Raw genomic sequence first — 115,343 nt, forward strand, 5'->3', positions numbered from 1 at the left:
ATCAAGGTCGTGAACCGCCGTGAGGTCTCCGATGCCGATGTTCTCGCGGGCGGTCAGGTCGTAGCACACGTAGTCCTGGAAGACCGCGCCGATCCTGGCCCGTAGTTCGTCGATCGGCAGCTGGCGGAGGTCGACCCCATCCCAGAGGATCCTGCCGCGGACCGGGTCGTACAGTCGGCACAGCAGCTTGACCAGCGTGCTCTTGCCGCTGCCGTTGCGACCCACGAGGGCGATCGCCTGGCCGAAGGGGATGGTCAGTGAGACATCCCGCAGAACCCAGGGATGGCCGTCGGCGTACCGGAACCAGACGCCCTCCAGTTCGATGGAATGCCGTAGCGCCGGAGTCGGGCGGTACGGGGCTGAACGCGGCAGGTCCGGTTTCGCAGTGGTGATCTCCTCGTAGTACCGCAGGGTGAGCAGAGCCTGATAGCCGTCGGCGGTCCGGCCCACCAGCCCGGCGAGGGCGCCCTGGGTTCCGGTGAGCGCGGCGGAGAAGACGGCGATGTCACCGACCGTGAGGGCGCCCCTCTTGACCTGGAGGACGGCCCAGACCAGGCCGCCTCCCGCCACCAGGGCCCCGAGCAACGCCAACCCGCCCTGGCCGAAGAGCACTCGGCGGTCGAGCGAACGCTCCGCGCCGTTGATCTTCCTCGTCTGCTCCAGGAGCCGATCCCGGAACCAGTTTCCCAGCCCGAACAGGCGGATCTCCTTGGCCGTCCGGGCGTCGGTCATCAGCCCCGCGTAGAGGTTCTGCCGGCGGTTGAGCGACGTCGTGCTCCACAGGAAGTCCGACCGCTGGCGCGAGAGCCGCAGCTCGATCAGCAGGAGGGGGAGCGAGGACACGAGCACCATGCCGGCCATCGGCATGCTGATCACCATCAGTGCCGTGACATAGCCGATGAGGCTCAGCGCGCCCTGCGCGGCCATGAACAGCGCCGAGACCAACTGGACCGGGGCGGCCTGCCCGTTCTGCTGGGCCATCCGGATCTGGTTCAGATAGCGGGGGTTCTCGAACCTGCCGAGTCCGGTGAAGCCGTTGATCGCGGAGAAGAGCCGGTCCTGGATGATCATGCCGGTGCCACGTCGGATCTGGGCGTCCAGATACCGGGTCAACTGCGGTGTCATCGCCGTCACCACGCTGAGCCCGGCCAGTCCGACCACCGGTCCCGTGGCGAAGGAGCCCCGGGCGAGCCGGTCGATGACCAACTTGGTGAGCCAGGCCGCGGCCGGCGGGGTGACCCCGCCGACCACGATGACGGCGACATAGCCGGTGGTGGCGAGCCGTCCGGCCCGCCAGATCATCGCCAGCACCATGAGAAGGCGCCGGGCGGCGCCTCTCACGCCGCCGCCTGGCCCGGAATCAGCCGGATGCTGGTGTGCGCCGCGGCGATCGTCCCGTCCGGGCCGAGGAGATAGAAGGCCGGGAACACCGGGACGTCGAAGCCCGAGGCCATGGGGCCTTGCTGGGCCTCCCGCACGATCCGTACGTCGCCGCCGAGCAACTTGACCAGATCTTCGGTGTCCTCGGCCGTGCCACTGAGCACCGCGAGGGCGTCACCGCCACGCATGCCCGCGACGTACGCCAGGAACGGCGCGACATGGTCCCGGCATGCCCTGCAGGTGCCGGAGAAGAAGCCGACCAACCTGACATCGCCCGGGAGGGACACGGGGCGTCCAAGGACGTCGGTGGTGTCGACCACGGGGGCCGGGGAACCGGACTCCGGCATGTCGAAGGGAAGCACGGAGGCAGGCTGGTCCTCGTGCCCCTGGTGCCCCTGATCCCCCAGACGTCGCAGAACGGTGACGGTGAGGAGCAGGTTGAGGATCGTCAGCGCACCGAAGATCACGGTGGCGGTGGTGAGGTACGGCATCAGGTTCGCTCCCTGGGACGACTGACGACGGGGAAAGCGGGCCGAACGTTCGTCACGACGGGTTCCTGGTGTCCTGTCCGAGGCTGAGGAACGCGACGAACTCGTCGAGGAAGAGGACGACGACCATGACCACGGAGGCACAGGCGACGGTCAGCGCCACCCCCGCCGGGGCGGTACGAGCGGAGGAATGACCGATCAGTGAGTCGGCCGCGCCGGTCAGCGCGGCGGCCAGCAGGATTGCGTTGCGGAACAGATGGGCTCCGCCGAGTGGAGTCGAGGAGGATCCGAAACACTGACACGGCACCCGCGTTCCGCCGGCCAGCCCCGCCACGATGGTCGCGGAGAAGGAGATCAGCAACGCCACCGCGGTGACGAACCCGACCACGGGCACCAGGGTCAGCATGACCGCCGTCACCGCCTCGGCGGTGATCGTCATGATGGCGACGGCACGGGCGCGCCGCGGTCGGACCAGTCGAAGTTCCCTGATCGACCAGACGAAGTCATGGAGCGCCCGGGCGCTGCGAAGCTTGCCCGCGACGGCCACCGTGAAGACACCGAACAGCATGCAGCGGCAGCCCAGAACCAGGTAGACCATCCAGAGCCCTCCGGGAACCCGGGGCGGGCGCGTGCGACCGGCCCCGGGAACGGTTCGGATCGGTCAGATCAGCACGGAGCCGCAGGGCTGCACTGGTGGGTGCAGCCATGCGAAACCGGGTTGCACCAGCAGTCGTAGCAGTAGTAGCAGGTGACAATGCAACTGCCGGCGCAGGATGACTCGGTCCAGCAGTCCGGGCCACAGCAGGCCCCGGCCTCCGCCTTGGGAGCGACGATCGAGAGCATTCGCTCCCCGAGGGACAGCACGGATTGAACCATCACGCCTCCTGATGTGAGGAACATCGGCAACGTGATGATCTGCGGTCGGCCTTCCCCGTCGCTAACGGTGGACTACCGCTGGGCTAACGGCTCCGACCAGTGGCCGGTGGCCTGCGCTCATGGCGAGCCGGGTTGGGTTCGGTCGACGGGGCGGCGACGGGCTGAGGTGAGCCGGGCCGACGAGATCATCTCCCGATGATCGCCCGAACAAGGCAGAAGCCCTGTCTCTCGGAGGAGACAGGGCTTCTGACCTGCGTTTTCATGGGGTGGGCGATACTGGGATTGAACCAGTGACCTCTACCGTGTCAAGGTAGCGCTCTCCCACTGAGCTAATCGCCCGGGCTCGTGCACTCGAAGGGGGCACGGCACAGAGGTGGAGACGGGATTTGAACCCGTGTACACGGCTTTGCAGGCCGTTGCCTCGCCTCTCGGCCACTCCACCAGAGCGAGACCGGCGAACGGCCTGCCTCTCAGAGCGGAAGACGGGATTCGAACCCGCGACCCTCACCTTGGCAAGGTGATGCTCTACCACTGAGCCACTTCCGCGTGCCGTCCGGGTTTCCCTGGCGACGTCGTTAACTTTAGCGGAACTCCGGCGATGATGCCCACTCGACGCTCGGGCGGGCGCGCCTCCCGGGTCCGCCCGACCCCGCCCGCCACCTGGGACTCCTAGGCGGGAGCGGATTCCTCGTCCCCGGCGGGGGCCAGGGTGCGGGACAGGGCGGAGGTGAGCGTGGACTCGCGGTGCAGGTCGTCCCAGAAGGCCAGGTCCTCGTCCTCCTGGAGGGGGGCGATGCGGCCCCAGAACTCGCGGTCCTCGGCCTGGTGGGCGGCGGCGAGGGAGAGGGCGGGCATGACCGTGGTCTCGGAGTCGGCGGCGTCCAGGTGGGCGGGGGTGACGTCGGCGGGGAGGGCGACCGGGGTGGCCGGGCGGTGGTGCTTGCCGCGCTTGCGGACGCGGATGGGCGCGCGGTCCGGGGCCAGTTCGGCGGCGCGGGCGGCGGCGGCCTTCCCGGCGCTGAGCGCGACCGTTCCGCACAGGATGAGCGCCAGGACGCCGCCCAGCACGACCTCCTGGGAGGGCAGGCCGCCCTGGTCCTGGTGGGGCGCCGGGGCCGGGCGGTGCCGGGCCGCCGCGGCGGACGTGTCCTGAGCGGTGCCGATGTCCCGCACCGAGGTCGGGGGAGAGGCGTGCTTCGGCGCGTACCTCTCGGTGGTCTTGACTCGGCCCGGGTAGCCGTAGCCGACGACCACGCCGTCGTCGCAGCGGGTGTGCCGGATGAGCTGCCCGCCGTCGGTGTTGCCCTCGATCGTGTGCAGGCAGTCGCCGTCGACCGACTCGACGAGGCCGACGTGGTCGATCTGGTCGACGTCGCCGCTGCGGGACCAGTCGTAGAAGACCAGCGCGCCCGCCTCGGGCGTGTGCCCGAAGGCGCCCTGCTTCTGGAACCACTTGGCGTGCTCGATGGTGGACGCGAACTGGCCGGCCTGCTGGGTGACCCCGGCCTGCCGGGCGGCCCAGGCGAGGAACATGTCGCACCACGGGGCGGTGGAGAAGTAGGAGTCGTGGTCACCGTCGACGGCCGTCCGGTACCACTCCCCGTACTTGGAGTAGCCGTCGTCCTTCGCCTGGTAGCCGATCTGCTGCCGGGCGACGTCGAGCAGCTTTCCGCCGATGGGGTCCATGACGCTCCAAGGTCACGTATTGATCTCGACGGAATGTAGCGAAGGTAAAATCGAACCCGCAAGTAGTTCGGGTGAAACGGCCATCCTGGGCTATCGGGGTGGGGGCCGCCAGTGACTAGCTCAGGAGTAGCCCCTGGGGAGGACGGCGACCGGGCAGGAGGCCGCCCGCAGGACCTTCAGCGCCGTCTCTCCCAGGAAGACCTGGTGGGCCGCCGCGTCCTCGGAACTGGCCAGGACCAGGAGTTCCCCCTCGGGCCAGGGCACGTCCGTGAGCGCTTCGGCCACGTCGTCGCCTTCGGCCAGTTCGGCGGTCACGGCCTCACCCGGCAGGCCGGACGACTCCTGGGCGTGGCGGATCGCCAGGGCCAGGTCGTCGCGGAGGCGTCCGCGGGAGTCGTCGTCGCCGACCAGCAGAGTGATCAGCCGCAGCGGGACGTCCAGGGCGACAGCCGCCAGGGCCGTCCGCTCGACGGCCTCGTCCGCCTGGGGGCGACGGACGTACGAGAGGGTGATCCGGCCGAGCCGGTCGGGCGGCTCGTATCCGGCCGGGGTGATCATGACGGCCTCGTTGGCGGCGTGCAGCAGGTTGTCGCCGGCCGCGCCGATCGCGACCCGGCCGTGCGCGCCGCCCTCCTGGGAGCCGATCACGATGAGGTCCGCGCCCGTCCGGCTGGCCAGCGTGGACAGGCCGCGGCCGACTCCGCGGGCCTCCTGGGCGACGAAGTCGGCGGACACGCCCGGCGCGGTCTCGGCGAGCAGGTCCTCGGCCTGCTTCAGGACGGTGAGCGCCTCGCCCGCGGCGGCCGGACGGTCCGGCGGGTGGACGTGCGCGACGGTCAGCCGACCCCCGGTCAGCCCGACCACGGTCAGGGCCAGGCGCAGCGCCTCGCGGCCGCCCGTGCCCGACTCGTACCCGGCCAGCACGTGTTCTCCGATCACGTCCTGTTTCTTCCCGCCCAGGTCAGCGACATGCGGGCGGGCGGTGAACGGCCAGCTCGGGCCCTGGTGTGGATTGGACCTGTCTGTGTGCATCTGCGGTAGATTCACGTCCGCTGCGTGAAATGTAGACATTTGGGGGAATGTTGACGCTGGATGACGTAGCGCCCGGATTGACGTCCGGCCGCTGGACCATCGACCCCGCCCATTCCGAGATCACCTTCACGGTCCGGCACCTGATGACGACCGTGCGCGGAACCTTCCCCGAGTTCGCCGGAGAGGCGCACATCGCCGACGACCCGTTCGGCTCGTCCGCGCGGGCGGAGATCACGCTCGCCTCCCTCGACACCCGCAACGCCGACCGGGACGCCCACGTGCGCTCCGCCGACTTCCTCGACGTCGCGCGGCACCCGGTGATGAGCTTCACCACCACCGGCGTCGAGCGCGCCACCGTCGGCCGCCGCGCCCGCACGCCCCGCTTCCACGTGGACGGCGAGCTGGCCGTCCGGGGTGTGACCCGCCCGGTGCGGATGCTGTCGGAGTACCACGGCGTCAGCGAGGACCCGTGGGGCGGCCTGCGCGCGGGCTTCACCGCGACCACCGAGATCAGCCGCCGCGACTTCGGCATCGAGTTCAACATCCCGCTCCAGGGCGACAAGGTCGTCCTCGGCGACACGATCGCCATCCAGTTGGAGGTCCAGCTGGTCAAGGCCGCCTGACGGCCGGGCCCGCGTCAGGACGCGGGCGCCGCGCTCCGGCACAGCGACAGCAGGTCGCGCGCCGGGCCCGCCGGGCGTGTTCCCGCAGGCCAGACCGCACGCAGCGGCCGTGACAGATCGAGTTCGCGGACGGGCACGTCCACCAGCCGGCCCCGGGCCAGCTCGTCGGTGACGGCCAGCTCGCTCACCACCGCCGGGCCCGCCCCGGACACCGCCGAGCCCTTGAGGGCCGTGGTGGACGCCAGCTGGAGCATCGGCGGGGCCGCGCCGCCGTGCGCGGAGAGCGCCCGGTCCAGCACCTCGCGCGTGCCGGAGCCCTCCTCGCGCAGGATCAGCGGCGTCGTCGCCAGCTCCTCCGAGGTGATCCCGGAGCGGCGGCGGGCCCAGGGGTGCTTGGGCGCGACCACGACGACGAGGCGGTCCGTGGAGACGATCGCGCCACTCAGCCCCGCGGGCTTGCGCACGCCCTCCACGAACCCGAGGTCGGCTTCTCCCGCGCGCACGAGCTCGGCCACAGCGGTCGAGTTGGCGGCGCGCAACGTCACCGCCGTATCCGGACGGGATTCGCGCAGTGCCACCAGCCAGCCGGGCATGAGGTACTCGGCCACGGTCAGGCTGGCCGCGAGGCGCAGCCGCCCATCGCGCTGCTCGCGCAGGGCCCCGACGCCCGTGTCCAGGGCGTGCGCCGCGTCCACCACCTGCTGGGCCCACTCGGCGACCAGTGCACCCGCCTGCGTGGGGCGCGAGCCGCGCGGCGAGCGCTCCAGCAGCGGCATCCCGAGCTGCCGCTCCATCGACCGGATCCGCGCGCTCGCGGCGGGCTGGGTGACGCCGAGTTCGGCCGCCGCGCGCCCGACGCTGCCCAGCCGGACGACCGCGAGCAGCAGCTCGAGGGCGGTCAGATCGGGGACGCGGTGGGACAGCGGCATGATCCCAGTCTAGCCCGGGTCATAACCTCGCCTTATGGCCTCATAGGGCCGTGACCACTACTGATCGTTTCCGTGCGGCGGCATTCTCGAGGGCATGGGGATCACCGTCGCACCGCCTCGGCGGATCATTCTGGGAGAGCTCGACCGTCCGGCCGAGGCGTTCCGCCACATCGGGCCGAACTGGTACGCCGCCGTCATGGGGACGGCGATCATGGCGAACGGCGCGAACGCGCTGCCCGTGTCGGTCCCCGGCCTGCACCGGTTCGCCCTGGTGTTCTGGGGGCTCGGGCTGCTGATGCTGGTGGCGCTGTCGGGCGCCCGGCTCGTCCACTTCGTCCGGTACCGGGCCGAGGCGCGCGCGATGCTGCTGGAGAATCCGGCGACCGCCGTCTTCTACGGCTGCCCGCCGATGGCGCTGCTGGCCGTCGGCGCGGGCACCCTCACGCTCGGCCGCGAGGTCCTCGGCGTGCCGGCCGCCGTCACGATCGACTGGGTCCTGTGGACGGCCGGAACGGTGTACTCGCTGCTGGTCGCGTTCGGCATTCCCTACCTGATGGCGACGCGGCACGAGATCCGGCCCGGCACGGCCAACCCGACCTGGCTGCTGCCCGTCGTCGCGCCGATGGTGGCCGCCGCGACCGGTCCCGCGCTCATCCCGCACCTTCCGGACGGCCAGGCGCGCGCGACCATGCTCTACGGCTGCTACGCGATGTTCGGCGCCAGCCTGATGCTGACGATGGTGCTGCTCCCGGTCGTCTGGCACCGCATCGCGCACGACAAGCTCGCGCCGCTCACGCTCACCCCGACGCTCTTCCTGGTGCTCGGGCCGCTCGGCCAGTCCACGACGGCCGTCGGCGCGCTCGGCGGCGCCGCGCCCGCCGCCGCGCCCGAGTACGCGGAGGCCATGCACGTGTTCGGCGTCCTGTACGGGGTGCCCGTCCTCGGGTTCGCGCTGGTGTGGCTGGTCCTGTGCCTCGCCGCCAACCGCCGGGCGTTCGCGTCCGGGATGCCGTTCGCGATGACGTGGTGGGCGTTCACCTTCCCCGTCGGGACGTGCGTGACCGGCGCGTCCGCGCTGGCCAGGGCCACCGGCCTCACCACGATGACCTGGGTCTCGGTCGCCCTCTACCTCGTGCTCGCGGCCGGATGGCTGGCCGCGGGGATCAACACCGCCCGTGGCCTGCGCACCGGTCGCCTCCTGCTCCCGCCCCGCTGACGGCAGGTCAATGAGCCTCGCAGGTGGCGCTCGCCGCGCGTGGAGCGGGCGCCACCTGTGAGGTGCTCAGTCGGTGGTCTCGGCGGCGAGGCGGTTGGTGGCGAGTTCGGCGAGGAGGGTGGCGCCGTCGGGGAGGACGGACTCGTCGAAGAACGCCTCGGCGGAGTGGTTGTTGGCGGCCTCGGCCGGGTCGACTCCGGATGGGCAGGCGCCGAGCAGGAGGAAGGCCGAGGGGATCTCGTTGCCGACGAACGAGAAGTCCTCGGACGCGGGGATCGGACGCGGGGAGTCGAAGTAGCGGTCGGGGCCGAACGTCTCGCGGACGGTGTCGCCGGCGAAGGCGGCCTCGGCGTCGTCGTTGGCCGTGACCGGGTAATCCTGGAAGTACTCGATGTCCGCTTCGAGGTCGTGGGCGTCGGCGATTCCGCGGAGGAGCCGGACGCATCGCTCGGCCAGTTCCTCGTGCTGGTGGGTGGTGAAGGTGCGGACCGTTCCCGTGAACCTGACCTCGTCCGGGATCACGTTGTCCATGGTGCCCGCGTGGAAGGTGCCGATGGTGAGCACCACGGGGTCGAACGCGTCGAAGCGGCGCGTGACGAGGTTCTGGAGGGCGGTGACCATCTCGCACGCGGCCGGGAGCGGGTCGTTGGCCCGGTGCGGCATCGAGCCGTGCCCGCCCACGCCGCGGACGGTCACCCGCAGCCGGGCGGCGGCGGAGAGGATCGGCCCGGCGCGCGACACGAACAGGCCCGACGGGAAGCCCGCCGACAGCACGTGCAGCGCGTAAGCGGCGATCGGACGCTCCCCGGACGCGTCCAGCACGCCCTCGTCGATCATGATCTTGGCGCCGCCGAGGCCCTCCTCGCCGGGCTGGAACATGAAGACGACGTTCCCGGCCAGGCTCTCCCGGCGGTCCGCGAGGAGCCGTGCCGCCCCTGTGAGCATGCTGGTGTGGAGGTCGTGGCCGCAGGCGTGCATGCTGCCCGGGAACCGCGAGATCAGGTCGGCGTCGCCGCGCTCGGTGACCGGCAGCGCGTCCATGTCGCCGCGCAGCAGGACGGTCGGGCCGGGCCGGCCGCCGCGCAGGACGGCCGTGACCGAGCTGAGGCGCTCGCCGGTCGAGATCTCCAGGGGCAGGTCGTCGAGCGCGGCGAGCACCTTCTCCTGGGTGCGCGGGAGGTGCAGCCCGACCTCCGGTTCGCGGTGGAGGGCGCGGCGCAGCCGGACCAGGTCGTCGCGGAGGCCGCCTGCGTCCGCGTGCGGTGTCGGGTCGGGGATCGTGGAACGGGGCATGGGCGCCTCCTGGACCTCAGAAACGATCTTCCGCCTCACGGTAACCCCGGGCCCGGCCCGGCGGCACCCCCGGACTCACCCGAATGCGGTGAGGGACGTCCAGTGGTCGAGCAGGGCGCGGTCGCCGATGACCTTCAGGCGCGGGTCGTCTGCGGTGACACGCCTGCTGAGCAGCAGGAACAGGTCGGCGGCGGCGCCCCGGACGATCACCTGGGCGTCGGCGCCGCGCGCCGTCTCCGACACCCGCGGCCCGTCCGGGGTGCGGGTGATCAGCCAGGCGGGCAGGTCCGCCTCGGCGGGCCGCCACAGCAGGGTCTCGCCGTCGCCGCGCAGCTGTGCGATCTCCGGCTTGACCCGCGCGACGAACGGCGAGGTCACCAGGGCCATGCCCTCGGCGATGCCGTCGGCGGCGAGGTCGGCGTCGAGCGCCCAGTCCGCGCCGACGGTGATCGCGGCGTCCGCGTGGTGGACGGTCGTGTCGTGCAGGAGGCGCCGCAGCCAGAACTCGGCGGGCACGTCGTCGCCGAACGGGCTCCAGACCGGTTCGCCGGCCGCCTCGACGGCCGCGATGAGCCGGTCGGCGCCGCCGCCGAGCCACGCCTCCCAGTGGTGGGGGTTCATGCCGTCCGGGACGACCTGGGGGAGCGGCTCGCGGGCGCGCGACTCGATCATCTGGGCCATCGCGGGCAGCGCCCCGCCGATGTGCTCGACGAGCTGGCGCAGCGTCCAGTCCGGGCAGGTCGGGACGGTCATGCCGGGGTCTCCGCCGCTCGCCTTCCGGCCGAGCTCCGGAGCGTGGTGCCGCAGGGCGGCGGCGAGCCTGTCCCGGGGTGGAATGTCCATGAGGTGTCCTTCCGGAGTGAGTGTCGGAACCTGTGCCCGTACCGTAGGAACTCCAGTCCGCTGGAGGTTCAAGTGTCTGTGACCCATATCACGCCGCTGGGCATCGGGGAGCTGTCGCGGCGGACCGGTGTGTCTGTGCGGACGATCCGCTTCTATTGCGACGAGGGCCTGCTCACGCCGCTGCGGAGCGGCGGCGGGCACCGCCGGTTCGGCCCGGACGCGGCGGAGCGGCTGCGGACCGTCCGGCGGTTGCGGTCGCTGGGGATGGGCCTGGCCGCGATCCGGGCCGTCCTCTCGGGGGAGGACGATCTCGGCGAGGCGATCGCGCGGGAGCGCGCCGCCGTGGACGCCGAGCTGTCCGCGCTCGCCTGGCGGAGCGCGGCGCTCCGCGCGGCCGAGCAGGGCGACCCCGCCGGACGCGCGGCACGGCTCGACCTGCTCGCCGCCGTCGTGGACGGATCCGCCGCACACGCCGTCCTCACCGGCTTCTGGCGGAGCCAGGCCGTCGCGCTCGAGCGGGGGCCGTTCATGGACTCCCTCCTGGCGATGGCCGCGCCCGCCCCGCCGTCCGCTCCGACGCCCGAGCAGGTCGTCGCGTACGCGGAGCTGGTCGAACTCGTCCAGGACCGGTCCTTGCGGTCGGTGCTGCTCGCCCGGCGGCTGGCCAACGCAGAGAAGGTGAAGGACGAGCCGGCCCTGCTGACCGGGCTGACCGAGGCGTGCGCGCGGACGGCCCCGCTCGCGCTGTCGGGAGTGGAACCGTGTTCGGGTCCGGAGCTGGACCTGTTCGTCGGCGCCCACGCGGTGGCGCGGGCCGAAGGTGACAGCCCGGAGTTCCGGGTCCGGCTGGCCGAGGACCTGCGGGATGATCGTGAGCCGCGCATGATCCGCTACTGGACCCTCACCGAGGCCGTCACCGGCGCCCCGCACCTGGTCAGCCGGGCTCACTCGTGGCTGTTCACCGCCCTTGACCTGGACATACGCCCCTGATCGCGCGCTCGGGGGCGGGTCTGGAATAACCCGGGGGACGACTCCGCTAAGGTAGTTGAACCTTCTACTAAATGGAGCGGTGATGATGCAGTTCGGGATCTTCTCGGTCGGACAGGTCTCGACCGACCCAGCGACCGGCCGAGTGCAGAGCGAGCACGACAAGCTCCGGATGATGGTCCGGCTGGCGCGTCGCGCCGAGGAGGTCGGGCTCGACGTCTTCGCGACCGGTGAGCACCACAACCCGCCGTTCGTGCCGTCCTCGCCGACGACCCTGCTCGGCTACGTGGCGGGGCAGACCGAGCGGCTGGTGCTGTCCACCGCGACCACGCTGATCACCACCAACGACCCGGTGAAGATCGCCGAGGACTTCGCGACGCTGCAGCACCTCTCGGAGGGCCGGACGGACCTGATGATGGGCCGCGGCAACACCGCCCCCGTCTACCCGTGGTTCGGCAAGGACATCCGGGACGGCATCGACCTGGCGATCGAGAACTACCACCTGCTGCACCGGCTCTGGCGCGAGGACGTCGTGGACTGGAAGGGCGAGCACCGCACGCCGCTGCAGGGCTTCACCGCCACGCCGCGTCCGCTGGACGGCGTCGCGCCGTTCGTCTGGCACGGCTCCATCCGCAGCCCGGAGATCGCCGAGCAGGCCGCCTACTACGGTGACGGCTTCTTCCACAACAACATCTTCTGGCCCATGGAGCACGTCCAGCGCATGGTCGCCCTGTACCGCCGCCGCTACGAGCACTACGGCCACGGCGCGGCGGACCAGGCGATCGTCGGTCTCGGCGGCCAGGTCTACATGCGGCCCAAGGCCGCGGACGCGATCCGCGAGTTCCGGCCCTACTTCGACACGTCCTACGTGTACGCCAACGGGCCGTCCCTCGAGGAGACGATGGAGACGACCCCGCTGACCGTCGGCACGCCCGAGCAGGTCATCGAGCGGACCCTCGCCTTCCGGGACGCGGTCGGCGACTACCAGCGGCAGCTGTTCACGCTGGACCTCGGCCTGCCCGAGGAGGCCGTGCTGGAGCAGATCGACATCCTGGGCGAGGAGGTCGTCCCGGTGCTGCGCAAGGAGTTCGCGATCGGACGCCCCGCGCACGTCCCGGACGCCCCGACCCACGCGTCCCTGCTCGCCGCGAAGAACGACAAGAACGACGACAAGGAAGAGGTCACGCGATGACCACCCGCAGCCTTGCGGTCGTCTCGGCCGGCCTGCGCGAGCCGTCCTCCACCCGGATGCTCGCCGACCGGCTGGCCCAGGCGACCGCCGAGGCCCTGCGCGAGCGGGGCGAGGAGGCCGTCGTCGAGGTGGTCGAGCTGCGCACGCTCGGCCACGACCTGGTCAACAACCTGGTCAGCGGGTTCCCGGCCGGGGAGCTGAAGGGCGCCGTCGAGACGGTGACCGGCGCGGACGCGCTGATCGCCGTGACGCCGATCTTCCAGGCGTCCTACAGCGGGCTGTTCAAGACGTTCTTCGACGTGCTCGACAAGGACGCGCTGGAGAACACGCCCACGCTGCTCGGCGCGACCGGCGGCACGCCCCGGCACTCGCTCGCGATCGACTTCGCGATGCGTCCGCTGTTCGCCTACCTGCACGCCTCCGTCCAGCCGACCGCCGTGTACGCGGCGACCGAGGACTGGGGGAGCGGCGAGCTGGCCGATCGGGTCACCCGGGCCGGGCGGGAGCTCGCCGACACGATCGTCGGACGGGCCCCCGCCGCCAAGCCCGATCCCTTCGAGGAGCCCGTCCCCTTCGAGCGGCTGCTCTTCAAGGAGTAGCCGCTCGGGACTGACCGGTCAGTTGATCTGGCCGGTCAGGTGATCTGGCCGGTCAGTTGGCCTGGCCGATCGGGCGGACGACCATGGTGTTCACGTCCACGCCGTAGGGCTGCGAGACCGCCCAGACGATGGCGCGGCCGATGTCCTCCGAGGTCAGCATGTGCGGGTAGTCGGGCGTCCCGATGTGCTCCCAGAAGTCGGACTCGGTCGCGCCCGGGGCGATCAGCGTGACGCCGACGCCGTCGGACGACACCAGGCGGCGGGTGTTCTCCGCCAGGCCGGTCATCGCCCACTTCGTCGCGCCGTAGAGGTTGCCGGGCGTGTTCACGAACCCGGCGACGCTGCCGACGATCACGATCCGGCCCTTGGAGTTCGTCAGCTCGGGCAGCGCGGCCCGGATGAGGTAGGCCGGGCCGAGCACGTTGGTCAGCACCATCTCGCGCATGTCGTCCGGGTCGGAGTCGGCCACCGAGCGGCCCTTGGCGCCGCCGGCGTTCGCGACGACGGCGTCCAGGCGCCCGAACCGCTCGACCGTGGCCCGGACGGCCGCCTCGACGTGCCCGTAGTCGGACGCGTCGCCCGCGATCGTCAGGAGGCCGTCCGGCTCGCCCAGCTCCTTGGCCACCTGGTCGAGGCGGTCCTGGCGGCGTCCGGTGATGGCGACCTTGCGGCCGGCGGCGAGCAGTTCCCGGGCGGTGGCCGCGCCGATGCCGGTGCCGCCGCCGGTGATGAGGGTCACGTGGGATTCGGTCATGGCGCCGATACCACCATCTGGAGTGCGCTCCATGTCAACCCGTCACCCGTCGGCCACCCGCCCCTCGCTGACCGGCATGCCCGGACGGCCGGGCAGCGGGACGGGGGAGGCGAGCAGCAGATCGCCCGCCAGCAGCACCGGCCAGAGGTCGTCCCGCTCGTGCGGACGGTCCGGCGGGACGAAGACGGCGTCGTCCAGCGCGACGATCAGGTGCGGGACGAGCAGCGAACGCCGCATCGCGTCGTCCGGGTCGAGCGAGTGCGGCCAGTCGGTGACGTTCAGGACCTCCACGCTCAGCCGCGTCAGACCCTCCCTCTGCCGTCCGGGAAGCGCGAACACCTCGGCGCGCGTCCGCACGAGGACGTGGATGGGCCAGCGGCTGCGGACGACGCGCCCGCACACGAGCGGCTCGACCGTCCGGCGCGCCGGGACGACCCGGACCAGCGTGTGCTCGGCGGCGAGCAGGTCGGCGAGCCGGTACTCGGGGGCGATCTCCTCCGGAACGGCCTCGTCCCCGGCGTGCAGGGCGATGCCGTGGCAGTCCGCGACGCCGTCCGGCTCGACCCGGCGGGCCTGCATGTGCAGGAAGCGCAGCCGCATCCGGACGAGCGCGCCCGGCCCCGCGCGCAGCGCGCAGTCGGCGCGGACGCGGGACGCGGCGCCGGGCGCGGGCGGAGCGAGGGCGCGGCGCGGACGGCCCGCCGCGAGCAGCAGCGAGTCCGCGAGATCGCGGGCCAGTTCGACGTCGGACACCGGGTGTGCCTCCTTCGCCACAGTCCTACCCGGAACGTGACGGATGCCACCCTTTGACGTAGGTTAGTTAGCATAAGAAACTATCGGAAGCACCCCCGTCGCCCTTCCGGAGGTCCGCGTGGGCACCGCCCCGAAGTCCACCCACTACTCGTGGATCGCGCTGAGCAACACCACGCTCGGCATGCTGCTGGCCACCGTCAACTCGTCCATCGTGATCATCTCGCTGCCCGCGATCTTCCGCGGGATCCACCTGGACCCGCTCCAGCCCGGCAACGTCAGCTACCTGCTGTGGATCCTGATGGGCTACATGCTCGTGTCGGCCGTCCTGGTGGTGACCCTCGGCCGGCTGGGGGACCTGTTCGGCCGCGTCCGCATGTACAACGCGGGCTTCGCGGTGTTCACGGTGGGGACGCTCGTGCTGGCGCTCGACCCGCTGCACGGGGCCGCGGGCGCGATCTGGCTGATCGCCTGGCGGATCTTCCAGGGCATCGGCGGCGCGATGCTGATGGCCAACTCCGCCGCCATCCTCACCGACGCCTTCCCCGCCGACCGGCGCGGCATGGCCATGGGCGTCAACCAGGTCGCGGGCATCGCCGGCAGCTTCCTCGGGCTGGTCGCGGGCGGCCTGCTGAGCGAGGTCAGCTGGCGGCTGGTGTTCTTCGCGTCCGCGCCGATCGGCATCATCGGGACGATCTGGGCCTACCGCAGCCTCGTCGAGACCTCGCGCCGCGCCAAGCGGATCAGGATCGACTGGGCGGGCAACCTCACCTTCGCCGTCGGGCTGACCGCGCTGCTCGCCGCGATCACCTACGGCATCCAGCCCTACGGCGGGCACGTCATGGGCTGGACGAACGCCTGGGTGCTCGCTGGCATCATCGGCGGGATCGCGCTGCTCGCCGCGTTCTGCGTCGTCGAGACGCGGGTTCCGGAACCCATGTTCCGGCTCGGCCTCTTCCGGATCCGCGCGTTCGCCGCGGGCAACGCCGCCGGACTTCTCGCCGCGATCTCCCGCGGCGGCATGCAGTTCATGCTGATCATCTGGCTGCAGGGCATCTGGCTGCCGCTGCACGGCTACGACTTCGCCGACACCCCGCTCTGGGCCGGGATCTACCTGCTGCCGCTGACCGTCGGGTTCCTGGTCGCCGGGCCGCTGTCGGGCCACCTCTCGGACCGGCACGGCGCGCGGGCGTTCGCGTCCGGCGGGCTGCTGGTGTCGGCCGCGGCCTTCGCCGGGCTGCTGCTGATCCCGACCGACTTCCCGTACTGGCTGTTCGCGCTGCTGATCTTCGTGAACGGGCTGGGCTCCGGGCTGTTCGCCGCGCCCAACACCACCGCGATCATGAACTCGGTCCCGGCCGACCAGCGCGGCGTCGCGTCCGGGATGCGGGCGACCTTCATGAACGCCGGGATGGTGCTGTCGATCGGCGTCTTCTTCTCGCTGATGATCGCGGGCCTGGCGGACCGGCTGCCGGGCACGCTGTCCGGCGGGCTGACCGCGCACGGCGTCCCGGCGAACGCGGCGGACCACGTGGCGGGCCTGCCGCCGGTCGGCACGCTGTTCGCGGCGTTCCTCGGCTACAACCCGATCGGCAGCCTGCTCGGCCAGGGCGGGGTGCTCGCCTCGCTGCCGCCCGGCGACGCCGCCGAGCTGACCGGACGGTCCTACTTCCCGCACCTGATCTCCGGCCCGTTCCACCACGGCCTGGTCATCGTGTTCTCGCTGGCCATCGCCATGTCGCTGGTCGCCGCGGTCGCCTCGGCCCTGCGCGGGAAGCGGTTCGTCCACGAGGAGCACGCCGAGCCCGGGGCCCGGACGGCCAGCCGCGTCCACTGAGCCGGAACGCCGACCGGGCCCGCCGGACGGCCCGCAGGGGTCGTCGAGCCGGGTGACCAGGCCCCTGAGCTGGTGGAACAGGGTCTGGCAGGCACATGACCAGGAGGTCACTGTGCTGTGCCTCCGGAGTGCGGGCCCGTTCCGTCATCAGGCCGCTGACCTGCGCGGATGTGGCTCGCCCCGGGGTCACCTGTCGTCCCGGTGACCCCGGGCTTCCTTGAGGCCCCATCCGGCTCGTGTTGCACTCCTTCAACACCCCCGCTCAGCGCGAAGGAGAGAACCATGAAGACCTGGCAGACAGCCGCGGTGGCCGTTCCCCTGATGACGTTCTCGATGCTGGCCCCCGGGCAGGCGCAGGCGAGTGAGACGGACGCGACCCTGGCGCCGACCTGCTACTGGGACGTGGTCCACGTCCACGACCACCACTTTCTGAACGTCCGGTCCGGCCCGGGACTGAGGTTCAGGGTGGTGGGTCATCTGAGGCACAACGCCAGGAGGGTCCCCGGCGCCTGCCACAAGACCCCCAACGGCTGGGTTCACATTCACCGGCACCACGGGTGGGCGAACGGTCACTTCCTGCGGAAGGTCCGCTAGCCGAGCCGCGGTTCTGGCGCTCTGAGCTGGCCAAACGCCTGATCGCCGAGCTGTGACCGCAGGGTCACTGTGGGCTGCCCCCGACGTGGGGGACCGTTCCGCAAAATGGCCTCTGACCTGCGGTGATGCCACTATCCGAGGCGCTATGTGTCGCTCCGGTGAGTTCAGGCTTTCTTGAGGCTCCTTTCGGCTCGTGTTGCACTTTTTCCACAGACAGCGCGAGTGCGCGAAGGAGGAACCCATGAAAATCTGGAAGGCGGCGGCACTGGCCGTCCCACTGGCCACGCTGTCGTTGCTGGCGCCCGCACAGGCGAACGCGAGCGCGACGGCGGGCACGACGTCCGCACCGGTCTGCCACTACAACGTGGTGCACGTCCGGCCCGGGCACTACCTGAACGTGCGGTCCGGCCCGGGGCTGCAGTACCGGGTGGTCGCCCACCTGCGTTACGACGCCAAGCGGGTTCCCAGTGACTGTAGGACGCACCGTGCCGACAACCGCATCTGGGTCCACCTCACCCACCCGCTGGGATGGGCCGACGGTCACTACCTGATGAGGGTCCACTAGTTCGCCGGACCGTCCGGCCGGTCTGGCGGTGGGGCCTGGCCGGCCGGACTCAAGGGGGCCGCCTGGAGTGGGTGTCCAGGCGACCGACGCCCCCTCGGCCCCGGAGGACGGAGTTCGATCCGTCCTCCGGGGCCGACCTGTGTTCGGTGGGTGGTCCGGTCCTCGGAGTGCGGCCTGTCTCCCTGCGGGGGTTCCGCTCTCTGGGGGACTTGGGCGGAGCGCTCGGCGGGCGGAGTGTCTCAGTGCGTGTAAGAAGTTCTCCGGCCCTCTGAGCTGCGCGAACATCGGATCACCGCGATGTGACCAAGTGGTCATGGTGATGGGTCGCCGGAACGTAGACCATCTTCGTGGAAGCGCGGTGACCTGCGATGACGGGGCTCGCTAGGGCGATATATGTCGCCCAGGTGATTTCGGGCTTTCTTGAGGCTTCTCCTGGCTGGTGCTGCACTCGTTCCACAGTCTGCACCGAGTACATCAAGGAGGTACTCATGAAGATCTGGCAGACAGCCGCACTGGCCGTCCCGCTGATCGCCGCATCCACGCTGGTCCCTGGACAGGCGAACGCGAGCACGACCGCGGCTCCCTCCGGGCCGTCGAAGGCGCTCACCTGCTACTACGACGTGCACTCGCACATGCGGTACGTGGACGTCTGGAACAGGCCCCAGCGGCCGCACCACGTGGTCGGGCACCTGTACTCGCACGCCCGCCACGTCCCTGGCGACTGCCGCAGCTACTACGGCTACATCCACATCTACCGGCCCAACGGCTGGGTCGACCGGTACTACCTGATCAGGCGCTAGTCCGTCGGATCGTCCGGCCGGTCGGCGGTGGGGCCGGCCGGCCGGGCAGGGAACCGCCTGGAGCGTTCCGGGTCGGGGCGCTCCGCGCGACCGCCCCGGTTCGGACGGGGAACTGGGGTGCCTCGTCCGGGCCGCGCGGCGCGGCGCCCCGACCTGGAACGCGAGTTCCCGGCAGTGCATGACCCCGGCCCCGGAGGACGGATCGGGTGGTCCTCCGGGGCCGGGGCCGCCTGGCGTCCCCCCTTGGTGCGCGACCCGCCGGGCGGCCGGCCGTCCGGGCCTGGTCACGAGAGGCCCGGACGGCCACCTTTCGGGGCGGCGCCCAGTGGGGATGCCGAGGGTGGGGAGTCGGCGTCCCGTGTTCCTCCGCCCGGCAGGGCTCATCGTATTTATTTGTTGCGCAAATATGCAAACATTTGGTGCGTCAGTCTCCTACCCGGCTGAGAGGCACCTCCGTGACCGCATCCGACAGCGCCCCGCCCCAGGGGCTCCCCGGACCCCACCGCTTCCCGGGGCCGCGCCGCGCGTCCTCGCTGGCGATGACGGCGTTCGCGCTGGTCGTGACCGTCTCCGCGTTCGCCCAGGTCGGGCTCGTCCGGGACGGGCGGCTGCCCGCGTCGCTGTTCGGCTACGGGGCGGCGATCGTCGCGTTGTCGCTGGTCGCCTACGGGGTGGTCTGGCGCTGGGCCCCGCACGCCGATCCGCTGCTGCTGCCGTGCGCGCTGCTGCTCAACGGCGTCGGGCTGGCGATCATCTACCGGATCGACCAGACGACCGCCGCCGACTACCTGCAGGGCAAGCTCCAGTACGAGCACGACCATCCCGGCGGGCACTTCGTCCCGTACGGAGCGGGTGCGAACGTCGCCGGGCAACTGCTCTGGACGGCCCTGTCGCTCGGCCTGTTCGCCGTGTTCGTCCTGGTCCTGCGTGACCCGCGGACGCTGCGCCGCTACCACTACACGCTCGGCTTCGCCGGGCTGCTGTTCCTCGTGCTGCCGATCGTTCCCGGGATCGGCGCGAACATCAACGGCGCGCGCGTCTGGATCCGGATCGGCTCGTTCTCGGTGCAGCCGGCCGAGTTCTCCAAGCTCGCGCTGATCACCCTGTTCGCGGGCTACCTGGCCAAGAACGGCCAGACGATGGCCGTCACCGGACGCAAGGTCGGCCCCGTGGCGCTGCCGCGCGCCCGCCATCTCATGCCGATCGTGGTGATCTGGCTGGTCAGTATCGGGGTGCTGCTGATCCAGAACGACTTCGGCTTCCAGCTGCTGTTCTTCGGCCTGCTGGTCTGCATGCTCTACCTCGGCACCGGGCGCGGGGGATACGTCGTCTTCGGCGTCCTGCTGTTCGCGATCGGCTCGGTGTCGGTCTACTACCTCGGCGTCGCCGTCCACGGTCCGCTGGAGCACCTGGTGCAGCGCGTCGAGATCTGGCAGAACCCGGGACCGTTCTTCAACGGGGGCTGCCACCTCAAGAACGGGCAGATCCTGAAGCAGTTCGGTGTGGCGCACGCGCATCCGATCGCCGACTGCACGGCCATGGGCGGTCAGTACTCCGACAGTTCCCAGCTCGAGCAGGGGTTGTTCGCGATGGGGCAGGGTGGGGTGCTCGGCACGGGGCTCGGGCAGGGCCGCCCGTTCCTGACCCCGCTGGCGTTCAGCGACGAGATCTTCACCTCGATCGGCGAGGAGCTGGGCCTGACGGGGGCGATGGCGATCCTGACCGTCTACATGCTGCTGGTGCAGCGCGGCTTCCGGATCGCGGTCGCGTCCAAGGAGGCCTTCACCCGGCTGCTCGCGGGCGGTATCGCGTTCGTGTTCGCGCTCCAGCTGTTCGTCATCGTCGGCGGTGTCACCGGGCTCATCCCGTTCGCGGGCATCACGACCCCGTTCATGACGCAGGGCGGATCGTCGCTGATGGCGAACTGGATCCTCATCGCCGTCCTGGTGCGGCTGAGTGACAGCGTCCGCCGTCCGCCGCCGCAGGCCATCCAGGACGAGGGCATGACCCAGATCGTGAGCATCCGCCGTCCCGACGGCACCTGACCGCGCCCCCGCCCCCGCTGCCGGTGCCTGACCGCGCCCCCGCTGCCGGCGTCGCGGTGACGGGGGCCGGTTCGCGGGTTACCGCCGCTGCTCGTGCGCGGGGTGGTTGTCGACCAGCTCCATGGCGATCGCCAGGGCGGCCTCGTGCCGCTCGTCGTCGGAGATGTCCATGTCGCGCATCAGGAACACGCTCATGTGCAGGGACATGATGGAGAGCCGGGCGCGGAGCTGGTCGACGACGGGGTCGCGGTCGTCGGCCAGGACGCGCGCGAGTTCGAGGAAGCGGGCGCGGGCGCCCTCACCCGGCTTCAGGTCGCGGACCTCCTGCTGGTTCTGCGACATGAAGCGCATGAGGTCGCCGGCGGGGCCGCGCAGCATCTCGGCGTAGCGCTCGAGGATCTCGACCCGGTGCTCGCGGGTCATCGGTTCCGACCTGGCCCACTCGACCAGCTCGTCCACCTTCTCGCCGACCTCCTCGAAGAGGCTGGCGATGATGTCCTCCTTGGTCTTGAAGTGGTAGTACAAGGCGGCCTTGGTCACGCCGAGCCGTTCGGCGATCTCTCGCAGCGAGGTCTTCTCGTAGCCCTGTTCGGCGAACAGCTCGAGTGCGACCCTGCGGATCTCCTCGCGGGTGTTGCCCCGTCGTCCGCCCATAATCACTCCCCTGCCCCTTCAACTTACTTGACGACCGGCTAGTTCAGAGCTTACCGTACGACAGGTAAGTGAACTAGCCGGACGGCAAGTAAGTTGGATACCGTCCTCCAGGGGAGACTAGCGATGTCGCAGGCAGGAAACGGGCAGGCCGCGCCGCCCGCCGCGGGCGGGCCGGACGCGGCCACGGCGGCGGCGAGCGAGGCCAACAGCCAGCGTCAGATCTACATCGGCATCTTCGGACTCATGCTCGGCATGTTCCTGGCGATGCTCGACAACCTGATCGTCGGCACCGCCCTGCCGACCATCGTCGGCGACCTGGGCGGCCTGGCCCACCTGTCGTGGGTCGTCACCGCCTACGCGCTGGCCGCGGCCGCCGCGACCCCGATCTGGGGCAAGCTCGGCGACCTGTACGGCCGCAAGGGCATGTTCATGTCCGCGATCGTGATCTTCCTGATCGGGTCGATGCTGTCCGGCCTGGCGCAGAACATGAACGAGCTGATCGGGTTCCGCGCCATGCAGGGCCTCGGCGCGGGCGGCCTGATGGTCGGCGCCATGGCGATCATCGGCGACCTCGTCCCGCCCCGCGAGCGCGGCAAGTTCCAGGCGATGATCGGCGGCATGATGCCGGTCGCCTTCGTCGGCGGCCCGCTGCTCGGCGGCTTCCTCACCGACCACTTCAGCTGGCGCTGGGCGTTCTACGTGAACGTCCCGATCGGCGCGGTCGCGCTGCTGGTCACCGGGTTCGGCATGCACCTGCACTCGCGCCGCATCAAGGCGAAGATCGACATCATCGGCGCGACCCTGCTGACCGTCGGCGTCGTCTGCGTCACCCTGGTCGCCAGCTGGGGCGGCACCGAGTACCCGTGGGCCTCGGGGCAGATCATCGCCCTCGGGATCGCCGGCGTCGTCTCCCTGGTCGCGTTCGTGTTCGCCGAGACCCGCGTCCCCGAGCCGATCCTGCCGATGCGGCTGTTCCGCAGCCGCAACTTCGCCGCCGCGCAGATCCTCAGCTTCCTGGTCGGCGGCGCGATGTTCGGCGCGGTCAACTTCCTGCCGCAGTACATGCAGAACGTCCAGGGCGCGTCCCCGACCAACAGCGGCCTGCTGCTGCTCCCGCTGATGTTCGGCATGCTCGTGGTGATGCTGACCACCGGCCAGCTCATCACCCGCAACGGCCGCTACCGGATCTACCCGATCATCGGTGGCGCGGTGCTCACCGGCGGGATGCTCGTCCTGCTGATGCTGACCGTCGACACCTCGACCGCGATGAGCTCCTTCATGACCCTGGGCGTCGGCCTCGGCATGGGCTGCATCATGCAGATCAGCATGCTGGTCACCCAGAACAGCGTCGAGCTGCGCGACATGGGCGCGGCCAGCGGCGCGGTCACCCTGTTCCGCACCATCGGCGGCTCCCTCGGCGTCGCGCTGCTCGGCTCGATCTACACCCACCGGCTCGAGGGCGTGCTCACCGACCACCTCGGCGCGGGCCAGGCCCACAAGATCGTCTCCGGTGGCGGGCACTTCACCCCCGAGATGCTGAAGACGCTCCCCGCCAACATCCGCAACGCGTTCGAGGCGGGCGTGACGAGCGGCGTCCACGGCGTCGCGATCGGCGGCGCGATCCTTGCCGCCCTGGCCTTCGTCGCCGCCTGGTTCATCAAGGAGGTCCCCCTCCGCGGCTCCGGCCCGAAGGAGAAGTCCGAAGCCGTGGAGGAGACGACGGTCGACACCGTCCCCGCCCACTGACCTTCCGCTGACGTCCGAGCCCGTCCCGGTTTTCCGGGACGGGCTCGCGGCATTTGACAGGCGGTCAAGGGCGAGTGAACCTCCAGGGGATGACTCATGCCGACCGCCACGCGCAGGAGCGTCCCCTGAACGAGTTCAGCGGGGACGTCGCGGGGCCAGTGATCCAGGTCGGCGAGCTCAGCGGCGCCATCAACATACGCGGGCCGACGCGGGAGCCCGTCCGGCCGCGCCAGCTGCCCGCCGCGGGGACGCTCGTGAACCGGGTGACGACGCTCAAGGAACTCGATCGCGCTCGGCCGGATCCGGACGGCCCCGGCGGCGCCGTCGTCCTGAGCGGTCCGCCGGGCATCGGCAAGACCACCGTCGCATTGAACTGGGCGCACCGGCGGCAGCGCGACTTCCCGGACGGTCAGCTGTACGCCGATCTCCGCGGGCACGCGTCGGTCGAGCCCGCGCCGCCCGCGGACGTGCTCGGCGGGTTCCTGCGCGCGCTCGGTGTTCCGCCCGAGCGGATTCCGGTGGAGCTGGGGGAGCGCGCCGCGCTGTACCGGTCGATGTCGGCGGACCGCCGGGTGCTGGTCGTGCTGGACGACGCGCTCTCGGCCGCGCAGGTGACACCGCTGCTGCCCGCCTCGTCCGGAAGCCTCGCGCTGGTCACCAGCCGGTGGCGGCTCGCCGGGCTGCTGGTGCGCGGCGCGCGCGGGGTCCGGGTCGAGCCGCTGGACCTGGAAGCGGCGGTCGCCTTGCTCGACCACGTGGTCGGCGCGGGGCGCCTTGGCGCCGAACGCGAACACGCCCTCCGGCTGGCGGAGCTGTGCGACGGCTCGCCGCTCGCGCTGGCGGTCGCCGCCGCGCGCCTCGCCAACCGCCCGAACTGGACGGTCGCGGGCATCGTCGAGGCGCTGGGGGAGGAGCGGCGGCGGCTGGCCGTTCTCGCCGCGCGTGACCTCCAGGACGGCGTCACCGTGGAGGCCGCCTTGGAACTGTCACGCCGGGCCCTGCCCGACCCGGCGCGGTATCTGTACGCGCTGCTCGGCCTCTATCCAGGAGGCCCGTTCGACGAGTACGTCGCGGCCGCGCTGGCGGCGGTCCCGGTGGACGACGCGGCGCTCGCTCTGGAGACGCTCGCCGACGCGAACCTGATCGACGAGGTGCCGGATGGCCGGTATCGGTTCCACGAGCTGACGCGGCTGCACGCTCGTCAGACGGCACTCGCGTCCGTTTCGTCCGAGGGGCGGGCGGGGGCTTTGGAACGCGCCACGGCGTGGTGCCTGAGCACGGCTCTCGCGGCCAGTGCAGTGATCGCCCCCTACCGGCGGCTCAGGAAGCCCGCTGACGTCGCAGGGGTGCCCGAAGCGCGGCGGTTCGCGACGTCGGCTGAGGCTCTGGACTGGATGGACGCCGAGTTCACCAGCCTTCATGCGGTCGCGGCCAAGGCGGCGGAGGCCGGGCTGAACGAGGCGTGCTGGCTGCTGGTGGACGCGTTGTGGCCGCTCTTCGTCCACCGTGGCCACCGGACGGAACGCCTCGCCTTCGAAGAACTCGGCCTCGCGGCGGCCCGAAGCGCGGGCGACGCGGAGGCCGAGGCCAAGATGCTCAACCGGACGGGTCTCACCAGGCGTGTCCTCGGTGACCTGGACGGAGCCGAGTGGGACTTCGTCGCCGCGCTCGTCATCTGGAAGCGGCTCGGCAACCGGCAGCGTGTGGCCGGGGCGATCCGCAGGCTCGGAATCCTGGACGCCGATCGGAAACGGTGGCACTCGGTCATCCGGCGCTACATGGACGCCATCGACATCTACCGGGAACTCGGCGAGAACCGCCGTGCGGCCCGGACACTGTGCGACCTTGGGGCCGTCCTCGTGGACGCGCGGCGCGCGCACGAGGCCATCGACGTCCTCACCGAGGCACGGGACGCCTTCAGTGGCGTCCGCGACCCCAACAGCATGGCCCGCACGATTCTGTTCCTCGCGCGCGCGAAAGCCGACGTCGGGGCGCGTGACGAAGCGGCGCGGTTGTTCGCCGACGCGCTCGCCCGGATGAAGGAGATCGGCTCCGGCAGGGGCACGGTCTCCGTGCTGCGGGCCCTGGCCGAGTTCGAGGTGGACGGCGGCGCCCCTGCCGCCGCCGTCCCGCTCCTCGACGAGGCCAGGACGATCCTGGCCCGGCTCGCCCTGCCGACCGAGGCCGTCGACCGAAGGCTGGCCGACCTGGCGGACGGCTGACCTCACGGGCGGTCGACCTGGCGGGCGGCCGGCGTCAGTCCCAGCGTCCGATCGCGACGCCCGGCGGATCGGCCGCGCACAGCGTCTCGATCTCGTCCGGGCAGAGCGTCACCGCGGTCGGACGGCGGAAGCCGATCTTCCAGCCCGCGTGGACGACGCCCGCGCGCAGCGCCGCGACCGGATCACCGGTCCGCAGCCACACGGCCAGGAAGGTCGAGAACAGCGCGTCCCCGGCGCCCGTCGTGTTGACGACGGGAGCGGGTGTCACGGCGTCCACCCTGATCAGACGTCCGTCGCGCAGCGCCACGGCCGCGCCGCGCTCGGCCATGCCGACGCCGACGAGGCCGCAGCGCGGGTACCGGCCGAACACCTCCCTCGCCCAGACCTCGGGTTCGGGCAGGCGCTCGTGGCTGGCGAACACGATGTCCGCGTGCTCCAGCCACGGCCGGTTGTACTCGTTCTCCGGGCCGTCGACCTGGTGCAGGTCCACGGCGATCGGGACGCCCAGCCGCGCGGCCCGTCCGAGCAGCGGACGGATCGGCCGGATGTTCGTGAGCACCAGCAGATCGGCTCCGGCCGCCTGCGCCTCCAGCACGTCCCACGGGTAGACCTCGTGTTCGATGGGGGAGAGGTAGGGCATCCCCATGCGGCGTCCGTGCTCGTTCACCAGGACGACGCCGGTCGTCGACACCGGTGTCCGCAGGACGCCCGGACCGAGCAGCCCGATCCGCGCGAGGTCCTCCCGGACGGCCGTTCCGGCGCTGTCGTCCCCGACCAGGGCGCACAGCCGCACGCGATGCCCGAACGCCGCCTGCACCCGCGAGACGCTCAGCGCGACACCGGAGCAGGCGAACTCCATCCAGGACGGCTTCGACCTGGACTCGTAGGCGAGGGGGAAGTCCCGGACGCCGACCGTGGCGTACAGGCTCACCGCCCCCGCCACCAGCACGACCGGGCTCATGACGCCAACCTCCGCATCGACACGGCGTCCTCGACCGACGTGATGAGCACCCGTCCGGTCGCCTCCAGGTGAGGACGGTCACCGAAGGCGCCGAGGCGCCCGACGATCAGGACGCTGTGGGGCAGGTCCGCGAGGGGGAGCCCGGAGGCCGTCCAGCAGTACAGGAACGAGCCGTGGACGTCCGGCCACAGGTCCGTGCCGGAGCGGGAGCGGCGCGGGGCGCTGCGGCTGCGGACGATCGCGCCGCCGCGCAGCACCGCCACCTCCTGGTCCCCGGCCGGGCCGACCGCGACCGAGCAGCCCGGGTAGCGGCGCAGCACCGCCGACAGCCGTTCGAGGGCGCTGCGGGAGGGGCGCCTGACCCGTCCGGTGAGAACGTCGGCGAACTCGCGGCGAGGCAGGTCCTCCGCGTCGTCGTAGCGGGCCACGACGTGCGCGTCCAGCGCGGTGAGCGCGCCGGGCGGGCAGTGCTCGGCGGCGTTGTCGTCGTCCCTGCCGGTGAACAGCGTCAACCGGGGCGCGCGGAGTTCGCCGCCGCGCGGGATCACCAGCACGGCGGTCGTGCCGTGCTCGGCCGGTGGGAACAGGGCGCGGCAGACCCGCAGCGGACGGTCCGGCTCGTAGGTCCGGACCAGCATCACCAGATCGGACACGATTCCTCCGCTCACCGGGTCAGGAAGGGCGGGGCGGCGGGCGGCGTCGCCGGGACCGTCGGCGGCTGCGGCAACCGCATCCGCCGGTAGATCAGGCGGCGCATCAGCCGGTTGAACCGGCCGGGCCGGGAGGTGATCCGCGCGACGACCTCGCGGTGCCGGTCCGCCGAGAACCCCTCGGCGGCCTGCGCGAGCTGCCGCGGCAGCGCGGCCCGCCCGACGCGCGGCGCGACCTCCGCGAGGCGTGCCGCCGCCGAGTCCGGCGCCACCTCGCCGGTCGGGAAGCTCCCGAGCAGCACCGGGACCCCGGCCGCCGCTCCGTACACGGTCGCCGAGCCGTGGTCGCCGACGACCCAGTCCGCGGCGGCGAGCACCGCGACCCAGTCGGCCGCCGGCGGGACCAGGCTCAGCCCGCGTCTCAGCCGGTCCGCGAGCCAGCTTCGCAGCTGGAACTCGCCGTGGGCGGCCCAGACGTGCGGGTGCAGCAGCGTGACCACCTGGTACTCGTCCTCGGGAAGCTCCTCGAGCAGCCGTGACCACAGCTCGGGACGCCGCCCGAGCAGCGATTTCGGTCCCCACGTCGAGCACACCACCACCAGCCTGCGGCCGTCGCCCGCGCCGAGCGCGACCTGGTAGGACGCGCGCCGCGGCAGGCTCGCCTCCAGCGCGTCGAAGCTCGGGTCGCCCACCACGTGCGCGGCGGGCACCGCCTCCGGACACGACCGGCCGAGCGCGGCGAGGTCGTCCTCGTGCGGCAGGACCACCGCGGAGGGGACGAGCGTCCCGTCCCGGACGAGCCGCTGGGCGTCCAGCCCGTACGCCACGCGCTCGCCGACCGCACGGCCGGCACGTCGTGCGACCAGCTTGGTGTGCCCGATCCCGTGCGGCATGACGACGATCGGCGCGTGGAGTTCGGCCAGCCCTCCGTAGCCCGCGGCGAGCGCTAGGTCGAACTCCGTCCGCACCGCCTGCCGCCAGGGGATGGACGCTGCGCCGATCCCGCCGAGGAACTCCTCCACGCCTGTGCCGAACGTGTCCGGCCCCGGGGTGAACACGACCTGCACCCGCAGGTCGTTCTCCACCAGCCGCGCGGCGGACAGCAGCCGCTGCCCGCCTGTCACGGTGTGCACCACGACCAGCAGCGTCTTGCATCCGCTGCGGGTCACCCACCGGCCGGCGTCCATCCCGATCGGGAACGAGCGCCATTCGCTGTCGGACATGTGCCTCCTGCCCCCTTCGAGGGCGGCATCCACGCCGCCCGTTTCGTGCGACCCCACGCCGATAGTCCGAAATGCACCTTGCGGCGTACCTTGCGGAGACCCTTGCGGCCGCGGAGGACCGACCGGCCCGAAGTGGCCAGGGGACAATGACCTTCCTTCTGGCCCCTGTCGCTTGACAATGAAATGATCCGACTGTCAAAAGGACACCGCCGGAAATCTTCCCGCAGGGAGCACGAGTGGAATTCCGAATTCTCGGCTCGGTGGAGATCCAGGCGGAGGGCGGGACGCCCTTGTCCCCGTGGGCGAAGGAGCGGATCATCCTCGGCTCCCTGCTGCTGGCGGGCGACCGTCCGGTCCAGACCGAGACCCTCATCAACCGGATCTGGGACGGTGAATCGCCGCCGAACGCGCGGAGCCTGCTCTACAGCCACATAGCGCGGCTCCGCAATCGGCTCACCGGCCTCGATTCCCGCGAACGCCTGACCCGCGCGACCGGCGCCTACGTCCTGGACGCGAGCGCCGACGTCGTCGACTACCGACGTTTCCTGCAGACGCGAGAACAGGGCCGCGCGCTGATCGCGCGAGGTGAACGCGAACACGCCGTGGAAATACTCGGCGACGTTGAGCGACTGACCTCGGGCGCCCCCTTGAAGAATGTGTCGGGCGACTGGGCCGCCCGGGCCCGCCAAAAGATCGCCGGCGAACTGCTCGGCTGCGCCCTCGAACGATTCGAACTCATTCTCGAACTCGGCCGCCCTGAAGAACTCGTCGGGGAACTCCCGGAACTGGTCGCGGCGAACCCGGAGAATGAGCGCGCCGTCGCGCTGCTGATGCTCGCCCTGCACCGTTCCGGACGCTCCGGAGAGGCCCTCGCCGAATACGAGTCCGCACGCCGCCGCCTGGACGAACGCCTCGGCGCCACACCCGGGGCGGCCCTGCGCGAACTGCACCGGCAGATCCTGGTCGGCGACGCCGCGCTCGACCCGCCGCCGACCTCCCGCACGCCGTCCCGCCGCCCGGCTCCGGTCAACGACCTGCTCCGCGACCTGCACACCTTCACCGGCCGCGAGCGGGAGATGCGGGCCCTGCAGGCCCTCGCGGACGACGAGGGCGTCTCGGTCATCGCGATCGACGGCATGCCGGGCGTGGGCAAGACCGCCCTGGCCGTCCACCTCGCCCACCGGCTCGCCGACCGCTACCCCGACGGCTGCCTCTTCCTCTCCCTGCGCGGACACAAGGCCGACCGGAGCCCCGCCGACCCCGCCGAGGCGCTCGGCACGCTCCTCCGCAAGATCGGCGTCGAGGCCGGCCTCGTCCCGCACGACATCGACGGCCGCTCCGAACTCTGGCGCTCCCGCCTGGCGCACCGCCGCGTCCTGGTCGTCCTGGACGACGCCCTCGGCGTGGCCCAGGTGAACCCGCTGCTCCCGGGCGGCGCGGGCTGCCTGGTCATCACCACCAGCAGGCGCACCCTCGCCGGCCTCGACGACGCCCGCCCACTCCCGCTGGACACCCTCCCGCAGGACGAGGCCGCCGCCCTGTTCGTCCGGGTCAGCGGATCCGGCGCCGACCCGACCGGCTCGGGTGTGGCCGAGGTCGTCCGGCTCTGTGGCCACCTGCCCCTGGCGCTCCAGCTGACCGGCAACCGCCTCCGCCACCGGAACCACTGGGACGTCGCCGACCTGGCCCGCCGCCTGCGCGTCCGCCCCGGCCGACTGGCCGAGATCCGCGCCGAGAACCGCCACCTGCTCACCGCGTTCGGGCTGTCCTACGACGGGCTGCCCCCACACCTTCAGGAAGCGTTCCGCCTGCTCAGCCTGCACCCCGGCCCCAACATCACCGCCGAGGCCGCGGGCGCTCTGCTGGACATGCCGACGACCCGCGCCGAACCCGTCCTGGAAGAACTGGCGGACCACCACCTCCTCGCCGAGATCGGCCGAGGCCACTACCGCTTCCACGACCTGCTCCACGAGTACGCCCACGACCTGGCCGCGCCGCCCCCGCCGCCCGCGGTACCACCTCCGGTGCGCCGCCTCCTCGGCCACTACCTCGCGCTCGCGGAAGGAACCGACCGCGCCCGTCTCGACGAGGAGGCCGAGAACCTGGTCCCGATGGTCGCCTACAGCGCCGCGCACGACCTCGGCGAATACACCGGCCGCTTCGGTGACGCCCTGGCCACCTACCTCGAAGCGTCCGGACGCTGGTATGACGCCCTACGCGTCCACCAAGCCGCCGTCCAAGCCCGGCGAGCGCAGGGCGACGAACCCGGGACGGCCCGCGCACTGTCACACCTTGCCAAGACGCTTTGGCGGACCGGGGACCATCCGGCGGCCCTCGAATCGGCGAGCGAGGACCTCCGCATCTACGAAGGCTTGGCCGACAAGGCAGGAGCCGCCGCCGCACTCGACCAACTCGGACTCATCCACTGGACGCGCTCCGAATACGACGTGGCGTCCGGCTACTACGACCAAGCGTTGCCTCTGTGGCGATCCGTGGGCGACAAGTCCGGTGAAGCGTCGACACTGGACCACGCCGGCATCGTCAAATGGCATCAAGGTCGCTACGCGGAGGCGATCGACCTCCTCCAGCAGGCGCTTGAGCTCTATGAAACCTCCGGAAACAATCGCGGCGCCTGGATGACGCTCAACAACCTCGGTGATCTGGAACTGGTTTTCGACCGCACCGAAGAAGCATTGGCCTACTTCAGGCGCGTCGAGAACATGATGGACCCGAGTAAGCAGCACCAGGCGAACCTGCTGAACAACTTCGGTGTCGTCTACGACAAGCAAGGACGTTTCGATGAAGCCCTGGCTTATTATCGCGACGCCTTGCGAATATACTCCGAAATCGGCGACCGGCGTGGCGAAACGGACTGCCTGATCAACCTGGGCGTCCACTACGTGAACGGCCTGAGCCGCGACGGCGAGGGACTCCTGCACCTCAACAAGGCGCTGCAGCAAGCCCGAGAACTCCGCGATCGCTTCCATGAGTCCTTGGCCCTGCTGGGCATAGCCGACGCGCATCGTCGTGCGGCCCGCCCGTCCGCCGCGCTCGCCTCCTACCAGGAAGCCCTGGCGCTGACTCGCTCCAAGGGGGATGCCCACGGAGAGGCGAGGGCGCTTCGTGGCATTGGCACTGTTAAGACCGTAATGCATGGAGAAGTGGCGGCGCGTCCGTTCCTTCAAAGATCACTTCAGCTGTTCGCCGCCCTGGGCGTCCCCGCCGCTGAGGCGGTCCGCGCCCAACTCCACACCGGCGACGACGCCTCCTCCCACGCCTGAACCCGAAACTCTTTCGGCATCAATCTCCTTGCGCTTGGCGGTGAGGTGTAATGGCCGGTTGGTCACTTCCGGCGCGGCGAGGAAGTTGAGGGAGATCGCCGAAATTGCCGCACGCTGCCCTCCAGGCTGGGTAGAGTCCTGACAACGCAGGACTTCGCCCGAAACGAGAAGCTGGAGTGAATTTGTTTCACGCCATTTTTGTCACCGTGGTCCCGATGATCCAGGCGATCTTCATGACCTGACTGGTGCATAGATGCAGGACATGGCCCGTCGACGGATCTCCGGTCGGCGGGCCGCCTGCTGTTCTGGCGGCGGTGTCGGGTCGAGTGACATCCGTCGCTGCGTGGGGTGTCGGACGGCGTACGGGTATGCCGCTTTGGGGTGAGAACTTCCCTCTGTGTGATCTTGTCGGGCTTTGGCTCTTCCCTACTGGGAAGTAGTCGATCAAGCTCGGGGACGTTGATGATCATCCCCCTGAAGGAGACCATCGCGTGAGACGGAACGTCATCGTGCGGGCCGCCGCCGTCGTGACGGGTGCGGTGCTCGCCGTGTCCGGGACGGGTGTGGCGCGGGCCGACCAGGCCGCCCAGTCCAAGCCGGAGACCAGCTGGGAGGCCGTGGGGCCGGACTCGGTCGGCGGGTCCATCGGCCTCACCCCCGGCAAGCCCAACGAACTCGCCCTCATGACCGACTCGCCGCAGCTGCTCTGGCTCTCGGAGGACCGCGGCGCCCACTGGAAGCTGCGCGACACCGTGCCCCGGCTGGCCGGGTCCACCCGCTCCTTCGTCGTCGACCCGGCCGACGCCCGGCGGATGTATCTGCTGGTGGCGAAGAGTTCCGGCTTCGGGACGTACGAGGGCTGGCTGATGCGCAGCACCGACCGGGGTGAGACCTGGAAGACGCTGCGCCACGACACCGAGGACGGCCCGCTCCAGCTCGCCGTCTCCGGACGGACCGTCGTCACCGAGGGCCTCGACACGATCGGCGTGAGCACCGACGGTGGGGACAACTTCCGGGAACTCAAGCGGCCGTGGGGGCGCGACGGCATGGCCGCGCCGATGCCGAAGCGGATGCTGAGCCTGGTCGGGGACGACCTGTACGCCACGACGTCCGCGCCCGGTCAGGACCTCTGGGTGATCAAGGGGATCAACGGCGCCGTGCCCGTCCCGGAACGCCTCGGGCAGGTGGGGAGGCAGACCGTCGACGAGCTCGCCGCGACCTCATGGGGTCTCGTGGTGACGGCGGGGCACACGCTCTACGGAACGTCCGACCAGGGGAAGACCTGGAAGCAGCTCGTCGCGGACAAGGCCGACAACCTCTACGGGCCGCAGATCTTCGGCGACGACGTGTTCGTCACGACCGCCCACAAGATCTACGCGAGCCGCGACCGTGGCAAGACCTTCGCGCAGTGGAACGTGCCGATTCCGGGCCAGGGCGTGGGCGAGGTCGCGCCGATGGGCGGGGCACACGGCACGACGCTGGTGTCCGACGGCTACCACGGCCTGTTCAGCACGACGAACGGGCGCGACTACCAGCCGATCGGCGTGCCGAGCGAGACGGCCACGCACCTGCTCACCACGCGTGACCCGAGCGGCCGTGAGCTGCTGGTCTCCACCGGGATCTGGGACCTGTTCCACACGCGGCTGCCCACGGGCAAGGTCACCGACGCCACGCGCCGCTGGGATCGCGTCACCTCCGACGAGCTGCACGCGTACCCGAAGATCGGGGTGTCGTCCAAGTCTCCGCGGACGGTGTGGCGGGCCGAGGAGAACGGCCTGGCCACCGGGATCTACCGCAGTGACGACGGCGGCGCGACCTGGGCCAAGAACAGCGTTGTCAGCTCCGGCGGCAACCCGACGGCCATCCTCGTCCACCCGGCCGACCCCCGCCGCGTGCTCGTCCTGTACTTCTCCTTCACGGGCTGGCAGATGCGCGGCACCGAGGACGAGGGGGCGACCTGGTGGACGGCCAACCTCCCCGACGCGCCCTACTCGTCCCTGGCGGGAGACCCGCGCGATCCGCAGCGGATCTGGGTGGGCACCCGCGACGGGCTGATGCGCTCCGATGACGGCGGACGCACTCTCACGTCCGTGAGCGACGACGTCTCGCCTCAGGTCTTCGTCGACCCCCGCGACCCGAAGCGCGTCTTCGCCGGCGGCTCCGACCTGCGGCGGAGCACGGACGGCGGTGAGACCTTCACGACGGTTCAGGAGGCCACCAACGGCACCCTGAAGCAGGTGATCGCCGATCCGCGCCGTCCGGACACCCTGTACGCCGCCTGGACGGGCGAGGGCCGCACGGGCGTGTGGCGCAGTGACGACGCCGGTGCCACCTGGCGCGACATCAGCGCCGGGCTTGCGAGCCCGTCGTCGTCCTCCCTCGTCACCAGCGGCGACGGCCGCTGGCTGTTCGCCGGAACCAACTACACGGGCGTCCAACGCCTGTCCCTGGGCTGACGGTGACGGCGTCCGCCATCACGCGGGATCGTTCCGCGTGATGGCGGACGCGCGGTCAGCGCTGGAAGGTGTAGATGGTCGTGTCGACGTCGCAGGGGCTCGGCGGGACGACCGCGACGCGCAGGCGTCCGCTGACCGTGTCGTAGTCGACGCCCTCGGTCTCGAACTCGCCGGAGCAGTCGCTGATCAGCGGCAACTGGCCGAGCGAGGCCACGCTGGCCGTGACGTCCCGGCCGTGCAGCGGCTCGGACAGGGTGATGCGCAGCAGCTGCCTGCTCGTCGGGAACAGGTCGGTGCCGGTGTCGTCGGTCGCGCAGACCAGCGAGGTCGCGGTCACGAAGTCGCAGCCCTGGACGTCCCGGACGGGCCGGTCCAGCTTGATCTGACCGGCGAGGGGGAGCGTCCCGCCGGTGCGCGGCGTCCGGTCGTTGAGGACGGGCGTCGGCAGCACCAGGAGGCGGTTCATGGTGCCCCACTCGCCGCTGACCAGCCATCGGCCGTTCGGTGTGACCGCGGCGTAGGAGTTGTTCATCATCTCGCCGGGAGCCAACGGGTGGACGTATTGGTAGCGTTGCCCGCTCGGCGTCGTGACGAGGAACATCTTCGCGGCGGGGTCGGCGGCGGTCCACTGGTAGGCGTCGAAGACGTATCCTCGCGCGGAGTCGGGGTCGCCGATGTGGCCCCAGCCGGCGGCCTTCAGCCCGTCCGGGACCGTGCCGTTCCCGGTGAAGTACAGCCCCTTCCCCCGGACGGTGGCGAGGCCCTGGTTGCTGGTGGCCGACGGCCGGACCATGCTCCCGGTGAGCTTCCAGGGGCCGAGCCGGAGGGTGTCGGCCGAGGCCGTCCCGGGGAGTGCGGCGGCGAGGACGGCGGCGGCCGCCGCCAGCGTCGCCGCGATGCGCGATCTGATCATGAAGGGCAGCGTCGCGTCCTTGCGTGACCCGAAGGTGAACCCCGCCCCCACGGCGAGTGATCTTCGATGAATAGTCATCTTTCGTACCCCTGGCCGTCGTTTCACGTGTTTACGGTCTGTCTCACACGTGTTTGTCAATGAGGAGGGGTACGTGGGACACCACCACCATCACCAGCACCACCACGAGCCGTACGCGGACGAGGCGGTGCCCGACACCGAACTGCCGCCCGGGGACCTGGCGCGCCGCCGCTTCCTGCAACGGCTCGGGCTGGTGGGGGTGGCGGCGACCGGCATCGGCATGATGGCCGCCCCGGCGTCCGCCGGAACGCCGCAAGGGCCGTCCGCCCCGAACCCGAGCCGGCTGCGCTGGCTCGCCGGGGACCACCACGTCCACACGCAGTCCAGCTACGACGCGATGCACACGGTCGCGCAGCAGGTCGCCGCGGGCCGCGAGCACGGCCTCGACTGGATGGTCATCACCGACCACGGGCACGTCGCGCACGAGAAGTTCGCGGTCGAGCAGACCTACGCCGACGTCCTCGCGGCGCGGCGGGCGAACCCGTCGATGCTGCTCTGGCAGGGCCTGGAGTGGAACGTTCCGTCCGGCGAGCACGCCACGGTCTTCTTCGACGCCGCGCGGGACGAGCTCACCGCCCTGCGTGCCTTCGAGAAGCTCTTCGACGGCAACATCAATGGCACCAACCACACGTCCCCGGCCAACGAGGCGACCGCGCTCGCCGGACTGCGCTGGATGTCCGGCCAGATCGACCGGGGCGCCATCGACTCCGCCCTGATGATCGCCAACCACCCCAGCCGGAACGGCCGCTACTCGCCGCACGAGTTCCGCAACCTCCGCGACACGGCCCCGCACATCGCGGTCGGCATGGAGGGCTCGCCCGGCGCGCAGAACGACGGCGGCCACCGCGGCGGCTACGGCAACGCGCCCGGCACCGACTCCTGGGCCGGCTGGCCGTCCGAGTCGTACCGGACGTTCGGCGGCTTCGACTGGATGACCGCCAAACTGGGCGGACTCTGGGACTCCATGCTCGCCGAGGGCCGCGGCTGGTGGATCACCAGCAACTCCGACATCCACAGCGCCAACGGCAGTACCCTCGCCTCGCCCTCCGTCCCCGACGGCTGGTACGACGCGCACGGCCGCTACCCGGACCCGGTGGACACGGGCACGCCGCACAACTACGCCGACTTCTGGCCGGGCCAGTTCAGCCGCACGGTCGTCGGCGCCACCTCGCACACCTTCCGCGGCGTCATGGACGCCCTCCGCCAGGGCCGCGTCTGGGTCACGATGGGCGGCCTGCTGTCGGACCTCGACGTGCGCGTCCACGGCGAGGGCGCCGGCCAGCCCGCCACCCTGGGCGGACGCGTCGCCGTCCGGCGAGGCGCGGACGTCACCGTCCGCATCACCGCGCGCCTGGCCACCACCCCGAACGCCGCCGGCGACATCCCGCGCCTGGCCCGCCTCGACCTCATCCGCGGCGCGGTGACGGGCCCCGCCGCCGACCGCGACACCTTCACCAACCCGCAGGTCTCGGTGGTCGAGTCCTTCACGCCCCGCCGCCAGGACACGGTGGTGCACTTCGAACACATCTTCCGCAACGTCCGCGACCCGTTCTACGTGCGCCTGCGCGGCACGGACGGCAAGCGCTCGAACGGCCTCGAGCCGATGATGGACGTCCAGGGCGCGGCCGCCCCCTGGGACGACCTGTGGTGCTACGCCAACCCGGTCTTCGTGGACGTCCGATGACCGTCCTCGGCGTGGACGCGGGACACCGGGACCGCGCAGCCCTGGAACGCATGATCCTGGACGCCGTCCCCGACCCGATCCTGCTCTGCACCCATCCCGTCCGGCACGGCCAGGCCCACCACGCCGCATCCGTCGAACTGAACTCTTCCACCGCCACCAAAGCGACCGAGGCCCTCCTGGCCCAAGGCGCGGCGGTTGCCAAGGAAGGCCAGGTCACCGGCCCGGACGAGTACATCCTCGGTGCTGGCGAAGCCCTCACCAAACACAGACGTGAAGGCCGGGCCGTCCGCTTCCCCAACCAGGACCGGCTGCGCGGCACCCTGACCCTGGCGGAAGCCGAAGCGACCGGCGCGGTGGACCGCATCGACTCCTTGGGCGGTCCTCTTCCGCCCGAGACCCTCCTGGCCACCCACGACTTCGTCCGCCCGACCTACCGGGCAGGCGAACTCGTCCTGGAGATCACCCCGTCGACGACCGGAGCGATCCCCTTCGAACTGGAACACCAACACATCTGCGGCCACTGACCCGCCCCGAGGGGCGTGCGGCTTGGGGGTCGGCAAGCGCCCAGCCGCCGCCCCGACCGGGATTGTCCGGTGCCGAAGCGCACTGCTCCGCGCCTTTCGTTCCTGGCGCGGGGCATCATGTTCGTCTGTTGGCTCAGGACGGCCAGAGTTGCAGAAGGTACTGCTCGAGCCCCTCGGGGAAGCCGCCTGCTCGCCCCTGAAGTTTCTCGCTTCCCTTGCAGAGGACGCGGAGCCCGTACCAGCCTGGAGTGACGGTCAGCCTGGCCTCCGACGGTCCTTGTGTCAGTGCCCAGGCTTCCACCTCTTCACCGTCCAACCGGACGCGGAACAGCCCCAGATGTTTCCACACCGTGGAAGCAGGGGCGGGTTCCTGCGACCACTGCTGAAGAGTCACCAGTGGGTAGTGGTCCTCACCCGGGCTGACGATGTAGAGGTACGGCGTTTCGAAGACGAGGCGGTCCCCAAGAGCCGGAGCCGATCCGTCCAGGCCTTGGGACTCCGCGATTTCTTGCAACGTGAACTGGTGGCTTTCAACGAGGACGAGGGCGCTGCTCTCTTGTTCTGGGGACGTCACCACATCTCCGGGTGGTTCGAAGCTTGTCAACGGTGGGGGCTCGGACCCCTGGAACATCAGCGGCGGATCGCCGATTGCCAACCATGTGCCGGGGACCGGGGGATCAGTCTCTCTGGAGACAGGGCAGCGGGAGAGCTCCTCGAGCGTCAGCGGCGAAATCCTCGATTGGGTTGCGAGGGGTCACATTGTTCCCCGGCTTCCCGGGACGAGGCCAGCCGGCTCTGATCGCCGCCGCGGTCCGCGGCAGAGGGTTAGACGGGCCGCTGAGGCCCGTGTTAGTCCTGGATTCGGCAGCCCGGACACGCGAAGGGATCGCCTTGGAGGACGTCCACTTCGAAGCACCGGCCGACGCGGTCAGCACGAGAAGGCCGCTTGGCTCCCCGGAGGTGCGTGCCCGTCTGGCGGTGAGCCTGCTCTACGTGATCATGGGCGGGATGATCGGCAGCTGGGGTGCCCGCGTTCCGGAGATCAGGGAAAAGGTGGGCGCCGGCGAGGCCGGGTGGGGGCTGGCGAACAGCGTGTCCGCGGTCGGGGATGTCGCCGCCTTGGGCTTGGTGGTCTTCCTGGTCGGCCGCGTGAATCCCCGCGGGATGTCGCTGGTGGGAGCAGCGGCAATCGTTCTGAGTGCCCTCTTCTTGGGGTTCGCCCCTACCTTGCCGACTCTCGTGGTGGCCCTTCTCGGCTGGTACCTGGGGGCCCAGTTGATGGCGACGCCGATGGGCGCGCAGGCAGTGGAGGTGCAGCGGAGATATGGCAGGCCGCTGCTCTCCTCGTTCAACGCCTGCTTTCGCGTCGCGGTGTTCGCCGGGGCGGGCCTGGGGGTCGGTGCCGCGGCGATCGGCGTAGAGCCGGGCGTTCAGTTCGCCGTGACCGCTTCCGTCATGGGGGCACTGCTACTGATCACTGGACGCTGGCTACCTGGTGAACCACCGCTGACCGAACGCGCCAAGCCTCACCGAGGGCGGATTCGTGAACGCTTCACCCCTCAACTGCGCCTGATCGCGCTGCTGTCCTTCCTGTCAGCCTTCGTCACGAGCGTCAGCACGCAGTGGAGCGCCCTGTACGTCGCAGACGAGGCAGGAGCGGGGGCGACACTGGGCGGAGTCTGCTTCGCCGTCATGTCCGTGGCGGGAGTCCTGGCTCTGCTGACCGGTGACAAGCTGATCGCGCGCGTCGATCGGCGAGTGCTCCTGCGCGGGACCACCCTGCTCGCGGTGGGCGGCCTGGTGCTCGCCATCGTCGCTGCTACACCGGTGGCCGCGGTGGTCGGCTTGACGCTGCTCGCGATCGGCATCGCAGCCAACAACCCGATCATCGACGGCCTCGCCGCGCAACAGCCGAACGTGACCGCGAGCGAAGGCATCTCGGTCTCAGAAGCGGGCCAGATGCCCGGCTTCTTCATCTCCCCGGCCCTGATCGGCGCACTCGCCGGGACGCTGGGACTGAGATCCGCCCTGATCCTGCCCGTCCTGACGCTCGTCGCCACAGCCCTGCTCGCCGGTCGGCTCAAGGTCACCCCGGGGTCGGTGTAGCCGGACGGCGCCGCCCCGGCGCATTCCGCTTAGTTGGGAGCCGTGCGGCGTCCTCGAGATCGAGCTCTAGGTGGGTGTTTCCGCGCCGCGCTGGCCGAGTCTGCACCAGACGCCGGCCCACCGAAGCCGAGGCGACCGCCTACGCCGCCATCGCAACGCCAGGACCCATCCAGTTCCGCCGGATCGAACAGGACGCGATTCCTGCCGCCCACGCCGCAGCCCGGTTGCTGGGCATCTCCGCGAGCCCCCATCCGTGCGATGCCTAGCAAGTAGGCGGGCTGGGCAGGGCATTTTGTACGACTTCCTGGTTTCCGTCAGGGGTTCGGGGACCTCGGCGGAGGCTCGGACGCCGCGGCTGGTGGCCTTCGCGTTCGGGACGCCTCCTGGACGTGGCGGGCGACGGCGAGCACGATCGGCGCGGCCAGCCAGCACAGGTACGCGCTGGTGCCCGTGGTCAGGAACGCGACGGGAACCGACACCCCGAACACCGTGGCCAGGCAGATGCTGCGCACCAGGCTCTGGGAGAACTCCCGGGGCGGGACGTCCGTCCGGTACAGGTGTTCGCGTCGGATCTCCCTGATGATCAGCGCGAACGTCGCGGACGCCAGGACCTGCACGATCGCGTACAGGCTGAACCGGGGCGGGAAGGCGCCGTCGGCGGTGAGCACCCGGGTCGCGAACGGCATCAGGACCTGCATGAACAGCCAGGTCAGGGTGAGGCCGGTCAGACGGCCGCCCAGCGACTGGACGTATCGGAAGATCTCGTGGTGGGCCCGCCAGTGGGCGGAGATCACGACGAAGCTGAGCGCGAAGGCGAGGTACTCCTTGCCATGGGCCGACGCCGAGTTGAGCATGGCGTGGGTGGTGTCGCCGGTCGGGACGGGGAGCTCCAGCGCCAGCAGGGTGAGGGCGATCGCGATCACCGCGTCGACGAACATGGTGAGCCGCTCGGCGGCGACCGCTCGCGCCTCACCGTTCTTGTCGTGTCCGGTATGAGTCACCATGGTGAGATCAGCTCCTGCGGCGTCAGACGGCGATTTCCATGACCGGCCGGGGAGTGCTCGCCAGTCGCCGGGATCGTACGGCCAGGACGATCATGACGGCCGGGATCAGCAGGTCGTTGACGAGGACGCCGCCGGTGTTGCCGGGAGCGTGGTCGCCGTTGGCGAACCACTGGTAGAGGTGGCCCGCCAGGGCTCCCCAGAGGAACATCCCGCCGCCGAGCCCGATGGTGATGCGCTCGCGCGCCGAGGCCGAGGCGGCGCGGAATCCCATGACGGCCAGTCCGAGGTTGGCGAAGGCGATCTCGAACATGAACGGCGTCCGGTGGAAGCCGATCGCGGTGGCCATGACGTCCGGAAAGGCAAGGAACGCGACCGTCATCCACAGGCTGCCGACGCCGAAGGCGCCGATGGCCCACCAGCGTTGCCAGACCTCCAGTCGTTCTCGGGGCGAGGACGAGTGTCGGGCCCGCACGAAGGCGCCGATGGCCGGGACCAGGATCCAGACGACGGGGAAGGCTGACCGGGCGACGTAGCCGATGGTGTCCATGGCCTCAGTCTTGCCTTGTTAATATTAACTTGTCAACACTCTGGTATGCTGGCGTCGTGGACGAAGAACTCGGAGACCTGCTGCACCGCGTGGTCATGCTGCTGGGCGAGGCGGCCCGGCGACGCACCGACGACCGGGACGGCCTGACCTACAGCCAGATCCGGCTGCTGGGAACGCTGGAGGACATCGAGCCGGCGACACAACACCGGCTGGCGCAGGCACTCTCGGTGTCCGACCCGGCGATCAGCCGCGCGCTACGCCCCCTCGAAGCGGACGGTCTCGTCCAGATCACCGTCGACCCCACCCACGCGCGCCGCCGCCTGGTCAGGCTCACCGACGCCGGCCGAAAGGCCTTCCACACCGCCGGAAAGCCCCTCTACGACGAATTCCGCACCGCCCTGATCGCCGCCGGGTTCCCCTACGACCGCTACCTCCAAGACACCTTCCGCCTAGCCGAACTCCTCACCCCCAACTGAACCCCCGCCCGCCCCGGACACCTGAAAAGGAGCCACGGAGCGACCCTCGGCCGACCGCCACCAGCCGAGGCCGGACGGCGTCGTCCGACCCGTACGCTCCGGCCTCGAAGTCCAGGTGCTCGTCCAGGCCGAACGCGGCGAGCTTCGTCTCGGTCGCCGGCCGGACGTCGCCGGCCAGCACCGACTGCACCACACCCGGCTCGTCCGCCAGCGCGACCAATGCCTCGGACACGCCCGGCATCGCGCGCCCGGCATCGCGCGTCCGCGCCGCTACTCGGCGAGCCGGGCGGCGGGGGCCGGCCGTTAGCGCATGGTCCGACGCCGCGTCCGAGCTGCACACGACACCGACGCCCCAACGCCTCCCGCCTGACGACGCTCGGACTTGGGAACAAGGGCAACGACCGTGTCGAAACCGTCCGGGGCGGGCGGCCGACCTGTTCTTCCAAGTGTGATCCCTGCTGGTAGGTGCGGTCAGGTGGTCCGGGCCAGGGCTTCCAGCAGGTGGCGGACGGCCGGGACGGGTGGGCCCGGCGGGACGGCGAGAAAGGTCGTCACCGTGGGGGCGGCGAGGCGGCGGACGGTGACACGGGGGATCGCGGGGAGGCCCACCACCTCGTAGAAGACGGTCCAGGAGGGTGCGCCGGCGCCGATGTCGGTGAGGGTCTCCTGGAAGGTGGTGAACGGCGGGCCGGGTGGTGGCGCGATCCCGGCCGTCCGGCAGGCGTCGGTGATGAAGTCGTGGAACAGCGGGTTGTCCTCGCGTGGGGCGAGGCGGAGGGGGAGGTCGGCCAGGTCCGCGAGGTCGAGTTCCGGGCGATCCGCCAGGGGATGCCCGGCGGGCAGGGCGATGTACAGCGGGTCGGTCCAGACCGGGAGCAGTTCGAGGCCGGGGGCCTGGGGGAGTGCGCGGATCAGGGCGGCGTCGAGCTCGCCGGAGCGGACGGCGGACAGCCGGTCGGGCGCGGTCAGGCGGCGGGGACGGACCTGGAGGCGCGGCGCCACGGCGGCCAACTCGGCGAGGACGCGGTAGATCCGGTCGCCGGGGCCGTGCACGGTGCCCAGGCGCAGGACGCCGTCGACGCCGGCGCGGATGTCGGCGGCGACCTGCCGGGTGCGGTGCAGGGCGGCGAGGACGGCCCGGGCCTCGGGCAGCAGCCGCTCGCCCGCGCCCGACAGCCGGACGCGCCGGGTGGTGCGCTCGAAGAGCGGCACGCCGAGCTCGCGTTCGAGCCGGCGGACCTGCTGGCTCACCGCCGACTGGACGATGCCGATCCGCTCGGCGGCGACGCCGAACCCGCCCTCCTCGGCGACCGCCACGAAGTACTCCAGCTGGCGCAGCTCCACCCGGCCCCTCGATTCATCTCGATCCGTGATGACTGATGATCCCAAGCGCCTGTGGTTCGCGGGTTGTTCCCCCGGTCGAATGGATCTCGGACGAAGAACCTGATATCCCGACAGGAGCGTGAGGTCGTTGCATCCCCTCGTTGTCACCCCGCAGGCCGCAGAGGTCGTCGGACTTCCGGCGGGCGGGGCGTTCACCTTGCTCGCCGATGCGAGCCAGACCGCGGGTGCGCTCGGCGCCAACCGGCTCACGCTGGGGCCAGGCCGCGACGGCGCCAAGCCGCACTACCACGCGCTGTCGACCGAGCTGTTCTATGTCATGGACGGGACGATGGAGTTCCTCCTCGGCGACCGGGTCCAGACCGTCGGGGCGGGCGGGCTGGTCGTCGTCCCGCCGCGGTTGCCGCACGCCTTTGGCGCGGTGGCCGGTGCGGGTGCGGATCTGCTGGCCGTCCTGACGCCGGGGATCGACCGCTTCGGTTACTTTCGGCGGCTGGCCCGCGTCCAGCACGGACTGGAGCCGTTCGAGGCGCTGCGGTCCGAGCAGGACCGCTACGACGTGTACTTCGTCGAGGCCGAGCGCTGGTCGACGCTGCGGGGTGCCCGGTGACCGCAGCTGCGGACGCGCGGGTCGCGGGCGTCGCGGCGCCGCGTCCTGGGCCGGTGTCGACGGCGCTGCGGCTCGGCGCGCTGTTCGGGCCTTCGGTGTTCGGCGTGACGGCGGCGGCCGTGGCGCTGCCGGAGGTCGTCAGGGCGCTGCACGCCGGGCCCGCGCAGGTCGCCTGGGTGCTGACGGCGCACGCGCTGGCGCTCGGCGTCGGAACCGCTGTCTTCGGCCGCCTGGCGGACGCGCGGGGCGTGCGGGCCACGCTGCTGGTCGCGGCAGTGGTGCTGGTGGCCGGCGCGGTGGTGGGCACTACGGCGCAGAGCCTCGGTGTTCTGGTGGCCGGACGGCTCGTCCTGGCGGCGGGATCCGGGGGGACGGTCGCGGCCGGTGCCGCGCTCCTCGCGGGGGTGGAGCCGGCCGAGCGCCCGAAGGTGCTCGGCGGATACGGCGCGGTCATGGCGGTGTTCGCCTCGGCGGCGACGCTGGCCGGGGGAGCGGTGACGACCTGGCTGAGCTGGCGCGTCACCGTCGTGCTTCCGGTGCTGTCGGTGGCGGCCGTCCCGTTCTGCCACCGGCTGGCGCCGCGGGCGGGGTCGCGCCGTTCCATCGATGTCGCCGGGGCCGCAGCGCTGACCGCGGCCGTGAGCACGCTGCTCGTGCTCATCCAGGCCCGCACGCTCGACCTCGGCGGTCCGGTCGTCGCCGCGCTCGCAGCGGTGCTGGTCCTCGCCGGCGGCGCGCTGGCGCGGCAGGTGGCCCGGCGGCCGGACGGGTTCGTCCCGCGCCCGGTCATCGGCGACGCGGCCTACCGGATCTCGGCGGCGACCGGGGCCGGGGTGTTCGGCGGGCTCTTCGCCGTGATGTACGTGGTTCCGCAGATCCTTGCGGGCGAGCACGGCTGGACCGTCCTGACGATCGGGGCCGCCCTGCTGCCGGGCGCCGTGGTCGGCGGGATGCTGGCCCGGCGGGCCGGCACGCTCGGCACGCGGGCCGGTCGCCTGCTGCTGGCCGGCACCGCATTCGCCGCGAGCGCCGCGCTGGCCGTGGCGGCGACCGGCCGGGGCGGCCCATGGCCGCCGGTCGTCGCGGCGTCGCTCTGCCTCGCCGCGTTCGCCGTCACCCAGGTCGTCATCACCGGTGAGGTGACGGCGCGGCTCCCGGCACCGCTACGCGGCGCGGGCATGGGCCTGCTCAACCTGACGTTCTTCGTCGGAGGCGGAGTCGGCTCGGCCACCGCCGGCGCGCTCGCGGAATCACTAAGCCCCTCCCGCACCCTGGCGGCCGTAGCCCTCTTCCCCCTGACCACCGCCACCCTGTCGGCCACACGACACTCTGCCTGAACCCCCCGCGGCGCCCCCGCCCCCCGCCATCACGCCCTACCAAAACCACCGAGTGAACATGGCGCTCCGTCAGCGCCGCCGCCCGGCGATGGGGATTGTCGTCGGTGGGGGATCAATGCCCACCCATCGCCGTCCTGTTGTGCCCGGCGATGTGCTCTTGGGGAGATGCCCCTTGCGCTGTGCGGCCTGGTTGCTCGGGCTGGTAGCGCGACTAGTGGTTCAGGAAACCGATCGTGGCGTGTGGGTAGTGGGTCGGTTTCCCAGAGACTGGCCTGGTTCGGACATGTTATTGATCTTGCGGGGGTGGGGGTGGTCTCTGGGATTCTTTGCTGCCGTCGCGCGCTCGGGCCGGTGGCGTCACCGTTCGCGGCCGGCAAGGAGACCTTCATGCGCGTGCGCCGCTTTGGCGTTGTTCTCACTGTCACCTCGGTCGGCGTGGGTTCGCTGGCATCCGGTACCGCCCTGGCCTCGCCGGCGCTGTCGGGTGTCGCGACGCAGATCGTGGAGACGGCGGCGAGCACCGACCATCTCGACTACGACCACCGACAGGTCACGCTGTCGGGCAGGCTGATGCGGCGGCAGGCGGACGGGACACTGGCGCCGTTGCCGGAGCACACGGTCCGGGTGTTCGCGGGCAACTACTCGCACGACGAGGCGAGCACCGACGCCGACGGCCGTTTCACGGTCACCATGACCGATCCCGGCTACCGGGTGCTGACCGCCTGCGGCGACTACGACGACACCTATGCCGAGGGCTGCGCCGACTACCGGTTCACCATCACGCAGCGCCCGACCCGGCTCAGCCTGAACCCGCTACCCGCAAGCTCCAAGTTGGGCGGTTGGGTGACGGTGTCCGGGCATGCCGAGGTGCTGACGTCCGCCGGATGGGGCCCGATCGCCGGTGTGATTGGCATGGCAGCGCTGAACTCGCCCCTCAACAACCCCGTCGGCATGCGGGTCGAGGCCGACGGCGGGTTCTCCGGCAAGATCCAGATTCGGGACGGCGCGAGCTGGGTGGCGACCCTGTACTCCGACGCGTTGGAGTACGACCAGCAGAGCTCCACCTCGCCGACGCCGATCCGGGCCGTCCACCCGACGTCGATCTGGCTCGATGCGCCGCAGAGCCGCCCTGTTCCGGGACGGCCGTTCACCTTCCGGGTGTTCACCGGTGTCCTGCGCTTCCCGGACGCGCAATACGACGTCGGCATACCCTTCGCTTTGCCCGACGAGCCGTTCAAGCTGTATTTCCGTCCCGACTCCGGCGGCCCGGCCCGGCTGATCGCCTCCGGTCGGACCGGCCACGACGGTGTCGCCTCGGTGGCCCACACATCGAAGGCGGGCGAGCGTGGGACATGGTTCGCGCGGATCGACCCGGGTGGCGAACTGGCCGGCTCCGTGTCCGCCAATCTGCACTTGGACGTCCGGTATGCCACGAGGCTGCGGCTGTTCGCCAAACCTGACCCGGTGCGGAAGGGACGCCGACTCACCGCGCGTGGGGCGCTGCTCGCGCCCGGCGGGAAGGCCCTCGGCAAGCGCACGGTGAAGATCTACTTCCAGGCGCGCGGATCGAAGAAGTGGGTCGGCATGGCCACCGTCCACACCGACGCCCACGGCGCCTTCACCCGAACCTTCACCGCCAAGCAGGACGGCACCTGGCACGCGGTCTTCGCCGGCGACATCCTCAACCTGCCCGTCAACGCCGCCGACTACGTCGACGTCCGCTGACCCACCCGCAAGACTCCCGGATACGCGCCCACGTGGTGGGCAGGCTCGCCAGGGGCGGATCGGGCACCTGTTCCCGCGGCTGCCCTGTCAGCCGCGGTACAACCGGCGTCTGCGGGAGCTGGGCCCCGCACTCGAGGCGGTGGCGTTGCGGCTGGCTCAGGCTACCCCGTCCTGGTTCTAATGGCAGACGGGACTAGCAAAAAGATTCGAGATGTCAAGGTTGGCGACAGAATCGCGAATGCTGTCCCCGGTGAAAAGTCGGGAACGGCGGACCAGGCACATGCGGTAGCTGCAGTTCATGGCACGCGTGTAGACCACCAATACACTAACGTCACCATTGATGGCCCGCACGGCCCTGAGATCATCGTTGGAACCAATAGGCACAAGTACTGGGATGCCACAACCAATGCTTGAATCTCGGCGCAAGACCTCAGGGTTGGCCACCGCCTACAGGCCGCATGGGGAAGGTCTGTCGATATCCTTGCGGTTCGGACATGCACTGCCTCGTCTATCACATACAACCTTACCGTCGGCGGCCTCCACGCGTACTACGTCCTCGCCGGCAACACCCCGGTACTCGTACATAACTGCGATATCGGCACCCTTCACAGCGGAAAATCCCTGGCGAACAACCGTGCGGGCATGAACGTCCACGCAAGAACGGCTTTAGTGGGGTGCATGATCCGGAATCTAGCCGCGTCTACATGCAGGTAAGCGGTGGGCCTGGTGCCCGGGTTGGTCAGGCTGGTGGACACGGCGATATCAACGATGCGATCTTCAATGGGTCGGACAGGACTGTCGGGTTCGTCGCGCTACTCAATGATGAAGGACAAGTCGCAATGCGGTGGAACTCTTCTCGGGGCGTCAACGAAGTGAACTTCGGCGTTCGAGCAGCACCTATGGAACATCGTCAGTCGATCATGGATGAGATCGCGAGGATGACCTGGCTGCCGGTGATCGGATGAGCGGGTCGGCTGTGGTCGAGATCGGCCGGATGGTCATTCCGGAGGCCCTGGTGCGAGCGGTCCATGACGGCTCGTGGACCCAGTCCAAGAGCGATGAGGTTCTCCGTAGGGTCTTCGGCGACGAACCGGATTGGCCCGTCTTCTACGACCTGCAATCCATGATTCGGCAGAACGAGTTCTTCCATAAGCGGTCTCCCCAGCAGGTTTGGGGGGACGTGACGCAAACCAGCTTGGGGGTAGAACCTGGGCGGGCAGTGGTCATCGCATCCCTTGGCGCCGATATGCCGATCGCTTTGGATTACCGCGAGAGCTGGGAATCGCCTCGAGTGATTTATCTCGGTCCCTCAGGCTGGGTGCATATCACTTCGGACGTCGAGGCACTGCTAGACGCACTCGAGGAATAGGCTTGGCTCCTTCCCTCGGCGGGTTCGTCGCTTCTCGTAGAGCAGGGCGGCCCATTATGGACCGCCCTGTTTGTTGGTGTATGGGCGTGACAGCTGGCTCGGTTCAGAGAACGGTCGGTCGTCAGGAGTTGCCCTGGCCCGCATGCGGGCACCTCCGTTGCCGTCAAGCCGAGGTGCCACTTGTAGGTTTCCTCCAGCGTGCTTGACCTAGTACTCCAGCCGCAGTTAGTGATCGATGAGGCGTTGTTGTCGTTGGTAGTGGTGGCGGCGGGCGCGGGCTTGGTGGCGGCGTCGCCAGTGTGACCAGTGGGTTCGGTGTCTGGGTGGGTGTTGGGGGTGGTGGAGGTGGGCGTGTAGGCGGCGGATCTCGTTGACGGTGAGTGGGATCAGCTCGTCGGGTTCGTCCTTTTCTGGGGTGTCGAAGCGTGATCGTCCCTGCCGGTCGGGCCCCCTGTGTGGCGAGGTCGTCGGCCTCGCCGTCACCGCCGTCACCGTCGGGGTTGTCGTTGGTGGGGTCTGGGGGTGGACCTGCCAGGAACGCCAGGTGGGCGTGAGCGACCATCGCCAGGGTGACGTGCCGGTACCAGGCCGTGTGTTTGCGGACCTGGTAATGGTCCAGACCGACCTCGTTCTTGGTCGCCTGGAAGCATTCCTCGACGCTCCAGCGGGATCCGGCCACCCGCACCAGCTCGGGCAGGGCGACCGGCCGGTTCGCCCAGCACCGGTAGAAGGCCAGGTCGGTGGGGTCGCTGACCGACCGGCGAGCCAGCACCCACTCCTGTTCACCGACCTGGATCCACGCCCAGTCGTACCAGCGTCGCCCCTTGGCCCCGTCCCCGCACGACAACCGCTGCCACGCCGCCTGCGGCACGGCGGCGAAGGCCGTATCGGCCCTGGTCGCCGCGCCACCGAGAACGAGCGGGTGGGCACGGGAGACCGCGAACACATAGTTCACGCCACGGTCGCGGCAGCGGCGCCGCAACCGGGTGTTGTCGCCGTAGGCCTCATCACCGGTCACCCACCCGAACACCAGAAGCGGGTCGTCGCAGGCGCGTTCGATCATCCGCCAGGCCAGCTCCGGCTTGGTCTCAAACCGCACGTGCTCACCGATGCCGGCGCCGGCGAGCCGGCCCGGATCAGCGAACCACGACTTGGGCAGATACAGCTCCCGGTCGATGAGAACCCGCTGCCCACCGGGGTTGACGAACGAGCAGAACACCCCGATCTGACAATTGGTGATCTTGCCCGCGGTTCCGGTGTACTGGCGTTGCACCCCGGCCGAGCACCGGCCCTTCTTCTCAAACCCGGTGTCATCCACCGCCAGCACCCCGCCGGAGTCGCCGATCCGCTCGGCCACCTGCGCCCGCAATGCGTCACGAACGGCATCGGCGTCCCATCGGGCGTGGTTGAGCAGCCGCTGCATCCCGTCCGGCGAGGACTCCCCGGCGAACTCCGCCAGCGACCAACCGTTCTTGCGCTCCAGCCCGCTCAACAGGCCCAGCAGATACCACCTGGCCCGCAACCGGGGCTCCCGCCGACCGAAGAACGGCGCCACCACCTGCGCGAACAACTCATCGAACCCATCAACCCACCCAGCCGGGTCGACATCTTCTACAGTGGGCGGCACGGCCACCGCCGATCGTCTGGTTCCAACACACCCACACGATCACAGCGGTGGCCGTCTCACGTCCCAGCCTCGACCAGACCGAGATCTCCAAGTGCGGCTGGAGTACTAGGTGGATGTGGCGCTGCCGTCGGTCGGGCATGTCGTGCTTCTCGACGGGTTCTCGCGGGGTCAAGGCACGATTCTCGCCTTGACCCCCGTGGGGTTCCGTCGTACCTCTTGGATGCCCGAGCGGCGGTAAAGGCTGTCGGAGGGAGTCCATTGGTGGGGAAATCCGCACCTTTGACGGAGGTGATGCCCCGACGCTTGGGGACTGCAAGCTCGAGCCGAATGAGAGCTGGGGACAACATACGGTGGTCGTTAAGGATGGTCGAGTCTTTGATCAGTTCACCGGCTCAGATGGGATTCCGATTGACGAGTGGAAGCTCCTCTGGAGTGAGTGAAAATACATCAACTTTGGATTCTGGGCAATGAGTTCAACTTTCCATGAACGCTATCTTGTCTTTAGGAGTCGTCCGGGCATGTACCTCATGAACAGGACGTATGGTGAGGTGTGTGCCTTCATGGACGGGATGGATCTTTGCTCGGGAGAGCAAGTGATGGCAGGCTTTCGAGCGTGGATGATTGAGCGCGGAACAACTCGCCCTGAGTTGTCCTGGTGGTTCCTTATCTTGGCTGACCTGTACCCCGGGGATCGACCTCCGGCCCCCAAGTTCTTTTCTGCCGAAGAAAATCTGTTGGCGATTTCCAGACTATTTGAGCTTCTCGATGCCTATCTGGGTTAGCGGTGTTGACAAAGGGTATTTGAGAGCTCGCCAACAGTCCACTTGGTGACCCTGTTCGACTTGGGTAGCCCTCCTCGTTGTCCCTCTGAATACGTTGCCGCCCGCCCTGGTTGCCGTCAGGGTTGCCGTCAAACCACGACGGCACTTGTAGGGTTTATGCAACCAGTCGGCGGGCGCCGCGGAGAGGCTCCTCCGGTCGGCAGATCGTTGCTCCGAGCGGTGAAACGTGTCGCGCATAGTCCGATCGGCGGGGCTGGTCGGGCTGCTGTAAGCGATGATCTCGCGGTCGTCCGCTGCTTCCCGTCCCTGGCAGCGCGTGCCTCGGCAGCTTCTCTAATGATCCGGGCGGTCGTTCGTCGGGGTTTCGAGATTTGCCATCCCAGGGAGGCCCAGCGGGCACCGGATCGTTGTACTGACAACCGTGATCTTTCTTGATGGCTGCGCCGGTGGCGACGAGAGTCTGATCTGGGCCGCCGGGCAGCCATCGAGCAGCCACGATCGTTCGGGCTGTAGTCATACAGGCTCGGTCGGTGCGCGTATCGCCCCCGGAGGGTCTGCCTCTCCGGCATATATCGGAGAGGCAGACCCGAGCGGAGGCCCATCAGGCGAAGGCTTCGATCAGGTGATGAGCGAGACCCGGTGAGCGAACCAGTCGAGGGTCGCGACCACGACGTCCCAGGTGTTGGCGTCAGCCGAACATGTTCTGGGGCGCAGGCATTTCGCCGCGGCCCGGGCAGGGCCTCTATGGAGCGTCCGTGGCGGTACGTGGGTCCGGGTCAACGGGATCGTCGGCGGCGACGGCGACTACCCGGCGGCCTGCAGCGGGGTCCAGGACCGGGAGTGCACCCAGGTCGGGTACGCCCCACTGGACGACTTCTTCGACCAGTACGGCGGCGGTTGGTCCCTGTTGACCCCCCCACGCCCCTGACCCGACCGGCGCCGCCGGCCGGGGGCTCCGATGGCGCTTCGGGGGCGTCGATGCCGAGCACGTGTGGATGGCCTGGTGAGTGTGAGGTTCGCCAGGCCACCCGCACGATGGGAGCGCGGTGTCTCAGACGCGGACCAGCGGGGTGTCGACCAGGTGCTCGGCCAGGAACCACGCCTGGCGCTCACCGGCCCTGATCACCTGGGAGACCAGGAGGTCGTTGGTGCCGTCGTCGCCGTTCTGGGCCGTCCGGGCCGCCGCGTCGTGAGCCTCGGCGAGGATGCTCTCGTGCGCCTGGAGGAGGCGAGACAGCATGGCCGGGACCTCTTCCACTCCGTTCGGGGGCCGCGGAATCGACGTGATCTCGGCCGCGTGCCGGATGTCTCCCACGGCGACGCCGCCCAGCGACTGGACGCGCTCGGCGAGCGCGTCGACGATCTCCAGCTGCTCGCCCGCGTGCTGGTCCAGCACCAGGTGCAGCTGGTAGAAGGTGGCGCCGCGCATCAGCCAGTGGTGCTTCTTGTAGAGGCCATGGAGGATCTGCGTGTCCGCGAGGACCCTGTTCAGGCGCTGGCAGGAGTACATCCGCGCCTCGAAGGACAGCGCGAGCGGGAACTGCTTGACGGTTCCGAACTCCTGGATCACCTCGCCCTTCTGGTGCAGCCAGGGCTGACTGCCGTGTTGGGCCGTCGTGTTGCTGGTCATGGTCCGCCTTCTACGGTTGCCGTGCTGTGGATACCCCGGCGACGCTAGGCGTCCGGCCGGGGGAGGTCTTGACGGGCCGCGCATGCCGTGGTGACTGATGGCGCACTGCGACCGAGCCGGGCATCGGGTTCATGCCTCGACGGGACCTACTGGACGACGGGGTCGGCCGCGCCGGGTCCCCCATGCCACGCCACTCGCGCGGTGTCATCCCGTAGGAGGCCCGGAACACCCGGCTGAAGTGCGCGGCGCTGGTGAAACCCCATCGGTGCGCCACGGCGGCGATCGTGGCGTTCCCGTGGAGCGCCAGGTCGCGCCGGCACTCCTCGAGGCGGCGCTGCTGGATCCAGCGGCTGACCGTGGCGTCCTCGCCCTCGAACAGCTTGTGCAGATAGCGCAGGGAGATGTGATGGGTTCTGGCGATGGCCTGCGGGGTCAGGCCGGGGTCGGCGAGGTGCTGGTCGATGAACGCCTGGATCCGCAGCAGCAGCACGCGGTTGCCGCCGGGCGTGTCCTCGGCGTCCCGGTCGAGGATCTCGTCGGTCAGCACCCCGAGCAGGTCCACGACATTGCGGGCCATCAGCTCACCGGCGCGTGGCGAGAGGGTTCCCGCGCCGTCCACGATCCCGGTCACGAAGGGGAAGAGCAGGGGGCCGAGAGAGCTGTCGGAGGCGAGGGAGCGGGCCGTGATGTGGGACACGTCCGAGTCGCTGAGGCCCAGGACGGCTTTCGGCAGGACGAGGGACTTGGTCCGGAAGGGCTGGGGAAACTTCAGCCGGACCGGGCGTGCCAGATCGTAGATGAAGACGTCCCCGGGGCCCAGGGTCGCCTCGCGGCCGTCCTGCTCGAGGCGGGCGACGCCCGTGTCCAGCGTCTTGACGACGACGTACTCGTCCTGGCCGTCCTGCCCGGTGTGCCGGCGCGTGCGCAGGGCGTCCCGGCAGTCGCCGGCCAGGGTGACGGCCCGGAGCCGTCCGAGCTCCGCCGCGCGGATCGTGCCGGAGTACACCTCGTCGGGGACGGTGATGTTCACGGCGCCGAACGTCCGGGACAGGGCCTCACGCCAGTACAACCGCCGGCGCGGCACGGGAAGCGAATCGGGGATGTCGAAGCTGTCGAGGCCGCTTTCCGCCTGGACATCCGATGCCATGGTTCTCCGCCCTTCGATTTCGTGTGCGACGACACGGTGCCATCGGACGGGGGCCCGGCACATCACGTGAACCCGCGAGATCAGGGCGGCGAGGAAGGCCCGTGCCTCATCTGACGGCGCCCCTGGTGGCGCCGGCGGTGACGTGGCGCTGGGCGATGACGAGCAGCACGACGGCCGGGACGGACGTCATGACCGTGGTGGCCATGACGGCGTTCCAGTGGTCGGTGTGGGCGCCGAGGTACTGGTAGACGCCCAGGGTGACCGGCCGGACGGTCGGCGTGGTGGTCAGTGTGAGGGCGAACAGGAGGTCGCTCCAGGCGAAGAGGAAGGTGAAGACCGCGGCGGTGATCAACGCGTTGGTGCTGAGCGGGAGCACCACGGAGCCGAAGACGCGCAGCCTGCCCGCGCCGTCCACGCGGGCGGCCTCGATGACCTCCGGCGGGATCGTCCGCATGAAGGCGTGCAGGATGAGGATCGCGAAGGGGACCCCGGCGGTGGAGTCGGCGAGGATCAGCCCGGCGTGGGAGTTCAGGAGTCCCAGATCCGTGTAGGCGCCGTAGAGCGCGTCGGCCACGACGATGCCCGGCACCGCCTGGGTGACCAGGACCCCCAAGAGGACGAGGTCGGTGCCGCGCAGGGAGAACAGGGCCAGCGCGTGGGCCGCCGGCGCGGCGAGCCCGAGGCTGAGCGCCATGCTGCCGAGGGCCACGACGAGGCTGGTGACGAGGGCGCCCACCTGGTCACGCAGGGCGATGGTGTAGCCGCTGAAGTCGGGGTGGAGGGGGAACCAGTCTCCCCGCAGCGTGTTGCCGACGGGCTGCAGCGAGGCGTTCACCATCCAGTAGACGGGAAACAGCATCACCGCCAGCAGGACGATCCCGATGACGGTGGACACCGGGCCACCGGCCGGCCCGCGCTTCACGCGACCACCTGTCCGGCGGTCCGGGCACGGCGGCCTGCGCAGGTAGAGGAGGGCGAACGCGAACGAGACGAGGATGAGGACGTTGCCCAGCACGGCGCCGCGTCCGAACTCGAACTGCTCGAAGGACGACTTGTACGCCTGGGTGGCCAGCGTTTCCGTGGAGCCCGCCGGTCCGCCGCCGGTCACCGTGAGGATGACGTCCAGGGACTTGACCGTGTAGGCCACGCCCAGCACCAGCACGACGTTCACCACGGGCCGCAGCAGTGGCCACGTGATGTGGCGGAAGGCGTTCACCGGTCCGGCGCCGTCCAGCTTCGCCGCCTCGTACAGGTGCGGGGGGATGTTCTGGAGGCCGCCGTACAGGATCGCGGTGTTGAAGGGGATCCCGATCCAGACGTTGACGAGGATCACCGACACCAGGGCCTGCGGCGTGCCGGTGAGCCAGGGGACACCGGACGAGGAGAGGTGCAGTCCGCGCACCACCGTGTTGACGACTCCCGTGTCGGGGTCGAGCATCCACCTCCACGTCGTGCCGGACACGACCAGCGGCAGCAGCCAGGGCAGCAACAGCAGTGACCGCAGGACGCCGCCCAGCGGGAAGCGGCGCTGGAAGAACAGCGCCAGGGCCAGGCCGAGGACGAACTGCCCGAGGAGCGAGCCGGTGGTGAACAGGAAGGTGTTCACCAGGGCCCCGGAGAACAGGTCCGGGGTGAGGATCGTGGCGTAGTTCCGCAGGCCCGCGAACGGGGCGGCGCCCGTGGAGAACGTCGTGGTCGTGTACTGCTGGAAGCTCATCACGACGTTCTTGACGAGCGGGTAGCCGAAGAAGAGCAGCAGGTAGGCCGCGGCGGGCAGGACGAACCCCCACTGGGCCGGCCGCCCACTCGCACGTCCCCGACCGACCACGCCTCGACCGACCACGCCTCGACCAACCACGCCTCGACCAACCACGCCCCGGTCCACCATGTCCGGGCCGGCCGTGTCGACAACGGCGTCGTCGCCGGTGCCCGTCCAGGGCATCGGGGACGGCCGGTCAGTCACGGGTCGCGGCCTGCTGCGCCTGCCGGAGGGCCTCTTCCGGCGTCTGCCGTCCCGTCAGCGCGGACTGGACCGCGGTGTAGATCGCGGTCGCCGCCTTGGGCCACCTGACGCCGAGTTCCCGGGTGCGGGCGCGTGCCGCTTCCGCGCCCTTGACGAACACGGCCATCGACGGGTCCTGCTCGGCGTGCCGGGCCGCGACCGCGGCGCGGGAGGGCACCGTGTGGTGCTGCCCGGCCAGGGTGAGCATGCTCGAGGCGCTGTTCAGGCAGCCGAGGACCTCGGCCGCCTTCTTCTGACGGGCCTTGGAAGCGCTCCGCGGGACCGTCCAGACCTCACCGCCGAGGGGTGCGACCGGCGTCAGCCCCGCCCGGGGAACGGGGATCGGGGCCACTCCCCACCGCAGGTCCTTGTCCGCCTCCAACGCGGGGACGCGCCACGGACCGTTGATCATCATGGCCGTCCGCCCGGCGGCGAACTGGTCGTGGACGTCCGCCTGCGTCCAGTTCAGGACCGACTTCGACATGGAGCCGCTGTTCACCAGGTCGACCCACAGCCGGAGGGCCTGCGCGGCCTGCGGCGAGTCCAGCTTCTTCTCGTCGCCGCCGTTGGACCACAGGAAGGGCAGGAACTGCCAGGTGCCCTCGAAGGTGGCGTTCGCGTCGACGGCCATGCCGTAGCGGCCGGGACGGGTCAGCCTGGCCGCCGCCGCCTTCAGTTCGTCCCAGGTCCCCGGCACGGCGACGCCGGCCTCGGCGAGCATGTCCTTGTTGTAGAACAGCGCGACCGTGCTCACGTAGGGGGCCAGCCCGTACACCTCCCCCTTGTAGGTGCCCGCCGACAGGATGCCCTCGAGGAAGCCGCCGGTGTCGATGCCGTACCGGTCCAGCGGGGTCAGGGCATCGGTCCGCGCGATCTCCTGCAGGTCGGCATTGTCGAGCATCAGCAGGTCCGGGAGGGTCCGCGACGACGCCCGCCGCAGGACGGTCGGGATGAGCGACGCCGGCGGCACGCTCGTCTGCTCGACCTTGACGCCCGCGGTCCTGCCGCACGACGCGAGCACCTGGTCCCACTGGTCGTGCTCGGACCTCTCGACGTAGTAGTCGAGCACGGTGATGGAGGTGATCTTGCCGGTGGCGGACCCGTCACGGGTCTCGCCGGTGCACGCGGCGGCGGCCAGCACCAGCGCCACGGCCCCGGCCAGGCGCGTGACGATGCGGCGCGTCGGCCGGTAGGCCGGTGAGTTCATGCTGAGCCCTTACGGAGTGATCGCCTGTGGGGTGTTGCGAGGAGTGGCGGTGTTGCGAGGGGGCGGCGGTCTTCCGGGGCCGTCAGGGCATGAACCGGTACCTTCCGTTCGATGCATATTATGCCCCCCGAAGGGCCCCCGACCTGCGGGTTCTCGCTTCATCGGCCGCCGCCGCCGGCCGTCGTCATCGCCGGTGACCGGCGGCCTCCCGGATCATCGCCGCCACGGCGCCGGGCCGCGAGAGCACGACGGCGTGGGAACCGTCCAGCACGTGCTCGGTGGCGGCCATGCGCTGTGCCATGAAGCGCTGAGCCGTGGGATTGACGACCCGGTCGGCGGTCGCGATGGCGTACCAGGAAGGCTTGGACGCCCATGCCGGAGGGCCTGACTTGTGGGTCAGCGCGGCGCGGGCGAGAGGACGTTGAGTGACGGACAGCACATCCCCGGCGCTCGGCGGCAGGTCGGCGGCGTACACCTGAGGGAACCGCTCCCCGCGTATGTACAGCTCGCCGTCCGGATCGCCGGGGGACCGGGAGGGGGCGGCGGCGGTGAAGGTCGCATCGGCAACCGGCACCGGGGCGAAGCGGTTCACGATGTCCAGGACGCATTCGCCGGCGTCGAGGCCGAAGGCCGCGACGTAGCAGAGGGCCACGACGTTGTCGGCGCCATGGGCGACCTGGGTGATGACCGCGCCTCCGTAGCCGTGTCCGACCAGCACGACGGGGGCGTCCAGGTCGCGCACGACGGTTCTGACGTAGGCGGCGTCCTCGGGCAGGCCCCGCAGGGGGTTCGCCGGGGCGCGGACGGTCAGTCCGTCGGCATGCAGGAGACCGATGACCGCCCCCCACGACGAGGCGTCCGCGAACGCGTCGTGCACGAGCACGATGAGCGGCGGGTCGGGGCTGGATCCGTGCATGCGAGCGACCTCCGTCCGAGTGGGGGATCACTCACCCAAACGTGCCCTGGAACGGGATCGCATCGCGTGAACGTACCAAATCGCACCAACGGCCCCGCGCACCAACGACCCCTCGCGCGTGAACGCCCCCCGGCGCGTGAACGGCTTCCCGCGCGTGAGCGGCCCCTGTCGAGCGAACACCAGAACGCGTGAACGGACCCCATCGCGTGAACGGACCCCATCGCGTGAACGGACCTGAAGGCCCGTCAGCCGTCGGGCAGGGCCATGACCAGGTTGGCGAGTTGGACCCGGGAGTTGATCGACAGCTTGCGGAAGGCGGACGTCAGGTGGGTGTTGACCGTGTGCGGGGAGAGGAAGAGCAGGTCGGCGGCCGACCGGTTGGTGTGGCCCTGGGCGATCAGGCGGGCGATCTTCTTCTCCGCCGCCGTGAGTGCCTCCCACCCCTGGACGGGCCGCGGGGCAGCGGCCGCGGCTCTGCGGCTGCCGCTCCCCGCGCCCTCCAGAGCACGCTGCACCCGCGCCGCCGCGGCGTGGGCGCCGGACTCGGCGAGCGCGTCACGGGCCCGCGCCAGCGAGGCCGCCGCTGGCTGCGTTCGCCCCGCCGCCAGAAGCGCCCGCCCCAGATCCGCCTGCGCGGAGGCCCGGACCAGCGGACGAGGGCTCGCGCCGAGCAACTCCACGGAGCGTTCGAGAAGGGCGAGGTCGTTCCTCACGAGCCCGAGGGCCTGCGCCGCGACGCCCGTGGCGGTCGGCACGGCGGGGTTGCGTCCCGCGTGGGACTCGGCCTGGGCGGCCAGGTCCCCGGCGAGGTCCCGCTCCTCGCCGCGCAGCGCCACGCGCGTGGCGAAGGCGACCCAGTCGCGCAGGAGCCGCCAGCGCATGAACGGTCCTTGTCGCTGCACCTGCCGGATTCCGTCGACGGCGAGGTCGATGTCCCCGTCGGCCTCGGCGTGGACCGCCTCCAGGAAACGCACCGCGGCCGTGTTCCCCGGGTTCGGTTTGGCCGCCAGCCGCTCCCGCGCCGCGTCCAGATGCTCCCGCGCCGCACCCGCGTCGCCGCGTAGCAGGGCGGTCAGTGAGCGGAGCACACGTCCGTTCACCTGCTGGACCGACAGCTGGACCTCGTCCTCCAGGCGCTCCATGGTCACCAGGTCGGCGTCGGCGTCATCGAGCCGGCCCAGCCCCAGATCATGCTGGCTCTGAGCCCACAGCACCATCGTCTGACGCGTCGCCCGGGCGTCCATCGCCCGCAGGAGCAGGCGCTGCGCGGACGCGAAGTCGTCCATGTGCAGGCGCGCGACGATCTCCTCGGGAAGGAAGGCGGGGTCGATGGTGCTCAGCGCGGCGAAGCGGTCCAGCGCGACCGCGTTCTCCCCGGCGTTCTGCGCGATCTCGCCGAGCCCGGACAGGGCCAGGACGTGCGCCTCGCGGTCGCCGGCGTCGGTGGCGGCTCGCAGTGCGGCCTCGCCCGCCTCGCGCGCCGCGTCCAGATCCTGCCCCCGGGACAGGGCCAGAGCGCGCAGGGTGCCCAGCCGCGCCGCGATCTCCGGGGCGGCGCCTCCGGCGGTGAGGGCGGTCTCGGTCCTGCCGCGCAGTTCGGCGGGGAGATCCAGGTTCCACAGCGTTCCGCCCAGGGCGGCCTGCAGCCGGCTGAAGGCGTCCAGGGGAGGGCGCTCGGCCAGCAGCCCGTCGCCCGTCGACAGGGCCTCGCGGTTCCTGCCCGCCCGCGACAGGCACAGGATCGCCTGCTCGCCCACGGCGAACCGCAGGGGGCGGGCCGAGGGCACGAGCTCCAGGGCGCGCGTCATCAGGTCGGCCGCGAGGCCGGGTGTGACCGGCAGCACGTCGTCGGCCGCGCGGCGCAGCAGCGCCACGGCCTGCTCATCCCCGGGCACGGCGCCCCTGAGGACGTGCGGCACCGCGTCGATCGGAGGGCGTCCCGCGTCGACCAGGCTCCGGGCGGCCTCGCGGTGCAGGGCCTTCCGGGCCGACGGCGGGATGTCGACGTAGACGGCCTGGCGCAGCAGATCGTGGCGGAAGGACAGTCGGTCGCCATCGTCGTCCAGGAGCCCGGCCCGCACGGCCTCCTCGAGTGCCGGGAGCAAACCGGCGGCCGACCGGTCGCAGAGCGAGGCGGCGTCGTGGAATCCGAACCTGCGTCCCAGGACCGCGCCCATCTGGAGGAGGCGCAATGTCTCCGGCTGCAGGGACCTGAGCCGGCCGCGCACGCCCACCACGAGCCCTTGGGGCAGGAGGTCGTCCGAAGCCCCGGCGGTCCGCAGACCCGCCAGCATCTCGACGGCCAGGAACGGGTTCCCGCCCGCACCGTCGAGCAGGTCCCGCACCTGGTCGTCGACTGATGTCCCGAGTGTGTCACCGGCTATCTGGGTGATGGCCCCGCTGGAAAGGGGCCGCAAGGAGACCGCGACCGTCGGCAGGCTGCCGTTCGCGGCCGCGACGATCTCCTCCGCCGGCCCGACGGGCTCATGCCGACCGGCCAGCGTCCACAGCACCGGAGAGGTCCGCAGGCGTGCCGGAAGCAGCTGCAGGGCGAACCGGCTCAGCGGATCGGCCCACTGCACGTCGTCCAGGCCGATCAGCACCGGCGTGCCGCCGGCCCTGGTCTCGATCATCTCCGCCAGGCGCTCCACCAGCCAGATCCGCTGATCATGGTTGCGGGCCAGGTCGGCGAAGGCGTCTCCGGACAGCAGCGGACGATCGCCGTGCAGGAGGCCGGCCGCCAGCGACGAGAGCGGCACCATGTGATGCAGCTCCTCGGCCTTGCCGAGCCCCACCGAGAATCCCGCTGCCGCCGCCCTGGAGACCGCTTCGGTGAGCAGTGTGGTCTTGCCGATGCCCGGTTCACCCTGAATCAGGGCCATGCCGCCGCTTCCGGTGCGGGCCACCGAGGTGATCAGCGCATCGAGTTCCCCGAGCTCGGACTCTCGGCCGCGCAGACCGCCACGGGACAACGAGCCGTCCGCCTCGTCCCGACCGCCGCACGCGGGATGACTCACGTTCTCCGTCCGATGACTGCGAAGCGACTGCAGGGAAGTGATGTGCTGCTGGGGGATTTGTCCCTGAGTGCGCATTTTACTTGCCCCTCCGTGCACTCCTGCCGAGGGCGCCCAGGTCGGGTCCTCCTGGCACTTCCAGGCAAGAGGCGATGCACTCGGAAACAACTCGGGGCAGGTCGCCCGCTTTAGCGTGATGCCATCGCCTCGGGGGGATGCCGGGAACGCCTGATCATCCCGCCGACGGGCCGATGTTCCACAGGGCGCCCGCCTCATCGAGCCGGAACGGCGCCCTGCGCGCACCAGTCACACAGACAAAAGGAAAGACCATGCCTTACATCACCGTGGGTCAGGAAAACAGCACCAACATCGACCTCTACTACGAGGACCACGGGGCCGGACAGCCGGTCGTCCTCATCCACGGCTTCCCGCTCGACGGACACTCCTGGGAGCGACAGAGCGCCGTCCTCCTGGACGCCGGCTACCGCGTGATCACCTACGACCGCCGCGGCTTCGGACAGTCGAGCCAGCCGACGACCGGGTACGACTACGACACCTTCGCGGCCGACCTGAACACCGTGCTGGAGACCCTCGACCTGCGTGACGCCGTTCTGGTCGGCTTCTCGATGGGCACCGGTGAGGTCGCCCGGTACGTGTCCGCCTACGGCACCGCCCGGATCGCCAAGGTCGCCTTCCTGGCCTCCCTCGAGCCCTGCCTGCTCAAGACCGGCGACAACCCCGACGGGGTCGCCCCCAAGGAGTTCTTCGACGGCATCGTCGCCGCGGTGAAGGCGGACCGCTACGCCTACTACACCGCCTTCTACCAGGACTTCTACAACCTGGACGAGAACCTCGGCACCCGGATCAGCGAGGAAGCGGTCCGCCACAGCTGGGACGTGGCCGCCGCCGGCGGTTTCTTCGCGGCGTCCGCCGCGCCGTCCACCTGGTACACCGACTTCCGGAAGGACATCCCGGCCGTCAACGTTCCGGCGCTGATCCTGCACGGCACCGCCGACCGGATCCTGCCCATCGACGGAACCGGCCGCCCCTTCCACAAGGCCCTGCCGTCCGCCGACTACGTGGAGATCGAGGGCGCCCCGCACGGGCTGCTGTGGACCCACGCGGACGAGGTCAACGAGGCTCTCCTCACCTTCCTGCGGAAGTGACCCGGGCCCGGGCCCGCCGGGGCGGGCGGGCCTGAACCCGTCCACCGGGAGCTTCACCGGTCCGTCGTTCCATCCGCCGGACCGCAACGACAGGTCGACCGGGGTACGGGCCGGCTCTGCCTTCCCTCTCAACTCCGGTCATCCACCAGTCCGGCCAGGTCACCAGAAGACCGGTCTTGGACGAGCCGAGCACGGGGGCGAACGCCACTTTCCGGGTGGCGTTCCAGCTCGGCGGAACCGGGCGGGGCGATGGGGACACAGGCCGCCCGTACCCCGGCGCCGCTGTACTCAGTGGCGAAGCCGGTCGAGGGCGGCGGTCAGCTCGGAGGCGACCCGCTGCGCGGTCCTGCAGCCTGGCCCGTCTCCAAGACTTGGCGCCGGGATGGTCCCGCTTCATATTGGCGAAATCCTCACTCGCCTTGGCGGTGGCGCCTCCCCAAGTGATGTTCGGGTGCCACACGTGGATCTCGATCACGGTCGCGTCGGGCTGCCTCGGCTGGGACGGCGTGAACGGACGGCACTTCCACCGCGGCGCGTCCGGCTCGTCCTTTTTCGGCTCGCACCAATTCTCCTTGTCGGCCTTGTACCGCAGGGCCTGGAGACCGCCGTGCTGAATCAGGAGCCGCTCGAACTCTGGGCGAGCATGACGCCGGGCGAAGAACGGCTCCAGTCCGAACTTCGGGGCATCGATGGCACGCCGAGTGGGGGACCGGTCATCTCGGCGCGCTCAGGGGCCAGTCGGGCGTCGCCGAGCCCGAGATCTGGTTCGCCCTGACCAGCGATCACTACTACCGGCGTCAGTCGGGGTGCTGGTCGAGTCGGGCCTTTTCGACCAGGGCGCTGGCGGGTCCGAGGGGGCTGCCGGTGATCAGCAGCAGGTCCATGCACCGGGCCGGGCTGTACGGGCGGCGTGCAGGGGTTCTTGCCGATGCGTGCGGAATCTCTTGATCATGCGTGCGAAGGGGCCGACGAGCGCGAACGCTGAAGACGATCTTGATTAGTGTCCGCATCGGGCGGGCCACACAGGTTTGCTCATGACGCCTCGCCTAGATGGTGGTACCCCTACCGCTCCCCCCGGAAAGCTTGCGTCGCACACCCCGCGAGATCGAGGCTGAATGACCGCGTACCAGCAGGTGGGAGCCGCTTCTTCCACGCCGGCCGGTAGCACCGGAACGAGATCGGGAACCGTAGGGCACTGCCTCCATGAACTGGTGGAGTCCCGCGCCGACGCCACCCCCGACGCCGTCGCAGTGGTGTGCGAGGGCCGGGTCCTCGGCTACGGCGAGCTCGACCGCCGGGCCAATCAGGTGGCCCACTGGCTGCGCGCGCGCGGCGTCGGTCCGGACACGTTCGTGGGAGTGTGCACGGACCGGTCGCTCGACATGGTCGTGGCGCTGCTGGCGGTGCTGAAGGCGGGCGGCGCCTACGTGCCCCTGGACCCCGCCTATCCCGCCGCCCGGCTGGCGTTCATCGCCGCCGACACCGGGATCGCCGTCCTGCTCACCCAGCGCGATCTCGCCGACCGGTTCCCGGAGGTCCCCGTCCGGCTCAGCCTCGACGCCGGCGAGCCGTCGCTGGCGGCGCTGCCGGAGGACCGCCCGGAACCGGCGGCGTCGCCCGCGGACCTCGCCTACGTCATCCACACCTCCGGATCGACCGGCACCCCCAAGGGCGTCCTCGTCGAGCACCGGTCCATCGTCAACGTCATCACGGCCCTGGGGTCAGAGCTCGGAGTCGGCCCCGGCGACCGGCTCCTCGCCGTCTGCTCGCTCTCCTTCGACGTGGCGGCCTTCGAGCTCTTCGTCCCGCTGGCCGCCGGCGCGGCGGTGGTGCTCGCCGACCGCGCCACCGCGGCCGACGGCGCGCTGCTCGCGGGCGTCCTGGACCGGGCCGGGATCACGCTGCTGAACGCCTCGCCGACGACGTGGCGGACGCTGTTCGAGGCCGGCTGGACCGGCCGCGCGGGGCTGCGGGCGGTGTGCGGCGGCGAGGCGTTCCCGCCCGAGCTGGCCGAGCGGCTCCTCGGCTGCACCGCCGAGGTGTGGAACATGTACGGGCCCACGGAGACCACGCTCATCTCGGTGGTCCACCGGGTCACGGCCGCCGACACGCGGGGCTCGGCGATCCCGATCGGCCGTCCGATCGCCGGCACCCGGCTGTGCGTCGTCGACGAAGGGCTGGCCCCGGTCGGGGACGAGGACCCCGGGGAGTTGCTGATCGCCGGCGCCGGCGTGGCGCGCGGCTATCTCCACCGGCCCGAGCTGAGTGAGGAGAAGTTCCTGCCGCTGGTCCTCGAAGGCGGCGGCCCGCAGCGCTTCTACCGCACCGGGGACCTCGTGCGCAGGCGTCCCGACGGCGCGGTGGAGTACCTGGGACGCCTGGACCGGCAGGCCAAGGTCCGCGGCTTCCGCATCGAGCCCGGGGAGGTCGAGGCCGCGCTGGGCCGGCTGCCCGGGGTGACCGCGTGCGCCGTGGAGGTCCGCGAGGACGTCCCGGGGGACCGCCGCCTCGTCGGCTACTACATCACCGACTCCGCCGGCCCCGCGGCCTCGGGCCCGGCCCTGCGCCGCGCGCTCGCCGCCGGACTCCCCGAACACCTGGTGCCCTCGATCCTGGTGCGGCTCGACGCGTTCCCGCTGACCCCGAACGGCAAGATCGACCGCGCGGCGCTGCCCGCCCCCGGCGGCTCCCGCCCCGAGCTGGACGTCGCCTTCGCCGCCCCGGCGACGCCGACGGAGCAGCGCCTGGCCGCCCTGTGGTCCGCCGTCCTCGGCCTGGACCCCGGGACCGTCGGCGCCGACGACCGGTTCGGCGACCTGGGCGGACACTCACTGGCCGCCGCGCGGATCTGTGCCCTGATCACCCGCGAGTTCGGCGCGGCGGTCTCCCTCGCGGCGTTCCTCGCGGCCGCGACCGTGCGCGCCGTGGCGGCGGCCGTCGACGCCGGCCCGCGCGCCGAGGCCGGACCGGCCCTGGTCCGCGACCCGGAGCGCCGCAGCCATCCGCTCACCGGCGTGCAGCGGCAGCTGTGGGCCCTGCGACAGGTCGGGGACGCCGCACCGGCGACCACGGTCGCCTCCCGGTTCCGGCTGGACGCCGCGTGGCCGGACGCCGGCCCGGCCCCGGCGCTCGGCGCCGTGCTGGACGCCCTGGTGCTGCGCCACGAAGTGCTGCGGAGCGTGGTGCGGACGTCCGGCGGGGAGCCGGTCGCGCTCGTCCGGCCCGCCGGGACGGTGCCGGTCGCCGAGCACGATCTCAGGACCCTGTCACCGCTGGACCGCGCCGAGCGCGCCGAGGCCCTGGCCCGAGCGGCCGCCGCGCACACCTTCGACCTCGCCGAGGAGACGCCGCTGCTGCGCGCCCTGGCGCTCCGGCTCGACGAGCGGACCGTCGAGGTGGTCCTCGTGACCGACCACCTCGTCTTCGACGGGGCCTCCTGCGCGGTGGTGATGACGGCGCTGGCCGACGGTGTCGCGGCCGAGCTGTGCGGCGGTTCGGCCGATGAGGTGATCCCCGAGCCGGCCGTCCAGATGGGCGACATCGCCGTGCACGAACTCGCGCTGGCGGAGCTCACGGAGCGCGCCGAGGGGCTCCGCGCGTTCTGGGCCCGGGAACTGGCCGGCGCCGAGCCGCCGTACGCGCTGGCCACCCGCCGCGGCGGGGACGGCCTGGCCGCCTTCCGCGGCGAGCGGCTGACCCGGCCGCTGGACCGGACGACGGCCGCGGCGGTCTCGGACTTCGCGGCGCGGCACGGCGTGTCGCCGTTCGCCGTGTACGCCGCCGCGCTCGGCGAGATCGTCGGCCGCCGCACCGGCGCGGCCGACGTGCTGCTCGGCATGGCGGTCGCCTCCCGGTCGCATCCCGACACCGCAGGCCTGGTCGGCCCGCTGGCCGACGTCCTGCCGCTCCGGTTCCGCCGGCCCGCCGGGCCGACTGGGCCGTCCGGGGCGTTCGCGGCGCTGGCCGGGGAGGTCGACCGCGCGGTCGTTCGCGCGCTGGACCACCAGGGCCTGCCCGGCCCCGAACTCGCCGGGCTCTTCGGAGCCCGGCGGCGGCGCGGGATGTCGCCGACCCCGGTCGTGATCTCCCTGCAGCCCGCCGACCTGCCGGTCGTCGTGCGCCGCGACGGGGTCCGGGTCGAGATGGCCGGAGAGGTCGGCAGCGGCGGCACCCGCAACCCGCTGTCGGTGTTCGTCAACGCCACGGCCGAGGGCCCCGAGCTCCAGATCGAATACGACGTCGACAGTTTCACGGATTCCGACGTCGAAGCCCTGGCGGAGGAGCTGCTCGACCTCCTGGCCGAACCGGCCGGTGCCGAACCGGCCGGCGCCGCGCCGGAGCCGGCCGGCGGGCCCGGATCGGCAGTGGCCGAACTCGTCGCCGCCCTGTGGGCCGACGAGCTCGGCGACGTGCAGCCCGCCGGGCGGCACGGCGACTTCTTCGCGCGCGGCGGCGACGCCGCGGCGGCGGCCCGGGTGACGGCACGGCTGGCGGGCGCCCTCGGCTGCCCGATCCCCGCGCACGTCCTCACCGGGCATCCGACACTCGACCGCTTCTGCGTCGAGGTCGAACGGATCGCCCTGGAACACCTGTCCCGCGCCTGAGAACCACGGGACCACCGAACAAACACCCCACAGACAGGAACGACGCATGAGTCAGACTTCTGCGTACCCCGGCGACGGAGGGCTGCGCGCGCTGCTGGAGGACCGTGCCGCCGCGGCGCTGCGCGGGCTGGCCGGCTCCACGGAATCGTCCGGTGCGTCTGGCGCGTCAGATCGGCCCGGCACGGTGCCACCGCCCCAGATCGCCTGGGGGCGGGGCCCCTCGCTGCCCCAGGACGCTTGGCGGACTGTGCCGGAAGCGGTGCTGGAACAGGCCCGCTCCCGCCCCGGCGCGGTGGCCGCGGAGGGTCCCGGCGGCCGGCTCTCCTTCGCCGAGACGGTCCGGTACGCACGGCGGGTCGCCGCGGCGCTCGCCGCCGTCGGCACCGGACCGGGCTCGGTGGTCGGCGTCCACCTTCCGCGCGACGAGTACCTGCCCGCGACGCTTCTCGGAGTCTGGCTCGCCGAAGCGGCGTACGTGCCGCTGGATCCGGAGTCCCCGGCGGAGCGGTCACGGTGGATCGTCGAGGACGCCGGGGCGGCTGCGGTGGTCTGCGGCGGCGACGGCGCCGACGTGCTGCGCGGCCACGTCACCGTTCCGCTGGTCGACCTGCGTGAACTGTCCGGGCAGCCGGAGCGGCCAGAGCAGCCGGAGAGGCTGGAGCAGCCGGACCCGTCCCGCACGCCGCTTCCGTCGCCGGAGGACCTCGCCTACGTGCTCTACACCTCCGGCTCGACCGGCAGGCCCAAGGGCGTCGAGGTGACGCACGCCAACGTGGCGGCCCTGGCCTCCGCCACCGCGCTCCAGCTCGGCCTGAGCGCCGACGACGCCGTCCTGGCGGCGGCCTCGCTGACCTTCGACATGTCGGTGCCGGAGATCTGGCCGCCGCTGGCCGTCGGCGGACGCTGCGTCGTCGTGGACCGCGCGTGCGCGGCGGACGGCTTCGCGCTCGCCGGCCGGATCGACTCCGCCGGCGTGACCACCATGGCCCTGACTCCGACCAGCCTGCGGATGCTGTTGGCCGCGGGGTGGCGTGGCAGCCCCCTGATGAAGGCCCGGGCCGGCGGGGAGGCCCTGGACCCGGTCCTGGCCCGCGCGCTGCTGCCGCTTGTCGCCGAGCTGTGGAACGAGTACGGGCCGACCGAGGCGACCGCGTACTCCGTGGCGCACCGGGTATCGGCGGCCGACTTGGAAGCCGGGGCCGCCGGTGTGCCGATCGGCCGGGCCACGGCCGGCGAGCACGTCTACGTGACGGGTCCGGACGGCGGGCTCGTGCCGCCCGGGGTCGTCGGCGAGCTGGTGATCGGCGGCGCGGGCGTGGCACGCGGCTATCGCGGTCGCCCCGACTTGACGGACTCGGTGTTCGTCGACGATCCGTTCGTCGCCGGCGGCCGGTGCTACCGCACCGGCGATCTGGCGCGGTGGACCCCCGACGGACTGCTGGAGTTCATCGGCCGCGCCGACGACCAGGTGAAGATCGGCGGACGGCGGGTCGAACTCGGCGAGATCGAGGCCGCGCTGCTGGCGCAGCCGGCGGTGGCGCACGGCGCGGTGGTCGTGCGCGGCGGCGAGGACCGGGAGCGGCTCGTCGGCTATGTGGTGCCGCAGGCCGCGGCCGGCGCGGGCGGCTGGTCCGAAGCGGACACCGCGGCGATCGAGGCCGGGCTGCGCGAGACCCTGCCCTCCTACATGGTGCCGCGCGTGTGGGTCCGGCTGGACGCGATGCCGCTGATGCCCAGCGGCAAGGTGGACCGCGCGGCGCTGCCCGAACCGCACGCGCCGGCGCGCGCGGACCACAGCCCTCCCGATACCGAAGCAGAACTGTTCATCGCCGAGGTGTGGCAGGAGGTTCTGGCCGTCGCCCAGGTCTGGCGCGACGACGAGTTCTTCGTCCTCGGCGGCGACTCCCTGGCCGCGATCCGCGTCGTGGGCCGGCTGACCGAGGCGCTGGAGTACCCGTTCGAGGTGCGCACACTGTTCGACCACCCGGTCCTGGCCGACTTCGCCGAGCAGGTGGAGCAGCTGCTCGCGTCGGACGCCGCGGCGTCCCCGGCGGACGCGCGCGTCACGGAGCCGGCGCGATGACCGGCGACGCGACCACCACGGCCGCCGCCCGCGGCGAAGCGGTCCGCAGCAGGTTCGCCGCCGCCCGGCGCGCCGCCGCCGACCGTCCGGCCGCCATCCCGGCCCGCACCGCCGACCAGGGTCCGGGCCGTCCTTCACTCGCGCAGGCCCGGCTCTGGTTCCTGTGGCGGCTGGAACCCGACAGCCCCGCCTACAACGCGCCGGTGTTCGTGCGTCTCACCGGACCCGTGGACGCGGCCGCCCTGGAGGACGCGGTCCGCGGCACGGTGTCCCGCCATGAGGTGCTCCGCACCGTGTTCGAGGAGCGCGACGGCGAACCGGCCCTGCGGGTGCTCCCGCCCGGATCGGTGCCCTTCCTCCGCCGGGACGTGGCCCGCGTGGACCTCGACCGCGAGCTCGACGCCGAGGCGGCGAAGCCGTTCGCGGTCGACATCGAGCCGCCGATGCGGGCGACCCTCCTGCGGACCGCCGACGACGAGCATGTCCTGGCCCTGGCGTTCCACCACATCGTCGTCGACGCCGGTTCGGTCCCGGCGGTCCTCGCCGACATCGCCGCCGGCTACGCCGCCCGGACCCGTTCGGCGCCGGTCCCCGACGCCCCGCGCCTGCAATACGCGGACATCGCGCAGTGGGAGGCGGACCGCGCCGACGCGTCCGCCGACGCGGACCTGGACTGGTGGGCGGCCCGGCTGGCCGGGCTGCCGCCGCTGCTGGACGTGCCCACGGACCGGCCGCGGCCCCCGGTGGCCGACGTCGCCGGGGCCGGCGTGCCGATCACGGTGCCGCCGGCGCTGACCGCGCGGTTGCGTGCGGTGGCGGCGGAGGCGGGTTGTACGCCGTTCATGGTGTTGCTGGGTGTGTGGCAGGCGCTGTTGGGTCGTTGGGCCGGGGTTGAGGACGTCGCGGTGGGCGTGCCGGAGTCCGGGCGTCACCATCCCGATATGGAGGGTGTGGTCGGCTGCTTCATCAATACCCTGGTGATGCGCGGCGATCTGGCTGGTGATCCCACTGGTCGTGAGCTGCTGGCCCGGGCCCGCGGACAGGTCCTGGACGCGCTCGGCCACGCACGGGCGCCCTTGGAGCGGATCGTCGAGCGGCTGGGGTCCGAACGGTCCCTGGCCGGGGCCCCGGTCTTCCAGGTCATGCTGAACGTGCTGGAGACCCCGGTCGCCGTGCCCGCCTTCGCGGGCATGGACGCCGAACTGCTGCTGCCGGCCACGCAGTCCGTGAAGTTCGACCTGACGCTCGACTTGGCCAACGCGGGGGACGAATACCGGGGCCAGCTGACCTACCGCGCTGATCTGTTCGACGCCGCGACGGCCGAGCGGGCCGTCGGCTGGTATGTGTCCCTGCTGGAAGGCGTGCTGGCCGACCTGGACGCGCCGGTCGGCGCGGTGGCCCTGGAACCCGTCGCCGGTCCGCTGCTGGCCGGGCCGAGCCCTGAGGGAATCGACCCCCGTCCCGTGCACGTCCGGTTCGAGGACTGGGCGATGAAGACTCCTGACGCGGTTGCGGTGGTGGCCGCGGATGGTGATCTGACGTTCGGGGAGTTGGAGGCTCGGGCGAATCGGATCGCGCATCGTTTGCGGGCTGCGGGGGTGGGTCCGGATCAGCCGGTGGGCGTGCTGCTGGAGTCCGGTGCTGATCTGGCGTGTGCGTTGTTGGGGGTCATGAAGTCGGGTGGTGCGTATCTGCCGTTCGACACGACGTATCCCACGGGCCGGATCCACACGATGCTCGCCGCCGCCGGCGCCAAGGTCGTGGTGACCACGCGCGAAGCCGCCCTGCGCAGCGCCATCGAACCCGACTACGTCTCCGTACCCCTGGACGTGCCCGGCGAGCTGGAAGCCTGGCCGGACACCTGTCCCGACATCGACGTCCGTCCGGATCAGCTGATCCACGTGGTGTTCACCTCCGGTTCGACCGGCGCCCCGAAGGGGGTGGCCGTCGAGCACCGCAACGTCATGAACTACCTGTCGGGCATCCTCGACCGACTCGGCGACGAGGTCGCGGGTGGTTCCTTTGCGATGGTGTCGACGCCTGCGGCGGACTTCGGGTTGACGTGTGTGTTCGGTGCTTTGACGACCGGCGGCACGGTGCATCTTGTCGATCGGGAGACGGCGATGGATCCGGCGGCGTTCGCCGGGTATCTGGTTCGGCACAAGGTCGATGTGCTCAAGTGCGTGCCCAGTCATCTGGAGTTGCTGGCCGCGCACGGTGATCTGGCGTCGGTCCTTCCGGGCAGGCTGCTGATCCTTGCCGGTGAGGCCTGTCCGTGGTCGCTGGTGGACCGGATCGGTGCAGTGCGTCCTGACCTGCGGGTGCAGAACCACTACGGGCACACCGAGAGCACGATGATCTCGCTCACGTGCGAGACCACTGAGATCCCGATCGAACAGCGTCATGGTGTGGTGTCCCTGGGGCGTCCGCTTCCTGGAGTGATCGGTTACCTGGTGGACCGGTTCGGCCGCCCGGTCCCGCCGGGAATCCCGGGGGAGCTGGTCATTGGCGGGCCGGGCGTTTCGCGCGGCTACCTGAACGATCCTGAGCGCACTGCCGAACGCTTCGTCGAAGACCCCCTGGGCAGCGGGGAGCGCTGTTACCGCAGCGGGGACTTGTTGCGTGTGTTGGGCGATGGCTCGGTGGAGTTCCGGGGCCGGGTCGACGATCAGGTGAAGATCCGGGGTTACCGGGTCGAGCTCGGGGAGATCGTCACTGCTCTCAGGGCTCTGCCGCAGGTGTCGGAGGCGGTGGTCCTTCCTGTTGGTGAGGGCCATGAGCGGCGTTTGGCCGCTTGGATCGTTCCGGCCGCGGGTCAGGTTCTGGATCCGGCGGTGTTGCGGGCGGCGCTGCGGGCGAGTCTGCCCGACTACATGGTCCCCGCCGCCGTCACGGTCCTGGACCGGTTGCCGCTGAACCCCAACGGCAAGATCGACCGCGCCGCGCTCCCGGCTCCCGCACCGGAGACGACAGGGGTCAAGACCCTGCCGAGCACACCCACCGAACACCACATCGCCCAAGCCTGGGCCGCCGTTCTGGAAGCGGCTCAGACGGCGACGATCGGCGTGGAAGACGACTTCTTCGCCCTCGGTGGACACTCGTTCACGGCGGCGCGCGTCGTCGGCCGCCTCTCGAAGGCCCTGGGGCGGACGATCCCGCTCCGGCTGCTGTTCGAGCGTCCGGTCCTGGCCGATCTGGCGGCGGCGCTCGACGGCACGGTGGCGGCGGACGGTCCGGGCCCGGCCGGCGATGCCGGCCGCGCCGATCCAGTCGCCGCCGACCCGGCCGCCGATGAGATCGGCCCGCGCTCCGCCGCGGCCGCCACCGGCAGGCTGTCGCCGACGCAGGCGCGGCTGTGGCTGCTCGCACAGCTCGACCCGGACAGCGCCGCCTACAACGTGGACATGGTCCTGCGGCTGACCGGGCCCCTGGCCGTGGACGCGCTGTCCGAAGCGGTGCGGGACATCGCCGAGCGGCACGAGGTGCTGCGGACCGTCTTCGTGGACGACGGCGGAGACCCGGTGGCCTCGGTCCTCCCGGCCGACTCGATCCCCTTCGCCGTCGAAGACCTCGCCGGGGCGGCGGACGCGGACCGCCTCGAGCGAAGGCTGGCGGAGCAGTCACGACGTCCGTTCGACCTGGGCGCCGAGCCGCCGATGCGGGGAGTCCTGTTCCGGCTCGGCGACGACGAGCACGTGCTGGCCCTGACGTTCCACCACATCGCCACGGACAACTGGTCGCGAGGCCTGATCGGCGAGGAACTGGCGCAGCTCTACCGGGCCCGGTCGGGCTCGGAGCCGGCTCCCGACGCCCCGCGGCTGCAATACGCGGACGTGGTGGAATGGGAGGCTGCCCGATCGGACGCGCCGGGCGAGACGGACCTGGACTGGTGGACGGAACGGCTGGCCGGGCTCGCACCGACGCTGGACCTGCCGACCGACCGGCCTCGGCCGGCGGTCGCCGGGGTCGCCGGCGGCGCTGTGCCCGTGAACCTTCCGGCCGCATTGACCGCGCGGTTGCGTGCGGTGGCGGCGGAGGCGGGTTGTACGCCGTTCATGGTGTTGCTGGGTGTGTGGCAGGCGCTGTTGGGTCGTTGGGCCGGGGTTGAGGACGTCGCGGTCGGTGTGCCGGAGTCCGGGCGTCACCATCCCGATATGGAGGGTGTGGTCGGCTGCTTCATCAACACTCTGGTGATGCGCGGCGATCTGGCTGGTGATCCCACCGGTCGTGAGCTGCTGGCCCGGGCCCGCGGACAGGTCCTGGACGCGCTCGGCCACCCGCACGCGCCGCTGGAACAGATCGTCGAGCGGCTTCAGCCGGAGCGGTCGCTGGCGGCCACCCCGCTGTTCCAGGTCATGCTCAACGTGCTGGACAGCCCGGCCGCCGCGCCGACCCTGCCCGGGTTGGCCGTGGAGCAGCTGGAGCGGGGCACGGCCTCGGTCAAGTTCGATCTGACCCTGGCGCTGGTCAACACGGGGGACGCCTATCTCGGCGAGCTGACCTACCGCGCCGATCTGTTCGACGCTGCGACGGCCGAGCGGGCCGTCGGCTGGTACGTGTCCCTGCTGGAAGGCGTCCTGGCCGATCTGGACGCGCCGGTCGGCGCCGTGGCCCTGGAACCCGTGACCGGACCGGCGCTGTCCGGGGGGCCGCGGCTCCCCGCCGGGGACGTTCCGCTGCCGGGCCTCATTGAACGCTGGGCCGATCAGACTCCTGATGCGGTTGCGGTGGTGGCGGCGGATGGTGATCTGACGTTCGGGGAGTTGGAGGCTCGGGCGAATCGGATCGCGCATCGTTTGCGGGCTGCGGGGGTGGGTCCGGATCAGCCGGTGGGCGTGCTGCTGGAATCCGGTGCTGATCTGGCGTGTGCGTTGTTGGGGATCATGAAGTCGGGTGGCGCGTATCTGCCGTTCGACACGACGTATCCCACGGGCCGGATCCACACGATGCTCGCCGCCGCCGGCGCATCGGTGGTGCTCACCTGCCGGGACGTCGCAGACCGCCACACCTGGGAGCCCCACCACGTGGTCGTCCAGCTGGACGCCGGCGGGGTCGACGAGTGGCCGGCGACACGTCCGGAACCCGATACCCGTCCGGATCAGCTGATCCATGTGGTGTTCACCTCCGGTTCGACCGGCGCCCCGAAGGGGGTGGCCGTCGAGCACCGCAACGTCCTCAACTACTTGCACGCCGTTCTTCAGCGTCTGGGGCCCGAGGTCGCGGGTGGTTCTTTCGCGATGGTGTCGACGCCTGCGGCGGACTTCGGGTTGACGTGTGTGTTCGGTGCTTTGACGACCGGCGGCACGGTGCACCTTGTTGACCGGGAGACGGCGATGGATCCGGCGGCGTTCGCCGGGTACCTGGTTCGGCACAAGGTCGATGTGCTCAAGTGCGTGCCCAGTCATCTGGAGTTGCTGGCCGCGCACGGTGATCTTGGGTCCGTTCTTCCGGGCAGGCTGCTGATCCTCGCGGGTGAGGCTTGTCCGTGGTCGCTGGTGGACCGGATCGGTGCGGCGCGTCCGGATCTGCGGGTGCAGAACCATTACGGGCACACCGAGAGCACGATGATCTCGCTCACGTGCGAGACCACTGAGATCCCGATCGAACGACGCCACGGTGTGGTGCCTCTGGGCCGTCCGCTTCCCGGAGTGATCGGCTACCTGGTGGACCGGTTCGGCCGTCCCGTCGCGCCCGGAATCCCGGGGGAGCTGATCATCGGCGGGCCGGGCGTCTCGCGCGGCTACCTGAACGATCCCGAACGCACCGCCGAACGCTTCATCGAAGACCCTCTCGGCAGCGGTGAGCGCTGCTACCGCAGCGGAGACCTGCTGCGCGTGCTGGCCGACGGCACGGTGGAGTTCCGGGGCCGGGTCGATGATCAGGTGAAGATCCGGGGCTACCGGGTCGAGCTCGGGGAGATCGTCACCGCCCTCAGGAGCTTGCCGCAGGTGTCGGAGGCAGTGGTACTTCCCATCGGCGAGGGCCACGAGCGGCGCCTGGCCGCCTGGATCGTTCCGGCCACAGGCCAGGTTCCCGATCCAGCCGAGTTGCGGGCCGCGCTGCGCGCGAATCTGCCCGACTACATGGTCCCCGCCACCATCACCGTCCTGGACCGGCTGCCGCTGAACCCCAACGGCAAGATCGACCGCGGAGCGCTCCCAGCCCCCACACCGGAGACGACAGGCGTCAGGACCCCGCCGAGCACACCCACCGAACACCACATCGTCCAAGCCTGGGCCCAGGTCCTCGACCATCCCGACATCGGTGTCGACGACGACTTCTTCGCCCTCGGCGGGAGCTCGTTCACGGCGGTGCGCGCCGTCCGCGCCATCGGCCACGGCGTCCGGCTCATCGATCTGTTCGGCCACCCCACCCCGCGTGACCTGGCCGCGCACATCGACCGGTCGGAGCGATCCGGCGACGCCGACGACGCCGCGCGTCCCCTGCTTCACCGCATGAGCGGCCCGTCGCCGCAGCAGTCCGCCGGCACTGTGCCGCCGACCGTCGTCTGCGTCCCCTACGGCGGCGGTTCGGCGGCGGTCTTCAAGCCGCTCGCCGAAGCGCTCGGCGACCGGGCCGTCGTCCAGGCCGTCGAGTTGCCCGGCCACGACCCGGCCCGGCCCGAGGAGCCGCTGCGGACGATCGGCGACCTGGTCGACACGCTGACCGCGGAGGTGGAGGCGACCGTCACCGGACCGGTCGTCGTCTACGGGCACTGCGTCGGCTCCGCGCTGGCCACGGCGCTGGCACAGCGGCTGGAGGAGCGGGGCCGGCCGGTGCTCGGCGTCGTCGTCGCGGGAAGCTTCCCGGCGGCGCGACTCGGCGGCCGGCTGTCCGCGTGGATGGACCGGAGGTTCCCGCGCGAGCGCCGGGTGTCCGACCGGCTGTTCCGCGACACCCTGCGGGCCACCGGGGGTCTGCCCGACGACACCGACGACGCGACCGTGGACACCGTCCTGCACGCCATGCGCCACGACTCCGAGCAGGCGCAGGCCTGGTTCGGCGGGATCCTCGCAGCCGAGGACGGGATGCCGCGGATCGCCGCGCCGATCCTGTGCCTGGTCGGCGAACAGGACCGCGCCACCGAGCTCTACGAGGAGCGGTACGGCGAGTGGACCGCGTTCGCCGAGCGGGTCGAGCTGGCGTCGATCCCGGCCGCCGGCCACTACTTCCTGCGCCATCAGGCCGCCGCGGTCGCCGACCTGCTCGCAGACCGCTGTGAGCACTGGGCGGCCCGGTCGGACGGACCGTCCGCGCCGGGCACGACCGCCGCCGCGACCGCCGGCATCATCGCCCACACGACCGCGGCGACCGCCACCGAGGCGGCCGTCACCGGCGCGGCCCGCCGACGGGGCCTGCGGGCCTTCTACACCGTCGCGGCCGGCCAGACGGTGTCGACCATCGGCAATGCGCTGAGCTCCTTCGCCCTCGGCGTGTGGGCCTACCAGCACAGCGGCCGCGTCGGCGACCTGGCCATGGTGGTGCTGCTCGCCCAGATCCCCGTCATCCTGCTGAGCCCGGCCGGCGGCGCGCTCGCCGACCGCTTCGACCGGCGGCGGATCATGCTGGCCTGCGACGCGGTCGCGGGCCTGGCGATGGTGGCCCTGGTGCTGCTGATGGCCCGCGACGAACTGGCGCTGTGGAACGTGTGCCTGGTGGTCGGTGTCACCTCCGCCACGGCCGCCTTCCGGACCCCGGCCTACCTCGCCGGGATCGCGCAGCTCGTTCCCAAGCCCTACCTGCCGCAGGCCAACGCGCTGGCCCAGGCCGGCACCGGTCTGGGCCAGGTCGTCGGGCCGCTGGCCGGCGGCGCGCTGATCGCCCTGCTCGGCCTGACCTGGGTGGTCGCGGTCGACGTCGCCTCGTTCGCGATCGGGGCCGCCACGCTGCTCGCCGTCCGCTTCCCGGACCGGCTGTTCGCCAAGCGGCAGGAGACGTTCCGCTCGGCCGTCACCGGCGGGTGGCGCTTCATCGCCCGGCGCCGGCCGATGGCGCTGATGGCGGGGTTCTTCGCGGTCGTCAACTACTTCACGGCCCTGATGTGGGTGGCGGTGCCGCCGCTGGTCCTGTCCATCGGCAGCCCGGCCGCGCTCGGCGCGGTGACCGCGGCCGGCGGCCTCGGCGCGGCCGCCGGCGCCGCGGCGGTGGTGATGTGGGGCGGCACGCGCCGCCGGGCGATCGGCATGGTCGGGTTCGTGATCGGGTCCGGGGCCGGCGTGGTCCTGATGGGCCTGTGGCCGTCGGTGGCGCTGGTGGCCGTCGGCCTCGCGATCCGGCTGGCCTGCATGAGCGTCGGCAACGCGCACTGGATGTCGATCATCCAGACCAAGGTGGGCCACGAGCTCCAGGGCCGTGTGCTGGCCGCGAACATGATGCTCGCGACGCTGATGCAGCCGCTGGGCTTCCTCACCGCGGGCCCGCTGGCCGAGCACGTCTTCCAGCCCCTGGTCTCCGGCTCCGGCCCGCTGGCCGGGTCGGTGGGCCGGGTCGTCGGGGACGGCACTCACGGCGGTGTCGCGTTGATGCTGGCCGTCTCAGGCCTGGCCCTCATCGGCTGGGGGGTCCTCGGACTGGCCTACAGGCCACTGCGGCGGATGGAGGACGCGCTCCCGGACGCCGTGCCCGGCGCCACCATCGCGGCCGACCTCGACGCGGTTCAGCAAGACCTAGACGCCGCACAGGGCGGCCTCGATCTGACGATGGCGAGGTAGAACCATGACCATAGACGAACCGCGGCTCGTGACGGCCGCCGACATCGCGGCCGCGGCCACCCGCATCGGCCGGTTCGTCCGGCACCCGGCCCTGATCCCGGCCGACGTGGACCGGCCCGGCGGCCCGCTGTGGATCAAACCGGAGAACCTGCAGCCCACGAAGGCGTTCAAGGTGCGCGGCGCGGTCAACGCGGTCACGCTCCTGGCCGAGGGCGGCCGGACCACGCACGTGGTCGCCCACTCGTCGGGGAACCACGCGCAGGCCGTCGCGTTCGCCGCGCGCCGCCACGGTCTGCGCGCCACCGTGGTCCTGCCCGACACCGCGCCGCCGCTGAAGGTCGAGGCGGCGCGGGCCCAGGGGGCCGAGGTGATCGTGGTGCCGCCCGCCGACCGGGAGGCGACGGCGCTGGCCCTGGCCGCCACCGACGGCGCGGTCCTGGTCTCCTCGGACGATCCCGCCGTGATCGCTGGCCACGGCACGATCGGCGCCGAGATCGCGCGCGACCTGCCGGACGCGCGGGTCGTCCTGGCGCCGGTGTGCAACGGCGGCCTGCTGGCCGGCGTCGCCGTGGCGCTGAAGGCGGCCGACCCCTCGATCCGCGTCGTCGGCGTGGAACCGGCCCTGGCCGCCGACGCCGCCGAGAGCCTGCGCCTGGGCCGCCGGACCCGCTGGCCCGTGGAGTCGACCTACCGCACGATGGCCGACGGCCTGCGCGCACCCGTGCTCGGACCGACCGCCTGGCCCCACATCAGGGCCCTGGTCGATGACATCGTCACGGTCGAGGAGGAGGACATCGCCGAGGCCATGTCCGTGCTCTGGCAGACGACCGGCCAGGTGGCCGAACCCAGCGGCGCGGTCGCCGCCGCCGCGTACCTGTTCCGGCGTGACGCACTGCCGGCCGGGACGGCCGTGGCGATCCTGTCCGGCGGCACCGTCGCAGGGCCGCCGGTGGCGGCGAAGCAGTCCGCCCGCCACGACGTTGCTGGGGCGGGGAGCCTGTGAACACGCTCATCGACGTCGCCGGGTACTTGAAGCGGCTGGACGTCCCCGCCCCGGTGACTCCGACCCTGGACGGCCTGTTCGCCCTGCAGCGGGCCCACGCCGAGCGCGTGTACTACGAGAACCTCGACATCCAGCTCGGCCGGCCGACCACGCTGGACCCGGCGGAGTCCGTCGCGCGCATCGTCTCCGGACGCGGCGGCTATTGCTTCCACATCAACGGCGCCTTCGCCGCGCTGCTGGACGCACTCGGCTACCGGGTCCGGCGCCACGTGGCGGACGTGCGCTTCACCCGGGAGGCGGATGTCGCGGACGCACCGGTGCTGTCCGGGAACCACATGACGCTCACCGTCGAGGTCGAAGGCGGCTCCTGGCTGGTGGACGGCGGACTCGGCGACGCGTTCCACGAGCCCCTTCCCCTGCGGGCCGGGAGGTACCGGCAAGGCCCGTTCGCCTACCGTTTCGCGCCGTGGGACCGAAGTCCGATCGGCTGGCGCTTCGAGCATGACCCGGGAGTGCGGTCCTTCGAGTCGATGGTCTTCACCACCGAGCCGACCACCCTGGACGTGTTCGAGACCATGCACAAGGAGCTGTCCAACGCGGTGGATTCGCGCTTCGTCCGCACCCTGACCGTGCAACGCCGCGACGCAGCCGGCGTCGATGTGCTGCGCGGTGTGCGGCTGACCCGAATCGACGCCGACGGTCGGCGCCACAGCGTGCTGCGAACCCGCCAGGACTGGTTCGCCTGTGTGACCGGGTACTTCGGCCTGGACCTGGGCGGGTTCGACGCTGTCGAGCAGGACGCGCTGTGGCGGCGCGCGCAGCCTCCCGCCGACCGGGCCGACAGGGGGTCGGCGCAGCAGGAGGCGACGCGGTCGCCGGCATAGCCGACGCGTCGCCCAACGGCCCCACAAAACCCCAGGTACGGTGTCCGCGAAACCCGGGCCGACCGCTCACAGACCTCTGCGGGCGCGCGGCTCGGGGTCGGCCCCCTTCAGATCCCGCGTGGTCGGCGGCAGCAAGCCTGGGAACACGTCGAGAGCGGCCTCGGGTCGCGGGGCGGCGATCGATCGGCTGACGCCTCCTGGTGCTCAGGGGCGGACCAGGAGCCGAAGCGGCGCAGCCTGTAGACCAGGGGCTGTCCGCGAGGACGAACGTTGCGGCCACCTCGCCGAAGACGACGCGGTGGCCGCCGACGCCGCCACGCGGCATCGGTGGTCGCGCTCGGCCGAGGTCAGGGAGCGGCGGCTCGGAGTTCCGCGCCGAAGGCACCGGTGAGTCTGTGGTGAATCGCCGGCGCTTCGGGGGCAGGCCAAACGGCGATCAGGAACTCGTCGGTCGGGTCGGTGTGGTCCTCAGCGCCGTCAGAGTCGTCGTCTGCGTACTCCCCGGCGGCTTCCCCATCGTGACTTTCGTCGGCCGAGGCGGCCCCGTCTCGGCCTCTGGCGTGAACGCGCAGACGGTAGGTTCCGGGCCCCGCGTGGCTCAGCGACGGCAGCAGAGATTCGGTCTCGGTTTCCGCGGTAAGTCCGCCGACACGCAGTTGCCCGGTCGGTGCGGGCACGCTGACTTCGACGACGTCCTGCCAGTAGTCGATATCAAGTGGCGGCGGCTGGTCATGGAGTTCGACGGTCACGGAGATCTCGCCGGTGTGGGTTCCTGTGTAGACGTGCGCACCGCCGTCGGCCAGCACGGTGATCAAGCCGTTTTCCGGGGTGGCGGGGGCGCCGTTTAGGGCTGCGCCGGGTTCGAGGCACTCCGAGCTGATGGCGCGAGCCGGCCGGTACGCCGAGCTCTATGGTCCACAAGCCTCCGCCGCCGTTGAGCCGCTGGTGGAACATCTTGGAAGCGTCGCCACCCGGCGACAGGCGCGGGTGGGCTGCGCTTGGACGGGGACGATGCCCTCCTCCTCTTCCTCCAGCGCTCAGGCCGCGCGGCAGCGTCTGGCCGACCAGCTTCGTGAACTTGTACCTCGGCGAGGATCCCGGGGATCGCACATCGCCGCTGGTGGCTCCAGCGCGCGCGCCTGCAGCGGCGGGCCGTCGGCTGGCATGTGGCGGGCCGCGCCGTCGGGCCGACAAGGGCCGCGGTGACGGCGGCCTGGTTGTCGACGGCCAAGTCATAGTTCGCCGTGAGCTTCTGCTGGACCGTGGTCGCTCGCAGGTGGACTGCCCGACCCGCTTCTGCGCCGCCGGTTCGGTCCAGCGATGGGTTCCGGTGCTCGTTCAGCGGCCCGGGCAGGCGCCGATCCCGTTTCCAACGCCCTTCCAACGCCGTTCCAATGCCCCGCCTCGATCGTCATCAGTATCCGAACAGGGACGAAACAGGAGGTTCGATATGGGGCAGGGCACACAGGCCCGGATCCTGGCGAAGACGGCGGCCGGGATCCTGGGCGCCGCGGTCGCGAGCGGCGTCCTGGCCGCCCCGGCGGCCACCGCCGCCCCGGCCGCCACGGCCGCCCCGGCGGCGGTGCGGGCGGCGGGCGGCAAGGTGGTCCTCAACATCGCCTGGGAGCGCGAGCAGAAGGAGTGGTGGTGCGGTCCGGCCGCCGCGCGCATGGCCCTGAAGAGCTGGGTCCGCCAGCCCGCCACCCAGCCCCACCTGGCCGACGACATGATCAGCGGGTGGGGCACCAAGGACGTCACCTACGCCACGGTGGCCATGAACAACGCGTTGAAGCGCAGCGGGTTCGGCCGCCCCTACTTCAGCCGGGGCTTCCCCGCGAACACGCGCCTGGACGTGAAGAAGAGGCAGCTCATGCGGGACATGGTGACGACCGTCGGCGTCAAGCGGCGCGCGATGGTGTTGAACATCAAGTCCACCCGCTCGTTCAAGCTGCACGGTGCCTACCCGAACCGGACGGTCTACCACTACATCACCGTCATCGGCTATACGGCCGGTTTGGTGTACGTCGCCGACCCCGCGTCCGGCCTCAACAAGGACTACAGCAAGGTCCCGCAGAAGTACTGGGTCGACATGACGCGGTTGGCCACGATGCTCCACACGGGTAACGGGAACCACTACTACTCGACCATGAGCTGACGCGCGACCGCGACAGCACGCGTCCCACACCGCGCCGCGCCGCGCCGCGCCCACCGCGCCGCGCCCGCCGCGCCGCGCCCGCCGCGCGTCGCCGCGTTCCTGCCGGCGGGCTACCGCCGCAGCCCTCCCCACGACGGCTGGTGCCGTCTTCTCCCGGCGCATCGCCCGCCATCGGCTTCGACCTGCCCGAAACAGGCGTTCCTCCTGCGATCCGTCCTCCCACCGGGCGTTGGAAGACGCCCATGAAAGGACATTCCGTGAAGCAGTCCACCCCCTCCCGCCCGCGCCGTCTGACCGGCGTGCTCGCGGTCGCGGCCGCCGTTCCGGCGGCGGCGCTGGCTCTCCAGGCCGCGCCCGCCACGGCCGCCCCCGCCGCCCCGCAGTCCCCCGTGCGGGCCGCCTCCGCGCTCATGCCGCCGCCCGGCCCCGACGTCTACACCCGCATCGCCAGCCGCGCCAGGGCCGAGGCGAAGGACAAGTCGCGCAACAAGGCCAACAACAGGGGCCGCTACAACTGCAACTTCTACAGCGGCTACTGGCAGACGTCCGGCAGCGGCGGTTGCTCGACCAAGGGCTGGCGCGCCAACGAGTGGTGCGCCGACTTCGTCTGGTACGTGTGGCGGCAGGCGGGCGCGTTCCCCAAGCGCCCGCTGCCCAAGGAGAGCGGCTACAAGACCTGGCAGGACAAGTTCGCCCCGACGTTCGCCGGGTCGTTCTACCGGGCGGGCAATGCCGCGGGCCTCTACAAGAGCAAGGGCTATTACACCGGCAGCCGGATGCCCGTCGTCGGGTCCGCGGTGATGTTCGACTGGGGCGGCGGCAAGCCGGGGAGCGGCGGCTGGGGCATCGACCACGTCGGCATCGTGGTCGCCACCGACTACAAGACCAAGAAGATCGCCACGGTCGAGGGCAACTCCTCGGGCCAGGCGATCCGCACCAACACCTACAACCTGTCCGACCGCAACATCGTGGGCTACATGCTGCCCAGGTAGCGGCGGACGGGCGTCGGCGGGCGCGCTTCGCGGGGTAGCGCGCCCGCCGGTCCATATCGGGGGGTCAGACCGACAGAATCAGGCCCGGCGTGGTGTGCGTCGTCAGCGCCGGGTCGTGGCGCAGGATCGCCGCCTCCAGGGCCGTCAGCTCCGGGCCGGGGTCCAGGCCCAGTTCCTCGGCCAGCAGGTGGCGGCCTTGGCGGCACACCTCCAGGGCCTCGGCGGTCCGGCCGGTGCGGTAGAGGGCCATTGCGAGCCGCGCGCGGGGGCGCTCGCACAGCGGGGCCAGGCGCACCAGGTTCCGCAGCCTGCCGACCAGGTCGGCGTCGCAGCCGAGGGCCAGCCGGGCCTCCAGGGACTCCTCGACCGCGCTCAACCGCAGTTCCCCCAGCCGCAGGGCCTCCTGGTGGACCGGTGCCAGGTGGTCCTGCTCCTCGTAGGCGGCGCCGCCGCGCCACAGTGCCAGCGCCGTCTCGAACGCCTCGGCAGCCTCGCCTGGGCGGCCCGCCGCCCAGGCGTCCCTTCCCCGGCCGACGGCGACGGTGAACGCGGCGGCGTCCAGTTCCCCGGCGGCGACGTGCAGCACGTATCCGGCCGGGTGGGACGCCAGCCGGCCGGGGCCCAGCGCCCGCCGCAGATGGTGGACGTAGCCGCGCAGCGTCTCGGCGGCCGCGCCCGGCGGCCGCCCGGCCCACAGCACGTCGGCCAGCCGTCCCGGCGAGACCGGGCGGCCCGCGTGGCACAGCAGCGTCGCCAGCAGATCGCGGAGCTTGGGCGACAGCGCCACCGGCCCCTCCGGGCCCTGGACGTCCAGCGGCCCGAGCACGCGGTATCTCATCGGCTCCCCTCTCGATGGGTCCCGGGGCGCTCCGGCGGCGCCCCACGACCAGGTCTAGGCAGCCGCCGGTTTGTCCGAAATCCCTGGTCAGCGGGTCCGGACAAAATCGTCTCGACCTGGTTCGCGCAGCTCGTCCCGGTCCGGGCGGGAAATCCCTAGGATGATGCCGCCCAACTTGATCAACAGCGGTCGCCGGGGAGCAGCCAGGCCATGGGGAGACCGGAACGCCCCCTGGACCCGCACGCGGGTCCCGTCGAACGGCTGGCGTGGGAGCTGCGCGCGCTGCGCGACCGCGCGGGCCGCCCCAGCTACCGGGAGCTGGCCGCGCGGGCCCACTTCTCCCGCAGCACCCTGGCGGAGGCGGCCACCGGGCTGCGCCTGCCGACCCTGGAGGCCGCTCTGGCCTACGCCACCGCCTGCGGGGGCGACGCCGCCGAGTGGGAGGCCCGGTGGCGGGCGGCGTCCAAGGAGCTGGAACGGTCGCGCCGCCGCTGCCCCTATCCGGGGCTCGCGCCACTGGAGGCCGCCGACGCCGACCTGTTCTTCGGCCGGGACGATCTGGTGGAGCAGGTGCGCGCGGCGGTGGCGCGCGGGCCGTTGACGGCGGTGTTCGGGGCCTCGGGCAGCGGAAAGTCGTCGCTGCTGCGGGCGGGACTGGTGCCGACGCTGACCGCCGAGGGCGTCCCCGTCGCGGTGCTGACGCCGGGCGCGCACCCCCGCGACGCGCTGGAGGAGGCGGTGGAGGGCCTGGGCGGGGACGGCGTGCTGGTGGTGGACCAGTTCGAGGAGGCGTTCACGCTCTGCGCCGACGCCGGTGAACGGGCGGCGTTCCTGGACGCGGTGGCCGCGCTCGCCGACGGCGGCGGGCCCGGCGTGGTGCTCGGGGTGCGCGGCGACTTCTACGGGCACTGCTCCCGGCACGCGGGCCTGGTGGCGGCGTTGCGGGCGGGCGCCCAGCTCCCGATCGGGCCGCTGACGGAGCGGGAGCTGCGCGCCGTCATCGTGGAGCCCGCCGCCCGCGTGGGGCTGGAGGTCGAGCCCGCGCTGGTGGAGGCGGTGCTGGCCGAGGCGGCGGGCGAGCCGGGCACGCTGCCGCTGGTGGCGCACGCGCTGCGGGAGTCCTGGCGGCGGCAGCCCGGCCAGGTGCTGCGGCTGGCCGACTACCGGACGGCGGGCGGGGTCCGGGAGGCCGTGGCGCGCACCGCCGAGGAGCTGTACGAGGACCTGGACCCCACCCAGCGGGACCTGCTGCGCGCGGTGTTCCTGCGGCTGACCGCGCTCGGCGAGGGCACCGAGGACACCCGCCGCCGGGTGGACCGCGACGAGCTGGCGGGCCTGGCCGACCCCGGTGAGATCGACGCGTTGCTGGACCGGCTGGCCGCCGCCCGGCTGGTGGTGGTCGACCGCGGCACCGCCGAGCCCGCCCACGAGGCGCTGATCGACGCCTGGCCCCGGCTGCGGGAGTGGCTGGCCGACGACCGCGCCGCGCTGCTGCGGCACCGGCGGCTCACCACCGCCACCGACGACTGGCACGACCACGACCGGGACGCCGAGTTCCTGCTGCGCGGCGGGCGGCTGGCCGAGTGGGACGAGGCCGACCCCGGACCGCTCAACGAGCGCGAACGCGCGTTCCTGGCCGCCGGCCGGGACCGCCGCGACGCCGAGCACGCGGCCGAGCGCCGCCGCGCGCGCCGCCGCTTCGGCGGGCTGAGCCTGGTCGCCACCGTGGTCGCCGTGCTGGCGGTCGTCGCGCTGGTCCAGGCCGACCGCAACGCCGACGCCCGCGACCGCGCCCGGTCCCGCCAGCTCGCCGCCGAGGCCCGCCGCCAGTTCACCCTGGACCCCGCCCTGGCGTTGTCGCTGGCGGCCGAGTCGCACCGGGTGGCGCCGACCGTCGAGGCCGACACGGTGCTGCGGCAGGCCCTGGCCGACGCCCGGCACCGGCCCGCTCCCGCCACGGGCCTGACCATCGTGACCGGGATGGCGGCCACCCCCGACCGGACGCGGATCGCGGTGTGGGGTCCGAGGCGTCGCGGCGCGGGGACGTCCCTGCGGATGTGGCGGTGGGAGGACGCCCGGCTGGCCCCGGACGGGCCCGGGCTGGAGATCCCCGCAGTGGTGAGCGACGCGGCGTTCGGCGCGGACGGCCGGACGCTGGCGGTGGCCGGTGGCAAGGGGTCCGTCGAGCTGTGGGACGCCTCCGGCGGCCGCGGGCGGATCCGGACGCTGTGGGGCGAGGACGGGTCGCCGGTCCAGACCACGGTCGCGTTCGCCGGTGGCCGGGTGGCGGCGGCGCGCGGCAAGGAGGTGCGCGTATGGGACCTGGACGAGTCGGACCGCGCGTTCGTCCGGCTCGCCGCGGCCCGTGACGTGGACGAGGTGGCGTTGAGCCCCGACGGACAGCAGCTGGTGTGCGGCGGCCTCGGGACGGCCCAGCGGATGTTCACACTGACGCGGACCGGCGCCGAGACCCTGCGGACCGCTCTCGACAGCCGTCCGGGGGACCTGGCGTTCAGCCCGGACGGCGTGTGGATGGTCTCCACCCAGGGCCGGCAGGCGCGCCTGTGGCGGACGGACCGGGAGGCCGGACGCGGCGACTGGCGGGCCGAGGCCACCTGGCGGATGGGCGCCGAGACGTTCCGGGGCGCGGTGTTCAGCGCCGACGGCGGCCGCGTCGCGACCTTCGCCGACGACCACGCGGTCCGCGTCTGGGACACCGGCAGCACGCTGGACCCGCTGACGCTCCGCATCCCCTCGGGGGTCCTGCAAGCGGTCGCGTTCGCCCCCGACGGCCGCAGCCTGGCGGGCGTCACGGGGCAGGGCGCGCTGCACGTCTGGGACGTCACGGCGGGCACCGGCGAACGGTCGGCCCGGCTGGAGGGCCACGACGATATGGCCGACCGCTCCCTCAGCGCCGACGGCGGGCGGGTGCTGGCCACCTCCGTCAAGGGCGATCGGTTCGCGGTCTGGGACGCCGGTCGGGGCGGGCGGCCGCTGGCCGACCACCGCGTCCCCCCGGGCCAGGCCGACCACGCCGTGCTGAGCCCCGACGGCCGCCGCGCCGCCACGGGCGGGTTCTTCGGCGCCTCGGTCCAGCTGTGGGACCTGGCGGGCGGCCCGCCGCACGTGCTGATGGCGAGCGGCTCGCGGACGACGGCACTGGCGTTCGGCGGCGACGGCCGGACGCTTGCGGTCAGCAGCGGCGGCGCGGCCGACGTGCGCGTATGGCGGGTGCCCCCGCACGGGCCTCCCACGGAGATGACCGGATGGCGGCGCGGCCGGGAGGGCGGCCGCGCCGACGGCGGACTGGCCGTCAGCGCCGACGGCCGGCGGCTGGCCAGCGCCCGCGACGACGGCTCGGTGCGGATCTGGGACCTGTCCGGCCGGGACCGGCCCCGCGTCCTGCGCGGCGGCCGGTCCACGGTGACCGAGCTCGCCCTCAGCCGCGACGGGAGGTGGCTGGCCGGGGCCTGCGCCGACGGGACCGTGCTGCTGTGGGACACCGCCGCCGACGGCGCGGCGGCCGCCGTCATGCGCGGCACCGGCGGCGAGATCCTCCAGGGCCGGTCGCTGGCGTTCACCGCCGACGGGTCCTGGCTGGCGGCCACCGAACCGGTCGGCGGCCTGCGCGTGTGGCGGGTCGGCGGGGGTCCCGCCGAGCCGCTGACGTTCGGCGGGCTCGGCGGACCGGTCGGCCCGCTGGCGTTCCACGGCACCCGGCTGGTCGCGGCGTTCACCGGGCAGGTGGGCTTCGACGGGGCGGCCCGGTGGCGGTGGCCGTCCCGCGTGCGCACCTGGGAGTGCGAGGTCTGCGGCCCCGCCGACCGCCTGCCCGCCCTGGTCCGGCGGCACGCGCCCCGCCCGTTCACCCCCGACGAGCGCCGCCTCTACCTGCGCCCCTAGAGGGTGTGTCACAACATTGTGCAGATCGCCTTGGCGACACCCGACGCGATCATCCTTGCCGCAATGACCGTGACGCCCCGCGACTCGTCCATCGGGGCCGATCGTCGCTCACACCGACACTCCCTGACCCGCGCGGATCGGGAGGGGCGCGTGTGAGTCTTCGTCCGCTGTGGCCCTGTCTTCTCTTGGGGGTTCTTGTGCACTGGAGGTGAGATTCGCCCCGCTTTCCTGCGGGCGTGCTCTGGCCCTCTTAGCCTCGGGAATCCGTGGTCGCCCCTCGGCAGGGCCAGGACGGGAGGGTACAGTTTTGACTGTACGGGAGCGGGAGCGGTGTCCCACGTGCTCACGGAGCGTACTGGAGTCGGGGCGAAGTGTCATGATCGAGGCCGCGCGGGATCGTGAGTGCGTGGAGCGGGCGGCCGAGTACCTGTTCGGCCTGGCCGCGGCGCGCTCGAAGAGGAGGCGGCGGCAGGCGTTCGACGTGGCCGTCCTGCTGGAGGAGTTCGGCGCGAACGGCGAGCTGGAGAACCCGTTTCAGCATCGTCGGCTCGACGGCGAGCTCTGGGAGTTCAAGACCAAGGATCTCCGGCTGCCGTACTACGAGCTCCTGGACGCCGAGCACGGCCGGATCGCCCGGGTCACGCACGTCTTCGAGAAGGCCAAGGGGAAGACGGCGGAGGGCAAGACGCCGAGGGCTCACATCCGTAGGGGTCTGGCGATCCTTGAGGAGGACCGCAAATGCTAGACGGCCTGTACGAGCGCCTTGCTCGGACGCCCGAGGGCAGGCGGGAACTGGCGGCCGCACGGCTGCGTCGAGGCGCGCTCAACCTGCTGCACCGGTCACTCAAAGCCTCTGGGCTGACGCAGGCGGAGGTCGCCAAGCGGCTGGGGATCCGGCGTTCGGCGGTGAACCAGGTCCTCCGAGGCGACGGCAACGTGCGGATCGACACGCTCGCCGAGTACCTCCACACCATGGGGTACGAGGCGACGCTGACTCTCGTCGAGGCGGGCAAACCCAGGCAGGCCGCCCTCCACGGACGCGCTCGTGAAGCCTCGACCAACTGGGCGAACGCCAACGCCGGTGCGACGACGTCGAGTGTCTCGATGGTCGTCCAGGTCAAGAACGCCTCGAGCGACACCGGCACCGGCCCCCGGGTCTCCGAGTGGCGTTCGCCCTCGCTCTCACCGCCATTGGCCGGAGGGCGCTGATGCCCCGGCTGGACGGGCTGCTGCTCGCCGAGGGGCTGGGGGTCGATGCCCGCGGTGCGTTCACCCTGATCGGACTGAACCAGAACGTCATCGTCGCCCCGTTCCTGCCCGTCCAGGACAAGCGGGCGGTGATCGCTCACATCGATGCGGATGCGCTGGGCGCCGAGGATGAGGTGTCGGTTCTCTTCGCCGTGCTCGACCCCGGCGACCAGGTGATGACCTCCTTCGAGGTGCAGGTGACGCTGGCCGGACAGGTGCCTTGGCCGGAGGTGCGGCCCACGCTCGACGTCCCCGCCGAGGTCATCTTCATGCCGGTGACCTACGGCACGCACACGATCCGCGTGATCGTCCGCTTCTCGGACGGCACGGAACAATCCGAGCAGGTCGAGCTCTACGTGGTGAAACCCGCCGCCGAACCCGTGTGAGCACGATCGATCCCGATGCCGAGTTCTCGGCCATGTCGGTACTGGCGTGTCCGGTTCTGCGTTCGGCCTGGAACATCACGGCGTCCCGCTGCGGACGTCCCGGCCGGGCGTCTCAGCGGGCAGCAGGAATCCCAGGGCCATCTGCGTGAACGCGTCCGGCTCGGCGTCGTGGATCAGATGCCCGGCCGCGATGGTCTCACTGCGGCCGTTCGGGATCCGGCGTGCCAGTTCGTCGATCCGGTCCTGGGGGATGTGGCTTCGCGGGCCGCCGCCGATGACGAGGGACCGCGCGGTGATCCTTCCGAGCAGCTCCAGCCACAGGGGATCGGGATCGTCGACCTGTCTCCTGATGGCCAACACCATCTCCCAGTCAAAGGACAGTTCCCCGTCCGGCCTGGTGGGGACGGTCCGCTTCCGGGGGAGCGGTGCCGGGGCGTCCTCAAGGATCAGCCGCCCCACCCGCTCCGGATGCTCTCCGGCAAGCAGGTAGGCCACGATCCCGCCCATCGAGTGCCCGATGAGGTCCACCCGGCCGAGCGCCAGGGCGTCCAGGAAGCCGAGTACATCGGCCCGCATGGCTTCCAGTGAGTACTCGCCGGGCCAGTCGCTTCTTCCGTGGCCGCGCAGGTCGAGCGCGTACACCCGCCAGTGGCGAGCGAAGGCGGGCACGACCTCGTCCCAGTCCGCCGCGCCCTCGCCCAACGCGTGCAGCAGGACGAGCGGCGGAGCGTCAGGGGAACCGGCGACCTGATACGCCAGCCGGACGCCCCCGACCTCAATCGTGTGTTGACCAACCATGATCGAAAGGTAACCGCGGCACTCTGTCGGTAAAAGCGCCGTTCACCAGCAGCCGAACCAGATCAGCCTCCATCGTGGTGGCCGATTCGGCGCACGTCCGAACCCGACCACCGCGCAGGCCCGCTCCGGCTGCTGCGGCATCGCCCAGACCACCTGGCCGTGCTGCCACACCTGAGTGACGGCGGCCGGACGGCCGATGCGTCCCGCACAATCAAGAGGTGAACCCGTCGGCACGGCGGGTAGGCAAGGCCTGCCGCGCACCTTGCGCCAAGCCGGGAAACCGGAGGACCTCGGTCTGTGAGAGGCACCAAGGGGAGTCCCATGTCCGAATCCGTGGTCAGTGTCTTCGACGAACTCGTTGCGACGTCCCCTCCCGTCCAAGGACAGAACCTGTTCGACTCCGCGTGCGTCCTGGGCGGCAGCATCGCGGGGCTGCTGGCGGCGCGCGTCCTGTCCGACCACGCTCGACAGGTCATCATCATCGAACGCGACGACATCTCGGCCGGAGCAAGGTCGCGTCCCGGAACGCCGCATGACCAGCAGGTGCATACCTTGCTTCCCGCGGGTCTGCACTGGATCGAGCGCTGGCTGCCGGGCTTCACCGAGCAGGCGCGCGAGCTAGGAGCCGTCCTCTCCGGGACGGACACCTCCATCACCGCCTTCGACGGGCGCCTCCAGGCGGCCACCGGCGACGAACGGCACACCCTGCTCATGGCCAGCCGGCCGTTCCTGGAGGCGCGCCTCCGCGAGCGCGTCACAGCCTTGCCGAACGTCCGCGTCCTGCACGCCCGCGCCGCAGGCCTGGAGTTCGGGGACGGCGAGGTCCGGGCCGTCCGCCATAGCGACGGCGTCCTGGAGGCGGATTTCGTCGTGGACGCCATGGGCCGCTCGAGCCGTCTGTCGGAATGGCTCGGCGACGCGGGCTTCGACAAGCCGCGACTCGAACGCCTGCGCACCCCCATCAACTACGCGACCGGACTGTTCGAACGGCCCACCCCGGCCGCCGACCTGAACGTCGCCGCCGCGATCGCCACCTACCGACGCGGCCTGGGCACGACCGGCGTCTCGGTCGCCTCGCTCAACGCGATCGAAGACGACCAGTGGCTGATCCTGGTGATGGGCTACGGCCAAGAGAAGCCCGGACGGACCCTGGCGGAGTTCCGCGCGGCCTGCACCGAACTCCCGGAAGCCTTCGCACAGGCCGTCAGGGGCGCGCCGACCCGTGACATCGCGATCTACCACCAGGAGGAGAGCCGCCGCCGCGACTTCACGGGCCTGTACCGCTTCCCGGCACGCCTGGTCGGCCTCGGCGACTCTGTGGCCTCCTTCAACCCGGCCTACGGCCAGGGCATGAGCTGCGCAGCGCTGCAAGCCTCCTGCCTGTCGGCATACCTGACGAGCGCACCCGACCTGACAGTCCCGGCCGCCGACTTCTTCAGCCTGCAACAGATCGCCGTGGACGCGGCCTGGCGGGTCTCGACGGGCGGAGACGCCGAGCGCCTCGACACCGCCGCCGGAATCGAGCCGCCCGAGGAGGTCCGACGGCAGCGCGAGACCCTGCGTCAGCTGCTAGAGGCCACCCTCCATGACGCGGTCGTCGCCCGCGCCCTCAACGACATCTCGTACATGCTGAAACACCCGGCTTCAATGGCCGACCCCGCCCTGCTGGAACGCGCCGCCACCGCCGTCCCCACCACATCGCAGTAGGCCGTCCGCCGAACCGGGCAGTGATCCACGGGCCGCCGCTTGGCCAGCCCGAGGCGTCATGGCCAAGACAACTTCGTACTTGCAGACAGCGAGTGGACCAGCTGCCCGGACCTGCTCCTGGGCTGGACGACATCGGAGAGCTCATCGGGGCCGGATCTCGATCCGGCCCGATCGGACACCAAGCGTCTTCGGCGCCAATCACCTCGGATACGCGGATCCTCCCGGCCGCCGCGGGAGGACGCCACCTCCCACACGGTCATCGAACGCAACGGCGGGGTCCTGAACAGCGTTGATGAAGCCGATCCCATGACGCCGTCGCCCGGCCAGGTGTCGCGAGATCCGCATACGCGGTCAGCTGAGCCCAGCAGCCACAGACTGCCGCTCCCCCCGGGGCTCCCTCTCGCGGACACGCCCATCCCCGCGCTGACGCCCGAGTCGGTTCTCCTGCGGCGTGCGGCGCCGGCGGTCGATCGGGACGAGCCGTTGGCCTGGATCGACGATGCCGGCATCGCCGTCCTGCGCAGATACGCCAAAGCGAGGTGGCGGCACGCGGTCGAGCAGCAGTGGTTCAGGGGTGAGGTGATCCGGCGCCTGCACCGAGCGGCCGTCTCTCTTTCATCTGGGTTCGGCCTGGCCGTCTTCGACGGTTGGCGACCCCTGGCGCTGCAACGTGAACTGTTCGACGCGATCGCCCCCGACCCGGCACCCGGTGCGGAACTCCCAGTCGCCCTGCCCTCAGACGACCCCGCGCAACCTCCGCCCCACCTCACCGAGGGAGCCGTCGACCTCACGCTGACCTGGCAGGGGTCACCACTGGCGTTGGGCACCGCGTTCGACGAGTTCACCCCTCTGGCCATGACCACGGCCTTCGGCAGGAGGCTTGCCGCTCTCCACTTCCGGCCGGGCAGCCCGGGCGCCTCGCCCGCCAGGACTCACGGTGGAAGCCAATCCCACGATCAAACATCTGGAGTGCGAAACCCCGGCTCATCGGACCCCTGGAGAAGAGCTACACCCAAGCCGGACCGCTACGGGCGGCGGGCAGCAATGACCGGCCTCGTCGCTCGGCTTGCTGCTGGACATGCGGACTGCTGCGCGCCGCGCTGACACCTTCCGGACTCTCCTCACCTACACGCGAGGCAGGGGGCAAGGAGCAATGCCCATGACCTGTGGATCGGGCTCGGGAGGGCGTACCTTCCCGAGTGATCGATTGAAGGTCATCGAGTAGGCCGGCGTTGCAGCGTCGGTCGGGAAGGCACGCCCTGTGCTCACGGCAGTCAACGACGGGTCGACACGAGACGGTCCTTTGATCGATGAGAGCGTCCGGGAAGGAGCCCGGCGGATGCTCGCGGCGGCGTTGGAGGCGGAGGTCGACGCTCATATCGCCGAGTTCGTGGACGAGCGGGATACGGCTGGCCGCCGGTTGGTGGTCCGTAGCGGCCACCACCAGCCGAGGAAGGTCACCACCGCCGCTGGGGTGGTCGAGGTGAAGGCACCGCGGGTCAACGACAAGCGCACCGATCCCGACACCTGGGAGCGTAAGCGGCTCTCCTCAGCGATCCTGCCGGCGTGGTGCCGTAAGTCCCCGGAGATCGGTGAAGCGCTGCCGGGGCTGTATCTGCATGGCTTGTCCTCCCGCGATTTCGTGCCGGCCCTGGAGCAGTTCCTGGGCACCTCGGCTGGGCTGTCGCCTGCCACGGTCACGCGGCTGACCGCGCAGTGGCAGGCTGGCCATCAGGCCTTCAGGACCGCGACATGTCCGCCACCGACTACGTCCACATGTGGGCCGACGGTGTGCACCCGCGGGTCCGCCTGGACCAGGCCAAGGCGTGCGTGCTCGTCCTGGTCGGCGTACGTGTCGATGGCACGGAGGAGTTCATCGCGATGGAGGAGGGCTACCGCGAATCCAGTGAGGCATGGGCCGGTTTGTTGCGCGATTGCGCCCGCTGCGGCATGCGCGCCCCCGTTCTGGCGGTAGGTGACGGCGCGCTGCGCGAGGTTTTCCTTGAAGCCCGCGAACGGCGCTGCTGGGTGCACAAGGCCGCCAACATCCTCGACGCGCTACCGAAGTCGGCCCAGCCGGCGGCCAAGCGAGCCATCCAGGAGATCTACAACGCCGAAGACAAAGAGCACGCCCACGCCGCCATCAAGGCGTTCGCCAAGCAGTACCGCGCGAAGTACCCCATGGTCGTCGAGCAGCTCACCGACGACGAAGAGGAACGGCCGGCGCTCTTCGAACGTGGCCACCTGGTTGAGCGGCGCGAAGGAGCCGCCGCATGACCAGCAATAACGCAGATGAGCAGACCTCCCCTGATGAGCACCAGCGATTCGCTCACTACCTGCAAGACCTAGCCTTCGTGCGCGAGGCGGACGAAGCCGAGCTGGTGGCCACCGTCCTACGCGACCCGGACACGACGATGGCGCAATCCGCGGTGGTCCGCCACTTGGACAACCGGGCAGCACACCTTCTTCCGCTCCCCGACCAGCGATTCGAGGACTGGGCGCACACCATGGCCAACCAGATCAGTGAGCTGGATTTCCTTGCCCACCGCCTGCATGAATGGACCCTGCTGAGATCGATCACCATAGGCAAACCCTGGGCCGCAGAAGAGGTCGCCACCGCATCCGACTGGTTCCAGCGCAAAGCTGCCGAAACCGTGACCTCATCCGCCGCCCTCACCCTGCTCGCCAACGAAGGAAGAACACGGCGCGTCCGCGCTGCCGCCAGCCGCCGACTGCACCAGCGAGACCAACAGCCCAGGTGACTTGATCCACAGGTCTTGACAATTTCTCGGTAGGGGCGGGTGGTGAGCTGAGATGGGCGGTGCCAGGACGGTTCTGTCGGCTCCTTCGCCAGCGCTTTGTCAGCACGTTCGGCCCGCCGAGGTGGTTCACACTGGAGGGGGCCAAACTCCCCTGTCCGGGGGAATCCGCAGATCGTTCCGGCCGAAAGAGCGTTGGCCATGGCGATCAAACGACTTCTCCGCGTGTGGGGCCCGGCCGTCATCGTCCTCGCCGTCGCCTACTACCTGCGCCGCCGCCCCGCGACGCTCGGCCGACGTCAACGACCTCCTGAGGACAAACGGTTGAGCTTGTCCTGAGCCCTCACACCGACGAGACAGAGGCCAAGACCGCGTGCCCCCGCCTGGTCTTGAGCGTCTGGAACACGGTGGTCACAGCAGGCACACGCGCCCGGCGGCGAGCCGGAGCCCGCTCTCGAGGCGGAGCATCCAGAGTGGCCGGCCACAGGTCGGCTGCCGTGGGTGCGCCGAGTAATGCGTCGTCGGCCGATGGGCGAGGCCAAACGGCCACTGGAATGGCTCGGCGACAGGTCCGAGGCGCACCTTCACCTGCATGCCACCGGTACAGCAGCGCTCGCCCACCGCCGCCAGACCACCACTGCGGGCACCATCCCGGCCACGTCCGCCATGACATCCCAGAGTTCGAGGACGCGAGCCGAATCGGATCCGCGCTGTCCTTTCAGTCTCCCTGGGCGAATCGGAACTTGCCCGCTGGTCGCTGCGATCGACCACGGTTGAGACGTTGCTCTTGGCCGGTTCAGGCCCAGATCCGGCCGCGGGTGTAAGGTCCATTCGACCTTGCCGGCAAGGCATGCTTGAACATTTCCACCCACATCCCGTAGTAGGCGAGCCCGGCGCCGGGTGAGTGTGTCACAAGCGCGGGCTGCACGGGCACGGGAGCCTCGCCAGGCTCAACCTCCTTGGCGATTTCGATGGCGTCTTGCGCGGCGACGAAGGCGTTGGCCGGTACCGCTTTGTTGAGATGCCTCCTCGCGCCCTTGCTTTTCGTCCGTGTGCTTCCGGCCTTCCCTTCCTTGCCGACCTTGCCTCCCTTGGAGGCCGCCCTACCGGTGGTGTTGGCCATGCGACTGCGCTCCTTGTAGTGCGGGACTGTCGAAGTCGAGCTTCCCTTGCCCGGCCCATGCGAGCCGTGGAACGAACAGAGTGCTGATCTGCTGAACGCCGGGGTTGTCGAGGTCGCTCAGGGGGAACGATTCGATTTCGGCGCGCATGTGGTGAGAGTCTGCTCCAGAGCCGGTCTTGGCATAGTGCACGATGTGGGAAGGCGGGTAGAAACGCAGGAGGTAGTCGCGCAGCACCGCGACTCCCGTGCTGGTGCGGATCGACATCGTGCCCGGGTCGAGCCCTTCGGCCACGTCGAAGATCGGGGCTTGCGGGAGGAGCAGGTTCGCTCGCGTATTGGGTTCGATCGCGAGCCGCATGAACGTACTCGCCTCCCAGACCTCGAATCCGCAGAACGGCTCGATATTGAAGTCGGCCCAGATGCCGTCGAAGGACGACGCGGCGTTGCTCACGTGCACGGTCAGAGCGCGGCGTCGGGCTTCCTCGAGGAGGCGGTGCCCGGCGGTGGTGCCGACCATGACGCTGCCGTAGGTCGCGAACGCCACCGGCGGGTCCGCCGCCGCGGCGGCGAGCACGATGTCGACCATCTCGGCATAGGTTTGCTTCCGCGGCCTACCGGGGCTGTAGAGATGCATGAGGCCCTCCATCGGAGGCATCCCGAAGTCCGGTGCGTGAAGGGGAGGCGCACCGAAGATTCGTTTGCAGTGCCGCAGCACGGCGAGCATCTCGAGTGTGAAGTCGTTGGGGAAGCGGTTGCCGTATCCCACCAGATGCAGATCGACCTCTGGCACGACCAGGTTCCAGGGCACGTCGATCTCCCCAGCGGCGGGCCGGGAGGCCTCTGGATCGGTTGCCCGTGTCTCGGTCACTGATTCCTCCGTTGCCGTCGTGTTCTTGTCTGTCGCGGCGGTGCTTCGGACCAGGTGCGGACGACGCCGAGGGTGACGGGGAGGATGTCGCTGACGTCGATGGTGAAGCGGAAGACTTTGCGGGCGCGGCGGCTGTTTTCGGGGTCGAAGAAGCGGAGTTTGACGTCCCAGCAGTCGCTGTCCATGCGGCAGAAGGGGCTCTTTTCGACGTCGATGGTGTCGAGGGCCATTCCGGCGGCGATGGCGCTGGCGAAGGTGTGGACGGCTTGGAAGGCGTTGGTGGCTGCGAAGTTGAGTGCTCGGTCGGCGGATGTGGCGCCGAGGTTGCGCAGGTCGTAATACACACGAGTGAGGAACTCGCGCAGTGACTCGCTGAGTTCGTCGTTGGTGCGGTCGGTGCTTTCGCGGGCGGCGGCTTGGGTGGCGGCGTCGATGAGGGTGTTGATGCGCCATCCGAACAGGCCGCGGATCTGTTCGGCTTCGGCGACCGGGACGATCTGTCCGGAGAACAGCCGGACGGAACGCCCGGTCAGGCGGCCCGGGATCGAGACGCGCTCGATGTAGTCTTCGTCGCTTTCGGCGGCGACCTCACCGGTCAGGAGGCGGGTGAGGAGCTGGTAGACCTCGGAGGCGTAGGGTCCGGTCGCCTCGATCGCGTAGATCGGGGTGAGCTCGAGATTCAGCGTCCAGATCAGTGACCTGGCCTCGGACGGGTTGGCGGCCAGGTGGGCGGCCATCTGTCGCCCGTCATACGGGTTGGCCGGGATGACCGTTCCGTCCTCGGCGGTCGGTGACATGAGTTGCTTGAAGGAGTCCCGACGCGCCTCGGTCCCGAAGTCGTAACCCAACGTCCCGAGCGCATAAATGTGACGCGCGCCCCCAACCGACGCGGACAACCCCACCCCATCAGAGGCGGCGGCCAGAGGCGGTTCCGGAGACGGTTGAGAAGAGAGAACCGCGCCCGGTGCAACCGCCGCGCCGGACGTTTCCCCAGCGGCAAGGCAGGCCCCGGGCGATACGGCGGCGGAGCTTTGTGTGATCCGATCGAGGATCAGCTGGGTCGCCGCCACGACGTCCAGCTTGCCGCCGAGACAGCGCCGCGGATCGCCATGCGATTCCTGTGGCGTGCATGGACGGCTGGTCTGCAGCAGCGCATCTCGCACCGCCGCGGTGTCGGGCGGGACGCCGCGCTGCACCTGCAGACTGAGCAGCAGCGCCGCGACGCCGGCCGCCACCGGGCCGGAACAGCTCGTGCCTTTGCGCGTGACGATCTCTCCGCCGGGAGCGGCGGCGCTGACGTTGCCGCCCGGAGCCACGAGACCGTGGCCGTCGTAGGCCGGCCCCCAGTTGCTGAACTTGAATATCTCGCCATCGTCGTCGAAGGCTCCGACGGCCAGCACCTCCGGGGCCATGGCCGGGAAGCAGTTGCAGTCGTGGCCGTTGCCATTGTCGTTGCCACTGCCCGCCACCACGAGCGCGCCCGCTTCGCTGGCCGCGGTGACCGCCCGCTTCAGCAGGCGGTCGACCTCTCCCGAGCAGGTACCGGTGCACTGCTCGACGACGATGACCTTGGCACCTGCGTCGACCGAGGCATCGATGGCCCGCGCGAGGCTGATCTGGTCCAGGTCGCCGGGGCCGCCCAGCAGGGCCGGGACGATGATGCCGGTGCACCGAGGCGCCAACCCGGTGACCGGACCGGTGTGCTGGCCGAAGAGCATGCTCGCCACGAACGTGCCGTGCGTGTGGCGCCCGGCTTCTTCGTCTGACGTCCGGGCCCGTCGGTCGGCGCCGGTCGGACTCGGCAGCCACCCGGGCTCGACCACGACGACGTCCGCTCCCGCGAAACAAGGCAGGGACAGGTCGGCAGGGCCGTCGATCAACGCGACGCCGATCGCGGGATCGCCCAGGGTCAGCTCCCACAGCTCCCTGACACCGGGAATGGAGGCGAGGTCAGGCATGCGGGCACCCCTCGCCGCATGGCGCCTGGCCTGCCGTGGTCACCACGTCCCTCGGCCTCCGGAACACCATGCGGACATCCTCATGTGCATGTAGGCCGGGGCGAACGGCGCGGGGTCATTGAAGTTCGCGCCGTGCGTGAGCATCATCCGGATGTTGATGAGGTGTTTCGGAGTGCCGTGGAGGACATCGACGGTCCGACGGGGCTCGACCAACTCCGGTCTCTTGACCGGCGGTGCCTGGATGGGCAGCAGCGACGACATTGTTCATCCCTTCCTTTGTCCCGGGTATTGCCGCTATCCAGCCTCGGACCAGGTGCGGACGACGCCGAGGGTGACGGGGAGGACGTCGCTGACGTCGATGGTGAAGCGGAAGACTTTGCGGGCGCGGCGGCTGTTTTCGGGGTCGAAGAAGCGGAGTTTGACGTCCCAGCAGTCGCTGTCCATGCGGCAGAAGGGGCTTTTTTCGACGTTGATGGTGTCGAGGGCCATTCCGGCTGCGATGGCGGTGGCGAAGGTGTGGACGGCTTGGAAGGCGTTGGTGGCTGCGAAGTTGAGTGCTCGGTCGGCGGATGTGGCGCCGAGGTTGCGCAGGTCGTAGTAGACGCGGGTGAGGAATTCGCGCAGAGACTCGCTGAGTTCGTCGTTGGAGCGGTCGCCGCTTTCGCGGGCGGCGGCTTGGGTGGCGGCGTCGATGAGCGTGTTGATCCGCCATCCGAACAGGCCGCGGATCTGGTCGGTTTCGGCGACCGGGACGATCTGTCCGGAGAACAGTCGGACGGAACGCCCGGTGAGGCGGCCGGGGATCGAGACGCGCTCGATGTAGTCCTCGTCGGTTTCGGCGGCGACCTCACCGGTCAGGAGTCGGCTGAGGAGCTGGTAGACCTCGGAGGCGTAGGGTCCGGTCGCCTCGATCGCGTAGATCGGGGTGAGTTCGAGGTTGAGTGTCCAGATCAGGGATCTGGCCTCGGACGGGTTGGCCGACAGGTGAGCGGCCATCTGTCGTCCGTCGTACGGGTTGGCCGGGATCACCGTTCCGTCCTCGGCGGTCGGTGACATGAGCTGTTTGAAGGAGTCCCGGCGCGCCTCGGTCCCGAAGTCGTATCCCAACGTCCCGAGCGCGTAGATGTGACGCGCGCCCCCGATCAGCCCCGACAACCCCACTCCCTGAGAGGAGGCGGGAGTGGTGGCGTGGGTGGCGCCGGAGGCGGGAGTGTCTCCGCTGCACCCACACGACTGCGTCACGCTTTCCTCCGGTCGGCTCTCGGTGTCCCCGCACGAGAGCGTCATGGCGCCGTCCGCGTGCGACGGCGCCACGGCATCGGTCGTACCGCACGACAGCGTGACGGTGTCGGCGGATGTCTCCGCCGCTTCCACCGGCGCGTCCGTCGCCTGGCCTGAACTGAGCTGCAGAGCATCCATGGCTCTCCCTATGTCGAGTTTTCCTGCGAGATATCTCTTGCATGCGTCTGGTTCCGGCAGCGCGCACGGCTCGGCACTCGCCAGCAGAGCCGCGCCCACGCCGAGGGGATCCGGCTGCTGTCCCGCCTGTATCTGGAGGCTGAGGAGCAGCGCGGCGACCCCGGTGACGATGGGGGCCGCCATGCTGGTGCCGGTGGCGGTCACCGTCGCCCCGCCGGGGAGGGCGCCGAGGATGTTCTCCCCGAACGTGAGGATTCCGTGGTCGGCGCAGGCGGGACCCCAGTTGCTCATGGCAAGTGGTTCCCCCGAGTCGCCCAGGGCCCCGACCGCCAGAACCGAGGGCAGGGCGGCCGGGACGTGGTCGCAGAAGCAGCCGTCGTTGCCGGCGGCGGCCACCACGAGCACGTTGCGTTCGCGGCACAGCCGCACCGCCCTGTCCAGCAGATCCCCGGCTTGACCTGACAGGCTGAGCTGGCCACCGCTGATGTTGATCACCTGGGCGCCCGCCTCGACCGCCAGCTCGATGGCCCGTGCGATCTCCAGCTGCGAGGTCTTGCGCCGCATGTCGGTGAACGGGGCCAGGCTCAGGCCATCGCAACCCGGGCAGATCCCCTTGACCGGGCCGTCGTGCCGGCCGAAGATCACGCTGGCGACGTGCGTGCCGTGTCGTCCCACCGGACCGTCGAAGCCCTCTTCAGCCCATACCCCGAGCAAGGGACGAAGACTGGTTCCGGCGAAAGCCGGATGGGAGAGGTCGACGGGCCCGTCCAGCACGGCGACCCGGACCTGGGCATCGCCCCGCGTCAGCTCCCACAACCGCCTCAACCCGGGGATCGTCGCAACGTCACACACCGGCTACCTCTTTCGCCTCGATCGCCCAGGGGACCTACCGGGAGTAGGCGGGCGCAGGGTGCCGACCATGTGGATCCCGGCCGACACCCCGCCCGATGCCTTATTCGGCGTCGTCGTCCGCGAACAGGAATCCCGTACCGGTCTTCTCGCCCGCGTACGAGAGAGTCGCGCCGTCCGCGTTCTCACCGGTGTCACCGGTGCTGCGGATCGGCTCCCTCGTCACCGGCGGCGCCATGTGCGGCGTCAGGCTGTTGATCAGGTTCTCCGACATTGTCCGTACTCCCTTCCGCCCCTCTCCTGTCACGCGTGGCAGGCGAGCGGCGCGAGGGGTCCTAGCCGTCGGCATGGTCACCATGCGTGTTCCTTCACACACGGAACGCTAACAGTTGGCCAGGGGTGGCCATAGAAGGTAATCGCACAGTTAAAAGGTGAGGTCTTCCCATCCCGTCGGCCACTTCATATGGCGCCGCTCCACCTGAAGTGCAAGTATCCAATCGGGTCGAGTTTCGTCTCTGGATATGGGGTGTCAACTATCTAGTCAAGTGACGATGTTCTCGCTGGCGAGGGGTACTGCATCAGGCGATCATCGCGCCGTAAATCATGGCTTAGGGGTGGGTGGGCAGGGTCTCGTGGCCGCGGACCAGGTGGCGGTGGAGCGGTGGCCGGCCGAAGGCCCGCTCGACGACCCATCGCCGCGGTAGCGGGATGAGACCCTGGTGGTGGGGCTGCGCTGGACGGCGTCCAGGACGATGCCCAGGGTTGCGGCGTGGTCGACGACCTCGGCGCGGTAGGCGGTGTCGGGCCAGGCCGCGTAGCAGTCCGATGAGCTCGAACTATTGGCGATGGAGTTTCTTTCGTCGCTCTGCGGCTGGGCTCGCACACCGTTTTTCAAGCGCCTTCCCCAGTGGGTGATTCGATTTAGCGCTTGACCTATTTCTTGCCTGGATGCCAGCTCTCCGCTCAGTCCCTGGCGCTCGAGTGCCAACCTCCAGGCAATTTGTTGCAGGCGATGGTTCCGAACGTCTGCGGAGGCGTTGCCTTATCGCTGTTGGCGTATCGGCCGTTCTTGCTCCCTTGGCCAGGCGGCGCCGGACGAGGCGCTGTACCAGCGGGCGTCACCGGAGACTCTGCCGGCCGTCGCGCGGTACGGCCTTGAGTGCTGTGGCTCGTGTGCCCTGCTCGGACCAGGACCTGCGGGCGGCCGAACCTGCGGTGACCTCGGTGTTCGCCGAATCGCCGGGCCCGCGAACTAGCGAGTGGGTGTTGGTGCAGGGACGCGTGGACGGTTTTCTCTGGTGGCCTGTTCGGCGGCTTGGGCCACTCCTTGGCACATGCCGCCGAAGACGCGGTTGTGGAAGGGCTTGAACGTCCACCAGTAGAGGTGGCCGAGGAGTCCGCGAGGGTGGAACAGGGCGCGCTGGACGTAGCGGACGCGGCTGTCGTGGTCGGCTATGCGCAGCTCTAGCCACGCGAGGCCGGGGAGGCGCATTTCGGCGCGCAGGCGGAGCAGCCGTCCGGGCTCGATCTCCTCGACGCGCCAGAAGTCGACCGTCTCGCCGATCCGGAGCTTGCGCGGATCGCGGCGTCCGCGGCGGAGGCCGACGCCGCCCACCAGGCGGTCCAGGACGCCGCGGACGCTCCAGGCGAGCGGGAAGGAGTACCAGCCGCTGTCGCCGCCGATGCCTTCGATGACCTCCCACAGTTCCTGTTGCGGGGCGTTCACGGCTCGGGTCCGCTCGTCCGTGTAGAGGCTGCCGCCCGCCCAGTCCGGGTCGGTCGGCAGCGGGTCGCTCGGCGCGCCGTGGACGCTCGCCGACGACCAGCGCGTTGCGACGTCGGCCTGTTGGATGCGCCGCAGGGCCAGCGACACCGCGCGTTCGAACCCGGTCAGCCCCATGTCCGGCGGAGGGATGTAGCGGGCGATGTCGTGCTCGCGGCAGATCACCTCGTTGCGCAGCGACTCCACCAGCGGACGCGCCAGACGGCCCGGCACCGGCGTGATCGTCCCGACCCACAGGCTCGACAGCCACGGGCTCAGCACGGGCACCGGGATGATGAGGCGTCGCTTCAGTCCGGCGACGGCGGCGTAGCGGCGCATCATGTCCCGGTAGGTGAGGACGTCCGGGCCGCCGATGTCGAAGCCCCTGCTGACCTGGGCGGGCAGGTCGGCGGACGCCACCAGGTAGTGCAGGACGTCCCGGATCGCGATCGGCTGGATGCGCGTGTGGACCCAGCGCGGGGTGACCATCACCGGCAGGCGCTCGGTCAGGTAACGCAGCATCTCGAACGACGCCGAACCCGACCCGATGATCACCGCGGCGCGCAGCCAAACGGCGGGGACACCGGCGTCCAGCATGATCCGGCCGACCTCGGCGCGGGACGCCAGATGCGGCGACAGTTCCTCCTCCGGGGCCATTCCGCCCAGGTAGACCAGTCGGTCGACACCGGCGTCGCGGGTTGCTTCGGTGAAGGTGCGGGCGGCGCGGCGGTCGGTCTCGCTGAAGCGTCCCTCGCCGCCGATCGCGTGGATCAGGTAGTAGGCGACGTCCACGCCGTCCAGGGCGCGGCGCGTCGATTCCGGGTCGGTCGCGTCGGCCTCGACGATCTCCACGCGATCCGCCCAAGGATGGTCGCGCAGTCGTCGCGCTGAACGGGCCATGCACCGCACGCGGTATCCGGCGTCCAGCAACTCGGGCACCAGGCGTCCGCCGATGTAGCCGCTGGCCCCGGTGACCAGGCACAGCCGTCCGTTGTCCACGGTCGTCTCCGTCCGCTCGGCCTTCACAGGTTGTTGCGCAAGAGGAGGTCGTTGGGGAACGGGGTGAGGTAGGTCTGTCCCGCGAGGTAGTCGAAGTGCTCGCCCTCAGCATGGTGACGGAGCAGGGCGATGGGGACGCTCAGCGGCGCCTGCCCATTCCGGTAGGCGTCGATGGCGGTGAGGATGTCGCGGCGGCGCGTCGGGTTGAGGTCGTCGCTGATGAAGCCGAGCACGTGCTGCAGGGCGTTGGTGTGGCGGCCTCGCCCGGCGCGGACGGCGAAGGCGGCCGTGAACGCACGGCGGTAGTCGCGTTCCATGTCCTCGCGCGGACGGTCACCCGCGTGGGCGACGATCCGCCCGGTCTCGCGGTATCCCTCTGGGGAATGGGCGAGCAGCTGCATCTTGTGGCGGCTGTGGAAGGCGACGAGCTCGCGGGGCTGCCAGCCGGCGGCGAAGAACGAGCGAAGCCTGGCCTGGGCGAACACCCGCTCGACGAAGTGCTCGCGCAGCACAGGGTCGTTCAGGCGGCCGCTCTCCTCGACGGGAAGGTTCGGATAGGCGTCCAGCAGCCGGGAGGCGAAGACGCCGCGGCCGTCGCGGTCGACGGGCTGGCCGTCGGAGCGTTCGCCTGGACGGCCGGACGAGTAGCGGGGCAACTTCAGCAGTCCGCAGCTGGGGGAGCGGGACTTCAGGACATAACCGTCGATCTCGTCCAGCTCGGGGAGGCGGCGCTCGGCGAGGGCGTTCATGTCGTCGGTGAGGTCGCGGGCGCCGTCGCGAGTGACGATGTGCCCGTCCGTGCGCAGGTGCATCGCGGGTCGCGGCGCGCCCAGGCCGATCTCCATCTCCGGGCAGACCGGCACCCAGTCGACGTGCCGGGACAGCGTTCCGGTGAGGTAGCGGTCCCTGCTGTGCGAGCCGTTGTAGCGGACGGGCTCGCCCAGCAGGCAGCTCGACACCGCCAGTCGCGGCCGTGCCGTCGTCCACTCGTCCTTTGCGGGTGCGTACGTCGGTGAGGTCATAGCAGCTCTCGCATCCTTCGCATGCCGGAGGCGGTTCGCGCTTTGACGGTGCCGATCGGGATCCGCAGCCGCTCGGCGATCTCTCGCTGGGTGAGCTGTTCGTAGTGGGCGAGAGCGATCGCCTGCCGCTGCCGCGGGGGCAGGACGGCCAGCGCCGCGCGCACATCGCAGACCGTGTCGACGACCGGGCACGGATCGGACGTGTCGGGACGTCCCGCCGTCCGCAGGGTCCGCCGTCGGCGCGCGGTTTCGGACCGGAGCCGGTCCACGGCCCGCCGTCGGGCGATGGTCAACAGCCACGGCACCAGCTCGCGGCCGGTGTCCAGGCGTTCGCGGCCCTGCCACAGCTCCCAGAACGCGGCCTGCACGATGTCGTCCAGGTCCGCGGCCGGCACCAGATGGGCGACGTGGCGGCGGACGCGCGGCCCCAGGACCCGGTAGCACTCCGCCAGCGCGGCCTCGTCCCCGCGGGAGATGCGTTCGGTCAGGGTCATCACGTCCTCCGAAATCGCTTCAAAACTCATTCATAGCTGGCCTGATGGTCGGAGGGAACCAACCGCCGGCAAACCCACGGCAAGGACTGAACAACTCTGGAAGTGTGCTCTGACCAGCGCAAACGTGGGGGAGTGTCGCTGGCTCAGGAGCGCAGTGCGAGCGTGCCGAGGGCGCTGATCACCTCGGGGTGCACCGTCATGAGCCGGACGCCGTCCAGGCCGGCGGTCGCGGGGAGGGCACGGCCTGCCCCGATCACCCTGATCACCCCGACCGCCTCATCCGGCGACAGCCACTGCCGCGGTCGTCTTTCTCGCCTTGACCGCCATCACCGCCCGAAGGGCAGGCCCACGTCCCCGCATTTCTCGTCGTTGATCACGGCCAGCAGGGGGTTGCAATGCGCGCCCGCCCCGGAGGAGCGGGCGCGACGAGTGCGTCCGTCAGAGGTGACGAAGCGTGAAGTCGGCGTTGGCGTACGCACCGCCCTGGACGTCGTGCTCGGCCGTGTCCGTTTCCTCGGGGAGCTGCGAGGCGAAGGCCTCCGCGTCGTCGATGGGCGTGTAGCCCAAGGCGGAGGCGCCCTCGATGTCCCAGAAGCGACGCTTGTTGGCCGAGACGGCATAGACGCTGGTGAAAGCAATGTCGGGAGCCGTGAGAGCGGCGCGGACGAAACCGAGGCAGTCGCGGTGACTCAGCCAGGTAGCGAGATGCCGCTGCTCGCTAGGAGCGTCCTCGAAGCTGCCGATGCGCAGGCACACCACCGGCAGCCCGAACTTGTCGGCATACAGTCGTCCGAGCGCCTCGACCGCCACCTTGCTCACCCCGTAGAGACCGTCCGGACGCGGTGGCATGTCGGCGGTGACGGTGGTGGAGACCGGATAGAAACCAGTGAGCCGGTTGCTGCTGGCCAGCACGACCCGTTCCACACCATGTCGACGCGCGGCTTCGAGGACGTTGAGCGTCCCCATGACGTTGCCGTCCAGCAACTCCGACAGCGGCGCCTCGTCCGCGACGCCGCCCAGATGCACCACCGCGTCCGCGCCTTCCATCACAGCCGCAAGCGCCTCGGCGTCCCGCAGGTCAACCTGACGCACGTCCTCGGTCGACGACTGCGCGGCGAGCCCCACACGATCGACCAACACCAGGCGTTCCGCCTCGCCACGCAGACCAGCACGCAGCACCGACCCGATGCGCCCAGCCGCGCCAGTGATCACCACGGTCCCAAGAGTCGTCTCCATGATGCCCACCCTGCTACATGCCACCGACAAACCCCCACGCCCCGCACCCACCCATGCGCCCCGAAGAAGCCCGGCACCGGAGCAGCGCTGACCCCCGCGGTTCCGACGAGGAACTATGCGACCTGCTCACCGCGCAAGCGTGGAAGGAGCTTCCGTGAGAATCGTGCGCCGTAGCCCGCATTCACGCGGTCTGGAGAAACTCCTGTGGAGGTGCGGGGGGGGCTGCGGAATGGAGGCGGAAAGGTGCGGGCCGGCAGACCTGGCGTCGACCTCGACCAGCCGTAGCTCATCGTCTCGGGAGTGAGTCCGGTGTGCTCGGTGAGGGTGCCGACCGTCCACGCGCTGTGCATCCTCGCAGCTGGCTGACGCCGCTCCCCGGCCCAGCGGGTCAACGCCGCCCCGGGGCTACTCGGTGCCGGGGGGCCGTTGGGGCGGGGCGTGCCGGGTGGCGGGGCGAACGTGGGATTGACCTGACGCCTGCTCGGCTCGCAGTGTCCAGCGGGCCAGGTTGGCGCGGGCGTCTAGTGTGGCGGGGTGCTCGTGCCCTGAGATGCGTTCGCGTAGGGGGAGTAGGTCGGCGAATAGGTCGCGGGCTGTCGCGGCGTCGCCTGCCTCACCTGTGTACCTGGCGAGGAAGGCGCGGGCTATCAGTGTGTCGGGGTGTTCAGGTCCTGAGATGCGTTCGCGTGCAGGGAGCAGGTTGGTGAGCAGGTCGCGGGCTGTCGCGGCGTCGCCCGCCTCACCTGTCCACCTGGCCAGGAGGATGCGGGTGCCCAGTGTGGAGGGGTGCTCGGGTCCTGAGATGCGTTCGCGTAGGGGGAGTAGGTCGGCGAATAGGTCGCGGGCTGTCGCGGCGTCACCCGCCGCTCCTGTCCAACCGGCCAGGTTGCTGCGGGCGCCCAGCGTGTAGGGGTGTTCAGGTCCTGAGATGCGTTCGCGTAGGGGGAGTAGGTCGGCGAATAGGTCGCGGGCTGCCGCGGCGTCACCCGCCGCTCCCGTCCAACCGGCCAGGAAGGCGCGGGCTATCAGTGTGTCGGGGTGTTCAGATCCTGAGATGCGTTCGCGAACAGGGAGAAGGTCGGTGAGCAGGTCGCGCGCTGCCGCCTTGTCACCTGCCGCGCCAGTCCACATGGCCAGGAAGGCGCGCGCGGTCAGCGTCTCGGGATGCTCGGCACCCAAGATCCGTTTGAGCTTCGGGAGCAGGTCGGTGAGCAGGTCGCGTGCTGCCACCGCATCACCTGCCGCGCCTGTGTACCTGGCCAGGAAGGCGCGTGAGGTCAGCGTCTCGGGGTGCTCAGGACCCAAAACGTGTTGGAGGGAGGCGGCGCGCCGGTGTTGCAGATCGCATGCGGTGCGGTAGTCGCCGATGGCATCCAGGTAGGCGACGACGGTGGCCATGGTGGCGGAGTCGGGGGCCAGCGAATGGCGGACATGGGCGACCAGTTCGGCGAACAGCGGCCACGCGGGCGGGTGAGCGGGATCTTGAGGGAGGGCTCGCGCCAGCAGGTAAGCGGCGGTCTGGCCGGTGTCAAGGTCGGGGTCCCTGTGAACGGCGGTGGTGCGGGTGACGGCCTGGACCAGACGGTGCACGCTGAGGTGTCTCTCGTCGGGAGACAGGTCGATCAGGCAGTAGGCGGCCAGGACTCCCAGCGCTTCACCGATCTGGAACCGGTCAGTGTCGGGCAGGCCATGCAAGACGCGGCAGGGCAGACGGTCGGGGGCGTAGCAGGCCAGGGTATGCAGCAGCTGTACAGCCAGCGGGTTGACCTGGGTGATGCGGTCGAGGGTCACAGTCCATACCGTCGCCACCACCTGCTCCGCTCTGCGCCCAACTCCACCCGGCGAGGCCGGAGCCGGTCCATGATGAGAAGGGCGGGCGGTGAGGGCCCATTGCGGGGCGGCGCGCAGCCGTTCCAGGTAGTCGGAGGCAGTGACACCGGCGGTGGCGGCGATGTAGGCCCCAGCCTGGCGCAGCGCCAGCGGCAACTCTCCCAACTCCTGCGCCAACTCCACCAGCACGCCCCGCTTTCCGGAGCCGGTCCCAGATGACGGTCCCTGCGACCGGACCGTCGGGCTGTCTCGCCCATCGGTGGCAGCGGACTTGGCGGTGCCTGCGGCAGGCGCAGCACCAGTCCGGGCGGTTGTGCGGGCCAGCAGGTCGGCGGCGTCGGCGGTGGACAGCACCGGCAGCCGTAGCACTGTGCCGATCTGTTCCCAGCCCATTGCCAGACGGCTGGTGACCAGCACGTGCCCGCGCTGCAACCGACCCAGCAGGGGTTCCAGGGTGCCTACGTGCTCGGCGTTGTCGAACAGCACCAACCACCGGTCGTGCGCTGCCAGCCAGGCCAGCGCCCACCCGGTGGCCTCCGGGCTGGAGACGCGGGCGGCCGCTGACACCCCGGCGCGCAGGCACAGCTCCCGACACAACTCCGCCAGTCCCACCTGCACATCACTGGAGCTTTGGGCGGGCAGCCACCACACCAGGTCGTATTCGTCCCGGTGCCGGTGGGCGAACTGCAACGCCAACTCGCTCTTGCCGACCCCGCCCAACCCCACCACAACCTGGGCGATGCCCTCCTGCCCTGACGGCAACGCCGTCCGCAATGCCTTCAGCTCGCTCTCGCGGCCCACAAACATTGGCCGCGGCCGCCGCGGCAACCCCACCACCCCGTCCGCTGGCACCGCATCCACCACAGGCAACGGCAGCGGCAACTCCGTCCTACTCCACGGCACCCCATAGAGGTGCGCATCACCGTCTTGAGCCCACTGCTCGCTGCGCGGCGCCGCCCAACTGTGTTGTTCCTGCTGCGCTCGACCGCCCCTGGCGGGGGTTCGGGCGGGCTGAGCGTCGGCCAGCCACTGCACCCACTCCCCACGGTCCGGAGCGTTGTCACCGGCCCAAGCGCTCCACAACCGGATCAATGCCCATACCTGTGCCTCGATGGCAGCGTCACTGGACCGGGGCACCTGTGCCGCGTTCACCTCATCGGGCAGCCAGCCGCTGATCCGCCTGGCGTCCAGCACCACTCCATAGGGGTCTTTGACCAGTTCCTTGGTGGCCTGTCGACGCGAACTCGGAAGCCCCTGCACAGCCCGCCGTGCCCTGGCTCGCTGCTCCAACCCGCGCAGCGCCTCCCACCACACCCGCTTGGCCACCGACTCCGACATCCCCTCGCCCTCCTCGCACCGGCTGCCCAATGCAGGTGGCCGCGGCCCTTGCAGCATGAGCAGGGCCTCCCAGCGCCCGGACCTGGCATCAGCGGGCAATCCAGGGAAGCCTGCATCTACCTGGCCACGCTAGACCCGCATCGCCCGTATCGCCCGGGAACAAGCGACGGGCACCCGACCGGCATCGGACGGTGACTCCCACAGCGCCGCACCAGCGGCCCGATTCGGGAGCACTCCATGACCCTCGCCACCACATGCAACACCATCGACGCGTTTGATCTCCGCGCCGTGCTGGACGCCCTGGCCCGTGCGCCCTACCTCCCCCTACTGGCCGACCTGACGGTCATCGGCATCACGGTCGCCACCGTGCTGGCGGGCATGCACCTGCACGCCCGCCTGTGCGACCGCGCTCCCCACCATGGCGACGACCTGCGCGCCGGCTTGGCCATCGCAGCCTTGGCCTTCGCCGTTCTCACCCTGCTGCTCACCCTTCACGCCCCCCGCCCACATCCGGCCGCCGCACAACTGACCCGCTGCCCGTGCATGCCACTCAGATGTCGTCTGGTGGCAGCCTCCATACCGGTAGGCCGCGAGGCTGCTCGGAGATGTCGGACCGTCCTGCTGCGGGATGCCAGGGGAGGCCCCAGACCTTCTCAGGCGGAGTGTGGTCGAGGCGACGACGCGTAGGCTCGCGGCTGGGGTAGCGCCCCGCGTTTCTCCCTGCGGAGTATCCGCCCAGCCCTTTAGCTAGCCGGCTACCCGAAGCAGGACGCGGAAGGGCCCGCCCGGCTGGAGCCCCAACTCGCCCGGGGGCCCTTTGACCGCCCAGCCTTCATTGCCGGGCGCGGGTTGCGAAGTGAGAGACGATCCTTTCGAGGGAGTCCTGGAGGTCGGGCAGCTGGTGAGTGATGGTGGTTCCATCGGTGTTGCGCCAGGTGAGGTGGGTCCGGGAGATCTGGATGCGCAGGTCGTTCACGACGAGGACGGGGCCGTCGCCGACGTCGTCTGCGGGGTAGGCGAACAGGCCGCGGGTGTACAGCTCCAACAGCAGAAGGTGCGCCGCGCGCTGCGGGCTCTGGATCGGAGTTGTGAGCGGGTAGTCGTCCGGCAGGGCCAGGGTGAACCAGGTGGCCTTGCCGCTGACCTGGACGGTGCGGAGGCGTGAGCGGCTGCGGTGCGCGCCGGTGGCCGTGGTCAGGGCGGCGACGATGGACAGGCCCCTGCCGCTCTCGCTGAGCAGGTCGTCCGGGACGGCGTGGGGGAGCGGGCCGGAGCCGGTGTCGAAGACGGTGACGACGAGTGCGGGTGCGGGGTCGATGCGCGGCCAGATCCACAGTTCGGTGTTGGTGCCACCAGCGTGGAGCAACGCGTTGGTGGCCAACTCGCTGACGGCGACCGTCGCATCGGAGATCAGCTCGTCCGGGAGGGCGAGCTGGGTCATCGCGATCGACAGTGTGGACCGTGCCACTGAGGCGCATGTCCGGTCGGACGGCAGCGGGAAGGCCTGCGCGAGTCCGAGCTCCAGAAGTGCGGCGCTCTCGTTCAGCATGAAGAACTCCACGGGTTGACGGGCTGGCGGAGAGCCGGGTTGCAGCACGCGTGCTCGCACCCGGGTGAGCATTCGGTGGGGCGCTGGGCCAGGCGCCGGAGTGTCCGGCGCAGGCTCCCAGGGCGCTGGCGAGGAGCCGACGGGGAGATTGCGAGACTGGTTCCCACCCTGGTGGACGCCATGTCGCGGCTGTCCTGGACGAAGGGCGCGGGCGCATGTTCCCCGGTGGGACGTTCGGATGCGGGATAGAGCGGAACGGGCGGGAACCAGGCACCCAGGAGATGTGCGAGCTCGTACTCGTCAGCGGCTTCGATCAAGGTCTGGCGCGGAGAGACGAACCAGTAATGCCTGGTGAAGCACCCGTACCAGCAGACCGTGTCGGGGTACCGGAGCCGGACGGCGGTGAGGATTGCGTTGGGGGCGCGGCTCGTCCCCTGGACGGGCGTGTCTGGCGAGGGCGGGGTGAACTGGACGCGGGCGGGCGGACGGCCCATGGCGGCCAGAGCCCTCCCCGAGGTTGTAGGTGGCGTGGAATCCTGTCTCACGTCGGACCTCCTGTGTCCGATAGGTCCCGGCCGGTGCTCGACCACCGCGTCCGGGACCGCCTGTTTCAGCAGGTGAACTCGCGTCACCAGCGGATAGGGGCGAGATGAGGCCGCGCGTGAGCGACAGCGCACGGCCATGTCCGCCAGAAACTCGCAGGCGTAGCGGGCTGCGGGCGTACTCAGCGCGAGACCGCGCCCAAGACGGTGTTGCCTCGGCTGGCCTTCTTGCTGGGACGGCCTGAACGCCGTCTTGTTGTCATGAAGACGACGGCACTGCTTCCAGCCGGTTCTCGCTCACCGGCGGCGTACGGTCAGAGTTCGAGCCCCTGCGCGTGTTCGCAGGCATCCTGCTCGATCAGCCTGCGGCTCAGTTCCTCAGGACTGACGCAGACCAGAGGCTGGTCCAGCCCGCACTTGAGCTCCCGCGTCGACAGGTTACGTCGACGCGTCGCGCACCACATCGCGTCCGTCCGCGAGCGCCACACCCACCACCCGGGTGCTTCCGCTCCAAAGCAGACTGCCCGCTCACCGTCATCGGTGCGTCTACCATGACGGCATACCTCCTTCGAGAGGTTGGGCCGCGCGGCCAGGAAGGTTCCTAGGCCATGGACCTGGCCGCGCGGCGGCTCTTCGCTTATCTGGTGCCCAAGTGGGCTTGTGCTCCGGCCGAGGGCCGGTTCCGGCGTCGAACCGGAACCGCAACGGCCGAGATTGACATCTCGCGTGTGTTGCCCACCCGCTGCTCAGCCGGACGGGCGGGTTGGCTCCGCAGCTTTCGAGTACTCCAGGCGATCTTTCGGCTACGTACCGTAGGCTTCGAGTGTTAGCATTCACCCGGTCGCGATTGAACGCAAGCCTTTACTTGAAACCCATCAAATTTGGTGTGGAGGAGCTGGGATGGCCCAGGGCAGACACGTCCCGACCGTTGCGAGCACCCGGCTGGCGCGCGAGTTGCGTGCCCGGCGTGAAGGGGCCGGGCTCAGTCAGGAGGCTGTGGCCGAGGAGATGGGCTGGGCGGAGAGCAAGCTCTATCGCATCGAGAACGACAAGAGCCGCGTCCTGCAGCGGGATGTGAAGCGGTTGCTCAAGCTCTACCGGGCCGACGAGGGGGAGAATGACGCGCTGGTCGAGCTGGCGCGGCTGGCCCGTGAGCCTGACTGGTGGCATCAGTACTCCGGCGCGATCCCGGAGTGGTTCCAGGTCTACGTCGTGCTGGAGGCCTCGGCGTCCCATGTCTTCGGCTATGAGTCGGAGCTGGTCCCGGGGATCATGCAGACCGAGCGGTACGCCCGCGCGATCATGTCCACCGCTCCAGGCCCGGAGGTGGACCAAGACGTCGACGAGCGCGTCGAGGTTCGCGTGAACCGTCAGGCCCGACTCGCCGGAAGTGACCCGTTCGATGTCTGGCTGGTGCTGAATGAGGCCGTCATCCGGCGCGTGGTTGGCGGGCGCGAAGTGATGCGGGAGCAGATCGAGCACCTGATCGACCTGGCGGGGCGACGCAACATCACCCTCCAGGTTCTGCCCTTCGAGCTCGGCGAGCACGGTGCCATGCATGGCGCGTTCAAGATCCTGAGATTCCCCGCCGCCGACGACCCCGACAAGGTCTATCTGGAGCAGCAGATTGGTGGCGTTTACACTCAGAAGCCCCATGAGGTGGACCGGTATAGGCTGATGTTTGACCACCTGCGCGCCCGAGCGCTCGGCCCGGAGCAGACCGTGGCGATGTTGCGTGAGGTGGCCGAGAACCTGAGGTAGGCGAGGACCGAGCAGAGGGAGAATCGTCCACCATGGACCTGACCGCCGCCGTCTGGCGTAAGAGCGCCCGAAGCGGCAACAACGGCGGCGACTGCGTCGAAGTGGCCGGCCTCGATGGCCTGGGCCTCGTCCGAGACTCCAAGGACCCGGACGGCCCTGCGATCAGCCTGAAGCCCGAAGCCTGGAACCAACTCCTCCACCGCATCAAGCTCGGCGAGAGTCTTCGCGGCTAGACGAATGTTTCCGAGGGGTGTCTCCTCGGACAGGGCGAGGCTGCGGCGCCTCGTGCGCGATTGAGGAGCAGGGGACGCCGTGCCTTGGCCTGAATCCAGCCGACTGGAACACCACGGGATGTTCCATGTCCGGGTACATGAGGATCGCGTGCACGGAGTGACCTCGCGATCGTGTCAAGAGTTGCCAGCGGCGACTGACCTGCCCTTGTGGGGTCAGAGCACCGGAGGATTCAGACCACACACGCCTCGGTAGTCCTTGGCTGGGGGCGAAGTATCCACCCACCGATGGGGCTGGCCCCGTGGTGGGGTGCCGAAAGCGCCACGACCGCGCGGACTCATGGGCGGGCCCACCGGGGGCACCATGCTCAGACCTCAGGCCGTCCAGGTCACACATCCCAGCCGTAGTCGTTGCTGGTGCCGTAGCAGGGAACGTTTGCCTGGTCCCTGGGTCGTGTCGCCTGAGTACGATCGGGCGTGATCAATATGAGGGTGAGTCGCGAGATCCAGGGTGAGGTCGTGGTGAGGGCGGGGTGCGGACTGCCCTGGGAGACCACTCTGGGCGGCTTGGACCAGGCGGCGTTTCCCATGCTCGGGGCGCTTGACCCCTATGGCGATGCGGTCTTCAATCACCGGCAGGTCCCGGCGCTGCTCGCGGAGTTGGACCGGCTTCCCGTCGAACGCGGTGGCGAATGGGTCGCCGAAGTCCGAACACTATGCGAGGTGGCCTTGCAGGGGGCGCATCGCTACATCTTGTTCATCGGCGACTGATCGTGTGTCAGGCGACGTTCGCGCGGGTCGTGATCTGACGCAGCCGGATGTCGTCGGTGTGGCGGTTGCGCCAGACCATGCAGCGGCGGATCATGCTCTTCTGTTCCTTGTGGCTGCGGTGGTCGGTGCCGTCCAGGGCGAAGTAGCGCAGCGCGGTGAACTGGGCCTCGATGCGGTTCAGCCATGAGGAGTTCGTCGGAACGTAGGCGATCTCGACGTTGTTGGCCTCGGCCCAGTCCGCCACTCGGCGGCACCGCTTGGCGGCGAGGTGCGGGGATTCGGGCAGGTTGAACGTGTGTGGCCGGCCGCCAGCGTACTTCGGGTACAGCAAGTCGAACCCGTCGGCGTTGAAGTCGTGAATGACGTCCCGCACCCGGTCCTCGCTGGTGAACGTCACCTCGGCAATCTTGGGAACCGGCATCCTCTGCGCCGACAACAGCACCATCTGCGCCCGACGCCAGGTCACCACCGACCCGTGCCACGCCGCACCGTCCGCGGCAGCCGACGACCTTCATCGTCATCGATCTCCCGAACCTGGACGCGCTCCGCCCTCCACCAAGCCTGATACATCCCGCCCTGTCGGCGGACCGCACCACACCGACAGGGCGAACGTTGCCTGCTACGGCACTAATTCAGGAGAGAGACAGCGGCATAGAGATGACTCAGGACGCGAGCGGCTTGATCTCTCCCGCGAAGACGATGACCTGGTCGATGAGGCTCCGTCGCAGATGGACGACATCCGTTCCCGCCAGGCGGGGGCCTCCATCAGGCGTGGTGAAGACCCACTGGTACCGGGCCCATTCGTCAGGCATGTCCACCGCTGAGCAACGCACCATCGTGCCGGTCCCTGCCGGGTGGCGTCGGAGATCCAGCACGAACCGCTCGACCGCCCCGATACCTTCACTACGCCCCAACGGCCCCCAGAAGACCACGTCTGAGGTCAGGGCCTGGGAGAGCAGGGTAGCCACAGAGCTGTCATCCGAGGCGTTGAACGCGGAGATGAACATGTCGATCGCGGAGCGTGCGGTCTCTTCCGGCATGCCCCAGTAATACCAGCCGCTTCGCATGAGCCCCTACCACGAGCCGCCTTCCGATCACGGTGAACCTTCCCGGTCACAGCACTAGCTCAGTGATCCCAGGCGAGCCGACCGGGGTGGCCAAGCAGAGCCGACGTGCACGCTTGGGGCTCTCGTCCTTGCCCGAGGGCCTGCATGAGCTGCGGCGTTTGTGGGCCAGGGCCGGGTTACACGCTGTTGGGTTCCTCGCTGAGGTACCCGACCGCCACCAGGGCTGGGAACGCTCGGATTCGGTCGTGCAGGTCGCGGGCCTCGCGGGTGGGGTGGGGGTGGTGAACAGGTCGTGGTCGAGGTCGCGGAGCCGGGCGCGGCTGGTCTCTCGGATCGGTGGGCAGGCGTCCAGGACCTCGTCGGCGAGCGCGGCGGCGTCACCGAACCGGTGCCGGGCGGCCTCGCGCCGGCGCCGGGCAAGGACGGCGGGTCTTCACCGTCTCCGGAGCCGAGGGCGCGATGACCGTCGAGGTCATCGACGCCTCCCTCGGCCGACACCACGTCGGCCAGTGCGCCACCTGCTCCTCCCGGCCGAACTGCGTCGAAGGGTTCTGGGCCCTGCGGCTGGACGCCGCCGGGACGCTGGCGCCCTGCCTGCTCCGCCCCGACCTGCGCCTGGACGTCACCGGCCACACCCTTGCCCCGGCCGCCCTGCTGCATGAGGTCAACGCCCACCTGGACGCCTTCACCGACGGGACGCTGGCATGAGATACGACAGACCTCGCGGTCTGGCAGGCCCGCTACCAGCCCCTCCCCGCCGACCGGGCCGGTCTGCATACGGCGCGGGCCTGGATCGGTCCGGGCCATCCGGTAGGCAACCAAGTCCGCCTCGGTTGCCGACACCAGATTCGTGTCGCGCCACACCAGGAACTCCGCCAGCCGTGGCACGACGCACTCCGGCGCGCGGCCAACGGCGGAACAACTCATAAACGCCTGCCAGGAGTCATGACAATCCGGCGAGTCCCGCCAATTTGTTGATGAAACCCTCTGCTGGAGAAAAGATTAGTTTCTAAGTGCGACTCACCGCCACACAACAGACCTGGGGACACTCTCTGGCTAGCCAGTAACTTGTAGCTTGGTAATCGTCCATCGCTGGACGTTGCTAGCCTCCGACCGCAGTAGTGAGCATTAGGCGGCAACGGCGAGGAAGTCATGGACGTATCGGTGGTTGTGGGAAGGGCCGACACAGGCGACCAACTTCGTTCTTTACGTGAATGGTTGACCGGCGACCAGATGTTGCGGGGCCGGGTCGACGGCCGGGAGAGTCCGCCGGAGCCCGGCACGATGGGACCGACGTTGGACGCTCTCGTGGTGGCTGTCGCTCCGGGCGGCGCCGCGACAGCCTTCGCCACCGGCGTCATCGCCTGGTTGTGCAGGCGGCGCGGTGAGGTGGAGATCAAGGTGACCGTCCCTGACGGACGGTCGTTGGAGCTGACCGCCAAGCGCGTGGCCGATCTCGACCCCGTCGCACTGCGGCAGCTTGTGGCGGACCTCGCGGGCCTGGTGGGCCAGGGCGGAGACGAAGCCGAGCAGCGCGAGCTCCCATGACCGGTCTGTCCGATGCGGG

The 115,343-nt window shown here is 70.7% G+C and carries 89 protein-coding genes, 3 tRNA genes and 4 pseudogenes (2 of these 96 running past the window's edge); 47 read left to right on the forward strand and 49 right to left on the reverse strand.

The window, feature by feature from the left end:
- From AB0L06_RS27605 to AB0L06_RS27640, 8 genes are all read right to left on the reverse strand, one after another.
- Window positions 1-1,341 carry the 5' portion of an ABC transporter ATP-binding protein gene (locus tag AB0L06_RS27605; protein ID WP_500234016.1) on the reverse strand. It extends 561 nt beyond the left edge of the window, so the window shows 1,341 of its 1,902 coding nt (coding positions 1-1,341); it begins with the start codon at window positions 1,339-1,341; its stop codon lies off the left edge, out of view.
- Window positions 1,338-1,871 carry a TlpA family protein disulfide reductase gene (locus tag AB0L06_RS27610; protein ID WP_500234017.1) on the reverse strand — a complete coding sequence of 178 codons (534 nt, stop codon included), beginning with the start codon at window positions 1,869-1,871 and terminating at the stop codon, window positions 1,338-1,340. Before AB0L06_RS27610 ends, AB0L06_RS27605 begins: the two co-directional genes overlap by 4 nt.
- A gap of 52 nt (window positions 1,872-1,923) precedes the next feature.
- On the reverse strand, window positions 1,924-2,466 hold the full coding sequence (locus AB0L06_RS27615) for a MauE/DoxX family redox-associated membrane protein (protein ID WP_500234018.1): 543 nt from the start codon (window positions 2,464-2,466) through the stop codon (window positions 1,924-1,926).
- A 545-nt stretch (window positions 2,467-3,011) separates the two neighbouring features.
- Window positions 3,012-3,083: transfer RNA gene (locus AB0L06_RS27620), tRNA-Val, on the reverse strand.
- Window positions 3,084-3,115: 32 nt separating this feature from the next.
- Window positions 3,116-3,186, reverse strand: a tRNA-Cys gene (locus AB0L06_RS27625).
- A gap of 32 nt (window positions 3,187-3,218) precedes the next feature.
- A tRNA-Gly gene (locus tag AB0L06_RS27630) sits at window positions 3,219-3,290 on the reverse strand.
- Window positions 3,291-3,413: 123 nt separating this feature from the next.
- Entirely contained in the window at window positions 3,414-4,430 is a 1,017-nt protein-coding gene (locus AB0L06_RS27635; RefSeq protein ID WP_500234019.1) for a CHAP domain-containing protein, read from the reverse strand.
- Window positions 4,431-4,550: 120 nt separating this feature from the next.
- Complete coding sequence (locus tag AB0L06_RS27640; protein WP_500234020.1) at window positions 4,551-5,369, reverse strand: universal stress protein; 819 nt, start codon at window positions 5,367-5,369, stop codon at window positions 4,551-4,553.
- A 140-nt stretch (window positions 5,370-5,509) separates the two neighbouring features.
- Between AB0L06_RS27640 and AB0L06_RS27645 the strand changes: the two genes are divergently transcribed.
- Window positions 5,510-6,085: a YceI family protein gene (locus tag AB0L06_RS27645; RefSeq protein ID WP_500234021.1), complete on the forward strand. Its 576-nt coding sequence runs from the start codon at window positions 5,510-5,512 to the stop codon at window positions 6,083-6,085.
- Between the two features lie 14 nt (window positions 6,086-6,099).
- Here AB0L06_RS27645 and AB0L06_RS27650 read toward each other — a convergent pair whose 3' ends face one another.
- On the reverse strand, window positions 6,100-7,014 hold the full coding sequence (locus AB0L06_RS27650) for a LysR family transcriptional regulator (RefSeq protein ID WP_500234022.1): 915 nt from the start codon (window positions 7,012-7,014) through the stop codon (window positions 6,100-6,102).
- Window positions 7,015-7,108: 94 nt separating this feature from the next.
- On the opposite strand from AB0L06_RS27650, the gene AB0L06_RS27655 reads away from it, so the two are divergent.
- Complete coding sequence (locus AB0L06_RS27655; RefSeq protein WP_500234023.1) at window positions 7,109-8,230, forward strand: TDT family transporter; 1,122 nt, start codon at window positions 7,109-7,111, stop codon at window positions 8,228-8,230.
- 66 nt (window positions 8,231-8,296) lie between these two features.
- On the opposite strand, the gene AB0L06_RS27660 is transcribed toward AB0L06_RS27655, so the two are convergent.
- Together AB0L06_RS27660 and AB0L06_RS27665 are read right to left on the reverse strand one after the other, a co-directional pair.
- Window positions 8,297-9,523, reverse strand: coding sequence for a M20 metallopeptidase family protein (locus AB0L06_RS27660; RefSeq protein ID WP_500234024.1), 1,227 nt, complete (start codon window positions 9,521-9,523; stop codon window positions 8,297-8,299).
- A 75-nt stretch (window positions 9,524-9,598) separates the two neighbouring features.
- Window positions 9,599-10,366, reverse strand: a complete 768-nt coding sequence (locus tag AB0L06_RS27665; RefSeq protein ID WP_500234025.1) for a maleylpyruvate isomerase family mycothiol-dependent enzyme — start codon at window positions 10,364-10,366, stop codon at window positions 9,599-9,601.
- 72 nt (window positions 10,367-10,438) lie between these two features.
- Here AB0L06_RS27665 and AB0L06_RS27670 point away from each other — a divergent pair, with 72 nt between their 5' ends.
- From AB0L06_RS27670 to AB0L06_RS27680, 3 genes are all read left to right on the forward strand, one after another.
- The gene (locus AB0L06_RS27670; protein WP_500234026.1) at window positions 10,439-11,356 is read left to right on the forward strand and encodes a MerR family transcriptional regulator; all 918 of its coding nucleotides are present in this window, start codon (window positions 10,439-10,441) and stop codon (window positions 11,354-11,356) included.
- Between the two features lie 85 nt (window positions 11,357-11,441).
- The gene (locus tag AB0L06_RS27675; RefSeq protein ID WP_500234113.1) at window positions 11,442-12,545 is read left to right on the forward strand and encodes an LLM class flavin-dependent oxidoreductase; all 1,104 of its coding nucleotides are present in this window, start codon (window positions 11,442-11,444) and stop codon (window positions 12,543-12,545) included.
- Complete coding sequence (locus AB0L06_RS27680) at window positions 12,542-13,144, forward strand: FMN reductase (RefSeq protein WP_500234027.1); 603 nt, start codon at window positions 12,542-12,544, stop codon at window positions 13,142-13,144. The genes AB0L06_RS27675 and AB0L06_RS27680 overlap by 4 nt, the downstream gene beginning before the upstream one ends.
- Before the next feature lie 52 nt (window positions 13,145-13,196).
- On the opposite strand, the gene AB0L06_RS27685 is transcribed toward AB0L06_RS27680, so the two are convergent.
- Both AB0L06_RS27685 and AB0L06_RS27690 read right to left on the reverse strand, forming a co-directional pair.
- Window positions 13,197-13,898, reverse strand: coding sequence for an SDR family oxidoreductase (locus tag AB0L06_RS27685; protein ID WP_500234028.1), 702 nt, complete (start codon window positions 13,896-13,898; stop codon window positions 13,197-13,199).
- Window positions 13,899-13,940: 42 nt separating this feature from the next.
- On the reverse strand, window positions 13,941-14,651 hold the full coding sequence (locus tag AB0L06_RS27690) for a hypothetical protein (RefSeq protein WP_500234029.1): 711 nt from the start codon (window positions 14,649-14,651) through the stop codon (window positions 13,941-13,943).
- A 118-nt stretch (window positions 14,652-14,769) separates the two neighbouring features.
- On the opposite strand from AB0L06_RS27690, the gene AB0L06_RS27695 reads away from it, so the two are divergent.
- From AB0L06_RS27695 to AB0L06_RS27715, 5 genes are all read left to right on the forward strand, one after another.
- Entirely contained in the window at window positions 14,770-16,485 is a 1,716-nt protein-coding gene (locus AB0L06_RS27695; RefSeq protein WP_500234030.1) for an MFS transporter, read from the forward strand.
- Window positions 16,486-16,767: 282 nt separating this feature from the next.
- Window positions 16,768-17,079 carry an SH3 domain-containing protein gene (locus tag AB0L06_RS27700; protein WP_500234031.1) on the forward strand — a complete coding sequence of 104 codons (312 nt, stop codon included), beginning with the start codon at window positions 16,768-16,770 and terminating at the stop codon, window positions 17,077-17,079.
- A 241-nt stretch (window positions 17,080-17,320) separates the two neighbouring features.
- A complete protein-coding gene (locus AB0L06_RS27705) occupies window positions 17,321-17,644 on the forward strand; it encodes an SH3 domain-containing protein (RefSeq protein ID WP_500234032.1) in 324 nt (107 codons plus the stop codon).
- Window positions 17,645-18,132: 488 nt separating this feature from the next.
- On the forward strand, window positions 18,133-18,444 hold the full coding sequence (locus tag AB0L06_RS27710; protein WP_500234033.1) for a hypothetical protein: 312 nt from the start codon (window positions 18,133-18,135) through the stop codon (window positions 18,442-18,444).
- A gap of 455 nt (window positions 18,445-18,899) precedes the next feature.
- The gene (locus AB0L06_RS27715; RefSeq protein ID WP_500234034.1) at window positions 18,900-20,489 is read left to right on the forward strand and encodes an FtsW/RodA/SpoVE family cell cycle protein; all 1,590 of its coding nucleotides are present in this window, start codon (window positions 18,900-18,902) and stop codon (window positions 20,487-20,489) included.
- A gap of 78 nt (window positions 20,490-20,567) precedes the next feature.
- On the opposite strand, the gene AB0L06_RS27720 is transcribed toward AB0L06_RS27715, so the two are convergent.
- Window positions 20,568-21,143 (reverse strand): TetR/AcrR family transcriptional regulator, encoded by a 576-nt coding sequence (locus AB0L06_RS27720; RefSeq protein ID WP_500234035.1) that lies wholly within the window; start codon window positions 21,141-21,143, stop codon window positions 20,568-20,570.
- Window positions 21,144-21,266: 123 nt separating this feature from the next.
- Here AB0L06_RS27720 and AB0L06_RS27725 point away from each other — a divergent pair, with 123 nt between their 5' ends.
- Window positions 21,267-22,889, forward strand: a complete 1,623-nt coding sequence (locus AB0L06_RS27725) for an MDR family MFS transporter (RefSeq protein ID WP_500234036.1) — start codon at window positions 21,267-21,269, stop codon at window positions 22,887-22,889.
- Window positions 22,890-22,978: 89 nt separating this feature from the next.
- Entirely contained in the window at window positions 22,979-25,111 is a 2,133-nt protein-coding gene (locus AB0L06_RS27730; RefSeq protein ID WP_500234037.1) for a hypothetical protein, read from the forward strand.
- A 34-nt stretch (window positions 25,112-25,145) separates the two neighbouring features.
- Here the strand turns inward: AB0L06_RS27730 and AB0L06_RS27735 are convergent, their stop codons facing one another.
- From AB0L06_RS27735 to AB0L06_RS27745, 3 genes are read right to left on the reverse strand one after another with little or no spacing between them, the layout of a single operon-like run.
- Window positions 25,146-26,072, reverse strand: a complete 927-nt coding sequence (locus AB0L06_RS27735; RefSeq protein WP_500234038.1) for a carbohydrate kinase family protein — start codon at window positions 26,070-26,072, stop codon at window positions 25,146-25,148.
- Complete coding sequence (locus AB0L06_RS27740) at window positions 26,069-26,725, reverse strand: hypothetical protein (RefSeq protein ID WP_500234039.1); 657 nt, start codon at window positions 26,723-26,725, stop codon at window positions 26,069-26,071. Before AB0L06_RS27740 ends, AB0L06_RS27735 begins: the two co-directional genes overlap by 4 nt.
- An 11-nt stretch (window positions 26,726-26,736) precedes the next feature.
- Window positions 26,737-27,945 carry a hypothetical protein gene (locus AB0L06_RS27745; protein ID WP_500234040.1) on the reverse strand — a complete coding sequence of 403 codons (1,209 nt, stop codon included), beginning with the start codon at window positions 27,943-27,945 and terminating at the stop codon, window positions 26,737-26,739.
- Window positions 27,946-28,181: 236 nt separating this feature from the next.
- On the opposite strand from AB0L06_RS27745, the gene AB0L06_RS27750 reads away from it, so the two are divergent.
- A complete protein-coding gene (locus AB0L06_RS27750) occupies window positions 28,182-31,226 on the forward strand; it encodes an AfsR/SARP family transcriptional regulator (protein ID WP_500234041.1) in 3,045 nt (1,014 codons plus the stop codon).
- 491 nt (window positions 31,227-31,717) lie between these two features.
- Complete coding sequence (locus AB0L06_RS27755) at window positions 31,718-33,682, forward strand: hypothetical protein (protein ID WP_500234042.1); 1,965 nt, start codon at window positions 31,718-31,720, stop codon at window positions 33,680-33,682.
- A gap of 55 nt (window positions 33,683-33,737) precedes the next feature.
- Here the strand turns inward: AB0L06_RS27755 and AB0L06_RS27760 are convergent, their stop codons facing one another.
- On the reverse strand, window positions 33,738-34,595 hold the full coding sequence (locus AB0L06_RS27760) for a hypothetical protein (RefSeq protein WP_500234043.1): 858 nt from the start codon (window positions 34,593-34,595) through the stop codon (window positions 33,738-33,740).
- Window positions 34,596-34,746: 151 nt separating this feature from the next.
- On the opposite strand from AB0L06_RS27760, the gene AB0L06_RS27765 reads away from it, so the two are divergent.
- Both AB0L06_RS27765 and AB0L06_RS27770 read left to right on the forward strand, forming a co-directional pair.
- Window positions 34,747-36,357 carry a PHP domain-containing protein gene (locus AB0L06_RS27765; protein WP_500234044.1) on the forward strand — a complete coding sequence of 537 codons (1,611 nt, stop codon included), beginning with the start codon at window positions 34,747-34,749 and terminating at the stop codon, window positions 36,355-36,357.
- Entirely contained in the window at window positions 36,354-36,881 is a 528-nt protein-coding gene (locus tag AB0L06_RS27770; RefSeq protein WP_500234045.1) for a hypothetical protein, read from the forward strand. Before AB0L06_RS27765 ends, AB0L06_RS27770 begins: the two co-directional genes overlap by 4 nt.
- A gap of 133 nt (window positions 36,882-37,014) precedes the next feature.
- Here AB0L06_RS27770 and AB0L06_RS27775 read toward each other — a convergent pair whose 3' ends face one another.
- On the reverse strand, window positions 37,015-37,455 hold the full coding sequence (locus AB0L06_RS27775; protein WP_500234046.1) for a hypothetical protein: 441 nt from the start codon (window positions 37,453-37,455) through the stop codon (window positions 37,015-37,017).
- 317 nt (window positions 37,456-37,772) lie between these two features.
- Here AB0L06_RS27775 and AB0L06_RS27780 point away from each other — a divergent pair, with 317 nt between their 5' ends.
- Entirely contained in the window at window positions 37,773-38,987 is a 1,215-nt protein-coding gene (locus AB0L06_RS27780) for an MFS transporter (protein WP_500234047.1), read from the forward strand.
- Between the two features lie 314 nt (window positions 38,988-39,301).
- Here AB0L06_RS27780 and AB0L06_RS27785 read toward each other — a convergent pair whose 3' ends face one another.
- Window positions 39,302-39,991 carry a TMEM175 family protein gene (locus AB0L06_RS27785; protein WP_500234048.1) on the reverse strand — a complete coding sequence of 230 codons (690 nt, stop codon included), beginning with the start codon at window positions 39,989-39,991 and terminating at the stop codon, window positions 39,302-39,304.
- A 22-nt stretch (window positions 39,992-40,013) separates the two neighbouring features.
- Window positions 40,014-40,538: a DUF6790 family protein gene (locus AB0L06_RS27790; RefSeq protein WP_500234049.1), complete on the reverse strand. Its 525-nt coding sequence runs from the start codon at window positions 40,536-40,538 to the stop codon at window positions 40,014-40,016.
- 56 nt (window positions 40,539-40,594) lie between these two features.
- On the opposite strand from AB0L06_RS27790, the gene AB0L06_RS27795 reads away from it, so the two are divergent.
- The gene (locus AB0L06_RS27795; RefSeq protein WP_500234050.1) at window positions 40,595-41,014 is read left to right on the forward strand and encodes a MarR family winged helix-turn-helix transcriptional regulator; all 420 of its coding nucleotides are present in this window, start codon (window positions 40,595-40,597) and stop codon (window positions 41,012-41,014) included.
- On the opposite strand, the gene AB0L06_RS27800 is transcribed toward AB0L06_RS27795, so the two are convergent.
- Together AB0L06_RS27800 and AB0L06_RS27805 are read right to left on the reverse strand one after the other, a co-directional pair.
- Window positions 41,001-41,246 (reverse strand): HAD family hydrolase, encoded by a 246-nt coding sequence (locus AB0L06_RS27800; RefSeq protein ID WP_500234051.1) that lies wholly within the window; start codon window positions 41,244-41,246, stop codon window positions 41,001-41,003. The two genes, AB0L06_RS27795 and AB0L06_RS27800, sit on opposite strands and share 14 nt — an antisense overlap.
- A gap of 239 nt (window positions 41,247-41,485) precedes the next feature.
- Window positions 41,486-42,358 carry a LysR family transcriptional regulator gene (locus AB0L06_RS27805; RefSeq protein WP_500234052.1) on the reverse strand — a complete coding sequence of 291 codons (873 nt, stop codon included), beginning with the start codon at window positions 42,356-42,358 and terminating at the stop codon, window positions 41,486-41,488.
- A 127-nt stretch (window positions 42,359-42,485) separates the two neighbouring features.
- Here AB0L06_RS27805 and AB0L06_RS27810 point away from each other — a divergent pair, with 127 nt between their 5' ends.
- The 5 genes and pseudogenes from AB0L06_RS27810 to AB0L06_RS27830 all read left to right on the forward strand — a co-directional run bounded on the left by AB0L06_RS27810 (window position 42,486) and on the right by AB0L06_RS27830 (window position 46,741).
- Entirely contained in the window at window positions 42,486-42,965 is a 480-nt protein-coding gene (locus AB0L06_RS27810) for a cupin domain-containing protein (RefSeq protein WP_500234053.1), read from the forward strand.
- Window positions 42,962-44,302, forward strand: coding sequence for an MFS transporter (locus tag AB0L06_RS27815; protein WP_500234054.1), 1,341 nt, complete (start codon window positions 42,962-42,964; stop codon window positions 44,300-44,302). Before AB0L06_RS27810 ends, AB0L06_RS27815 begins: the two co-directional genes overlap by 4 nt.
- A 165-nt stretch (window positions 44,303-44,467) precedes the next feature.
- Entirely contained in the window at window positions 44,468-46,027 is a 1,560-nt protein-coding gene (locus AB0L06_RS27820) for a hypothetical protein (protein WP_500234055.1), read from the forward strand.
- Between the two features lie 52 nt (window positions 46,028-46,079).
- Window positions 46,080-46,202: pseudogene (locus AB0L06_RS27825) on the forward strand (IS982 family transposase); the annotation flags it as partial.
- A 335-nt stretch (window positions 46,203-46,537) separates the two neighbouring features.
- Entirely contained in the window at window positions 46,538-46,741 is a 204-nt protein-coding gene (locus tag AB0L06_RS27830) for a hypothetical protein (protein ID WP_500234114.1), read from the forward strand.
- A gap of 196 nt (window positions 46,742-46,937) precedes the next feature.
- On the opposite strand, the gene AB0L06_RS27835 is transcribed toward AB0L06_RS27830, so the two are convergent.
- The gene (locus AB0L06_RS27835) at window positions 46,938-47,177 is read right to left on the reverse strand and encodes a hypothetical protein (protein ID WP_500234056.1); all 240 of its coding nucleotides are present in this window, start codon (window positions 47,175-47,177) and stop codon (window positions 46,938-46,940) included.
- 745 nt (window positions 47,178-47,922) lie between these two features.
- A pseudogene (locus AB0L06_RS27840) lies at window positions 47,923-48,966 on the reverse strand (IS701 family transposase); the annotation flags it as partial.
- 575 nt (window positions 48,967-49,541) lie between these two features.
- On the opposite strand from AB0L06_RS27840, the gene AB0L06_RS27845 reads away from it, so the two are divergent.
- A complete protein-coding gene (locus tag AB0L06_RS27845) occupies window positions 49,542-49,805 on the forward strand; it encodes a hypothetical protein (RefSeq protein ID WP_500234057.1) in 264 nt (87 codons plus the stop codon).
- A 1,051-nt stretch (window positions 49,806-50,856) separates the two neighbouring features.
- On the opposite strand, the gene AB0L06_RS27850 is transcribed toward AB0L06_RS27845, so the two are convergent.
- From AB0L06_RS27850 to AB0L06_RS27875, 6 genes are all read right to left on the reverse strand, one after another.
- Entirely contained in the window at window positions 50,857-51,435 is a 579-nt protein-coding gene (locus AB0L06_RS27850; protein ID WP_500234058.1) for a Dps family protein, read from the reverse strand.
- Between the two features lie 10 nt (window positions 51,436-51,445).
- Entirely contained in the window at window positions 51,446-52,582 is a 1,137-nt protein-coding gene (locus tag AB0L06_RS27855; protein WP_500234059.1) for an AraC-like ligand-binding domain-containing protein, read from the reverse strand.
- Window positions 52,583-52,688: 106 nt separating this feature from the next.
- Window positions 52,689-54,410, reverse strand: a complete 1,722-nt coding sequence (locus AB0L06_RS27860; protein WP_500234060.1) for an ABC transporter permease — start codon at window positions 54,408-54,410, stop codon at window positions 52,689-52,691.
- Between the two features lie 127 nt (window positions 54,411-54,537).
- Window positions 54,538-55,791, reverse strand: coding sequence for an ABC transporter substrate-binding protein (locus AB0L06_RS27865; RefSeq protein WP_500234061.1), 1,254 nt, complete (start codon window positions 55,789-55,791; stop codon window positions 54,538-54,540).
- A gap of 184 nt (window positions 55,792-55,975) precedes the next feature.
- Window positions 55,976-56,707, reverse strand: a complete 732-nt coding sequence (locus AB0L06_RS27870; RefSeq protein WP_500234062.1) for an alpha/beta fold hydrolase — start codon at window positions 56,705-56,707, stop codon at window positions 55,976-55,978.
- Window positions 56,708-56,952: 245 nt separating this feature from the next.
- A complete protein-coding gene (locus tag AB0L06_RS27875; RefSeq protein ID WP_500234063.1) occupies window positions 56,953-59,724 on the reverse strand; it encodes a helix-turn-helix transcriptional regulator in 2,772 nt (923 codons plus the stop codon).
- 326 nt (window positions 59,725-60,050) lie between these two features.
- On the opposite strand from AB0L06_RS27875, the gene AB0L06_RS27880 reads away from it, so the two are divergent.
- From AB0L06_RS27880 to AB0L06_RS27905, 6 genes are all read left to right on the forward strand, one after another.
- A complete protein-coding gene (locus AB0L06_RS27880) occupies window positions 60,051-60,887 on the forward strand; it encodes an alpha/beta fold hydrolase (RefSeq protein WP_500234064.1) in 837 nt (278 codons plus the stop codon).
- A gap of 1,211 nt (window positions 60,888-62,098) precedes the next feature.
- Window positions 62,099-65,491: an amino acid adenylation domain-containing protein gene (locus AB0L06_RS27885; RefSeq protein ID WP_500234065.1), complete on the forward strand. Its 3,393-nt coding sequence runs from the start codon at window positions 62,099-62,101 to the stop codon at window positions 65,489-65,491.
- 46 nt (window positions 65,492-65,537) lie between these two features.
- The gene (locus tag AB0L06_RS27890; RefSeq protein ID WP_500234066.1) at window positions 65,538-67,574 is read left to right on the forward strand and encodes a non-ribosomal peptide synthetase; all 2,037 of its coding nucleotides are present in this window, start codon (window positions 65,538-65,540) and stop codon (window positions 67,572-67,574) included.
- On the forward strand, window positions 67,571-76,285 hold the full coding sequence (locus AB0L06_RS27895) for a non-ribosomal peptide synthetase/MFS transporter (RefSeq protein WP_500234067.1): 8,715 nt from the start codon (window positions 67,571-67,573) through the stop codon (window positions 76,283-76,285). The genes AB0L06_RS27890 and AB0L06_RS27895 overlap by 4 nt, the downstream gene beginning before the upstream one ends.
- Window positions 76,286-76,289: 4 nt before the next feature.
- Window positions 76,290-77,288, forward strand: coding sequence for a threonine ammonia-lyase (locus AB0L06_RS27900; RefSeq protein WP_500234068.1), 999 nt, complete (start codon window positions 76,290-76,292; stop codon window positions 77,286-77,288).
- A complete protein-coding gene (locus tag AB0L06_RS27905; RefSeq protein WP_500234069.1) occupies window positions 77,285-78,172 on the forward strand; it encodes an arylamine N-acetyltransferase family protein in 888 nt (295 codons plus the stop codon). The genes AB0L06_RS27900 and AB0L06_RS27905 overlap by 4 nt, the downstream gene beginning before the upstream one ends.
- Window positions 78,173-78,519: 347 nt before the next feature.
- On the opposite strand, the gene AB0L06_RS27910 is transcribed toward AB0L06_RS27905, so the two are convergent.
- On the reverse strand, window positions 78,520-78,987 hold the full coding sequence (locus AB0L06_RS27910; RefSeq protein ID WP_500234070.1) for a hypothetical protein: 468 nt from the start codon (window positions 78,985-78,987) through the stop codon (window positions 78,520-78,522).
- A 635-nt stretch (window positions 78,988-79,622) separates the two neighbouring features.
- On the opposite strand from AB0L06_RS27910, the gene AB0L06_RS27915 reads away from it, so the two are divergent.
- Together AB0L06_RS27915 and AB0L06_RS27920 are read left to right on the forward strand one after the other, a co-directional pair.
- A complete protein-coding gene (locus AB0L06_RS27915; RefSeq protein WP_500234071.1) occupies window positions 79,623-80,327 on the forward strand; it encodes a C39 family peptidase in 705 nt (234 codons plus the stop codon).
- 257 nt (window positions 80,328-80,584) lie between these two features.
- Window positions 80,585-81,319, forward strand: coding sequence for a CHAP domain-containing protein (locus AB0L06_RS27920; protein WP_500234072.1), 735 nt, complete (start codon window positions 80,585-80,587; stop codon window positions 81,317-81,319).
- A gap of 64 nt (window positions 81,320-81,383) precedes the next feature.
- Here the strand turns inward: AB0L06_RS27920 and AB0L06_RS27925 are convergent, their stop codons facing one another.
- A complete protein-coding gene (locus AB0L06_RS27925; RefSeq protein WP_500234073.1) occupies window positions 81,384-82,157 on the reverse strand; it encodes an AfsR/SARP family transcriptional regulator in 774 nt (257 codons plus the stop codon).
- Between the two features lie 210 nt (window positions 82,158-82,367).
- On the opposite strand from AB0L06_RS27925, the gene AB0L06_RS27930 reads away from it, so the two are divergent.
- The 4 genes from AB0L06_RS27930 to AB0L06_RS27945 all read left to right on the forward strand — a co-directional run bounded on the left by AB0L06_RS27930 (window position 82,368) and on the right by AB0L06_RS27945 (window position 87,694).
- The gene (locus AB0L06_RS27930) at window positions 82,368-86,060 is read left to right on the forward strand and encodes an nSTAND1 domain-containing NTPase (RefSeq protein ID WP_500234074.1); all 3,693 of its coding nucleotides are present in this window, start codon (window positions 82,368-82,370) and stop codon (window positions 86,058-86,060) included.
- 376 nt (window positions 86,061-86,436) lie between these two features.
- Window positions 86,437-86,805, forward strand: coding sequence for a hypothetical protein (locus AB0L06_RS27935; protein ID WP_500234075.1), 369 nt, complete (start codon window positions 86,437-86,439; stop codon window positions 86,803-86,805).
- The gene (locus AB0L06_RS27940; RefSeq protein WP_500234076.1) at window positions 86,799-87,269 is read left to right on the forward strand and encodes a helix-turn-helix domain-containing protein; all 471 of its coding nucleotides are present in this window, start codon (window positions 86,799-86,801) and stop codon (window positions 87,267-87,269) included. The genes AB0L06_RS27935 and AB0L06_RS27940 overlap by 7 nt, the downstream gene beginning before the upstream one ends.
- Window positions 87,269-87,694, forward strand: coding sequence for a hypothetical protein (locus tag AB0L06_RS27945; RefSeq protein ID WP_500234077.1), 426 nt, complete (start codon window positions 87,269-87,271; stop codon window positions 87,692-87,694). The genes AB0L06_RS27940 and AB0L06_RS27945 overlap by 1 nt, the downstream gene beginning before the upstream one ends.
- Before the next feature lie 75 nt (window positions 87,695-87,769).
- Here AB0L06_RS27945 and AB0L06_RS27950 read toward each other — a convergent pair whose 3' ends face one another.
- Entirely contained in the window at window positions 87,770-88,492 is a 723-nt protein-coding gene (locus tag AB0L06_RS27950; RefSeq protein ID WP_500234078.1) for an alpha/beta fold hydrolase, read from the reverse strand.
- 321 nt (window positions 88,493-88,813) lie between these two features.
- Here AB0L06_RS27950 and AB0L06_RS27955 point away from each other — a divergent pair, with 321 nt between their 5' ends.
- From AB0L06_RS27955 to AB0L06_RS27970, 4 genes and pseudogenes are all read left to right on the forward strand, one after another.
- On the forward strand, window positions 88,814-90,199 hold the full coding sequence (locus AB0L06_RS27955) for an FAD-dependent oxidoreductase (RefSeq protein WP_500234079.1): 1,386 nt from the start codon (window positions 88,814-88,816) through the stop codon (window positions 90,197-90,199).
- Window positions 90,200-91,460: 1,261 nt separating this feature from the next.
- Window positions 91,461-92,407: pseudogene (locus AB0L06_RS27960) on the forward strand (IS256 family transposase); the annotation flags it as partial.
- A gap of 65 nt (window positions 92,408-92,472) precedes the next feature.
- Window positions 92,473-92,961, forward strand: a complete 489-nt coding sequence (locus AB0L06_RS27965; protein WP_500234080.1) for a hypothetical protein — start codon at window positions 92,473-92,475, stop codon at window positions 92,959-92,961.
- A 198-nt stretch (window positions 92,962-93,159) separates the two neighbouring features.
- Window positions 93,160-93,297, forward strand: a complete 138-nt coding sequence (locus AB0L06_RS27970) for a hypothetical protein (protein ID WP_500234081.1) — start codon at window positions 93,160-93,162, stop codon at window positions 93,295-93,297.
- A 457-nt stretch (window positions 93,298-93,754) separates the two neighbouring features.
- Here the strand turns inward: AB0L06_RS27970 and AB0L06_RS27975 are convergent, their stop codons facing one another.
- The 12 genes from AB0L06_RS27975 to AB0L06_RS28030 form a co-directional block, all read right to left on the reverse strand.
- Complete coding sequence (locus AB0L06_RS27975; RefSeq protein ID WP_500234082.1) at window positions 93,755-94,081, reverse strand: hypothetical protein; 327 nt, start codon at window positions 94,079-94,081, stop codon at window positions 93,755-93,757.
- Complete coding sequence (locus tag AB0L06_RS27980) at window positions 94,062-94,949, reverse strand: SAM-dependent methyltransferase (protein ID WP_500234083.1); 888 nt, start codon at window positions 94,947-94,949, stop codon at window positions 94,062-94,064. Before AB0L06_RS27980 ends, AB0L06_RS27975 begins: the two co-directional genes overlap by 20 nt.
- Window positions 94,946-96,907, reverse strand: coding sequence for a PatA/PatG family cyanobactin maturation protease (locus AB0L06_RS27985; protein WP_500234084.1), 1,962 nt, complete (start codon window positions 96,905-96,907; stop codon window positions 94,946-94,948). Before AB0L06_RS27985 ends, AB0L06_RS27980 begins: the two co-directional genes overlap by 4 nt.
- Before the next feature lie 39 nt (window positions 96,908-96,946).
- Entirely contained in the window at window positions 96,947-97,168 is a 222-nt protein-coding gene (locus AB0L06_RS27990) for a cyanobactin biosynthesis system PatB/AcyB/McaB family protein (RefSeq protein WP_500234085.1), read from the reverse strand.
- A 33-nt stretch (window positions 97,169-97,201) separates the two neighbouring features.
- Window positions 97,202-99,151: a PatA/PatG family cyanobactin maturation protease gene (locus AB0L06_RS27995; protein WP_500234086.1), complete on the reverse strand. Its 1,950-nt coding sequence runs from the start codon at window positions 99,149-99,151 to the stop codon at window positions 97,202-97,204.
- Between the two features lie 127 nt (window positions 99,152-99,278).
- Window positions 99,279-99,449: a hypothetical protein gene (locus tag AB0L06_RS28000; protein WP_500234087.1), complete on the reverse strand. Its 171-nt coding sequence runs from the start codon at window positions 99,447-99,449 to the stop codon at window positions 99,279-99,281.
- Between the two features lie 978 nt (window positions 99,450-100,427).
- A complete protein-coding gene (locus AB0L06_RS28005; protein WP_500234088.1) occupies window positions 100,428-101,936 on the reverse strand; it encodes an SDR family oxidoreductase in 1,509 nt (502 codons plus the stop codon).
- A gap of 23 nt (window positions 101,937-101,959) precedes the next feature.
- Window positions 101,960-102,958 (reverse strand): YbgA family protein, encoded by a 999-nt coding sequence (locus AB0L06_RS28010; protein ID WP_500234089.1) that lies wholly within the window; start codon window positions 102,956-102,958, stop codon window positions 101,960-101,962.
- Window positions 102,955-103,452 carry an RNA polymerase sigma factor gene (locus AB0L06_RS28015; protein ID WP_500234090.1) on the reverse strand — a complete coding sequence of 166 codons (498 nt, stop codon included), beginning with the start codon at window positions 103,450-103,452 and terminating at the stop codon, window positions 102,955-102,957. The genes AB0L06_RS28010 and AB0L06_RS28015 overlap by 4 nt, the downstream gene beginning before the upstream one ends.
- A 143-nt stretch (window positions 103,453-103,595) precedes the next feature.
- Window positions 103,596-103,718, reverse strand: a complete 123-nt coding sequence (locus tag AB0L06_RS28020; protein WP_500234091.1) for a hypothetical protein — start codon at window positions 103,716-103,718, stop codon at window positions 103,596-103,598.
- 172 nt (window positions 103,719-103,890) lie between these two features.
- On the reverse strand, window positions 103,891-104,688 hold the full coding sequence (locus tag AB0L06_RS28025) for an NAD-dependent epimerase/dehydratase family protein (protein ID WP_500234092.1): 798 nt from the start codon (window positions 104,686-104,688) through the stop codon (window positions 103,891-103,893).
- 405 nt (window positions 104,689-105,093) lie between these two features.
- Entirely contained in the window at window positions 105,094-107,856 is a 2,763-nt protein-coding gene (locus tag AB0L06_RS28030) for a tetratricopeptide repeat protein (RefSeq protein ID WP_500234093.1), read from the reverse strand.
- 237 nt (window positions 107,857-108,093) lie between these two features.
- Here AB0L06_RS28030 and AB0L06_RS28035 point away from each other — a divergent pair, with 237 nt between their 5' ends.
- A complete protein-coding gene (locus AB0L06_RS28035) occupies window positions 108,094-108,543 on the forward strand; it encodes a hypothetical protein (protein ID WP_500234094.1) in 450 nt (149 codons plus the stop codon).
- 145 nt (window positions 108,544-108,688) lie between these two features.
- Here the strand turns inward: AB0L06_RS28035 and AB0L06_RS28040 are convergent, their stop codons facing one another.
- Window positions 108,689-109,405, reverse strand: a complete 717-nt coding sequence (locus AB0L06_RS28040; RefSeq protein ID WP_500234095.1) for an ATP-binding protein — start codon at window positions 109,403-109,405, stop codon at window positions 108,689-108,691.
- A 1,442-nt stretch (window positions 109,406-110,847) separates the two neighbouring features.
- On the opposite strand from AB0L06_RS28040, the gene AB0L06_RS28045 reads away from it, so the two are divergent.
- The 3 genes from AB0L06_RS28045 to AB0L06_RS28055 all read left to right on the forward strand — a co-directional run bounded on the left by AB0L06_RS28045 (window position 110,848) and on the right by AB0L06_RS28055 (window position 112,709).
- Window positions 110,848-111,708 (forward strand): helix-turn-helix domain-containing protein, encoded by an 861-nt coding sequence (locus AB0L06_RS28045; protein ID WP_500234096.1) that lies wholly within the window; start codon window positions 110,848-110,850, stop codon window positions 111,706-111,708.
- 32 nt (window positions 111,709-111,740) lie between these two features.
- Window positions 111,741-111,941: a DUF397 domain-containing protein gene (locus AB0L06_RS28050; protein WP_500234097.1), complete on the forward strand. Its 201-nt coding sequence runs from the start codon at window positions 111,741-111,743 to the stop codon at window positions 111,939-111,941.
- 489 nt (window positions 111,942-112,430) lie between these two features.
- Complete coding sequence (locus AB0L06_RS28055) at window positions 112,431-112,709, forward strand: hypothetical protein (protein ID WP_500234098.1); 279 nt, start codon at window positions 112,431-112,433, stop codon at window positions 112,707-112,709.
- A gap of 7 nt (window positions 112,710-112,716) precedes the next feature.
- Here AB0L06_RS28055 and AB0L06_RS28060 read toward each other — a convergent pair whose 3' ends face one another.
- Both AB0L06_RS28060 and AB0L06_RS28065 read right to left on the reverse strand, forming a co-directional pair.
- Window positions 112,717-113,154, reverse strand: a complete 438-nt coding sequence (locus AB0L06_RS28060) for a helix-turn-helix domain-containing protein (protein ID WP_500234115.1) — start codon at window positions 113,152-113,154, stop codon at window positions 112,717-112,719.
- Between the two features lie 217 nt (window positions 113,155-113,371).
- Window positions 113,372-113,749: a nuclear transport factor 2 family protein gene (locus tag AB0L06_RS28065; protein ID WP_500234099.1), complete on the reverse strand. Its 378-nt coding sequence runs from the start codon at window positions 113,747-113,749 to the stop codon at window positions 113,372-113,374.
- Between the two features lie 486 nt (window positions 113,750-114,235).
- Here AB0L06_RS28065 and AB0L06_RS28070 point away from each other — a divergent pair, with 486 nt between their 5' ends.
- The 3 genes and pseudogenes from AB0L06_RS28070 to AB0L06_RS28080 all read left to right on the forward strand — a co-directional run.
- Window positions 114,236-114,484 (forward strand): hypothetical protein, encoded by a 249-nt coding sequence (locus AB0L06_RS28070; protein WP_500234100.1) that lies wholly within the window; start codon window positions 114,236-114,238, stop codon window positions 114,482-114,484.
- A 444-nt stretch (window positions 114,485-114,928) separates the two neighbouring features.
- Window positions 114,929-115,324, forward strand: a complete 396-nt coding sequence (locus AB0L06_RS28075; protein WP_500234101.1) for an effector-associated constant component EACC1 — start codon at window positions 114,929-114,931, stop codon at window positions 115,322-115,324.
- A pseudogene (locus AB0L06_RS28080) lies at window positions 115,321-115,343 on the forward strand (caspase, EACC1-associated type) (its annotated part continues 919 nt past the right edge of the window); the annotation flags it as partial. The gene AB0L06_RS28075 and the pseudogene AB0L06_RS28080, both read left to right, overlap by 4 nt.

It is taken from the genome of Spirillospora sp. NPDC052269, assembly GCF_040679435.1.
GTDB lineage: Bacteria > Actinomycetota > Actinomycetes > Streptosporangiales > Streptosporangiaceae > Spirillospora.

What these genes read in the sequence shown, in the direction of transcription:
- AB0L06_RS27610 (WP_500234017.1), bottom strand. Translation starts at nt 1,871, where the DNA reads ATGCCGTACCTCACCACCGCCACCGTGATCTTCGGTGCGCTGACGATC.
- AB0L06_RS27615 (WP_500234018.1), bottom strand. Translation starts at nt 2,466, where the DNA reads ATGGTCTACCTGGTTCTGGGCTGCCGCTGCATGCTGTTCGGTGTCTTC.
- AB0L06_RS27635 (WP_500234019.1), bottom strand. Translation starts at nt 4,430, where the DNA reads ATGGACCCCATCGGCGGAAAGCTGCTCGACGTCGCCCGGCAGCAGATC.
- AB0L06_RS27645 (WP_500234021.1), top strand. Translation starts at nt 5,510, where the DNA reads ATGTTGACGCTGGATGACGTAGCGCCCGGATTGACGTCCGGCCGCTGG.
- AB0L06_RS27650 (WP_500234022.1), bottom strand. Translation starts at nt 7,014, where the DNA reads ATGCCGCTGTCCCACCGCGTCCCCGATCTGACCGCCCTCGAGCTGCTG.
- AB0L06_RS27655 (WP_500234023.1), top strand. Translation starts at nt 7,109, where the DNA reads ATGGGGATCACCGTCGCACCGCCTCGGCGGATCATTCTGGGAGAGCTC.
- AB0L06_RS27660 (WP_500234024.1), bottom strand. Translation starts at nt 9,523, where the DNA reads ATGCCCCGTTCCACGATCCCCGACCCGACACCGCACGCGGACGCAGGC.
- AB0L06_RS27665 (WP_500234025.1), bottom strand. Translation starts at nt 10,366, where the DNA reads ATGGACATTCCACCCCGGGACAGGCTCGCCGCCGCCCTGCGGCACCAC.
- AB0L06_RS27675 (WP_500234113.1), top strand. Translation starts at nt 11,442, where the DNA reads ATGCAGTTCGGGATCTTCTCGGTCGGACAGGTCTCGACCGACCCAGCG.
- AB0L06_RS27680 (WP_500234027.1), top strand. Translation starts at nt 12,542, where the DNA reads ATGACCACCCGCAGCCTTGCGGTCGTCTCGGCCGGCCTGCGCGAGCCG.
- AB0L06_RS27685 (WP_500234028.1), bottom strand. Translation starts at nt 13,898, where the DNA reads ATGACCGAATCCCACGTGACCCTCATCACCGGCGGCGGCACCGGCATC.
- AB0L06_RS27700 (WP_500234031.1), top strand. Translation starts at nt 16,768, where the DNA reads ATGAAGACCTGGCAGACAGCCGCGGTGGCCGTTCCCCTGATGACGTTC.
- AB0L06_RS27705 (WP_500234032.1), top strand. Translation starts at nt 17,321, where the DNA reads ATGAAAATCTGGAAGGCGGCGGCACTGGCCGTCCCACTGGCCACGCTG.
- AB0L06_RS27710 (WP_500234033.1), top strand. Translation starts at nt 18,133, where the DNA reads ATGAAGATCTGGCAGACAGCCGCACTGGCCGTCCCGCTGATCGCCGCA.
- AB0L06_RS27720 (WP_500234035.1), bottom strand. Translation starts at nt 21,143, where the DNA reads ATGGGCGGACGACGGGGCAACACCCGCGAGGAGATCCGCAGGGTCGCA.
- AB0L06_RS27725 (WP_500234036.1), top strand. Translation starts at nt 21,267, where the DNA reads ATGTCGCAGGCAGGAAACGGGCAGGCCGCGCCGCCCGCCGCGGGCGGG.
- AB0L06_RS27730 (WP_500234037.1), top strand. Translation starts at nt 22,979, where the DNA reads ATGACTCATGCCGACCGCCACGCGCAGGAGCGTCCCCTGAACGAGTTC.
- AB0L06_RS27735 (WP_500234038.1), bottom strand. Translation starts at nt 26,072, where the DNA reads ATGAGCCCGGTCGTGCTGGTGGCGGGGGCGGTGAGCCTGTACGCCACG.
- AB0L06_RS27745 (WP_500234040.1), bottom strand. Translation starts at nt 27,945, where the DNA reads ATGTCCGACAGCGAATGGCGCTCGTTCCCGATCGGGATGGACGCCGGC.
- AB0L06_RS27760 (WP_500234043.1), bottom strand. Translation starts at nt 34,595, where the DNA reads ATGATCAGATCGCGCATCGCGGCGACGCTGGCGGCGGCCGCCGCCGTC.
- AB0L06_RS27770 (WP_500234045.1), top strand. Translation starts at nt 36,354, where the DNA reads ATGACCGTCCTCGGCGTGGACGCGGGACACCGGGACCGCGCAGCCCTG.
- AB0L06_RS27785 (WP_500234048.1), bottom strand. Translation starts at nt 39,991, where the DNA reads ATGGTGACTCATACCGGACACGACAAGAACGGTGAGGCGCGAGCGGTC.
- AB0L06_RS27790 (WP_500234049.1), bottom strand. Translation starts at nt 40,538, where the DNA reads ATGGACACCATCGGCTACGTCGCCCGGTCAGCCTTCCCCGTCGTCTGG.
- AB0L06_RS27820 (WP_500234055.1), top strand. Translation starts at nt 44,468, where the DNA reads ATGCCCCTTGCGCTGTGCGGCCTGGTTGCTCGGGCTGGTAGCGCGACT.
- AB0L06_RS27835 (WP_500234056.1), bottom strand. Translation starts at nt 47,177, where the DNA reads ATGGAAGAACTCGTTCTGCCGAATCATGGATTGCAGGTCGTAGAAGAC.
- AB0L06_RS27845 (WP_500234057.1), top strand. Translation starts at nt 49,542, where the DNA reads ATGTACCTCATGAACAGGACGTATGGTGAGGTGTGTGCCTTCATGGAC.
- AB0L06_RS27850 (WP_500234058.1), bottom strand. Translation starts at nt 51,435, where the DNA reads ATGACCAGCAACACGACGGCCCAACACGGCAGTCAGCCCTGGCTGCAC.
- AB0L06_RS27855 (WP_500234059.1), bottom strand. Translation starts at nt 52,582, where the DNA reads ATGGCATCGGATGTCCAGGCGGAAAGCGGCCTCGACAGCTTCGACATC.
- AB0L06_RS27865 (WP_500234061.1), bottom strand. Translation starts at nt 55,791, where the DNA reads ATGAACTCACCGGCCTACCGGCCGACGCGCCGCATCGTCACGCGCCTG.
- AB0L06_RS27870 (WP_500234062.1), bottom strand. Translation starts at nt 56,707, where the DNA reads ATGCACGGATCCAGCCCCGACCCGCCGCTCATCGTGCTCGTGCACGAC.
- AB0L06_RS27880 (WP_500234064.1), top strand. Translation starts at nt 60,051, where the DNA reads ATGCCTTACATCACCGTGGGTCAGGAAAACAGCACCAACATCGACCTC.
- AB0L06_RS27890 (WP_500234066.1), top strand. Translation starts at nt 65,538, where the DNA reads ATGAGTCAGACTTCTGCGTACCCCGGCGACGGAGGGCTGCGCGCGCTG.
- AB0L06_RS27895 (WP_500234067.1), top strand. Translation starts at nt 67,571, where the DNA reads ATGACCGGCGACGCGACCACCACGGCCGCCGCCCGCGGCGAAGCGGTC.
- AB0L06_RS27900 (WP_500234068.1), top strand. Translation starts at nt 76,290, where the DNA reads ATGACCATAGACGAACCGCGGCTCGTGACGGCCGCCGACATCGCGGCC.
- AB0L06_RS27915 (WP_500234071.1), top strand. Translation starts at nt 79,623, where the DNA reads ATGGGGCAGGGCACACAGGCCCGGATCCTGGCGAAGACGGCGGCCGGG.
- AB0L06_RS27925 (WP_500234073.1), bottom strand. Translation starts at nt 82,157, where the DNA reads ATGAGATACCGCGTGCTCGGGCCGCTGGACGTCCAGGGCCCGGAGGGG.
- AB0L06_RS27930 (WP_500234074.1), top strand. Translation starts at nt 82,368, where the DNA reads ATGGGGAGACCGGAACGCCCCCTGGACCCGCACGCGGGTCCCGTCGAA.
- AB0L06_RS27935 (WP_500234075.1), top strand. Translation starts at nt 86,437, where the DNA reads ATGATCGAGGCCGCGCGGGATCGTGAGTGCGTGGAGCGGGCGGCCGAG.
- AB0L06_RS27940 (WP_500234076.1), top strand. Translation starts at nt 86,799, where the DNA reads ATGCTAGACGGCCTGTACGAGCGCCTTGCTCGGACGCCCGAGGGCAGG.
- AB0L06_RS27945 (WP_500234077.1), top strand. Translation starts at nt 87,269, where the DNA reads ATGCCCCGGCTGGACGGGCTGCTGCTCGCCGAGGGGCTGGGGGTCGAT.
- AB0L06_RS27950 (WP_500234078.1), bottom strand. Translation starts at nt 88,492, where the DNA reads ATGGTTGGTCAACACACGATTGAGGTCGGGGGCGTCCGGCTGGCGTAT.
- AB0L06_RS27955 (WP_500234079.1), top strand. Translation starts at nt 88,814, where the DNA reads ATGTCCGAATCCGTGGTCAGTGTCTTCGACGAACTCGTTGCGACGTCC.
- AB0L06_RS27965 (WP_500234080.1), top strand. Translation starts at nt 92,473, where the DNA reads ATGACCAGCAATAACGCAGATGAGCAGACCTCCCCTGATGAGCACCAG.
- AB0L06_RS27970 (WP_500234081.1), top strand. Translation starts at nt 93,160, where the DNA reads ATGGCGATCAAACGACTTCTCCGCGTGTGGGGCCCGGCCGTCATCGTC.
- AB0L06_RS27975 (WP_500234082.1), bottom strand. Translation starts at nt 94,081, where the DNA reads ATGGCCAACACCACCGGTAGGGCGGCCTCCAAGGGAGGCAAGGTCGGC.
- AB0L06_RS27985 (WP_500234084.1), bottom strand. Translation starts at nt 96,907, where the DNA reads ATGCCTGACCTCGCCTCCATTCCCGGTGTCAGGGAGCTGTGGGAGCTG.
- AB0L06_RS27990 (WP_500234085.1), bottom strand. Translation starts at nt 97,168, where the DNA reads ATGTCGTCGCTGCTGCCCATCCAGGCACCGCCGGTCAAGAGACCGGAG.
- AB0L06_RS28000 (WP_500234087.1), bottom strand. Translation starts at nt 99,449, where the DNA reads ATGTCGGAGAACCTGATCAACAGCCTGACGCCGCACATGGCGCCGCCG.
- AB0L06_RS28010 (WP_500234089.1), bottom strand. Translation starts at nt 102,958, where the DNA reads ATGACCTCACCGACGTACGCACCCGCAAAGGACGAGTGGACGACGGCA.
- AB0L06_RS28015 (WP_500234090.1), bottom strand. Translation starts at nt 103,452, where the DNA reads ATGACCCTGACCGAACGCATCTCCCGCGGGGACGAGGCCGCGCTGGCG.
- AB0L06_RS28025 (WP_500234092.1), bottom strand. Translation starts at nt 104,688, where the DNA reads ATGGAGACGACTCTTGGGACCGTGGTGATCACTGGCGCGGCTGGGCGC.
- AB0L06_RS28030 (WP_500234093.1), bottom strand. Translation starts at nt 107,856, where the DNA reads ATGTCGGAGTCGGTGGCCAAGCGGGTGTGGTGGGAGGCGCTGCGCGGG.
- AB0L06_RS28035 (WP_500234094.1), top strand. Translation starts at nt 108,094, where the DNA reads ATGACCCTCGCCACCACATGCAACACCATCGACGCGTTTGATCTCCGC.
- AB0L06_RS28040 (WP_500234095.1), bottom strand. Translation starts at nt 109,405, where the DNA reads ATGCTGAACGAGAGCGCCGCACTTCTGGAGCTCGGACTCGCGCAGGCC.
- AB0L06_RS28045 (WP_500234096.1), top strand. Translation starts at nt 110,848, where the DNA reads ATGGCCCAGGGCAGACACGTCCCGACCGTTGCGAGCACCCGGCTGGCG.
- AB0L06_RS28050 (WP_500234097.1), top strand. Translation starts at nt 111,741, where the DNA reads ATGGACCTGACCGCCGCCGTCTGGCGTAAGAGCGCCCGAAGCGGCAAC.
- AB0L06_RS28060 (WP_500234115.1), bottom strand. Translation starts at nt 113,154, where the DNA reads ATGGTGCTGTTGTCGGCGCAGAGGATGCCGGTTCCCAAGATTGCCGAG.
- AB0L06_RS28065 (WP_500234099.1), bottom strand. Translation starts at nt 113,749, where the DNA reads ATGCCGGAAGAGACCGCACGCTCCGCGATCGACATGTTCATCTCCGCG.
- AB0L06_RS28070 (WP_500234100.1), top strand. Translation starts at nt 114,236, where the DNA reads ATGACCGTCGAGGTCATCGACGCCTCCCTCGGCCGACACCACGTCGGC.
- AB0L06_RS28075 (WP_500234101.1), top strand. Translation starts at nt 114,929, where the DNA reads ATGGACGTATCGGTGGTTGTGGGAAGGGCCGACACAGGCGACCAACTT.